This window comes from Anaerostipes sp. MSJ-23 (assembly GCF_018918155.1).
Lineage (GTDB): Bacteria > Bacillota > Clostridia > Lachnospirales > Lachnospiraceae > Anaerostipes.
On the sequence record NZ_JAHLPY010000005.1, the window covers coordinates 1 to 115,343 of the forward strand.

The 115,343-nt window shown below is 33.4% G+C and carries 107 protein-coding genes, 3 pseudogenes and 1 other annotated feature (1 of these 111 running past the window's edge); of the genes and pseudogenes, 67 read left to right on the forward strand and 43 right to left on the reverse strand.

The features are described 5' to 3' along the window. Positions 1–225, reverse strand: a pseudogene (locus KQI71_RS05225) (IS3 family transposase); the annotation flags it as partial. A gap of 75 nt (positions 226–300) precedes the next feature. Here KQI71_RS05225 and KQI71_RS05230 point away from each other — a divergent pair. The 16 genes from KQI71_RS05230 (at position 301) to KQI71_RS05305 (ending at position 15,785) form a co-directional block, all read left to right on the forward strand. Beyond that, entirely contained in the window at positions 301–891 is a 591-nt protein-coding gene (locus tag KQI71_RS05230) for a sugar O-acetyltransferase (protein WP_216434770.1), read from the forward strand. Between the two features lie 163 nt (positions 892–1,054). Further along, positions 1,055–1,705, forward strand: coding sequence for a GDSL-type esterase/lipase family protein (locus KQI71_RS05235; RefSeq protein WP_216434772.1), 651 nt, complete (start codon positions 1,055–1,057; stop codon positions 1,703–1,705). A 54-nt stretch (positions 1,706–1,759) separates the two neighbouring features. Next, entirely contained in the window at positions 1,760–3,304 is a 1,545-nt protein-coding gene (locus tag KQI71_RS05240; protein ID WP_216434774.1) for a nitrite/sulfite reductase, read from the forward strand. A gap of 21 nt (positions 3,305–3,325) precedes the next feature. After that, on the forward strand, positions 3,326–3,961 hold the full coding sequence (locus tag KQI71_RS05245; RefSeq protein ID WP_253287950.1) for a precorrin-2 dehydrogenase/sirohydrochlorin ferrochelatase family protein: 636 nt from the start codon (positions 3,326–3,328) through the stop codon (positions 3,959–3,961). After that, complete coding sequence (gene hemB / locus KQI71_RS05250; protein WP_216434778.1) at positions 3,940–4,911, forward strand: porphobilinogen synthase; 972 nt, start codon at positions 3,940–3,942, stop codon at positions 4,909–4,911. Before KQI71_RS05245 ends, hemB begins: the two co-directional genes overlap by 22 nt. After that, complete coding sequence (hemL, locus tag KQI71_RS05255; protein WP_216434780.1) at positions 4,912–6,195, forward strand: glutamate-1-semialdehyde 2,1-aminomutase; 1,284 nt, start codon at positions 4,912–4,914, stop codon at positions 6,193–6,195. After that, positions 6,177–7,403, forward strand: coding sequence for a glutamyl-tRNA reductase (hemA, locus tag KQI71_RS05260; protein WP_216434782.1), 1,227 nt, complete (start codon positions 6,177–6,179; stop codon positions 7,401–7,403). The genes hemL and hemA overlap by 19 nt, the downstream gene beginning before the upstream one ends. A gap of 16 nt (positions 7,404–7,419) precedes the next feature. Continuing rightward, a complete protein-coding gene (hemC, locus tag KQI71_RS05265; protein ID WP_216434784.1) occupies positions 7,420–9,786 on the forward strand; it encodes a hydroxymethylbilane synthase in 2,367 nt (788 codons plus the stop codon). Next, positions 9,776–10,636 (forward strand): YitT family protein, encoded by an 861-nt coding sequence (locus tag KQI71_RS05270; RefSeq protein ID WP_216434786.1) that lies wholly within the window; start codon positions 9,776–9,778, stop codon positions 10,634–10,636. The genes hemC and KQI71_RS05270 overlap by 11 nt, the downstream gene beginning before the upstream one ends. Positions 10,637–10,711: 75 nt before the next feature. Next, positions 10,712–11,239 (forward strand): phosphatase PAP2 family protein, encoded by a 528-nt coding sequence (locus tag KQI71_RS05275; protein ID WP_216434788.1) that lies wholly within the window; start codon positions 10,712–10,714, stop codon positions 11,237–11,239. Positions 11,240–11,329: 90 nt separating this feature from the next. After that, positions 11,330–12,304 carry a choloylglycine hydrolase gene (bsh, locus tag KQI71_RS05280; protein ID WP_216434790.1) on the forward strand — a complete coding sequence of 325 codons (975 nt, stop codon included), beginning with the start codon at positions 11,330–11,332 and terminating at the stop codon, positions 12,302–12,304. A gap of 16 nt (positions 12,305–12,320) precedes the next feature. Beyond that, entirely contained in the window at positions 12,321–12,902 is a 582-nt protein-coding gene (locus KQI71_RS05285) for a GNAT family N-acetyltransferase (protein ID WP_216434792.1), read from the forward strand. A 281-nt stretch (positions 12,903–13,183) separates the two neighbouring features. Further along, positions 13,184–13,411 (forward strand): purine biosynthesis protein PurH, encoded by a 228-nt coding sequence (locus tag KQI71_RS05290; RefSeq protein ID WP_216434794.1) that lies wholly within the window; start codon positions 13,184–13,186, stop codon positions 13,409–13,411. A 12-nt stretch (positions 13,412–13,423) separates the two neighbouring features. After that, entirely contained in the window at positions 13,424–13,906 is a 483-nt protein-coding gene (locus tag KQI71_RS05295; RefSeq protein ID WP_216434796.1) for a GNAT family N-acetyltransferase, read from the forward strand. Between the two features lie 36 nt (positions 13,907–13,942). Then, positions 13,943–14,767: a TrmH family RNA methyltransferase gene (locus KQI71_RS05300; RefSeq protein WP_216434798.1), complete on the forward strand. Its 825-nt coding sequence runs from the start codon at positions 13,943–13,945 to the stop codon at positions 14,765–14,767. A 397-nt stretch (positions 14,768–15,164) separates the two neighbouring features. Further along, on the forward strand, positions 15,165–15,785 hold the full coding sequence (locus KQI71_RS05305) for a thiamine pyrophosphate-binding protein (RefSeq protein ID WP_330655301.1): 621 nt from the start codon (positions 15,165–15,167) through the stop codon (positions 15,783–15,785). Positions 15,786–15,811: 26 nt separating this feature from the next. Here the strand turns inward: KQI71_RS05305 and KQI71_RS05310 are convergent. Then, positions 15,812–17,137 (reverse strand): annotated as a pseudogene (locus KQI71_RS05310) (phosphoketolase); the annotation flags it as partial. A gap of 469 nt (positions 17,138–17,606) precedes the next feature. Between KQI71_RS05310 and KQI71_RS05315 the strand changes: the two are divergent. The 7 genes from KQI71_RS05315 (at position 17,607) to KQI71_RS05345 (ending at position 28,597) form a co-directional block, all read left to right on the forward strand. Then, positions 17,607–22,043 (forward strand): acyl-CoA dehydratase activase, encoded by a 4,437-nt coding sequence (locus tag KQI71_RS05315; protein ID WP_216434800.1) that lies wholly within the window; start codon positions 17,607–17,609, stop codon positions 22,041–22,043. 72 nt (positions 22,044–22,115) lie between these two features. Continuing rightward, positions 22,116–22,676, forward strand: coding sequence for a TetR/AcrR family transcriptional regulator C-terminal domain-containing protein (locus KQI71_RS05320; protein ID WP_216434802.1), 561 nt, complete (start codon positions 22,116–22,118; stop codon positions 22,674–22,676). A gap of 121 nt (positions 22,677–22,797) precedes the next feature. Continuing rightward, on the forward strand, positions 22,798–24,144 hold the full coding sequence (locus KQI71_RS05325; protein WP_216434804.1) for a radical SAM protein: 1,347 nt from the start codon (positions 22,798–22,800) through the stop codon (positions 24,142–24,144). Between the two features lie 14 nt (positions 24,145–24,158). Then, positions 24,159–25,271 (forward strand): methionine adenosyltransferase, encoded by a 1,113-nt coding sequence (gene metK / locus KQI71_RS05330; RefSeq protein ID WP_216434806.1) that lies wholly within the window; start codon positions 24,159–24,161, stop codon positions 25,269–25,271. A 311-nt stretch (positions 25,272–25,582) separates the two neighbouring features. Beyond that, on the forward strand, positions 25,583–26,023 hold the full coding sequence (locus KQI71_RS05335; RefSeq protein WP_216434808.1) for a hypothetical protein: 441 nt from the start codon (positions 25,583–25,585) through the stop codon (positions 26,021–26,023). Positions 26,024–26,052: 29 nt separating this feature from the next. Continuing rightward, positions 26,053–26,412 carry a YccF domain-containing protein gene (locus KQI71_RS05340; protein ID WP_216434810.1) on the forward strand — a complete coding sequence of 120 codons (360 nt, stop codon included), beginning with the start codon at positions 26,053–26,055 and terminating at the stop codon, positions 26,410–26,412. A gap of 19 nt (positions 26,413–26,431) precedes the next feature. Then, on the forward strand, positions 26,432–28,597 hold the full coding sequence (locus tag KQI71_RS05345; protein ID WP_216434812.1) for a SulP family inorganic anion transporter: 2,166 nt from the start codon (positions 26,432–26,434) through the stop codon (positions 28,595–28,597). Positions 28,598–28,613: 16 nt separating this feature from the next. On the opposite strand, the gene KQI71_RS05350 is transcribed toward KQI71_RS05345, so the two are convergent. Both KQI71_RS05350 and KQI71_RS05355 read right to left on the reverse strand, forming a co-directional pair. Next, the gene (locus tag KQI71_RS05350) at positions 28,614–28,865 is read right to left on the reverse strand and encodes a hypothetical protein (RefSeq protein WP_216434814.1); all 252 of its coding nucleotides are present in this window, start codon (positions 28,863–28,865) and stop codon (positions 28,614–28,616) included. 166 nt (positions 28,866–29,031) lie between these two features. Next, positions 29,032–30,195, reverse strand: a complete 1,164-nt coding sequence (locus KQI71_RS05355; RefSeq protein WP_216434816.1) for an SAM-dependent methyltransferase — start codon at positions 30,193–30,195, stop codon at positions 29,032–29,034. A gap of 260 nt (positions 30,196–30,455) precedes the next feature. Between KQI71_RS05355 and KQI71_RS05360 the strand changes: the two genes are divergently transcribed. Both KQI71_RS05360 and KQI71_RS05365 read left to right on the forward strand, forming a co-directional pair. Next, on the forward strand, positions 30,456–30,881 hold the full coding sequence (locus KQI71_RS05360; protein ID WP_216434818.1) for a MarR family winged helix-turn-helix transcriptional regulator: 426 nt from the start codon (positions 30,456–30,458) through the stop codon (positions 30,879–30,881). Between the two features lie 23 nt (positions 30,882–30,904). After that, positions 30,905–31,981, forward strand: coding sequence for an FUSC family protein (locus KQI71_RS05365; RefSeq protein WP_216434821.1), 1,077 nt, complete (start codon positions 30,905–30,907; stop codon positions 31,979–31,981). Between the two features lie 137 nt (positions 31,982–32,118). Here KQI71_RS05365 and KQI71_RS12445 read toward each other — a convergent pair whose 3' ends face one another. Then, the gene (locus KQI71_RS12445; RefSeq protein ID WP_253287951.1) at positions 32,119–32,799 is read right to left on the reverse strand and encodes an MATE family efflux transporter; all 681 of its coding nucleotides are present in this window, start codon (positions 32,797–32,799) and stop codon (positions 32,119–32,121) included. Continuing rightward, complete coding sequence (locus KQI71_RS12450) at positions 32,796–33,356, reverse strand: MATE family efflux transporter (RefSeq protein ID WP_253287952.1); 561 nt, start codon at positions 33,354–33,356, stop codon at positions 32,796–32,798. The genes KQI71_RS12445 and KQI71_RS12450 overlap by 4 nt, the downstream gene beginning before the upstream one ends. 169 nt (positions 33,357–33,525) lie before the next feature. On the opposite strand from KQI71_RS12450, the gene thiW reads away from it, so the two are divergent. The 20 genes from thiW to KQI71_RS05470 all read left to right on the forward strand — a co-directional run bounded on the left by thiW (position 33,526) and on the right by KQI71_RS05470 (position 54,132). After that, positions 33,526–34,032, forward strand: coding sequence for an energy coupling factor transporter S component ThiW (gene thiW, locus KQI71_RS05375; protein WP_216434823.1), 507 nt, complete (start codon positions 33,526–33,528; stop codon positions 34,030–34,032). Positions 34,033–34,185: 153 nt separating this feature from the next. Then, complete coding sequence (locus KQI71_RS05380) at positions 34,186–34,698, forward strand: CarD family transcriptional regulator (protein WP_216434825.1); 513 nt, start codon at positions 34,186–34,188, stop codon at positions 34,696–34,698. Positions 34,699–34,864: 166 nt separating this feature from the next. After that, positions 34,865–35,560, forward strand: coding sequence for a UMP kinase (gene pyrH / locus KQI71_RS05385; protein ID WP_216434978.1), 696 nt, complete (start codon positions 34,865–34,867; stop codon positions 35,558–35,560). A 23-nt stretch (positions 35,561–35,583) separates the two neighbouring features. Then, positions 35,584–36,129 (forward strand): ribosome recycling factor, encoded by a 546-nt coding sequence (gene frr / locus KQI71_RS05390; protein WP_216434827.1) that lies wholly within the window; start codon positions 35,584–35,586, stop codon positions 36,127–36,129. A 58-nt stretch (positions 36,130–36,187) separates the two neighbouring features. Then, positions 36,188–36,895 carry an isoprenyl transferase gene (locus KQI71_RS05395; RefSeq protein WP_216434829.1) on the forward strand — a complete coding sequence of 236 codons (708 nt, stop codon included), beginning with the start codon at positions 36,188–36,190 and terminating at the stop codon, positions 36,893–36,895. A gap of 4 nt (positions 36,896–36,899) precedes the next feature. Next, the gene (locus KQI71_RS05400) at positions 36,900–37,712 is read left to right on the forward strand and encodes a phosphatidate cytidylyltransferase (protein WP_216434831.1); all 813 of its coding nucleotides are present in this window, start codon (positions 36,900–36,902) and stop codon (positions 37,710–37,712) included. Then, positions 37,713–38,852, forward strand: coding sequence for a 1-deoxy-D-xylulose-5-phosphate reductoisomerase (locus tag KQI71_RS05405; RefSeq protein WP_216434833.1), 1,140 nt, complete (start codon positions 37,713–37,715; stop codon positions 38,850–38,852). Between the two features lie 4 nt (positions 38,853–38,856). Next, complete coding sequence (gene rseP, locus KQI71_RS05410; protein ID WP_216434835.1) at positions 38,857–39,888, forward strand: RIP metalloprotease RseP; 1,032 nt, start codon at positions 38,857–38,859, stop codon at positions 39,886–39,888. 14 nt (positions 39,889–39,902) lie between these two features. Further along, entirely contained in the window at positions 39,903–40,982 is a 1,080-nt protein-coding gene (ispG, locus tag KQI71_RS05415; protein ID WP_216434837.1) for a flavodoxin-dependent (E)-4-hydroxy-3-methylbut-2-enyl-diphosphate synthase, read from the forward strand. Beyond that, positions 40,966–45,378, forward strand: a complete 4,413-nt coding sequence (locus KQI71_RS05420; protein WP_216434839.1) for a PolC-type DNA polymerase III — start codon at positions 40,966–40,968, stop codon at positions 45,376–45,378. Before ispG ends, KQI71_RS05420 begins: the two co-directional genes overlap by 17 nt. Positions 45,379–45,548: 170 nt before the next feature. Beyond that, entirely contained in the window at positions 45,549–46,013 is a 465-nt protein-coding gene (gene rimP, locus KQI71_RS05425) for a ribosome maturation factor RimP (protein WP_253287953.1), read from the forward strand. A gap of 16 nt (positions 46,014–46,029) precedes the next feature. Continuing rightward, positions 46,030–47,265, forward strand: coding sequence for a transcription termination factor NusA (gene nusA, locus KQI71_RS05430; RefSeq protein WP_216434842.1), 1,236 nt, complete (start codon positions 46,030–46,032; stop codon positions 47,263–47,265). 14 nt (positions 47,266–47,279) lie between these two features. Next, a complete protein-coding gene (gene rnpM, locus KQI71_RS05435) occupies positions 47,280–47,546 on the forward strand; it encodes an RNase P modulator RnpM (RefSeq protein ID WP_216434844.1) in 267 nt (88 codons plus the stop codon). Beyond that, positions 47,539–47,856, forward strand: a complete 318-nt coding sequence (locus tag KQI71_RS05440; RefSeq protein WP_216434846.1) for a L7Ae/L30e/S12e/Gadd45 family ribosomal protein — start codon at positions 47,539–47,541, stop codon at positions 47,854–47,856. The genes rnpM and KQI71_RS05440 overlap by 8 nt, the downstream gene beginning before the upstream one ends. A 3-nt stretch (positions 47,857–47,859) precedes the next feature. Then, entirely contained in the window at positions 47,860–50,106 is a 2,247-nt protein-coding gene (gene infB / locus KQI71_RS05445) for a translation initiation factor IF-2 (RefSeq protein WP_216434848.1), read from the forward strand. Positions 50,107–50,130: 24 nt separating this feature from the next. Further along, entirely contained in the window at positions 50,131–50,481 is a 351-nt protein-coding gene (gene rbfA / locus KQI71_RS05450) for a 30S ribosome-binding factor RbfA (protein ID WP_216434851.1), read from the forward strand. Positions 50,482–50,572: 91 nt separating this feature from the next. Continuing rightward, entirely contained in the window at positions 50,573–51,517 is a 945-nt protein-coding gene (locus tag KQI71_RS05455; protein WP_216434853.1) for a DHH family phosphoesterase, read from the forward strand. 8 nt (positions 51,518–51,525) lie between these two features. Then, entirely contained in the window at positions 51,526–52,425 is a 900-nt protein-coding gene (truB, locus tag KQI71_RS05460; protein WP_216434855.1) for a tRNA pseudouridine(55) synthase TruB, read from the forward strand. 9 nt (positions 52,426–52,434) lie between these two features. Continuing rightward, on the forward strand, positions 52,435–53,385 hold the full coding sequence (locus tag KQI71_RS05465) for a bifunctional riboflavin kinase/FAD synthetase (RefSeq protein ID WP_216434857.1): 951 nt from the start codon (positions 52,435–52,437) through the stop codon (positions 53,383–53,385). A 114-nt stretch (positions 53,386–53,499) separates the two neighbouring features. After that, a complete protein-coding gene (locus tag KQI71_RS05470; protein WP_216434858.1) occupies positions 53,500–54,132 on the forward strand; it encodes a cytidylate kinase-like family protein in 633 nt (210 codons plus the stop codon). A gap of 50 nt (positions 54,133–54,182) precedes the next feature. Here the strand turns inward: KQI71_RS05470 and KQI71_RS05475 are convergent, their stop codons facing one another. Then, positions 54,183–55,268 (reverse strand): tyrosine-type recombinase/integrase, encoded by a 1,086-nt coding sequence (locus tag KQI71_RS05475; protein ID WP_216434859.1) that lies wholly within the window; start codon positions 55,266–55,268, stop codon positions 54,183–54,185. 164 nt (positions 55,269–55,432) lie between these two features. On the opposite strand from KQI71_RS05475, the gene KQI71_RS05480 reads away from it, so the two are divergent. From KQI71_RS05480 to KQI71_RS05520, 11 genes and pseudogenes are all read left to right on the forward strand, one after another. Then, positions 55,433–56,683 (forward strand): Nramp family divalent metal transporter, encoded by a 1,251-nt coding sequence (locus KQI71_RS05480; RefSeq protein WP_216434860.1) that lies wholly within the window; start codon positions 55,433–55,435, stop codon positions 56,681–56,683. Positions 56,684–57,102: 419 nt separating this feature from the next. Continuing rightward, the gene (locus KQI71_RS05485) at positions 57,103–58,962 is read left to right on the forward strand and encodes an ATP-dependent nuclease (RefSeq protein WP_216434861.1); all 1,860 of its coding nucleotides are present in this window, start codon (positions 57,103–57,105) and stop codon (positions 58,960–58,962) included. Positions 58,963–59,147: 185 nt separating this feature from the next. Then, positions 59,148–59,321 (forward strand): hypothetical protein, encoded by a 174-nt coding sequence (locus tag KQI71_RS12815; protein WP_330655305.1) that lies wholly within the window; start codon positions 59,148–59,150, stop codon positions 59,319–59,321. A gap of 27 nt (positions 59,322–59,348) precedes the next feature. Then, positions 59,349–60,460 (forward strand): annotated as a pseudogene (locus KQI71_RS05490) (circularly permuted type 2 ATP-grasp protein). Then, positions 60,442–61,125: an alpha-E domain-containing protein gene (locus tag KQI71_RS05495; RefSeq protein WP_216434863.1), complete on the forward strand. Its 684-nt coding sequence runs from the start codon at positions 60,442–60,444 to the stop codon at positions 61,123–61,125. The pseudogene KQI71_RS05490 and the gene KQI71_RS05495 overlap by 19 nt, the downstream one beginning before the upstream one ends. Continuing rightward, the gene (locus KQI71_RS05500) at positions 61,113–61,400 is read left to right on the forward strand and encodes a transglutaminase N-terminal domain-containing protein (protein ID WP_216434865.1); all 288 of its coding nucleotides are present in this window, start codon (positions 61,113–61,115) and stop codon (positions 61,398–61,400) included. The genes KQI71_RS05495 and KQI71_RS05500 overlap by 13 nt, the downstream gene beginning before the upstream one ends. After that, entirely contained in the window at positions 61,375–61,725 is a 351-nt protein-coding gene (locus KQI71_RS05505) for a succinylglutamate desuccinylase/aspartoacylase family protein (RefSeq protein WP_253287954.1), read from the forward strand. Before KQI71_RS05500 ends, KQI71_RS05505 begins: the two co-directional genes overlap by 26 nt. Positions 61,726–61,728: 3 nt before the next feature. Then, a complete protein-coding gene (locus tag KQI71_RS05510; protein ID WP_330655306.1) occupies positions 61,729–62,424 on the forward strand; it encodes a M14 family metallopeptidase in 696 nt (231 codons plus the stop codon). 16 nt (positions 62,425–62,440) lie between these two features. Then, positions 62,441–62,617 carry a hypothetical protein gene (locus KQI71_RS12820; protein WP_330655308.1) on the forward strand — a complete coding sequence of 59 codons (177 nt, stop codon included), beginning with the start codon at positions 62,441–62,443 and terminating at the stop codon, positions 62,615–62,617. A gap of 99 nt (positions 62,618–62,716) precedes the next feature. Further along, entirely contained in the window at positions 62,717–64,429 is a 1,713-nt protein-coding gene (locus KQI71_RS05515; protein WP_216434866.1) for a B12-binding domain-containing radical SAM protein, read from the forward strand. A gap of 66 nt (positions 64,430–64,495) precedes the next feature. Beyond that, the gene (locus KQI71_RS05520) at positions 64,496–65,056 is read left to right on the forward strand and encodes a DNA-3-methyladenine glycosylase I (RefSeq protein ID WP_216434980.1); all 561 of its coding nucleotides are present in this window, start codon (positions 64,496–64,498) and stop codon (positions 65,054–65,056) included. A gap of 222 nt (positions 65,057–65,278) precedes the next feature. Here KQI71_RS05520 and KQI71_RS05525 read toward each other — a convergent pair whose 3' ends face one another. Next, positions 65,279–66,424 (reverse strand): tyrosine-type recombinase/integrase, encoded by a 1,146-nt coding sequence (locus KQI71_RS05525; protein ID WP_216434869.1) that lies wholly within the window; start codon positions 66,422–66,424, stop codon positions 65,279–65,281. 193 nt (positions 66,425–66,617) lie between these two features. Here KQI71_RS05525 and KQI71_RS05530 point away from each other — a divergent pair, with 193 nt between their 5' ends. From KQI71_RS05530 to feoB, 7 genes are all read left to right on the forward strand, one after another. Next, positions 66,618–67,142 carry an RNA polymerase sigma factor gene (locus KQI71_RS05530; RefSeq protein ID WP_253287957.1) on the forward strand — a complete coding sequence of 175 codons (525 nt, stop codon included), beginning with the start codon at positions 66,618–66,620 and terminating at the stop codon, positions 67,140–67,142. Beyond that, positions 67,129–67,647: a hypothetical protein gene (locus KQI71_RS05535; RefSeq protein WP_216434873.1), complete on the forward strand. Its 519-nt coding sequence runs from the start codon at positions 67,129–67,131 to the stop codon at positions 67,645–67,647. Before KQI71_RS05530 ends, KQI71_RS05535 begins: the two co-directional genes overlap by 14 nt. Then, positions 67,629–67,868: a DUF4367 domain-containing protein gene (locus KQI71_RS13085; protein ID WP_442859891.1), complete on the forward strand. Its 240-nt coding sequence runs from the start codon at positions 67,629–67,631 to the stop codon at positions 67,866–67,868. The genes KQI71_RS05535 and KQI71_RS13085 overlap by 19 nt, the downstream gene beginning before the upstream one ends. 360 nt (positions 67,869–68,228) lie before the next feature. Beyond that, positions 68,229–68,906, forward strand: coding sequence for a hypothetical protein (locus KQI71_RS05545; protein WP_216434875.1), 678 nt, complete (start codon positions 68,229–68,231; stop codon positions 68,904–68,906). Positions 68,907–68,965: 59 nt separating this feature from the next. Then, positions 68,966–69,173 (forward strand) — a binding site (T-box leader). Positions 69,174–69,271: 98 nt separating this feature from the next. Continuing rightward, positions 69,272–71,203 carry a threonine--tRNA ligase gene (gene thrS, locus KQI71_RS05550; RefSeq protein WP_216434878.1) on the forward strand — a complete coding sequence of 644 codons (1,932 nt, stop codon included), beginning with the start codon at positions 69,272–69,274 and terminating at the stop codon, positions 71,201–71,203. A 267-nt stretch (positions 71,204–71,470) separates the two neighbouring features. After that, positions 71,471–71,698: a FeoA domain-containing protein gene (locus tag KQI71_RS05555; RefSeq protein ID WP_330655316.1), complete on the forward strand. Its 228-nt coding sequence runs from the start codon at positions 71,471–71,473 to the stop codon at positions 71,696–71,698. After that, complete coding sequence (feoB, locus tag KQI71_RS05560) at positions 71,695–73,746, forward strand: ferrous iron transport protein B (RefSeq protein WP_216434880.1); 2,052 nt, start codon at positions 71,695–71,697, stop codon at positions 73,744–73,746. The genes KQI71_RS05555 and feoB overlap by 4 nt, the downstream gene beginning before the upstream one ends. 227 nt (positions 73,747–73,973) lie before the next feature. Here feoB and KQI71_RS05565 read toward each other — a convergent pair whose 3' ends face one another. The 11 genes from KQI71_RS05565 to KQI71_RS05615 form a co-directional block, all read right to left on the reverse strand. After that, positions 73,974–74,129 (reverse strand): hypothetical protein, encoded by a 156-nt coding sequence (locus tag KQI71_RS05565; protein WP_216434882.1) that lies wholly within the window; start codon positions 74,127–74,129, stop codon positions 73,974–73,976. Positions 74,130–74,207: 78 nt separating this feature from the next. Continuing rightward, a complete protein-coding gene (locus KQI71_RS05570; protein ID WP_216434884.1) occupies positions 74,208–75,809 on the reverse strand; it encodes an ABC1 kinase family protein in 1,602 nt (533 codons plus the stop codon). A 9-nt stretch (positions 75,810–75,818) separates the two neighbouring features. Further along, the gene (locus KQI71_RS05575) at positions 75,819–76,178 is read right to left on the reverse strand and encodes a phasin family protein (RefSeq protein WP_216434886.1); all 360 of its coding nucleotides are present in this window, start codon (positions 76,176–76,178) and stop codon (positions 75,819–75,821) included. 66 nt (positions 76,179–76,244) lie between these two features. Continuing rightward, positions 76,245–76,685, reverse strand: a complete 441-nt coding sequence (gene dtd, locus KQI71_RS05580) for a D-aminoacyl-tRNA deacylase (RefSeq protein ID WP_216434888.1) — start codon at positions 76,683–76,685, stop codon at positions 76,245–76,247. Positions 76,686–76,762: 77 nt separating this feature from the next. Beyond that, the gene (gene ilvC, locus KQI71_RS05585; protein ID WP_216434890.1) at positions 76,763–77,779 is read right to left on the reverse strand and encodes a ketol-acid reductoisomerase; all 1,017 of its coding nucleotides are present in this window, start codon (positions 77,777–77,779) and stop codon (positions 76,763–76,765) included. Positions 77,780–77,836: 57 nt separating this feature from the next. Further along, entirely contained in the window at positions 77,837–78,340 is a 504-nt protein-coding gene (gene ilvN / locus KQI71_RS05590) for an acetolactate synthase small subunit (protein ID WP_216434892.1), read from the reverse strand. Positions 78,341–78,451: 111 nt separating this feature from the next. Next, a complete protein-coding gene (locus KQI71_RS05595) occupies positions 78,452–79,567 on the reverse strand; it encodes an LCP family protein (RefSeq protein ID WP_216434894.1) in 1,116 nt (371 codons plus the stop codon). Between the two features lie 21 nt (positions 79,568–79,588). After that, positions 79,589–80,875 carry an LCP family protein gene (locus KQI71_RS05600; RefSeq protein WP_216434896.1) on the reverse strand — a complete coding sequence of 429 codons (1,287 nt, stop codon included), beginning with the start codon at positions 80,873–80,875 and terminating at the stop codon, positions 79,589–79,591. 122 nt (positions 80,876–80,997) lie between these two features. Next, complete coding sequence (locus KQI71_RS05605; protein ID WP_216434899.1) at positions 80,998–81,915, reverse strand: glycosyltransferase; 918 nt, start codon at positions 81,913–81,915, stop codon at positions 80,998–81,000. A gap of 18 nt (positions 81,916–81,933) precedes the next feature. Beyond that, entirely contained in the window at positions 81,934–84,183 is a 2,250-nt protein-coding gene (locus tag KQI71_RS05610; protein ID WP_216434901.1) for a DNA gyrase/topoisomerase IV subunit A, read from the reverse strand. 31 nt (positions 84,184–84,214) lie between these two features. Beyond that, positions 84,215–86,128 (reverse strand): DNA gyrase/topoisomerase IV subunit B, encoded by a 1,914-nt coding sequence (locus tag KQI71_RS05615; protein WP_216434903.1) that lies wholly within the window; start codon positions 86,126–86,128, stop codon positions 84,215–84,217. 153 nt (positions 86,129–86,281) lie between these two features. Between KQI71_RS05615 and KQI71_RS05620 the strand changes: the two genes are divergently transcribed. Further along, positions 86,282–86,944, forward strand: coding sequence for a hypothetical protein (locus tag KQI71_RS05620; RefSeq protein WP_216434905.1), 663 nt, complete (start codon positions 86,282–86,284; stop codon positions 86,942–86,944). 46 nt (positions 86,945–86,990) lie between these two features. On the opposite strand, the gene KQI71_RS05625 is transcribed toward KQI71_RS05620, so the two are convergent. From KQI71_RS05625 to KQI71_RS05675, 11 genes are all read right to left on the reverse strand, one after another. Continuing rightward, entirely contained in the window at positions 86,991–88,673 is a 1,683-nt protein-coding gene (locus KQI71_RS05625) for an acyl-CoA dehydratase activase (protein ID WP_216434907.1), read from the reverse strand. After that, the gene (locus tag KQI71_RS05630; RefSeq protein ID WP_216434910.1) at positions 88,667–89,947 is read right to left on the reverse strand and encodes a 2-hydroxyacyl-CoA dehydratase family protein; all 1,281 of its coding nucleotides are present in this window, start codon (positions 89,945–89,947) and stop codon (positions 88,667–88,669) included. The genes KQI71_RS05625 and KQI71_RS05630 overlap by 7 nt, the downstream gene beginning before the upstream one ends. Positions 89,948–89,987: 40 nt before the next feature. Next, positions 89,988–90,530: an RNA polymerase sigma factor gene (locus KQI71_RS05635; RefSeq protein ID WP_216434912.1), complete on the reverse strand. Its 543-nt coding sequence runs from the start codon at positions 90,528–90,530 to the stop codon at positions 89,988–89,990. 85 nt (positions 90,531–90,615) lie between these two features. Beyond that, on the reverse strand, positions 90,616–91,629 hold the full coding sequence (gene fliB, locus KQI71_RS05640) for a flagellin lysine-N-methylase (protein WP_216434914.1): 1,014 nt from the start codon (positions 91,627–91,629) through the stop codon (positions 90,616–90,618). 26 nt (positions 91,630–91,655) lie between these two features. Next, a complete protein-coding gene (locus KQI71_RS05645) occupies positions 91,656–92,309 on the reverse strand; it encodes a SatD family protein (RefSeq protein ID WP_216434916.1) in 654 nt (217 codons plus the stop codon). 180 nt (positions 92,310–92,489) lie between these two features. Further along, positions 92,490–93,635 (reverse strand): mannitol-1-phosphate 5-dehydrogenase, encoded by a 1,146-nt coding sequence (locus tag KQI71_RS05650; protein WP_216434918.1) that lies wholly within the window; start codon positions 93,633–93,635, stop codon positions 92,490–92,492. 98 nt (positions 93,636–93,733) lie between these two features. Beyond that, positions 93,734–95,608 carry a PTS mannitol transporter subunit IICBA gene (locus tag KQI71_RS05655; protein WP_216434920.1) on the reverse strand — a complete coding sequence of 625 codons (1,875 nt, stop codon included), beginning with the start codon at positions 95,606–95,608 and terminating at the stop codon, positions 93,734–93,736. Positions 95,609–95,625: 17 nt separating this feature from the next. Beyond that, positions 95,626–97,716, reverse strand: a complete 2,091-nt coding sequence (locus tag KQI71_RS05660) for a BglG family transcription antiterminator (protein ID WP_216434922.1) — start codon at positions 97,714–97,716, stop codon at positions 95,626–95,628. Between the two features lie 189 nt (positions 97,717–97,905). Next, a complete protein-coding gene (locus KQI71_RS05665) occupies positions 97,906–98,475 on the reverse strand; it encodes a TVP38/TMEM64 family protein (RefSeq protein WP_216434924.1) in 570 nt (189 codons plus the stop codon). A gap of 128 nt (positions 98,476–98,603) precedes the next feature. Beyond that, positions 98,604–100,121 carry a hypothetical protein gene (locus tag KQI71_RS05670; RefSeq protein WP_216434926.1) on the reverse strand — a complete coding sequence of 506 codons (1,518 nt, stop codon included), beginning with the start codon at positions 100,119–100,121 and terminating at the stop codon, positions 98,604–98,606. Between the two features lie 108 nt (positions 100,122–100,229). Further along, positions 100,230–102,347 carry a DNA topoisomerase III gene (locus tag KQI71_RS05675; protein WP_216434928.1) on the reverse strand — a complete coding sequence of 706 codons (2,118 nt, stop codon included), beginning with the start codon at positions 102,345–102,347 and terminating at the stop codon, positions 100,230–100,232. Positions 102,348–102,494: 147 nt separating this feature from the next. Here KQI71_RS05675 and yfcE point away from each other — a divergent pair, with 147 nt between their 5' ends. Then, on the forward strand, positions 102,495–103,040 hold the full coding sequence (yfcE, locus tag KQI71_RS05680; protein ID WP_216434931.1) for a phosphodiesterase: 546 nt from the start codon (positions 102,495–102,497) through the stop codon (positions 103,038–103,040). Positions 103,041–103,081: 41 nt separating this feature from the next. On the opposite strand, the gene KQI71_RS05685 is transcribed toward yfcE, so the two are convergent. The 7 genes from KQI71_RS05685 to KQI71_RS05705 all read right to left on the reverse strand — a co-directional run bounded on the left by KQI71_RS05685 (position 103,082) and on the right by KQI71_RS05705 (position 107,719). Continuing rightward, positions 103,082–103,333: a hypothetical protein gene (locus tag KQI71_RS05685; protein WP_216434933.1), complete on the reverse strand. Its 252-nt coding sequence runs from the start codon at positions 103,331–103,333 to the stop codon at positions 103,082–103,084. A 17-nt stretch (positions 103,334–103,350) separates the two neighbouring features. Continuing rightward, entirely contained in the window at positions 103,351–103,788 is a 438-nt protein-coding gene (locus tag KQI71_RS05690) for an aldehyde dehydrogenase family protein (RefSeq protein WP_253287955.1), read from the reverse strand. Continuing rightward, entirely contained in the window at positions 103,751–103,987 is a 237-nt protein-coding gene (locus tag KQI71_RS12455; protein WP_334300757.1) for an aldehyde dehydrogenase family protein, read from the reverse strand. Before KQI71_RS12455 ends, KQI71_RS05690 begins: the two co-directional genes overlap by 38 nt. A gap of 101 nt (positions 103,988–104,088) precedes the next feature. After that, entirely contained in the window at positions 104,089–104,382 is a 294-nt protein-coding gene (locus KQI71_RS12825) for a winged helix-turn-helix domain-containing protein (protein WP_330655310.1), read from the reverse strand. A gap of 17 nt (positions 104,383–104,399) precedes the next feature. Next, positions 104,400–104,558, reverse strand: coding sequence for a hypothetical protein (locus KQI71_RS12830; RefSeq protein WP_330655311.1), 159 nt, complete (start codon positions 104,556–104,558; stop codon positions 104,400–104,402). Next, positions 104,552–106,192: an HAD-IC family P-type ATPase gene (locus KQI71_RS05700; protein ID WP_330655313.1), complete on the reverse strand. Its 1,641-nt coding sequence runs from the start codon at positions 106,190–106,192 to the stop codon at positions 104,552–104,554. Before KQI71_RS05700 ends, KQI71_RS12830 begins: the two co-directional genes overlap by 7 nt. A gap of 396 nt (positions 106,193–106,588) precedes the next feature. Then, complete coding sequence (locus KQI71_RS05705; protein WP_216434936.1) at positions 106,589–107,719, reverse strand: DUF362 domain-containing protein; 1,131 nt, start codon at positions 107,717–107,719, stop codon at positions 106,589–106,591. A gap of 140 nt (positions 107,720–107,859) precedes the next feature. Here KQI71_RS05705 and truA point away from each other — a divergent pair, with 140 nt between their 5' ends. Further along, positions 107,860–108,606, forward strand: a complete 747-nt coding sequence (gene truA / locus KQI71_RS05710; RefSeq protein ID WP_216434938.1) for a tRNA pseudouridine(38-40) synthase TruA — start codon at positions 107,860–107,862, stop codon at positions 108,604–108,606. Positions 108,607–108,652: 46 nt separating this feature from the next. On the opposite strand, the gene KQI71_RS05715 is transcribed toward truA, so the two are convergent. The 3 genes from KQI71_RS05715 to KQI71_RS05725 form a co-directional block, all read right to left on the reverse strand. Beyond that, on the reverse strand, positions 108,653–109,309 hold the full coding sequence (locus KQI71_RS05715; protein WP_216434940.1) for a DUF6198 family protein: 657 nt from the start codon (positions 109,307–109,309) through the stop codon (positions 108,653–108,655). A gap of 116 nt (positions 109,310–109,425) precedes the next feature. Beyond that, positions 109,426–110,184, reverse strand: a complete 759-nt coding sequence (locus KQI71_RS05720; RefSeq protein ID WP_216434942.1) for a tRNA threonylcarbamoyladenosine dehydratase — start codon at positions 110,182–110,184, stop codon at positions 109,426–109,428. Between the two features lie 137 nt (positions 110,185–110,321). Beyond that, positions 110,322–111,302, reverse strand: coding sequence for a D-isomer specific 2-hydroxyacid dehydrogenase family protein (locus KQI71_RS05725; protein ID WP_216434944.1), 981 nt, complete (start codon positions 111,300–111,302; stop codon positions 110,322–110,324). Between the two features lie 203 nt (positions 111,303–111,505). Here KQI71_RS05725 and sstT point away from each other — a divergent pair, with 203 nt between their 5' ends. Then, positions 111,506–112,744 carry a serine/threonine transporter SstT gene (sstT, locus tag KQI71_RS05730; RefSeq protein WP_216434946.1) on the forward strand — a complete coding sequence of 413 codons (1,239 nt, stop codon included), beginning with the start codon at positions 111,506–111,508 and terminating at the stop codon, positions 112,742–112,744. A gap of 65 nt (positions 112,745–112,809) precedes the next feature. Here the strand turns inward: sstT and KQI71_RS05735 are convergent, their stop codons facing one another. The 3 genes from KQI71_RS05735 to KQI71_RS05745 all read right to left on the reverse strand — a co-directional run. Continuing rightward, positions 112,810–114,183 (reverse strand): MATE family efflux transporter, encoded by a 1,374-nt coding sequence (locus KQI71_RS05735; RefSeq protein WP_216434948.1) that lies wholly within the window; start codon positions 114,181–114,183, stop codon positions 112,810–112,812. Positions 114,184–114,267: 84 nt separating this feature from the next. After that, a complete protein-coding gene (sufU, locus tag KQI71_RS05740; RefSeq protein WP_216434950.1) occupies positions 114,268–114,696 on the reverse strand; it encodes a Fe-S cluster assembly sulfur transfer protein SufU in 429 nt (142 codons plus the stop codon). Next, on the reverse strand, positions 114,674–115,343 hold the 3' portion of the coding sequence (locus KQI71_RS05745; RefSeq protein WP_216434952.1) for an aminotransferase class V-fold PLP-dependent enzyme. It continues 581 nt past the right edge of the window; only the last 670 of its 1,251 coding nucleotides appear in the window; the start codon falls outside the window, past its right edge; it ends in the stop codon at positions 114,674–114,676. The genes sufU and KQI71_RS05745 overlap by 23 nt, the downstream gene beginning before the upstream one ends.

The following is a 115,343-nucleotide window of genomic DNA, read 5'->3' on the forward strand; positions in this document are numbered from 1 at the left end:
ATAGTCTGGCTTGCGTTTCCTTGTAATTGAAAATAACCAAAGCTCAGTATTCATGTACTTATGGACAGTTGCACAACTGATGCTGTATCCCTTGCGAAGAAGATAAGCGTGCACAGTTCGGTAACCATCCGTGCCGTTGTGAGAGTGATCGATGTCCACGATTTCATGCTTGATTTTCCCCTGATGCTTATGATATTCAGATTTCCTGTTTTTCAGATAATTATACCTGAATTATAAAAATATAATTGAATAAAGATTTTTGAGAAATAGGAAAAAAGATACTGGAAGGGAGTTTTTGGAATGACAGAGCGTGAAAAATTAAAAAAGGGATTATGGTATGATGCCAATTATGATGAAGAATTATTAAAAGAACGCGAGAATGCAGAGGCATTGTATTTTGAATTTAATTATACAAATCCAAAACAAAAAAGGAAACGTCAGGAAGCCTTAGCAAAGCTTCTGCCCAAAATGGGAAATCAAGTAGAAATTTTATCACCTTTTTACACGGATTATGGATATAATTGTGTGATTGGAGACGAAACTTTTATTAATCATGGAGCTTATCTTATGGATGGCGCAACGATTACCATTGGAAAGCATTGTTTTATTGGTCCGGATTGTGGAATGTATACAGCAGCTCATCCACTTTTGGCAAAAGAAAGAAATCAGGGATTTGAACAGGCAAGTCCGATTACTGTTGGAGATAATGTATGGATTGGAGCTTCTGTTACGATTCTTCCAGGGGTTACGATTGGAAAAAATAGTGTGATCGGAGCTGGGAGTGTGGTAACGAAAGATATTCCATCGGATGTAATTGCGATTGGAAATCCATGCCGAGTTTTACGAAAAATAACGGAAAAAGATAGTGTTTTAAAGACAGAAGAAAGATAAATAATTTTTTATTCAAGTAAAAGGTACGATAAAACAAGAATTTTGTTTGTAAATCGTACTTTTTTCTTGTTTTTTCATAAAACTATTGACTTTTCTTCTATGATTTTCTATAATCATATTATTCCTATTGAAATAATATGAAATATAACGAAGAGGTGATACCATGAAGGAAATTTTATGCTTTGGAGATTCCAATACGTATGGTTTAATTCCGGGAACAACCAAACGATATGATAGAGATACACGTTGGACAGGAATTCTTGCAAATCGTCTTTACGACAAAGGATACCGCATTATTGAAGAGGGGCTTTGTGGGAGGACATCTGTTTTTGATGATGAAACAAGAGATGGAAGAAATGGTTCGAAAGTTCTTCCAATGTTGCTTGAGACACATGCGCCGCTTGATCAAGTTGTTTTGATGCTTGGAACAAATGATTGTAAAACATATAATCATGCATCTGCGGAACGGATTGGAAAAGGAATTGAGAAATTGATCGGACAAATTAGAAAACAAGATCCTTCGATTGATATTTTACTTATTTCTCCAATTGAGCTTGGAGAAGATGTATGGAAACCTAAATTTGATCCAGAATTTGATCGTCATTCTGTGACAATTTCTAAGAAATTAAAACAGACTTATTTAAAAATTGCATGGAAATATGGATGTGATTTTTTGGCTGCTTCAGATGTAGCCGTTCCAAGCAAAAGAGATATGGAACATATGGATGAAACGGGACACAGAAATCTTGCAAATGCTGTACAAAATTTTTTAGAAGAAAAAGGAAATCAGTATCAATTACATGCATCAATGTGATATAATCATCAGAGAAAATAGAATGAATATTTCACAGAAAGGAAAATGAATTTTATGGAAAAGATAAATTCACAAACCTGGAAAGCAGATTTGGCGGAATTTAAAGAAAAGACAGACCAATTTTATGCAGGAGAATTAAAAAAAGCCGCTTATAAAGGATTTTCCGGCGGATATGGAAGTTATGCGCAAAAAGATGGAAAAGCAAGTATGATTCGTCTTCGTATGTCTGGAGGACACTTGACAAAAGATAAGATGAAATTTATTGCAGATAGTATTAAAAAATATGATGTAAATAAGGTTCATTTAACAACTTGCCAGACGATTCAGCTTCACAATCTTTTACCAGAAGCTATTTATGGTATTATGGAAGGGGCACTGGATCATGACATCGTAACAATGGGAGGCGGAGGAGATTTCCCAAGAAATGTAACAGTTTCACCATTATCTGGTGTAGAAAAAGGGGAATATTTTGATGTTCTTCCTTATGCAGAAGCTGCAGGAGAATATTTAATGACTTTTATTAAAATGCCAGCACTTCCAAGAAAACTGAAAGTAGGATTTTCCAACAGTCCGGCGAATGAAACGCATGCAACCTATCGAGATCTTGGATTTACAGCCAGAGAAGATGGAACATTTGATGTATATAGTGCTGGAGGTCTTGGAAATAATCCAAAATTTGGACTGAAAGTTGCAGAGGCGGTTGCACCAGAAAAGATTCTTTATTATATTTGTGCAATGAGAGAAACCTTTATTGCTTACGGTAATTATGAACAAAGAGGTCGTGCAAGAAGTCGTTATATGCAGGAGACACTTGGTGAAGAAGGATATGTAAAAGCTTATCAGGAAAAACTTGCACAAGTATTTGATTCTGGGATTGATCTTGATCTTCATGTGGAGCCGGTTGTGGTTACAAAACAGGGAGATGGATCTGTTATTGAAGGAAAACGTGTGATTGCACAAAAACAAGACGGTTTGTATGCAGTTGTATATCATCCAATTGGTGGCTGTCCAAAGCCTTCGAAACTTGGTGAAATTTATGATGTAATTAAAGATATGGATGCGGTAGAAGCAAGAATTGCACCAGATGAGACAATGTATATTGTTAATTTAACAGGAAATGAAGCGAAGAAAGTCCTTAATGTTACAGCAGATGGTGCTGAAACGGTATTTGAGACTTCTGTATCTTGCATTGGAGCAACCATTTGTCAGGTTGGAATTCGTGATTCACAGGGACTTTTACGAAAGGCAGTGAAGGCGGAAAGAGAAGCTGGATTAAAAGATGGTTCTCTTCCACAGATTCACATTTCTGGTTGTACTTCTTCTTGTGGAACGCATCAGACGGGTGTCATTGGATTCCATGGGGGAGTTAAAGTAATTGACAAGGTATCCTATCCTGGATATACGCTTCATTTTAATGGATGTGACCGTCAGGGAGAAGAAAGAATGGGCGAGGAACTTGGATTTATATTAGAGGAAGAGGTACCACAGTTCCTTGTAAAACTTGGACAGAGTGTAGAAGAAGAACAGACGACATTTGATCAGTGGCTGTTAAAACATCCAGAAGGTGTAAAAGAAGTTGCAGCTGCATACTTAAGGTAAGAGACGATGGCGTACTTTCCAATGTTTATACAATTAAAAGGCAGAAAATGCCTTGTAGTCGGTGGCGGCAAGGTGGCTCTTCGAAAAATCAAAGTTTTAAAAGATTTTGAGGCGGAGGTTACAGTAGTTGCTCCTGATATAATCGAACAGATTCGGCAAATAGATGATATTTGCCGGATCTTTCGGTCTTTTGAGGAAAAAGATTTAAAATCTGTAGAATTAGTTGTAGCTGCTACGGATGATAAAAAAGAAAACCATAGGATTAGCCAGTTTTGTATGGAGCAAAATATACCAGTCAATGCGGTAGATCAGAAAGAAGATTGTAGTTTTATTTTTCCATCTTACATAAAAGAAGGAGAAGTCGTTGGTGCTTTTAGCAGTAGCGGACAAAGTCCTGTGATTACACAGTATTTAAAAAAGAAAATCCGTCCTACATTGACAAAACAACTTGGACAAATTTCAGAGTCTCTTGGAGAGATTCGGGAAGTTGTAAAAAAATTGGTATGGCCGGAAAAAAGAAGAAAAGTACTATATAAAGAATTATTAAATTTAAGTTTAGAGAAGAATATGTCCTTAGATCATGATATAATAGAGCAGATTATATTAAAATACAATGAAGAATCGAGGAAACACGAATGGATAGAACAAGAAGATTAAGAACAAGCAAAGCCTTACGTGATATGGTCAGAGAAGAACATGTACGGGTGGATGAGCTAATTTATCCGATTTTTGTAACAGAGGGAAGCGATATTTGTCATCCAGTAGATTCTATGCCTGGTATTTATCAGTATTCTTTGGATCGTCTTCCTGAAGAAATGGAAAGAATCAAAGAAGCAAGAATTAAGGCCATTTTAATTTTCGGAATTCCAGATCATAAAGATGAAGTTGGAAGTGGAGCCTATGATGAACATGGAATCGTTCAGAAAGCAATTCGTCAGATAAAAAAAGAATGGTCAGATCTTTTGATTATTGCAGATGTATGTTTATGTGAGTATACATCGCATGGACATTGTGGACTTGTAAAAGATGGGGTTATTTTAAATGATGAAACATTGCCTTTGCTTGCAAAAACAGCAGTTAGTTATGCAAAAGCAGGAGCAGATATTATTGCACCAAGTGATATGATGGATATGCGTGTAGCTGCGATTCGTGAGGCATTGGATCAGGAAGGATTAACTTATATTCCAATTATGTCTTATAGTGCTAAATTTGCATCAGCCTATTACGGACCGTTTCGTGATGCCGCACATTCTGCACCTGGTTTTGGAGACCGAAAGACTTATCAGATGGATCCAGCGAATGGACAAGAGGCATTGCGTGAAATTGAGGAAGATCTTATAGAAGGGGCAGATTTGATTATTGCAAAACCTGCGTTAGCTTATATGGATATTATTAAGGAAGCTTCTTTGAATTATAATATTCCGATCGTAGCTTATAATGTCAGTGGAGAATATGCAATGGTAAAGGCAGCAGCTGCAAATGGTTGGATTGATGAAAAACGAATTGTTATGGAAAATATGACAGGATTAAAGCGTGCGGGTGCAAAGATGATTATTACTTATCATGCACTGGATGTAGCAAGATGGCTGAAAGAAGAGGAAAAATAAATGAAGACAATAAGATCAGAACAACTATTTGAGAGTGCGAAGAAAAGAATTCCAGGAGGAGTTAATAGTCCAGTTCGAGCTTTTTATGCAGTAGATCGTACACCTAGATTTATGGATACGGCAAAAGGAGATCGGATTGTTGATGTCGATGGAAATGAATATATAGATTATGTATGTTCCTGGGGCCCAGGAATTTTAGGACATGCACATAAAAGAGTGATTGACAAAGTAAAAGAGGCATGTGATAAGGGACTTACCTATGGTGCGCCAACAGAGAAAGAAGTTCTTTTAGCTAATCTTATTTCGGAATTGATTCCATCTATGGAAGTTAATCGTTTGGTTAGTTCTGGAACTGAGGCTGTGATGAGTGCAATTCGTGTTGCTCGTGGATATACAAAGAGAGATAAAATTATAAAATTTCGTGGATGTTATCATGGCCATTCCGACAGTTTACTTGTAAAAGCGGGTTCTGGAGCAATGACGACTTCAGTACCAGATAGTGCAGGAGTACCGGCGGATGATACAAAAAATACACTGGTTGCAGAATATAATGATATTTCTTCTGTGGAAGCTTTATTTAAAGAAAATCCAGAGACAATTGCAGCTGTAATTGTGGAACCAGTCGCTGCGAATATGGGAGTTGTTCTTCCAAAACCTGGATTTCTGAAATTCCTTCGTGAAATTACAAAAAAACATGGGTCTTTGCTTATTTTTGATGAGGTGATTACTGGATTTCGGTTGTCTCTTGGTGGTGCTCAGGAGTATTATCAGATCAAACCAGATCTTACGACACTTGGAAAAATTGTAGGTGGCGGAATGCCGATTGGTGCTTATGGAGGAAGAAGAGATATTATGCAAATGATTTCTCCAGATGGACCGGTTTATCAGGCGGGAACTTTGTCAGGGAATCCAATTGCGACTACAGCTGGAATTGAAACATTAAAAATATTAAAAGAAGATCCTGAAATTTATAAAAGATTAGAAGAAAAAACAAAGAAACTGGAACAAGCAGTAAAAGAAGCTGCAGGAGATCATGTGTGCGTTAATCGGATTGGTTCTTTGATGAGTGTATTCTTTACAAAGGAGAAAGTTGTTGATTATGAGAGTGCAGTGACATCCGATATTCATCAATATGCAAAATATTTTGGTTATCTTTTAGATCATAATATTTACACGGCTCCTTCTCAGTTTGAAGCAATGTTCCTTTCAGATGCCCATACCAAGGAAGACATTGAAATGACATGTAAGATGATGGGAGATGCCCTATGCAGTTTGGAATTTTAGGGGTTGATTATCAGCGTGCAGATTTAAATATTCGTGACTATATTTCTTTTACAGATCAAAAAAAGATGGATTTTTTTCATTTGGCAGAGGAAAAAGGAATGGAGCAGGTGATGATTTTATCTACTTGCAACCGAAGTGAAGTTTATTATTGTTTTGAATCTGAAACACAAAAAGAACAAATGAAAGCATTATATAAATCGATGTTTCCAGATTTGAATTTAGATGTCTATCTTCGAGAAATGGAAGGAGAAGAAGCGTATTCGTATTTATTTCGTGTAACAGCAGGCTTAGAATCTATGGTTCTTGGGGAAGATCAAATTCTTGGTCAGGTAAAGAATGCCATCGATTTTTCTAGGACTATGGGTCATAGTAAGAAAGAATTAAATAAGATTGTAAGAGATGCGATTACTTGCGCAAAAAAAATAAAAACAAAGTTTCATATTAGTGAAAAACCATTATCCGTTGGATATATTGGCATTCAGGAAGCTAAAAAAGCTTGTGGGATTAAGGGGAAAACCGTTTTGATTATTGGAAGTGGCAATACAGCAGTTTTAGCACTTCGATATTTAAATGAAGAGGGGGCTGGAGAAATTTTTCTTTGCAGTAGAACGTTAGCTCATGCAGGGAAGATACAAAAACAGTTTCAAAATATAAAAATTATACGGTATGAACAGCGATATGACACCATTTGTCAATGTGATTTGGTTGTATCGGCAACAGCATCTCCCCATCTTGTGGTGAAAAAGGAGAATGTAAATCTGTCTCATTCAACAGTATTTCTTGATCTTGCAACGCCAAGAGATATTGATCAAACATTAGACCAATATCCACAAGTTAAATTAATTAATTTAGATAATTTACAAAAAATTTCGAGAGAAAACTTAAAAGAAAGAGAAAGACTTTGCAAAGAAAGCAGCCAACTGATTGAAGAATTTAAAAGAGAAACACTGGAATGGTTGAAAGTCAGCCGTATGGATGAGACAATACAGTCTCTTCAGGAACGATGCCAAGAAATTGCTCAGGATAGTTATCATTACCTGTCACAAAAAATGGATTTGGAGGATCGAGAAAAGAAGTTATTAAAAAAAGTATTAAATGCTTCTCTTCAAAGAATGATTCGGGAACCGATCCAGGAATTAAAACAGTTAGATACGAAGGAAAAACAAGATACTTATAAAAAAATTGTACATCAGTTATTTCAAATTTGACGGAAAGGGAAGAAGTATGAAATATATCATAGGATCAAGAGGATCAAAACTTGCTTTGACTCAGACAGAATATGTATGTAAAAGGCTTAGAGATGCTTATCCAATGCATACCTTTGAGATTGCTGTGATTCGGACGAAAGGTGATAAAATACAAGATAAGCCTTTGCATGAGATTGGAGGAAAAGGTCTGTTTGTAAAGGAAATTGAAGATAAAATTCTTTCGGGAGAGATTCATATGGGTGTTCATAGCATGAAGGATATGCCAGCTTCTCCAGCATCAGGGCTTATCTTTACAAAGTCATGGAAAAGAGAAGATCCAAGGGATGTTTTGATCCTTCGAGAAGCAGAAAGTCTTTCAAAGTTAAAATATGGGGCTATGATTGGTACTGGGAGTAAACGAAGAGCATTCCAGCTAAAAAGACTTCGTCCGGACCTTCAAATTGTCAATCTTCGGGGAAATGTAGATACGAGACTCCGAAAGATGAAGGAGCAAAAGCTTGATGGAATTGTTTTGGCAGCCGCAGGGCTATTGCGCCTTGGAATGCAGGACTATATTACGCAATATTTGGAACCAGAAGAGATGATCTCAGCGCCTGCACAGGGGATTCTTGCCCTCGAAATTCGAAAAGACCAAATTCAATTAAAAGAAATGCTTGATCATTTTGCGGATGAAGAGACCTTTATGCAAATGCAGGGAGAACGGACATTTTTAGAGGAAATTGGTGGAAGCTGTCATACACCTTCTGGTGCACGGTGCCAAAAAGATGGGAATAGTTATCGTTTGGATGCTGTTTTTGGAGATGAAGATGGAAAAAAACTGGCGTTTACAAGAGTTTTTGGAAATGATCCAAAACAACTTGCAAAACAGGCAGCAAGGCAAATTCGTAAAAAATTGTCTGGAATGGTCTATCTGATCGGAGGGGGACCGGGAGATCCTGGCTTGATAACTGTTAAGGGAAAAGAAATTCTCCAAGATGCAGATTGCCTTATTTACGATCGTTTAATTCCAAAAGAATTATTAAATGAAACAAAAGCATCTTGTGAAAAAATTTATGTTGGAAAAGAAAATCATCATCATACGATGAAGCAGGAAGAGATCAATCATTTGTTGGTACAAAAAGCAATGGAATATGAGAAGATTGTTCGTTTAAAAGGTGGAGATCCTTATGTATTTGGTCGGGGTGGAGAAGAGGGACTCTTCTTATTCGAACATCAGATTCCATTCAAGGTAATTCCAGGTATTAGCTCCTGTATTGCAGGACCAGAAAGTGCAGGGATCCCTGTGACACATCGAGGTGTTGCGACTGGTTTTCATGTAGTGACAGCGCATGATCGAAAAAACCAGCTTGCAGACCTTGATTTTCATAGTATGGCGAGATCGAAAGATACGCTTGTATTTTTGATGGGATTATCAAAACTTGAAGAAATTCTAAATAGACTTTTGAAAGAGGGAATGAGTGAAGATACAAAAGCAGCCGTTATTTCTCATGCGGCAAGTCCGAATCAGAAAGTTTGTACAGGAACTCTTACCAATCTTTCTAAGAAGGTGAGAGAAGAAGGATTGACTTCACCGGCAATTATTGTGGTGGGAGAGGTTGTTTCACTTCGCAGTCAGCTAAAAAATGATGATTCTAATCGCTTATTTCTTGTAACAAAAGTTGGAGAAAAGACTTCTGAGCTCACAAAAGTATTATGTCAAGATGGTTTATGGGTCAAGGAATTTCAAACAGGTAAGATTTGTTTGAAACAATGTCGATGGGAGAAAAAAGAAATAGAAAAGATGGATGTTTTGATTTTTACGAGTCGTTACGGTGTGAAAAGTTTTATGAAAAACTTGAAAGAATCAAAATTAGATATTCGTTGCCTTTCTAAAACAAGGATTGCAGTCATTGGAAAACAAACGGCAAAGACTTTGGAGTCTTTTGGAGTTTTTGCAGATTGGATGCCAGAACAAGCAGGAGAAGACGCATTAGTTAATTTCTTGAAAGATAAAATTTCTATTACTGACTGTGTATGGCACATGAAAGGAACGATGGGAGGTGAAAATCTAAAAAATAGATTAAAACAGATTTGTGATTTCCATGAAAAAATTCTTTATGAAAATGTAGAAAAAACGGAAGAAGAGGCTGCACAAATTTCAGACTATTGTGGAATTTCTTTTTCTTGTGCATCTTCTGTACGTAGATTTTTTGCAAAAATGGAGGAAGAAGATGCTAAAATATGGAAAGAAAAAATGCCATGTTTTAGTATTGGAAATAAAACAACAAAACAATTAAGAAAGTTGGGAGTTCATAAAATTTTTCAAGCAGAAGAAACGACGTATTTATCAATGAAACAGAAAATCTTGGAAATAGTCCAGGAGGATAAAAAAGATGAAATTTGATTTAAAAAAAGATGGAAAGCGGTTATTTGTTGTATGTTTAGCATCGGTCATTATGGCTTTAAATATTAAATCTTTTGTAAGGACTGGAGGATTGTATCCAGGGGGAGCAACTGGTCTTGCACTTTTAATTCAGAGAAGTGCGTCGATGTTTTTGCATGTGGCGATTCCGTATTCGGTTGTTAATATTATTTTAAATGCGATTCCGGTTTATATTGGATTTCGTTTTATTGGGAAAAAATTTACTTTATATTCTTGTGTTACAATTTTGCTGACTGGTTTCCTTACTGATATTATCCCAGGATATGTAATTACCTATGACACACTTTTGATTAGTATTTTTGGTGGATTGATTAATGGTTTTGTGATCAGTATGTGTTTAATTGTGAATGCAACAACTGGAGGAACGGATTTTATTGCTATTTTTCTTTCACAGAAAAAAGGAATTGATTCTTGGAATCTTATCTTTGGATTAAATGCAGTGATTCTTGCCATTGCAGGTATTTTATTTGGATGGGATAAAGCGTTATATTCTATTATTTTTCAATATACATCAACACAGGTGCTTCATCTTTTGTACACCAAATATCAGCAACAAACATTATTTATTGTTACAAATCGTGCGTGGGATGTATATGAGGCAATTTCCAAAGTTTCACATCATGGTGCGACCATTATGAATGGAGAAGGGCCTTATGAACATGAAGAACGTCAGGTTGTTTATTCAGTTGTATCAAAATCAGAAAGCAAAGAGGTGATCGAAGCTATTCGAAAAACAGATTCTCATGCCTTTATTAATGCAGTAAAAACAGAGCATCTGGCTGGAAAGTTTTATTTTAAACCGAACGAATGATTTGTAGATATCTGTAGTCTGTGTTATAATACCATATGAAATTATTGTAAAAAGTAAGAAAAGGCAGCGTAAAATATGGGACTGGAACTTCAGATTTTAAATTATATACAAACGTTACGAACGCCATTTGGCGATTTTATTATGCCATTGATTTCAAGTCTTGGAAATGCAGGAATTTTGTGGATTCTTTTGACAATTGTGATGCTTATAAGGCCGAAGACAAGAAAGACAGGATGGATTCTTTTGGCAGCATTGCTCGTGGATCTTATCATTTGTAATTTATGTTTGAAACCATTGGTTGCAAGGGTACGTCCATATAATGTGAATAGGACAGTCACGTTATTAGTAGCACCACTAAAAGACTATTCTTTTCCTTCTGGTCATACGGCAGCATCATTTGCTTGTGTGATTGCACTTTACTTAGCAGGGGAAAAATGGTTATGGAAGATAGCACTTGTTATATCGATCTTGATTGCATTTTCCAGAATGTATTTATATGTTCATTACCCAACGGATGTATTAGGTGGTGTGATTGTTGGAATCTTCAGTGGAATTATTGGATACTTAATTATAAAAAAAGCAAAAATAACAAAGGGTTGTTGATGACTCTTTGTTATTTTTTTGATTGACGAAGTAATTTTTTGGAAATATACTTATATATAGATACAAAATAAAGCATATGGAGGAAAGATTATGTGTACTGCAGCAACTTATAAGACAAAGGATTTTTATTTTGGTCGAACATTAGATTATGAATTTTCTTATGGAGAGGAAATTGTAATTACACCAAGGAATCATGTATTGTCATTTCGTCATATGGAAACTCTTAACTGTCATTATGCTATGATTGGTGTGGCATTTGTCGCTGGAGATTATCCACTTTATTATGATGGGATTAATGAAAAAGGACTTGGTATTGCGGGTCTTAATTTTGTCGGAAATGCAGTTTATCAGGATGTAAAGGAAGAAAAAAATAATGTAGCACAGTTTGAGTTTATTCCATGGATTCTTGGAACATGTGCCAGTGTAAAGGAAGCAAAAGAAGCATTAAATAAAATAAATATTACGCATACTGCTTTTAGTGAACAGCTGCCAACATCACAACTTCATTGGATCATTGCAGATAAAAAAGAAGCGATTACTGTAGAATCCATGGCAGATGGATTATATGTTTATGAAAATCCAGTTGGAGTGCTTACCAATAATCCACCATTTGAGCAGCAGATGTTTTTATTAAATCAGTATATGAGTTTATCACCGAAACAGCCAGAGAATTTATTTTCTAAAGATCTTCCATTGAGCTTTTATAGTAGGGGAATGGGTGCGATTGGACTTCCGGGAGATTTGTCGTCAACTTCTCGTTTTGCGAAAGTTGCATTTACAAAAATGAATGCCAAATCAGAACAAGATGAGGAAAAAAGTGTTAGTCAATTCTTTCATATCCTTGGATCTGTAGATCAGCAAAGAGGATGTTGTGAAGTGGCAGATGGAAAATATGAAATTACAATTTATACATCTTGTGCAAATACAGATCTGGGGATTTATTATTATACAACTTATGATCGTCATCAGATTACAGGGATTGATATGAGAAAAGAAAATCTTGATGGATATCAGTTGATAAGATATCCAATGTTACAAAAAGAACAGATTTATATGCAAAACTAGAGGAGAAATAATAGATATGATACGAGTTGCAACGAAAGAAGATGCTAGACAATTACTTGATATTTATGCTTATTATATAGAAGAAACAGCGATTACTTTTGAATATGAAGTTCCATCGTTGAAAGAATTTGAAGAACGAATAGAAGATACTTTGCAAAAATATCCTTATTTAGTAGAGGAAGAAAATAAAAAAATTCTTGGATATGCATATGCAGGCCCGTTTAAAGAACGGGCTGCATATGATTGGTCTGTGGAAACGACAATTTATGTACATAAAGATGCCAGAAGAAATGGAATTGGGAAAAAATTATATGAAGCATTAGAACGGGCACTTTTTATGCAACATATTATTAATTTAGATGCTTGTATTGCAGATCCAGCAGAGGTAGAAGATGAGCATTTAACAAAAGATAGTGTTCGTTATCATCAACATCTTGGATATCGTATGGTCGGAAAATTTTATAAAAGTGGCTATAAATTTAATAAATGGTATGATATGGTTTGGATGGAAAAGTGTATTGGGCCGCATAAAAATCAACTACAAAAAATAATACCTTTTCCTCAAATTCAAAAAAAATTTGAAAATATATATAAATAATTATTTTAATTTAAAATTAATAATTTTTTTTAATAAACTACAAATTAAATACTTTGTAAAAATATTATTATTGCGGCGGATTCTATATAGAATCCGCCGCAGGCGGAAATTTTTGGGAAAATTTTACCAAATTTTCCCAAAAACAAAAAATCAACCATTAAACAAGAAAAAATCTTAAAATTTTATTTATATATTATATTTATAAAAAAACAAAATTGCATTTTAAAAAATAACACTATAATTTTATAAGAATATAATAAGAATAGAAAAGGAAAAGAAAAATGAGTATATTAATTAAAGATACAACAAAAGAAGAAAGAGAAAAAATTGTAGCAGAATCCATAGGAAATATTTCTGGCCAATGCGATGGATGCAGTGCAGGAATTATAGAAATGTATGATGACTATATTGAAGGAAAAAAAGAATTACGCCAGGTTAATATGGAATTCCACGCAAGATATATATCAGGAGTAGGTCCTGAGTCAAAAAATGAATGTCCAATTCGTTAAAAGGGAGTAAAAATGGAAATAAAAAGAGCAACTATGAAAGATCTCGAACAAATTGCAGATGTTGAAAAGGAATGTTTTCCAGCAGCAGAAGCAGCAACAAAAGAAGATTTTAAGAAAAGGCTGTATTATTATAAAGACTATTTTTGGCTAATATTTGAAGGAGAAAAACTGATTGCTTTTGTTGATGGAATGGTAACTAATCAAAAGGATTTAACAGATGAAATGTATAAAAAAGCTGAGATGCATGATATACATGGGGATTGGCAAATGATTTTCGGTGTTAATACAAGACCAGAATATCGAAAAAAAGGATATGCTGGTATATTAATTCAAGAAGCAATCCAAGATGCTAAAAAACAAGGCCGTAAAGGCTTGGTTTTGACATGTAAAGACAAATTGATTCCATTTTATCAAAAATTTGGATTTGTAAACGAAGGAATTTCGAAATCTGTTCATGGAAATGTTGTTTGGAATCAAATGCGCTTATCATTTTAAAGAAAAAAGAAACTTTCAGAGAAAGAGGTATTTTGAATGTCTAATATTATAGAAATTACAGATTTCAAGGCTCCAGAACTTGATATTTATGCAAGATTATCTGAGGTACAATTGTTTCATTACTATGAACCACAAGAAGGTATTTTTATTGCAGAAAGTCCAAAAGTTATAAAGACAGCTTTAGAAGCTGGATATGAACCAATTTCTTTTCTTGTAGAGCATAAACATCTCGATACGCAAGCAAAGGAATTTATTACATTATATAAAGACACACCAGTTTATACAGCAGAATTTGATATTTTAACAAAACTAACCGGTTTCCAACTGACAAGAGGAATGTTATGCGCTATGTATCGTAAAAAACTGCCTTCTGTAGAAGCAATATGTCGGGATAAAAAAAGAATTGTAATTTTAGAAAATGTTATGAATCCAACGAATATTGGAGCTATTTTTCGCTCAGCAGCAGCATTAAATATGGATGCAGTTCTGTTGAGTAAAGGATGTACGAATCCATTATACCGAAGATCTATTCGCGTAAGTATGGGAACGGTTTTTCAAATTCCATGGACATTTTTAGATGCCTCTATTTCGTGGCCCAAAGATGGTATTCAGAAATTAAGGACATTTGGTTATAAAACAGCTGCAATGGCTTTAACAGATGATTCTGTTCGTATTGATGATCAAAAACTGTTATCAGAAAATCAATTAGCCGTGATTCTTGGAACAGAAGGAGATGGACTATCACAAGAAACCATTGATTCTTGTGACTATACTGTAAAAATTCCTATGGCACATGGCGTAGACTCTCTAAATGTAGCAGCCGCAAGTGCTGTAGCCTTCTGGCAGTTATCAAGAAAATAGAAGATTGTGCAAATGCACAATAAGTAAAGAAAAAAATGTTTTTTGAAACATTGAGCATATCTTTAAAGATTAATCATATAATAGCCACAAAGGTGTTCCAGCAATGTTAAAAATTTTCATTGCATAGGGATGCCTTTTTCTTTTTATTTCAAATGAGGAAAATCATGATAAACGGAGATTGGTGTACTAAAACATATGTACACAAGCAATTTATTTTCTGACTTTTTACATTTTTTATTTTTCTTGCAGATCTTATAGGAAAGAGGTATGCTAATATAATGGAAAGAAAAAAGATTTATGATATTACAGAAGTTGTTACGGCTTTTGAAGTCTGACGATGGACAAATATTTTAAATGAAAAAATCACAACTTATATTTTACAAACTAGGAAAAAAAAATGAGACATAATGTAAAAGAAAAAACTACATCACAGTTGCTTGTAGAATGTTTAGAAACAGAAGGTGTAGAATATATTTTCGGAATTCCAGGAGAAGAAAATCTGGAATTAATATCTGCACTAAAGGATTCTAGTATTAAGTTTATTACAACAAGACATGAACAGGGTGCTACTTTTATGGCAGATGTTTATGGACGTTTGACAGGAAGAGCAGGTGTATGTTTATCAACCCTTGGTCCAGGTGCTACAAACCTTGTGACTGGAGTTGCAGATGCTACAGGAGATGGAGCACCTCTTGTTGCAATTACTGGTCAGGTTGGAACGGAACGAATGCATATTACTTCTCATCAATATTTAGATCTTAGTAAAATGTTTGAGCCAATTACAAAGAGAACAAAACTAGTCGTAAGGCCGGATACAATTAGTGAAATTGTAAGACTTGCTTTTAAATATGCAGAAAGTGAACGCCCTGGAGCTTCACATATTGATCTTCCTGTAAATATTTCAAAAATGAAAGTTCCAGAATCAGAAAAACCATTGAAAAGAGAAGTGGAACATAAAGAAATTGCACCAGGTATTGTTATTGAAATAGAATCAACAATACGAATAAAAGCTTCATAACTTGCAAAGAATCCATGACGTCCAGTTAAAAGATAACCTTCCAGCTATCCTTCACACATATGCTCGCTTAACATACCATCCATGATACGTCCATTCTGTGCAAGGCAATCATCACTGTCTAATAATTCTGCATTCCAGTCACGATTTTCTACTTCAAATACACGATAAAGACGGTTTGACATACTTTCATCTGGTCCGAAAATACGGAAGTTTTTATTTTCTTTATAAATATCACGGATAAATCCACCAAGTTCAATCATATCCTGTGCTTTTGTTTTTCCTGCATCAACTTCGATACCATAATCACGGAAATCAGGAAGACGAAGATCTTTTAAGAGCAGACCACCATTTGCATGAGGATTTGCTCCAAGACGTGCATTTCCTTTTGATGCGAGTTCTGCAAGTTCTGGAATTAAATGTCCATTTTCATCAAATAATTCTTCTGCATGATAGCTCTCCAGCCATTCTTTTAACTGATCCAGATGTTCTGGGCTTTCCATAGAAAGTGGTACCTGATGTGCACGGAAAGATCCTTCAATCTGCTGTCCATCTACAACTTTTGGACCAGTCCATCCTTTTGGAGTACGAAGAACGATCATTGGCCATTTTGGTCTCTTCGCACAATTATTTTCACGTGCATTTTTCTGAATAGCCTTAATTTCTTCAATTACAGTATCCATTGTTTCAGCCATCTTCTTATGCATAGTCATTGGATCATCACCTTCAACGAAGTATGGTTTCCATCCACATCCTTTAAAGAAATCTTCAATTTCATCGTGAGGAATACGTGAAAAGATCGTTGGATTGCTGATCTTGTATCTATTTAAATGTAAAATTGGGAGAACAGCTCCGTCTGTTACCGGATTTAAAAATTTATTGGATTGCCATGAAGTTGCCAGAGGACCTGTTTCAACTTCACCATCTCCAACAACAACCGTTGCAATAAGATCTGGATTATCAAAAACAGCACCAAATGCATGAGCGATAGAATAACCAAGTTCTCCACCTTCATTAATAGAACCAGGAGTTTCTGGTGCACAATGACTTGGAACTCCACAAGGGAATGAGAATTGTTTGAACATTTTTTTCATTCCTTCTTCATCTTGGCTGATATTTGGATAAACTTCACTATATGTACCTTCAAGATAAGTGTTTGCAATTAAAAAGTTTCCGCCATGTCCAGGACCAGATAATAAGATCATATCTAGATCGTAACGTTTGATTGCACGATTGCAATGCACATAAACAAAGTTTTGTCCAGGAACAGTTCCCCAGTGTCCAACGATTTTCTTTTTTATCTGATCCATTGCTAGTGGTTTTTTTAACAAAGGATTATCTAGTAAATATAACTGACATGAAGATAACTAGTTGGCTGCACGCCAGTAAGCATTCATTTTTTCCAGCATTTCATCATTCAATGGCTGTTTTTCAAGACATAATGTTGAGTCTCCCATTTAGTAAGTTCCTTCTTTCTCTTAAATTTGTTCTTAATTGTTTTTTAGTTTGATATTTTTTTCACATTTCGAATGATAACATGTTAAGAAAGAGGTGTAAAGTAGTAATTTCACATCGTATCCATAACATTTTGATATGATAAAAATCTCCATATAATAAAGAAGTTGTTAAGATTTTACTTGCTGAGAAAAAAGTATCTTGAAGAAAATTGAAAAATACTTATAATAAATAATAAGTAAGGATCTTATAAATGCGAGAGAAAAACGCTGTATCAATCAATACGGCGTCTTTTTTATATGTTTTCTATACATTTAAAAACTTTATAGATGGATTTAAATATGATTAAAGGAGTACAAACGATAATATATGAAAGAAGAAAAAAGAGAAGAAATTTTTGTTGGAATTGATATTGGTTCAACAACGACAAAAATGGCCGCGATAACAACTATGAAAGATCAAATTTTATTTTCGAGTTATAAGCGCCATCATGCAAACCAGGTAGAAAGTGTTCTTCAGGTATTAAAAGAGTTTCAGAAAAAATTTTCTATGAAAAAGATAAAAGTGGCATTAACAGGATCTGGTTCAAAACCGATGGCAGAGGCTATAAAAATTCCATTTATTCAAGAAGTAGCTGCTAATGCAACTGCGTTGAAAAAGAAATATTCTTTTGTAAATACAGCCATTGAACTTGGCGGACAGGATGCAAAAATGATCTTTTTTAAAAAAGACTCTAAAAATGGAGAAAAATCTGTTTCTGATATGCGTATGAATGGAAGTTGTGCTGGTGGTACGGGTGCTTTTATTGATGAAATTGCATCGGTATTAAAAGTACCAGTAGAGAAATTTAATCAGCTTGCAGAAAAAGGAAAACATGTATATGACATTTCTGGGAGATGTGGTGTTTATGCTAAAACAGATATTCAGCCATTATTAAATCAGGGAGTATCAAAAGAAGATCTAGCGTTATCTGCGTTTCATGCAATTGCAAAACAAACAATTGGCGGACTGGCACAGGGACTTGAAATTGAAAAACCGGTTGCTTTTGAGGGTGGACCGCTTACTTTTAATCCAACATTAGTTCAAGTTTTTGCACAACGTCTTCATTTATCAAAAGAAGAAGTTATCCGTCCACAACATCCAGAACTTATGGTTGCCTTTGGTGCAGCAAAAGCAATTCCAGAAATGTTTCCAGACTGTAAGGAAGTAACTGCAGAAAAATTAATTCATCGTTTAGAAGAAAAAAAAGAAGAATTAATGACTGGCTCTTCCAGTCATACAAAACCATTTTTTGTTTCTGAAGAAGAAAAACAAGCTTTTGAAAATCGACATAAAAAGAAAAAACGAATTTCTTATGAACCAAAACAAGGAGAAATTGTTTACGGTTATCTTGGAATGGATGCAGGAAGTACGACAACGAAATTTGTGATTTTAAATGAAAAAGAAGAGATGCTGGATTCTTTTTATGCGCCAAACGAAGGAGATCCGTTATTAGTAGCTAGTCAAGCATTGATTAAATTAAGACAAAAATATGAAAAAGCTGGTGCTTGCCTGAAAATTTTATCAGCTGGTACAACTGGATATGGAGAAATGTTATTTTCTAAAGCTTTTGGTATTAAAAACCATACGGTGGAAACAGTGGCACATGCGAAAGCTTCTGAAAAATATAGAAAAGATGCTTCTTTTATTCTTGATATCGGTGGGCAAGATATGAAAGCTATCTGGCTGGATCATGGAATTATTACAAATATCTTATTAAATGAGGCGTGTTCTTCTGGGTGTGGATCGTTTTTAGAAAATTTTGCATCGTCTTTGCATATTCCAACAAAACAAATTGCACAGGCTGCTTTTTCATCAAAGCATCCAGCTGCTTTGGGAAGCCGTTGTACGGTATTTATGAATAGCAGTATTATTACGGAACAAAGGAATGGAAAAACTCCACAAGATATTATGGCTGGACTTTGTCGTTCTATTATTGAAAATGTGTTTACAAAAGTTATCCGTATATCGAATCTTGATTCTCTTGGAAAGAAGATTATTGTACAGGGAGGGACATTTGAAAACGATGCAGTGCTTCGTGCGATGGAAGAATATATTGGAAGAGAAGTCATCCGTGCTCCATATCCTGGAATGATGGGGGCCATTGGTGCTGCGTTATTTGCAAAAGAACAATATGCGATGGAAGAAGAAAAAGAACATCCATGGGATTTAAAGGATTTGGATTATTTTTCTTACAAACAAGAAGCTAATGCACCGTGTCCGTTTTGTGGAAATCACTGTCAGCGTACGATCGTTACATTTTCCAATGGAAATTCTTGGGTAACAAACAACCGTTGTGAGCGTGGAGAAATTATAGGAGATCCAAAAAACGAAGAAACAGCCAAACGGTTAAAGGAAAAAATGAAGGAAAAACAAAAGGTTGCAAATTTATTTGATAAGAGAGAATCTTTATTATTTATGCAATATCCGTATCCTCAAGTTTCTGATGATAAAAATATAACAATTGGGATTCCAAGAGTCCTTTCTTTTTGGGAAACAATGCCATTTTGGACAACATTTTTAGGAAGTCTTGGTTTTAAGGTTGTGATTTCTGATAAAAGTACGAGAGAAATGTATGAAAATGGATTATCTGCAGTAACATCTGATACAGTATGTTTCCCAGCAAAATTAGTTCATGGACATATAAGAAATTTAGCACAAAAAGGTGTAGATCGTATTTTCATGCCTTCTATTACAACGGTCCCACCAGAAAATAATGAAAAAACCAGCGAATCTATGTGTGCAATTGTGAAAGGTTATCCAATTGTAATTAAAAACTCAGATCATCCAAGCGAAAAATGGGGAATACCATACGATGCGCCACTATTTCATTGGCATACATTAGAAGATCGGAATAAACAACTAATCTTTTATATGGAAAAAACATTTAGTTTAGAAAAGAAAGAAATTAAAAAAGCACTTTCCTTTGCTGATGCAGCACAGGAACATTTTCATAGAGAGCTGAAAGAAGAAGGAAGAAAAGTATTAAAAGAGATAGAAGAAAAGAATCAATTTGCAGTTGTTTTAGCAGCAAGACCATACCAAAACGATTCTTTGGTGAATCATGATCTTCCTAAAATGTTTACAAGTTTTGGAATTCCTGTGTTAACAGCAGATTCTCTTCCGCAAGTCAATGAAACAGATTTAAAAAAGAGTAGACTTGATATTGTAAACAATTTTCATGCAAGAATGTTGTCTTCTGCAATTCTTGCAGCAAAGAGCAACTTTTTAGAATATGTACAGTTTGTTAGTTTTGGATGTGGACATGATGCATATCTTTCTGATGAAATTATTCGCATGATGAAAGAAATTTCAAAGAAAACACCACTCATATTAAAAATGGATGAGAGTGATATACAAGGACCGATGGGAATACGTGTTCGTTCCTTTTTGGAAACAATCCGTATGAAACGTGCAAAAGGTTATAAGTCACAGATTCATGCTTTAGAAAATCCATATCCGGTAAAATTTACAAAAGAGAGTCGAAAAAAACGAATTGCACTTGTTCCAAATACATCACATGCATTTTGTCGTCTAATGTCAGCAGCTTTAAAAACACAAGGAATAGAAGCTGTTCCTTTAGATATGGGTCGAGAAGATGCCATTCGTCTTGGAAAACAATATGTACATAATGATATCTGTTTCCCGGCACAAATTGTTATTGGAGAGGCATTAGCTGCATTAAAGAGTGGAAAATATGATGGACAAGAAGTTGCGGTTGTTATGGGAAAATATATCGGTGATTGCAGGTTAACTCATTATGGAGCATTGCTTCGAAAAGCTTTGGATGATGCAGGATATGAAAATGTTCCAATTCTTACAAATGATGATGTGGATTCACATAAAATGCATCCAGGATTTAAGATGAATCTTTTAACATCTGCAAGAATCGCTTTTACACTTCCAATGATTGATATTTTGGAAGAACTTTTAAGGAAAATACGGCCTTATGAGATTCAGAAAGGAAGTGCGGACGCAGCTTTTGAAAAAGCAATGAATGCAGTAATCTATGGTTTGGAATCTTCTGGTATTTCTGGTGTAAAAAAAGGATTTAAAAAAGCAATTCACTTTATGAATCAAATACCATATGACCGTAGCAATCCAAAACCTCAGGTATTGATCGTAGGAGAATATTTATTAAATTTTCATTCTGGAGCAAATCATGATATTGAAGCTTATTTAGAACAAAATGGCTTTGAAATTATTGAGGCTAGAATGACAGATGTTATACGAAAAACATATTTTTATCAAGATGCACAGATAAAAGAATATCACCTGCAAAAGCCACTGAATCAAAAAATCTGGTATCGCACAGCAAATGAGTTATTTGAAATGGCTCATCGTATGGCAGATTCCATTGCAATAGAACATCCGTTATACAAACCAACATGTACGATGAAGCAACTTGTAAAAGATAGTGATCCGGTAATTCATCATACATTTGATGCAGGTGAAGGTGTCTTAATTCCAGGAGAAATCATACATCATGCAAAACATGGGTGCAGATTTTTCTTGATTTTACAGCCATTTGGTTGTCTTCCAAATCATGTAGTTGGTCGTGGAATTACAAAAAAATTAAAAGAAATGTTTCCGAATGTACAAATTCTTCCTCTTGATTATGACCCAGATGTTAGTTTTGCAAATATTGAAAACCGTTTACAAATGCTTGTAATGAATGCAAAAAATCAAAGAGAAAATGAAGAGAAAAATATTTTAAGAAAAGAAAACACAGAAACTGCTCCTGTAGGAGATCATTGCATTGTTTAATGTATTGTTTTATGCTACAATTCTTGTAATTTCGTGTTTAGCGGACAGAAGAGAGGGAGGCAGAACTATAATATGAAGCAGCGAACAAAAATGGCAATTTCCAGAGCGTTTGTAGAGCTCTTACAAAGCCGAACAATAGATAAGATTACGGTAAAGGATATTGCAGAAAAGTGTGATATTAATCGCCAAACCTTTTATTATCATTTTGCAGATATTTATGAGTTAATGGAATGGACGATTAACTATAATTTGGAAAAATATATCTCTGAAAAAGATTTTAATGGGTTAAATTGGAAAGAGGAACTTTGGTCTTTGATTGAATTTCTGCGCATGCAGAGAAAACTTCTGATCAATGCTTATGATGCGAAAAACAGAATTTATTATGAACAATTTGTTCGGGAGCAGATTGCGCCAATTGTAAAAATCAAAGTTTATGATTGCGAAGAAATAGAAGATGTACCAGAGGACAAAATTGAGTTTGTGGAAAATGTTTATACAAGAGTACTAACGAATCTTTTTTTTGATTGGTTGGAGGATGGAATGCCAGATGAATCAAAAATTCATCTGGAGGATTACTTTACGTTAATCGAAGGAAGTTTAAGTACAGCTTTACAAAATTTTCAAATAAAATAAAAAAATTACTACAAAAAAGCATTTGTGTTGGAATTTTAGACACAAATGCTTTTTGTCGGTTTTTGTCGAACTTCCTATGGTATATGATAAGACCTAGAAAAAAGAAGGAGGAAGTTTTAGTATGAACAGCGTATCAAGCAAAGTTGTACAATTTGGATTAGGAAAGGCATTGAATTATATTGAAAAAGATCCGGAAAAGAATCTTTTGAACTTAATGGATTGGGTAGATCGTCTTGCAGGAACACAAGAAAATAGTTTTCCAGTACAAAGAGCAGCATTCCGAAGAGTTATCAATAATCCGGATGATAATATGTATAAATTAATTATGAGAGTATTAAAAGAAACAGATACCAATGTTATGAAAAAAGTATTTCAGAATTTCTTTTTAAATGCAGCCATTGTTTCATGGCCACGTCAGGAAGAATTAAGAAAAAAATATAATTGTAATATTCCATGGGCAATTCTTTTAGATCCAACAAGTGCATGTAATCTTCACTGTACTGGATGTTGGGCAGCCGAATATGGAAATCGATTAAATCTTTCTTTCGATGATATCGATTCTATCATTACACAAGGAAAAGAGCTTGGAATTTATATGTATATTTATACAGGTGGAGAACCACTTGTAAGGAAAAAAGATATCATTGCGTTATGTAGAAAGCATAATGATTGTATTTTCCTTACATTCACAAACTCTACATTGATTGATGATGAATTTGCAGATCAGATGTTGGAAGTAGGAAATCTTATCCCTGCAATTAGTGTAGAAGGATTTGAAGAAGCTACTGACGGACGTCGTGGAAAAGGTGTTTTCGAGAAAGTTCAGAAATCTATGCATTTATTAAAGGAAAGACACTTACCATTTGGTATTAGCTGTTGTTATACAAGTCAGAATTTACAGTCTATCAGCAGTGACGAATATTTTGACCAGATGATCGAATGGGGAGCAGATTTCGTATGGTATTTCCATTACATGCCAGTTGGAAATGATGCAGTACCAGAATTAATGCCAACACCAGAACAAAGAGAATATATGTATCATAAAATTCGTGAAGTACGTGCAACAAAACCAATCTTTGCAATGGACTTCCAGAATGACGGAGAATATGTTGGAGGATGTATTGCTGGCGGAAGACGTTATTTCCACATTAATGCAAATGGAGATTGTGATCCTTGCGTATTTATTCATTATTCTAATACAAACATTCATGAAAATACATTATTAGAAGTTTTACAGTCACCAATTTTCCAGGCGTATCATGATGGACAGCCATTTAATGACAATCATTTGCAGCCATGTCCAATGCTTGAAAATCCTCAAAAATTGCGTGAAATGGTGAAAAAGACAGGAGCACATTCTACAGATATGCAATCACCAGAATCTGCAGATCATTTATGTGATAAATGTGAACAATATGCGAAGAACTGGGCACCATCAGCACAAAAATTATGGAAGGCATCTAAATAAGGGAAGGCGAAAAAATGGGCGGTTTATTTACTTCAGAAAGTGTAACAGAAGGTCAATCTGATAAAATTTGTGATAAAGTTGCGGATGCAATCCTTGACGCATACTTAGAAAAAGATCCAACATCTCATGTAGATTGTGAAGTTATTGCATATGAAAATCATTTAAAGCTTAAAGGAAATATTATCTCAGCAGCAACGATCGATCATGAAAAAACTGCCCGCGATGTCATTGCTGAAATTGGATATATGGATCCAGATTTAAAATTTGATGCTAATCATTGTGGAATTGATGTTGATATCAATCGAAAATTATCAAAAATGCCAGAAACTTTTCAAAAAAGAGGTTTTCCTGATTATGGAGTTGTCTTTGGATATGCATGCAAAGAAACTCCCTCTTATATGCCGGCAGGCACAGAATTTGCCAATCAGCTTGCAAAACGATTAACTTATGTAAGAAAGATGTGCATTATTCCTGGTTTGCTTCCGGATGGAAAGATACAAGTAACAATGGAATATGAAAACGGCAATCCGAAAAGAGTGGATGCCGTTTTCATATCAACACAGCATAGAAAAGAAATCCGAAATGGGACATTAAAATATGCGTTAAATGATGAAGTGATTAGTAAGGTTATTCCAGAAAAGTATATTGATGAGAATACAAAATGTTTTGTAGATCCGATTGGAGATTGTTTATGCGGAGGACCAGCGGTTTATTTAGGAGCAACTGGACGTAAAATTGTCTCTGACACTTATGGAGGATATGCAAGAAGTAGTGGGAATTTTATGGCAGGAAAAGATGCATTAAAAGCAGAGCGAAGTGGAGCTTATATGGCAAGATATCTTGCTAAAAATATTGTTGCGTCTGAATATGCAGATCGCTGTGAAGTACAGCTTTGCTATGCAATGGGATTAACAGGCCCTGTTTCTGTTCATATAGAAACTTTTGGCACTGGAAAAATGTCGCAGGAAGAATTTATTCGTATGATTTATAAAAAAGAAGATTTATCATTACAGTCGGTTATTAAAAAATTTCAGTTAAATCAGCCAATTTATTCTAACATATCTTGTTATGGATATTTTGGTGAGAATGCAAAGCAAATGCCATGGGAACAGATTACATGGAAGTAGAAAAATGGTATTGACAGAAAGCAAATACGGTGCTATATTCTAGACATGCAAACGAAAGGGAGTAGCTGAACGTTCAGAAATGAACGGGTTTGAGATCGTCAGCCGATGTTTTTAGAACATCCGTATCAAATGAGATAGCAAGACTTTTATTGTGGCATTGGTCATAATAAAGGTCTTTTTTTATTTCATAGGAAATTTCGATGAAATCCACTATGAAATAAAAAGTCCTTTACCATAAGATTTTGTGCTTATTGTAAAAAATTTCGTAAGTATGTAATAAGATGTGCAGATAAAATGAGGGATAAAATGCTATGGGTAATGAAATTATAAAATTAGAACTGAAAGAAGTAATGAACGCAGGTGAAAGGGCTCTTTGCAGTTTAAAGACCGTACAGAAAGAACTTGAACATGCAAAAAAATGGGGAATTATTGATTTATTTGGTGGAGGTTTCTTTGTAAATATAGTAAAACATTCAAAAATAAAAAATTCCAGTTTTTATATGGAAACAGCCAAAAGAGATCTGAGAATTTTTCAGCGAGAATTAAATGACGTTCAGATGTTTTTAAACCTTAATTTAAATATTGGTGATTTTTTAACCTTTGCAGACTTCTTTTTTGATGGACTGATTACAGATTATCTGGTACAATCCAAAATAAACGAAGCCAGAAAGCAGGTATGGACAGCGATCAAACAAGTAGAAAAATTTCTGATAGATTTGCAGAAACTTTATGATGCACAAAATGATCTTTGATTAAGAAGAAAACAAAAGGAGGAAGATAAATGGGGTGTTTAGGAAATCTTATCTGGATAATCTGTGGCGGACTGTTAAGTGCACTTTCGTGGGTTGCTGCCGGCTGTTTATGGTGTATAACAATCATTGGAATTCCAGTGGGAATTCAATGCTTTAAGCTGGCATCATTAAGCCTTTGTCCATTTGGAAAGGATGTACATTATGGAGGTGGTACAGGATCTTTTTTATTAAATATCATTTGGTTCATTGTTTCTGGATGGGCCCTTGCAGCAGAGCATCTTATATTTGGTGTTCTTTTATGTATTAGCATTATTGGAATCCCTTTTGGATTGCAACATTTAAAATTAGCGAAACTTGCATTAATGCCATTTGGAACTCAAATTTATTAAAAATATAAAAGGATATATTATGAAGTTATTTTCAACATTAAAAAATTATAAAATAGAATATCTTCCAAAAGATATTTTTTCTGGAATTATGATTGCTGCTGTTTCTATTCCAATTGCTATGGGTTATGCGCAGATTGCAGGAATTCCGGCAGTATATGGACTTTATGGGTCTGTAATTCCTATTTTGTTTTTTGCATTGTTTTCAACCTCTAAACAATTTATTTTCGGAGTTGATGCAGCACCGGCGGCTATTGTAGGAGCTGCCTTGGCAACACTTGGAATCACGGCAGAGTCTGGAAAAGCAATGCAGTATGTTCCAGCCATCGCTTTATTTGCAGGAGTGTGGCTATTGATTTTTTATTTTTTACATGCAGATAAAATCGTCGATTTTATATCAACTCCCGTCATGGGTGGATTTATTAGTGGAATCGCAGTAACGATTATTTTTATGCAAATTCCAAAGCTTATGGGAAGTTCTGCAGGATCTGGAGAAATTATTGAATTGATAAAACACATGATAGAAGCAATAAAAACATGGAATGCTCTATCATTTTTCCTTGGAATTATGGCTTTATTGTTGATCCGCATTTTTAAAAAATGCTTTCCTAAATTTCCAATGGCAATCGTAATTATGGCACTTGGAGTTTTGGTTACAACAATGTTTCATGTACAAGACCATGGTGTTATTCTTTTACAAAGTGTAGATACTGGACTTCCAAAATTCTTTTTCCCAAACCTCTTTCAGGTCGATCTGACACAGGCTGCTGGACGGGGACTTATGGTTGCTGTTGTCATTATGGCAGAGACTTTACTTGCAGAAAACAGTTTCGCCTTTAGAAATGGATATAATCTTGATGACAGACAGGAAATTCTTGCTTGTGCAGCAGGAAACTTAGCAGCTGCCGTTGTTGGGTGTTGTCCAGTAAATGGAAGTATTTCAAGAACTTCCTTAAACGAGCAGTATGGTGGAAAATCACAGGTTGTTTCTATCACCGCTGGAATTGTTATGGCTGTCATTTTGCTATTTTTCACTGGATTTATCGGGTATCTTCCAGTTCCTATTCTGACAGCTATTGTTATTTCAGCTTTAATGGATGTTGTGGAAGTCCATTTAGCAATCCGTCTTTGGAAGGTAAGTCGAAATGAATTTTATATTTTCATGGCTGCCGGTATTGGTGTATTGTTCCTTGGGACTATTTATGGAGTTATTATTGGAATATTACTTTCTTTTATAGCAGTCATTTTAAAAGCCACCAATCCGCCAAGAGCTTTTCTTGGAATAATTCCAGGTAAGGAAAATTATTATGATATCACAAAAAATCGGTATGCTTATCCAATACGTCACGTCGTAATTTATCGATTTAGTGAAAATTTATTTTTTGCGAATATAAAAATTTTTCAAGAAGATTTAGAAAAAAGTATAAAAGCTGATACAAAAGTAGTGATTGTTGATGCAGGTGCAATCAATAGTATCGATATTACGGCAGCAGATCGGCTGGAATCGATCGCAATTCATATGAAAAAACGAGGCATTCATTTTTATATAACAGAACATGCACATACTTTAAATGATCAGATGAGAAAGCTTGGTATTGGGCATTTAATCAAAGAAGGAATGGTCAGAAGAACCATTCTTGCAGCTTTACATGATGCTGAAATTTTGAATCCATATGATTTGAACGCCTTGGAAATTCCAAAAGAAGAGGAATCAAAAGTGCGAAGAAGAAATATGACATTTCTTCCGGCAGAAGAGGAAAATACATTAGAAGAGTTTGCCTGGGCTTTTGGAGATAACGCAGTACGAGAAATGGAAGATGCCGTGCATCATGTCATTAAAAGAATTCATCAAATGCCAGATATCGAAAGGATTTTGGAGACAGGTCCAGAAGAACATCTGAAAAATTGGCATACACTTGGAACATTTGATGAGGATGAAATTTTAAGACGTCTGGAACTTCATATGGAAGATATGCCACAAGAAATTACAAAAAATCAGCGTTTGGTTATTGAACTAATTGAAAAACGACGTAGAAAATTAAAAGAAAGAATTTTAAAAGAACACCCAGAAGTATTAGAACGCCTAGAAGAGAATAGAAAACGATTGGAAGAACGTTTGGAAAAACAAAATCCAGAAGCCGTCCAGAAATGGAAAGAATGGAAAAATAAAGGGGATATTCCGGATTAAATCCGGAATATCCCCTTTATTTTTGCTGAACCAACTCTTTTAAAGACTCAAATAATTCTATATCCTTTGCAGTAACACGAAAATTTGATTTATAACTTTCACCTTCCGGGGTTTTCATATCAATTTCAATGACGGTTCCTTCACGAAATACATTTTTTTGATAAACCATTTTCAAAAACATTGGAAATTTTGGATGATGTTCCCCAAAAGATTGCATTGCTTTTTTAAATTTACCGACTAGCATTAATTGACTAAAATTCATACCCATAGATTTAGCTCCTTTGCATGTTTGTTATTCCTAACTCATCATAACAAAAATAGAAAGTAAGGTCAAACAAAAAAGCTCCTAAGTTATACACAAATATCCAATCGTTGAATGATATTTAACGATTGAAAAAATACACGAACTTACGGAGCTTTTCATGTCTTATTTTTTAATACCAGCGAGTCATTGGGAGATCATTATTGATTCCTTTTGTCATAAGAATCTGGTGTAAATCAATGACTCCATTATGGAACGTTGCAGCACATGAGGCAAGATAAAGATCCCACATTCTGATAAAACGTTCATCAAACATTTTGCGAGCTTCATCCAGATGTTCGAGATAATTTTTTCTCCAGCATAACAATGTTTTATTGTAATGGAGACGAAGATTTTCAACATCTAATGTATGGAAATTATCTTCTGCCATACAATTTAAAATTTCACGAAGACTTGGAACCATTCCACCTGGGAAAATATACTTCTTAATCCATACATCACCAGGGTGTTCTTTTAATGCACTGATATAATGAAGAAGGAAAAGTCCTCCATCTTTCATTACTTTTTGAACACAATCAAGGAATAACTGATAATTATCACGTCCAACGTGCTCTAACATACCAACACTAACAACACGGTCAAAAGAAAGACCTGATTTTGCAAGATCACGATAATCCATTAATTTTACAGTTACATAGTCTTCAAGACCTTCTTCTTTGATTCTTCTCTGGCATTCTTTATATTGTTCTTCACTAAGAGTAATACCTGTTCCATGAACCTTGTATTTTTTAGCTGCTTCAATTAATAAGAATCCCCATCCACATCCAATATCAAGCAAGGACATTCCTTCTTTTAAATAAAGTTTTTTAAGAATATAATCTACTTTATTTACCTGTGCCTGATATAAAGTATCATCCTCATGTTTAAAATATCCACAGGAATAACTCAAAGTTTTATCCAACCATAATTTGTAAAAATCGTTTCCGATATCATAATGACTGCTAACTTCTTTTTTCTGATTCTTTTTTGAGGAGGAAGTAAAAATAAGTTTCTTCAGAGCATTTTTATCTGTGGAAAATTTGCCTAACTGACCAAGAAAATGGTCCAGAGCTTCATAAAGATCGCCTTCAATCTCAAGGTCTCCGTCCATATAAGCTTCTCCAAGAGCAAGAGAAGTACTTGTTTTTAATTTTGATAATGGGATCGTTTTTTTGAAATTAACGACAAAAGTTGGCTCCCCTTCTCCAATTTTATGTTCCTTTCCATTTATTTTTGCAATATAAGGATGCTCATCCAGTTTTTTTAAAAACTGTAGCATAACTTGTTCTTCCAGCATAATGTTTCTCCTTTCAAAAATCTGGTTACATATAACGTCATAAGAAACAGGGACGGGAATAAAAAAGTTCCAAAGCACTGTTACAAGTAAATTAAAGTGCGTCTCTGCATGCTATGGCAATAAAATTTGTATTTTGCGATTCATATTATAATGTAAAAATCAGGAAAATGTCAAGCATAGAAAATGATATTGACAGATTGGAAAATCTGTCATAAAATATAGTTCACAATGTAAACTACAAAAGGAAAGAGTAATATTTTTTGAAAGACAAAAACTGGAAAGAAGCTGTAGAGCAATTAGGAAAAATTCGTCATTTCTCTAGCTTATATGTAAGAAAGTCAAGAAAAGGAACATTAACTTCAGCACAGGAAGTGGATCTTTTATTTCGTGTAGCACTTGCAAAAGAACTTTTGACTCCTTTACAGCTGAGTTATCAAATGGGAATTAGCAAAACAGCAATCAGCCGCCTAATTGAGAATTTATGTAAAAAAGAATTGATAGAAAAAAGGAGAAAAAAAGAAGACCTTAGAAGCTATGTTTTAAAAATTACAGAAATAGGAAAAGAAGAACTGGATAGTACTTATTATTACTATCTGGAGCCGCTTTATAAATTGAAACGTAATCTTGGAAAAGAAAAATTTCAAATACTTCTCAAGCTTATTGAAGAAGCAAATGAAAAAATGTAAGAAGAAAGAATGGAGGAATTTTTGTGACATTTTATCAGCAATTACAATTAAGTTCTATCGGATCAAAACAATGGATTCAAAATGCGGATGATCCAAAAGAAAAAAGAAAGCGCATTTTGATTTATAATTTTAAAGTTTATCTAGTGGTTGCGTTCTGTTTTGCCTTTGTAAGTATTTATAGTATGCTTTTTGGCTCTGAAAATAGTGTTGTGGGTGTTGTTGTATTGCTTGCTGTTATGATTTTGAGACAGGTAGATTTTGGCATTGATAAAGTTCACAGCATTGGTATTATTTTTATGATTTTTGCTATTTTAGCTATTGGACCTCGTGCAGCAAACATGGTAGCACCAGTTCCAGCTTTTTGTATTCACTTTGTTTGTATTATGGCATTGATGATTTTAAGTTGCCATAATGTTATTATGTCCAATCAGTCTACTTTTATTTTAGGATATTTACTTTTATTTGGATATGATGTAAGTGGAAAAGCATATATCATGAGACTTATTTCTCTTTTGGTTGGAGCTATAATTTGTTCTGCTGTTTTTTATAAAAATCACAAAAATAGAAGTTTTAAAAGAGGATTTTCTCATTTGTTTAAAGAATTTCATTTATTTTCAACAAGAAGTAATTGGTATATTCGTTTAGCACTTGGGATTTCTACAGCAGTTTTAATTGGATCACTTTTTCATATGCCAAGAACAATGTGGATAGGTATTGCTTCCATGTCTGTATTACTTCCATTTTCAAAAGATATGATGTACCGCGTAAAGAGAAGAGGCCCATTTAATATTTTAGGTTGTATTATTTTTTTAATTTTATATCATCTTCTCCCATCAAAAATTTTTACATGGATTGGATTGATCGGCGGAATTGGGGTTGGTTATTCAGCAGGTTACGCATGGCAGACAGTGTTTAATACTTTTGGAGCTTTATATATTGCTGCAGGATTATTTGGGCTGAAGACGGCTTTGATTTTAAGGATTGTAGCTAATGTTTTTGGTTCTTTATATTCCTTTGCTTTTGATCATGTATTTCGCATGATCTCATCTGCGATTCAAAAAGTAATGGAAAATCGTCAGGTAATGGGTGATCAGGTATAATCTAATTTATCTTAAGCTATTAGAAAAAGGAATTATTAAATTTAAAAAGATGAAACAAAAGAACGCTAGTTACGACAAATGCCGGTTCTAGCGTTCTTTTATCTAGAGATTTATTTTACATTCCTTTTTTTCATATATTATATAGAAGCTTTTCGATACAAATAAATACAATAGGCAGTTGTAATAAGTTCTGTTACTGGAAATGTAAACCACACAGAAGAAAGTCCTTGAAAATGAAAGAGCCATGCAAGTGGAACAAAAAGAATGATTTCTCTTAAAATAGTTGCTTTCATACTATCATTTCCACGGTTGACACCTTGCATATAAACAACACAAATAAGATTAATACCTGCTGGTACAAAACTTATTCCTATAATAGGAAATGCAATCTGCCCAATTTTAAAAATATTTTGTTTTTGTGAAAATATGTTAAGCAGTGCATGTGGAAATATGAGAAAACAAAGGGTTCCAAGAAACATAAATACACAGGCACCAGTGGTGGAATAACGACGAATTTGACGAATTCGATCAGAATTTCCAGCGCCATAGTTATAACTAATCATCGGTAAAATAACCTGTTGTAATCCCATTAATGGAATAAAGAAAAAAGTTTGCAGTTTATAATAAATTCCAAGAACAGTCACAGCATCTTCACTAAACTGTTTTAAAATCAAATTCAATCCAATAATATATATCGTGTATAATGACTGCATAATAATTGAAGGAAGTCCAAATTGATAAATATGGATCCAGTCTTGTTTTCTTATATTTCCATGAAAATGATAAATTTTTAATACAGGAATGAGAACAAGAATCATAGCAGCCATTGTCCTATAATGGTTGCAATTGCGGCTCCTTGAATTCCTAACATAGGAAATCCGAATTTTCCAAAGATTAGAATCGGATCAAGGATTACGTTTGTAATGGCACCTGCAATTTGTGCATACATCGGTAAAAACATATTTCCCTTTGCTTGGAGGATTTTGGTACAATTTGCCTCAATGAACATACCAAAAGAAAACAAGGAAATAATCTTTGCATATTGAATACCTTCAGTCCTTACAAGATCGCTATTGGAAGAAATATGATAATAAATTCCAATAAACAAGGTTCCAAAAATAACAAAGATCAGGCTATTAAAAATGCCTGTAAGGATTCCATTTTTAACAATATGATGTTGGATATCTGTTTTACCTTCTCCATCCATACGAAAAATTAAAATATTAAGTCCGGCACCAGTCCCTGTAGCTAAAGCTGTCATTAATAGCTGTATCGGATAAATGATAGATAATGCGGTCAATCCTTCAGCAGAATATTGAGAAACAAAATAGCTGTCTACAATATTGTAAATAGATTGAATGAATAATGCCAGCATAACAGGTGGTGCAAGTTTTTAAAAGTAATTTTATAATTGGTGTATCTTCCATAATATTTCTCCATAGTTTATTTTTTTAGATTATACTATACAAAAACAAGAATACGCAATTGAAGGAATATAATTTTTGGTATACAATATAAAAAATGAAAATAAAGGAGAAAAAATTATGAGATTAAATTTACGAAAATTAACAGTATCGGCAATGTTTGTTGCACTAGCTGTCATCTTATCAACATTTTCCATACCAATTGGTGCTTCTAGATGCTTTCCAATTCAGCATTTGATAAATGTACTTGCAGCCGTCTTTTTAGGACCAGTTTATGGAACGGCTATCGCATTTTGTACGGCTTTGATCCGAAATTTATTTGGAACAGGAAGCCTACTTGCTTTCCCTGGAAGTATGGTAGGTGCTTTGATCAGTGCACTTGTATATAAATATACAAAAAAACTAGTCGGTGCTTATCTTGGAGAAGTTATTGGAACTGGAATTATTGGAGGAATGCTTTGTTATCCAATTGCATCTTTCATGATGGGACAGAAAGCAGCTTTATTTACATTTGTTGGTCCATTTCTTTTAAGTACAATCTGCGGAACCGTTTTAGCTGCAATTATTTTAACAGCACTTTATCATACAAAAGCAATTTTAGAACTTCAAAAAGTTTTAAACGAATAATGATTGGATAATTTTCACAAATAATGAAGACAGTATTTTTGCTGAATTTACTAAAAAATCAGATTTTTTACAAAAACATTAGAAAATTTTTCATTCCTTTGGTATAATATATGTATAGAGAATTTTGTATTATAAAAGAAAGGAAGGAATGTAATGTTTAAAAAAGGTGACTTTGTTGTTTATGGAAGTACTGGTGTTTGTGAAGTGTTGGATGTGACAACGATGGATTTGGAAGGAATTCCGGAGGATAAGCTTTATTATATTTTAAAGCCTTATCATAGAGAAGGAAGTGAAATCTTTGCACCGGTTGATAATCAACGAAAGGTCATCCGTGAAATCATTCCAGAGAGTCAGGCAAAAGAACTACTCAAAGAGCTTCCAAATTTAGAGCCGTTTCAAATTCCAAGCGAAAAATTTAGAGAAGATAGCTATAAAAAATGCGTCAGAGGATGTTGTTGTAAAGAAATGATGAAGATGATGAAGACTCTTCATCAAAAAAAATTGTATCGTCTGGCCAAGGGAAAACATTTTCCATCAACTGATGAAAGGTATTTACGAATCGTAGAGGAAAACCTTTTTAATGAAATGGCATTTTCATTAAAAACAAAAAGAGAAAAAATTAGTAAGTATGTTTACGATCACATGAAAGAAACTGTTATGGCATAGATATAATAAGGAGAATTCGACTCCAAAATTAAAAAAGAATTCTGTTTTTGAGGATAAAAAGGCAGGATTCTTTTTACTTGTTCTTTTAAAGGCAGTATGGTATAATTTTTCATAGTGATTTTGTAAAATAAACAAAAGAGGTAAATTGATGAATAGTTTAAAAGATATGAAACGTGTACTTTTGAAACTGAGCGGAGAAGCTCTTGCCGGAGATAAAAAGACCGGATTTGATGAAGCTACGTGTGCAGATGTGGCAAGACAGGTAAAAACACTAACAGATGAAGGACTTCAGGTTGCAATTGTAATCGGAGGAGGTAACTTCTGGAGAGGACGTACTAGCGATCGTATGGAAAGAACAAAAGCAGATCAGATTGGTATGCTTGCGACTGTAATGAATTGTATTTATGTATCAGATGCTTTCCGTAGTGCAGGGATGGAAACAGAAGTTTATACACCATTTACATGTGGTGCATTTACAGAACTATTTTCTAAGGACAAAGCTGTAAAAGATTTAAATGATGGAAAAGTAGTATTTTTTGCGGGTGGAACAGGTCATCCATATTTTTCTACAGATACAGCAACAGCACTACGTGCAATTGAAATTGAAGCAGATGCAATTTTACTTGCAAAATCCATTGATGGTGTTTATGACAGTGACCCTGCTGTAAATCCAAATGCGGTAAAATATGATAGCATCTCTATGGACGATGTTCTTGCACAAAAATTAGGAGTGATCGATCTTACAGCTACAATCATGTGTCTGGAAAATAAGATGCCACTGGCTGTTTTTGGTTTAAATGAAAAAAACAGTATTGAAAATCTAATGAAAGGTGAATTTAACGGAACTTATGTAACCGTTTAAATAATTAGGAGGAAAAACAGAACATGTTAAAACAATTTGAAGAAAAAATGAAAAAATCATTAGAAAGTATGACCAATGATTTTATGACAATCCGTGCAGGACGTGCAAATCCTCATGTATTAGATAAAGTAAAGATCGACTATTATGGAGTTTCTACTCCAGTTGCTCAGGTTGGTAATATTTCTGTACCGGAAGCAAGAACCATTCTGATTCAGCCTTGGGAACCAAATCTTCTTGGAGAAATTGAAAAAGCAATTTTAATGTCTGATGTCGGAATTACCCCAACAAATGATGGAAAAGCAATTCGTTTAAATTTCCCTGAGTTAACAGAAGAACGAAGAAAAGAACTGGCAAAAGATGTGAAAAAACGTGGAGAAGAAGCAAAAGTTGCTGTTCGTAATATCCGTCGTGATGCGAATGATTTCGTAAAAAAACAAAACAAAGCCGGTGATCTGAATGATGATGAAGCTAAAGATTACGAAGAAGATGTTCAGAAAATGACAGATAAATATGTAAAACAGATTGATGAAGCAGTTGAAACAAAATCAAAAGAAATCATGACAGTTTAATATAGAACAGGGCAGCGCTTTTTGCATCGCCCTGTTTTTATATAGTTAGGAGGTTTGAATGGAAAATTTAAATGTACCGCAGCATGTTGCAATTATTTTAGATGGGAATGGAAGATGGGCAAAAAAGAAGCATCTTCCGAGAAATGTAGGTCATGCACAGGGAAGTAAAACAGTAGAAAAAATCATCGAAGATGCTAATGATATGGGAATTAAATATCTCACAGTATATGCGTTTTCTACTGAAAATTGGAAACGCCCACAGGATGAAGTTAATGCTTTGATGAAACTTTTGCGTGATTATTTAAAAATATGCATCAAACGTGCAAATAAGAATAATATGAAAGTTAGAGTTATTGGTGATATTTCTGGATTATCAGAGGACCTACAGCAAAAGATTTTGGAGCTTGAAGAAGCCTCAAAAAATAATACAGGAATTAATTTTACGATTGCTTTAAATTACGGAAGTCGTGATGAGATGGTTCGTGCGATGAAAGCTATGACTGATGATATTGAGGCTAGAAATCTAAAAAAAGAGGATATCACCGAGGATACATTTAAAAACTATCTTGATACAAAAGAGCTTCCAGATCCAGATCTTTTAATTCGTACAAGTGGAGAAGAACGTCTTTCCAATTTTATGCTTTGGCAGCTTGCCTATACAGAATTTTATTTTACAGATGTATTATGGCCTGATTTTAATAAAAAAGAACTGAAAAAAGCGATTGAGTATTATAACGGACGAGATCGTAGATTTGGAGGAATATAATGTTATGTTTAAACAGAGATTGTTAAGCGGAATCGTTCTTGTACTGATTGCCGCTCTCGGATTATATATGGGAGGTGTTGTAACTTTTGCAATGATATTAATTGTTGCACTGATTGGTTATAGTGAAATTCTTCGAATTTTTCATATTGAAAAATCCTCTTTTGCGGTTGTTGGCTACACTGGAACAATTCTATATTATTTAGCATTATTTTTTGATCTTTCGCAATGGAGTGTTGCAATTATTATTTTATTTTTAATCTTTCTTCTGGGATGTTATGTTGTACGTTTTCCAAAATATGATATGCATCAGATGATGGCATGTTTTTTTGGATTTGTATATGTTGGTATTATGCTTTCTTATATTTATCAATTGCGGGAAGTACAAAACGGAGGAGAATTTGTTGTTTTACTTTTCCTTGCAGCATGGGGAAATGATACCCTTGCATATTGTACAGGAATGTTAATCGGGAAACACAAAATGACACCAAAATTAAGTCCGAAAAAAAGTGTAGAAGGATTAATTGGGGGGATTGTCGGAGCAGCTCTTTTAGGTCTTTTATATGGAGTATTTATTAAAACAAGACTTCGTCTTTCTTTTGATCCGATGATGATGTTTCCTATGATTTGCGGTGTTGGTGGCGCAATTTCTGTAATTGGAGATTTGGCTGCTTCCGCAATTAAAAGAGATGCTGGTATTAAAGATTATGGTACATTAATTCCTGGACATGGAGGAATTTTGGATCGTTTTGATAGTATTATTTTAATTGCACCCGTTATTTATTATCTAATGATTATGGTTTCAGGAGGAACAATTTAGATGAAATATATTTCAATTATTGGATCTACAGGATCGATAGGAACTCAGACATTAGACATTGTGCGATCCAATAAGGATCTCTGTGTAACAGCATTGGCAGCAGGGAGTAATATTCGATTACTAGAAAAGCAAATTAGAGAATTTCGCCCTAAAATTGCGGCTGTTTATAATGAAGAAAAAGCAGCTCAGTTAAAAGATTCGGTGAAAGATTTGGATGTAAAAATTGTATCCGGAATGGATGGTTTACTAGAAGTTTCAACAGAATCAACCTGTAGTATTGTTGTAACCGCAGTTGTTGGAATGATTGGAATTCGTCCGACGATTGCAGCAATGAAAGCAGGAAAAGATATTGCCCTTGCCAATAAAGAAACACTTGTTACAGCTGGACATATCATTATGCCGCTGGCAAAAGAACTTGGGATCCATATTTATCCCGTAGATAGTGAACATGCTGCCATTTTTCAATGTCTGCAGAGCGGAAAAAAAGAAGATCTTGATTCTCTAATTATCACAGCTTCCGGTGGGCCATTCCGTAAAAAAACAACCGAGGAATTAAAATCTGTAACCGTTGAGGATGCATTGAAACATCCAAATTGGTCAATGGGAAGAAAAATTACCATTGATTCTGCTACTCTGGTAAACAAAGGTTTAGAGGTTATTGAAGCAAAATGGCTATTTAATGTTGATTTTGATCATATTCATGTTGTTGTGCAGCCAAAAAGTATTATTCATTCAATGATTCAATTTCAGGACGGAAGTGTGATTGCACAACTTGGAACACCAGATATGAAGCTTCCAATTCAGTATGCATTATTTTATCCACAGCATCGTACACTTGCAGGAGAACGACTTGATTTTGCAGCACTGAAAGAAATTACATTTGAACAGCCTCCGGTTGATGTATTAAAAGGTCTTCCGCTTGCTTATCATGCAGGAAAAATTGGAGGAAGCATGCCAACAGTATTAAATGCAGCAAATGAAAAAGCAGTGACATTATTTTTGAACAAAAAAATTCAATTTCTGGATATTTATGACATCATTGAAGATGCAATGGAAGCCCATAAGGTTATTGAGAATCCATCACTTGATCAGGTTCTTGAAACGGAACAATGGGTATATGAACGTATAGAAAGCAGGTAGATCATTGAATATTATCATAGCAATCTTAATTTTTGGGATTATTATCATTGTTCATGAGCTTGGTCATTTCTTGATTGCCAAAAAGAATGGAATTCAGGTTGATGAGTTTTGTGTAGGACTTGGCCCTACAATCATTGGAAAACAAATCGGAGATACCTTTTATTCTCTAAAACTTTTACCATTTGGTGGAGCATGTATGATGGGAGAAGATGAAGATCGTCCAGAAAAAAATGCATTTAATAATAAATCTGTATGGGCCAGAATGGCAGTTATTTTTGGCGGACCATTTTTTAATTTTATTCTGGCCTTCGTATTATCTATGCTTGTTGTTGGTATTTCAGGTGTGGATCTCCCTAAAATTCATGCAGTTGCAAAAAATTCACCAGCCGCCTCTTCTGGTTTGAAAGCAGGAGATATTATGACAAGTGTCGATGGACAAAAAATTCATAATTACCGTGAATTTTCTTATTATATGTATATGGATTATCATGGGGGCAAAATACCATTAACGGTTGATAGAAACGGAAAAGAAAAATCTATTTCTGTTACACCAGAATATAGTAAAAAGAATCAACAATACATGATTGGTATCACATGGCCAGGAAAACAAAAAGTTGGACCATTAAAAACAATCGAATATAGTTTTCGTGAAGTAGGTCTTCAGATTAAGATAACAATTAAAAGTCTAAAAATGCTTATTACAAGACAACTTGGCGTAAAAGATTTATCAGGACCAGTTGGAATTGTAAAAACGGTTGGAGATCAGTATAATCAAGCTTCTCATTACGGTGCACTCGTTGTATTTCTTACTATGATGAATATGGCTATTTTAATTAGTGCCAATCTCGGTGTAATGAACTTGCTCCCATTACCAGCATTAGATGGAGGAAGATTATTGTTTCTGATTTTAGAAGCTATTCGAAGGAAACCGGTTCCAAAAAATATGGAAGCAGCTGTGCACACGGCAGGTTTATTGATCTTAATGGCTTTGATGGTATTTGTAATGTATCAAGATATTGTAAAAATTTTCTTTTAAAAAGGAGAATAAGTATGTATAAAAGAGAAAATACAAAAGTTGTAACTATTGGTACAAGAAAGATTGGCGGTGGAAATCCTGTCGCTATTCAGTCTATGACAAATACAAAAACAGAAAATGTTGAAGCTACAGTAAAGCAAATTCTTGCATTGGAAAAGGCAGGATGTGAAATTATCCGATGCACTGTTCCAACACCAGAAGCTGCACTTGCATTAAAGGAAATTAAAAAACAAATTCACATTCCGCTTGTTGCAGATATTCATTTTAATTATCGTCTTGCAATTGAAGCAATAAAAAATGGAGCAGATAAGATTAGAATTAATCCAGGAAATATAGGCGGAGAAGAAAATATTCGAAAAGTAGTAGAAACTGCAAAAGAATACCACGTTCCGATTCGCGTTGGCGTAAATAGTGGTTCTCTGGAAAAACATTTGGTAGAAAAATATAAAGGAGTAACCGCACAGGGACTCGTTGAAAGTGCACTGGATAAAGTTGCAATGCTTGAAAAATATGATTTTCACGATATTGTCATTAGTATTAAATCTTCAGATGTACTGATGTGTGCAAAAGCATATGAACTAGCTGCTCAAAAAACAGATTATCCACTACATGTTGGAATTACAGAAGCAGGAACTTTATACAGCGGAAATATTAAGTCTGCGGTTGGTCTTGGCATCATTTTGAATCAAGGAATTGGGGATACGATCCGCGTTTCTCTGACTGGAGATCCAATCAATGAAATTTCCAGTGCAAAGTTGATTCTAAAGACGTTGGGACTTCGAAAAGGCGGTATTGAAGTTGTATCTTGTCCAACATGTGGACGTACCAATATTGATATTATTTCATTGGCAAATCAAGTAGAAACACTTGCGAGCGATTATGAAAATCTAAATATCAAAGTGGCTGTTATGGGATGTGTTGTCAACGGACCTGGAGAAGCCAAAGAAGCAGATGTTGGAATCGCTGGCGGAATCGGTGAAGGTCTTTTAATTAAAAAGGGAGAAGTGATTCGAAAAGTGCCAGAAGATCAATTGTTAGATACTTTACGCTATGAACTTGAACATTGGGGTGAAGAAGATGTCAACACCAAGTAAACCATTTTTTAGTGTCTTTCCAGATTTAATTGTACCAGATGATTTTCATTCTATGTTTGAATCAGTAAATATACAGGAAATTACTTTAAAAAAGCGTGAAAATATGCTTTGTATTGCTTTTTGTTGTGATCATTTAATTTCTAGAATTGATACATGGAGAATGGAACGTCAGATCAGAGAACAATTGTTTTCTAAACGCTTTGTAAAAATACGTTTTCATGAGACATATCATCTTTCTGAACAATATAATTTAACCTATTTGATGGAACATTACATGAAAAGCTTCCTCTTTGAACTTAAGGGCAAAGGGGAGGTTATTTTTAATGTTGTAAGAAAAGGAGATTACAAAGTAGAGGATCATATTTTAACTTTTTATTTTGAAAATACCTTCGTAAATAAAAGTAAGGCTACAGAAATTAAAGAATATTTTGAAACTGTAATGAAAGAAAGATTTGGTATGGAAATCAAAGTAGGATTTGATTTCTCGAGAGATTTGGATCGAAGTATTGCTGAGGAAAGTAGGTATCGTCTTCAACAAGAAATTCATACCATTGTGGAACATGCAGATCTTGCTGAAAAAGAGCATAAAGAAGAAAAAAAAGCTCGTAAGAAAGCGGTGGCTGTTAAAAAAGAACAAAACTTTCATAGGAAGCCAAAGTATAAAGATGATCCAACACTTTTATATGGAAGAAACTGTGATGGAGAATTGATGGAACTTAAAGATATTTATGATGAAATTGGAGAAGTCGTTGTTCATGGTCAGATTACATCAATGGAAACAAGAGAAATTCGAAATGAAAAAACGATTATTATTTTCAGCATAACTGATTTTACAGATTCTATCAATTGTAAAATTTTTGTACGTAACGAACAATTACCAGAGATTTTAGATGGATTAAAAAAAGGTGGATTTTATCGAATAAAGGCCGTTGCGATTTATGATAAATTTGATCGTGAAATTAGTTTAGGCTCTGTCGTCGGAATTAAAGCTATTACAGATTTTAGAGTGAAGCGAAATGATACATCGCTTGAAAAACGTGTAGAGTTACATCTCCATACTGTTATGAGTGATAATGATAGTGTTGTACAAATTAAAGATGTAGTAAAACGTGCACATGACTGGGGACATCCAGCGCTTGCAATTACGGATCATGGAGTTCTTCAAGGATTCCCTATTGCACGTCATGCTTATGAAGATCTTCACCTTGAAAAAGACGATCCTTTTAAAATTATTTACGGTGTGGAGGGATACTTTGTAGATGATCTTGGAGATTTGGCGGTAAATTCTAAAGGTCAGTCATTGGATGCTCCATATGTTGTATTTGACATTGAAACAACAGGCTTCAATAATGTAAAAGATAGAATTATTGAAATTGGAGCAGTAAAAGTCGTTCATGGAAAAATTACAGAAACATTTAGTGAATTTGTAAATCCAGAACGGCCAATCCCTTTTAAGATTACACAATTGACGACTATTACAGATGATATGGTAAAGGACGCCGGAACAATTTCTGAGATTTTACCAAAATTTCAAAAATTTTGTGAAGGATGTGTTCTGGTTGCTCATAATGCAGCATTTGATACTGGCTTTATCAGAGAAAACTGTAAGGAGCAGGGACTTTTATATGATTATACGTCGGTTGATACCCTTGGCCTTGCGCGTTGTTTAATGCCACATCTAGGAAAGTTCACACTAGATAATATATGTAAACATTTAAATGTTGTTTTAGAGACTCATCACCGTGCTGTTGATGATGCAACAGCAACTGGGAAAATTTTTGTTCAGTTTCTTCAAATGTTAAAGAAAAAAGATATTTTTAATTTAGATGAAGTAAATACATTTGCATCCAATAGCACAGATCTGATTAAAAAAGGACGAACATATCATGGAATTATTCTTGTAAAAAACAATACCGGAAGAGTTAATTTAAATCGATTGGTTTCTGAATCACATATTCATTATTTTAATCGACGCCCGAGGATGCCAAAATCTCTCATTGATAAATATAGAGACGGCTTAATCCTTGGTTCTGCCTGTGAAGCTGGCGAATTATACAGTGCACTTGTTGACCAGAGATCAGATGAAGAAATCGCAAAAATTGTAGAGTTTTATGATTATTTGGAAATTCAGCCAGTTGGAAATAATGAATTTATGATTCGTTCTGATCGATATGAAAATGTCAATTCTATTGAAGATATTCAGCAATTAAATAGAAAAATTGTTGAACTTGGAGAAGAATTCCATAAGCCAGTAGTTGCTACTTGTGATGTCCATTTTTTGGATCCAGATGATGCTATTTATAGGGCTATTTTACAGGCTGGAAAAGGATTTAAAGATGCAGATCAGCAAGCACCATTATATTTCCGAACAACACAAGAGATGTTAAATGAGTTTGCTTATCTTGGAAGTGAGAAAGCAAAAGAAGTAGTTATTACAAATCCAAATAAAATTAATGAAATGATCGAAAATATTTCACCGATTCATCCAGACAAATGTCCGCCGGTTATTCCAGATTCTGATAAGACGCTTCGTGAAATTTGTTATAATCGTGCACATGAGATTTATGGAGAAGATCTTCCAGAACGTGTAACAAGTCGTCTAGAAAAAGAATTAAATTCTATCATTGGAAATGGATATGCAGTTATGTACATCATTGCACAAAAACTTGTATGGGATTCCAATGATCATGGATATTTAGTAGGTTCGAGGGGATCTGTAGGTTCTTCTTTTGCAGCAACAATGTCTGGAATTACAGAAGTAAACCCACTTCCAGCACATTATATTTGTCCAGAATGTCATTATGTTGATTTTGATTCAGAGCAGGTACAAAAATATGCCAAAATGGGTATGTCTGGATTTGATATGCCAGATGCCACTTGTCCAAAATGTGGAGCATCACTGATTAAAGAAGGACAAGATATTCCTTTTGAGACCTTTCTTGGATTTAAAGGAAATAAAGAACCAGATATTGACTTAAATTTTTCTGGCGAATATCAGGGAAAAGCACATGCTTATGTAGAAGTTATCTTTGGAAAAGGGAAAGCCTTTCGTGCTGGAACCATTGGTACATTAGCAGAAAAAACAGCTTATGGTTATGCATTAAAATATTTAGAAGAACGTGGAATTAGTAAACGAAGATGTGAAATTGAACGTCTTGCTGCTGGATGTACCGGTGTAAAAAGAACAACAGGTCAGCATCCAGGAGGAATTATTGTTGTACCACATGACAAAGAAATTTATGATTTTACAGCAGTACAGCATCCGGCAAATGATATGAATACACCGATTATTACAACACATTTTGAATACCATTCGATTGACCAAAACTTGCTGAAACTTGATATTCTTGGACATGATGATCCTTCTATGATCCGAAGAATGGAAGATATCACAGGAATTGATGCACATACGATACCAATGGATGACAAAGGTGTTATGGGATTATTTCATGGAACAGAAACTCTTGGAATCAAGCCAGAAGATATTGATGGAACACCTCTTGGATCTCTTGGGGTTCCGGAATTTGGTACAGACTTTGTTATTCAAATGCTTCAGGATACACATCCACAAAGTTTTTCAGATCTTGTGCGTATTTCTGGATTATCTCATGGAACAGATGTATGGCTTGGAAACGCACAGACATTGATTGAAAATGGAGATGCAGTTATTTCTACGGCAATCTGCTGCCGAGATGATATTATGGTTTACTTAATTAACCAAGGTTTGGAACAAGAAGCCTCTTTTAAAATTATGGAAGGGGTTCGAAAAGGAAAAGGCCTGACAGATGAACAAGAGAAAATGATGCGTGATCATAATGTACCAGATTGGTATATCTGGTCTTGCAAACAGATTAAGTATATGTTTCCAAAAGCGCATGCAGCGGCATATGTTATGATGGCATGGCGGATTGCCTGGTATAAAGTATATCACCCATTGGCCTACTATGCTGCATATTTCAGTATTCGTGCAAAAGCATTTTCTTATGAAGATATGTGTTTAGGAAAAGAACGTTTAGATGAGAGAATGCAGCAGATTAAACATACCCCAAAGAATGAAGTTAAAAATGCAGATCTTGATCTCCTTCGTGAAATGAAAATCGCGGATGAAATGTATGCAAGAGGATATGAATTTCTTCCTTTAGATATCTATAAAGCAAAGGCAAAAGATTTCCAGGTAATTAATGGAAAAATTATGCCAGCACTTACTAGTATTGATGGAATGGGAGAAAAAGCTGCGATTCAGGTAGAAGAGGCTGCAAAAGGAGAACCATTTACCTCTCTTGAAAATTTTCGAAATCGAACAAAGGCTCCACAGACAGCAATTGATAAAATGAAAGAACTTGGAATTATGGGGGACCTTGAAGAAACCGATCAATTATCCTTTTCTTTTCTATAGGATCCTAAAAACTTTTTAAACCAATTTTCGAAAATCTCTTGTCAATGCCTTTTTTTCGTGTTAGAATAAAAAAAGCATAGGAGATTACTTAAGAGTGGGCGTAAGTCCACTCTTATTGTTTGTTTGAAAACATGGAGTCTCCTAAAGATCAGACAGAAAGGAATGATATTTTGGCAAAACGTACAGAAATTGAAGAAAGAACGGAAGCACTGGTTCTTCCAATCATCGAAGAAAACCATTTTGAATTGGTTGATGTGGAGTATGTAAAAGAAGGGGCAAACTGGTACCTCAGAGTGTATGCGGATAAAGAAGGCGGAATCGCAATTGATGATTGTGTTCTGATTAGTCGAGCACTTGAGGAAAAACTAGATGCAGAAGATTTTATTAAAGATGCTTATATTTTGGAAGTAAGTTCTCCTGGGCTTGGACGTCCGCTGAAAAAAGAGAAAGATTATATCAGAAGCATTGGAAAATCAATTGATATTAAACTGTATCAGGCAAGAGATAAGCAAAAAGAATTTACTGGAATATTAAAAGAATATAAAGATGGCCATATCATTCTGATGATTGATGAAGAAGATGTTGAATTTGAGACAAAGGGTATTGCAAGCGCTCGTCTGTCGTTAGATTTTTAAGGAGGGAAATTAGAAAATGAATGAATTAATTGCGGCATTAAATCAGTTGGAAAAGGAAAAAGGCATTGATAAAGATGTCATTATGGAAGCCATTGAAAATTCACTGCTTGCTGCATGTAAGAGAGATTTTGGAAGTTCAGACAATGTTGTTGTCAATATGGACCGTCAGACTGGTGATATTTATGTATATGCAGTAAAAGAAGTGGTAGATGAAGTTATGGATCCTGCATTAGAAATCAGTCTTGGAAAAGCAAAAGCTATTGACAGAAATTATGAAATTGGAGATCATCTTCGTGTTGAAATTACACCAAAAGATTTTGGACGTATTGCAGCAATGCATGCAAGAAGTGTTATTGTTCAGAAGATTAAAGAAGAAGAACGAAGAGTTGTCTATGATCATTTCTATTGCAAAGAAAAAGATATTGTTACTGGTGTTGTACAACGCTATGTTGGAGAAAATGTCAGTGTAAGCTTGGATGATAAAACGGATGCACTGTTAATGAAATCAGAGCAGATCAAAGGAGAAGTTTTTAAACCAACGGAACGAATCAAACTTTATATTGTAGAAGTTAAAGAAACAAGTCGTGGACCACGTATTCTTGTATCAAGAACACATCCAGATCTTGTAAAACGTCTTTTTGAAAAAGAAGTTGCAGAAATTCAGGATGGCACAGTAGAAATCAAGAGTATCGTAAGAGAAGCAGGTTCTAGAACAAAGATGGCCGTATGGTCTAATGATAAAAATGTAGATCCTGTTGGAGCTTGTGTTGGATTAAATGGTGCCAGAGTTAATGCAATTGTTAATGATCTAAAAGGTGAAAAAATCGATATTATCAACTGGGATGAAGATCCTTGTGTCTTTATTGAAAACGCATTAAGTCCTTCTAAAGTTGTATCTGTAACGGCAAATGTAGAAGAAAAAAGTGCAGAGGTTGTCGTTCCAGATTATCAGTTATCATTAGCAATCGGAAAAGAAGGGCAGAATGCAAGACTTGCAGCACGCTTAACTGGTTATAAAATTGACATTAAAAGTGAATCTCAGGCACAGGAAGAGGCTTTATTAAAAGAAAATACACCGGAAGGTGAAAAACAGAAAGAAGTTCCAGAACTTGATTTTGATTTGGATTTTGATGATCTTAATACAGATGATCTTGCATCAGATGAATTACAGGAAGCTGATGAAACAGCAGCAGAATCTGTGGAAGAAGAAACATTCTCAAATCCAAAAGAAACCGTAAGTGAAAAAGAATAACAGGATGTGATAAAATGAATCGAAAAGTACCAACAAGAAAATGTATCGGCTGCGGAGAATCTAGAGAAAAAAAAGATCTGGTTCGCATTGTCCGTTCCAAAGATGGTGAAATCTCCATTGATGCTACAGGAAAGAAAAACGGCCGTGGTGCTTACATTTGTAAATCGGCACAGTGTCTTTCCAAAGCGATAAAAGGCAAAGGACTTGAACGTTCTTTTAAAATGTCGATACCACAATCTGTCTACGAATTACTGGAAAAGGAGATGGAAAAACTTGAATAAAGGACTATCTCTTCTTGGACTCGCAAGACGATCAGGGAATCTTGTCAGTGGTGAATTTTCCGTTACAGAGGCCATCAGAAAACATAAAGCATGTCTGGTCATTGTAGCTAGAGATGCTTCCGACAACACAAAGAAGACATTTCGTAACTTATGTAACCATTATCAAGTACCTCTTTATTTTTGGTGTGACAAAGACCAACTTGGCCATGCCATAGGAAAGGAATTCAGAGTATCGATTGCAGTAACGGATCAGGGCTTTTCTGATGCGGTCTGTAAACTGCTTGATAAGGAAGAATCTATGGAGGTGTAATTTATGGCAAAATTCAGAGTTTATGAAGTTGCAAAGAAATTCGGAAAAGATAATAAAGAAATTTTAGATATCTTGAAAGCAAAAAAATTTGATGTAAAAAATCATATGAGTACCATTGGAGATGAACAGATTTCTGTAATTGAAAAAGTACTTGCACCGAAAAAGAATGCAAATAAAAATAAACAGAATAACCAACAAAACGGTCAAAAAAAAGACAATCATAAACACCAGCAAAATAATAGAAATTTTAAAGATACCAACGATAACAACGAAACTAAAAACCATAAGAATAAGAAAAAGGATGGGGAGAAGAAGATATTGAAGAAGGAAAATCCTCAGAACTCACAGAAGTTTAATAAGAATAATAAAAAAAATAAGAACAAAAAATTTAACAACAAAAACCAACAGCAGGATACAAGACGTAAGAAAAAAACATCTGGGCCAGGAGCTTTTATTAAACCAGATCCAGTGAAAAAACCAGAAGTTGATCCAGATGTGCCAGTAAAAATTCCACCGGTTCTTACATTAAAAGAACTAGCAGATGCATTGACGATTCCTGCAAATGATATTATCAAGAAATTGCTGATTAGCGGCGGTGGAATGATGAACTTAAACTCAGAACTTGATTTTGAGCGTGCAGAAGAAATCGCACTTGAATTCGACCGACTAGTAGAAATGGAAGAACAAGTCGATGTCATTGAAGAAATTTTAAAAGATGATGAAGAAGATGACGAAAGCAAGATGGTTGTAAGACCGCCTGTTGTATGTGTTATGGGACATGTCGACCATGGTAAAACATCTTTGCTTGATAAAATCCGTTCTACACATGTAACAACCGGAGAAGCTGGTGGAATTACACAGCATATCGGTGCTTATATGGTAGAAACAGAAAATGGAAAAATTACATTCTTAGATACACCTGGACACGAGGCATTTACTTCTATGCGTATGCGTGGAGCACAATCAACAGATATTGCAATTCTTGTTGTCGCAGCAGATGACGGTGTTATGCCGCAGACGATCGAGGCTATCAATCATGCAAAAGCTGCGGAAGTTGAAATTATCGTTGCAATTAACAAAATTGATAAAGAAAGTGCTAATATTGAACGTGTAAAACAGGAATTAACAGAATATGAGCTGATTCCAGAAGATTGGGGTGGAAGTACAATTTTCTGTCCAGTATCTGCACATACAGGAGAAGGTATTAAAGAATTACTTGATATGGTATCTTTAACGGCAGAAGTATTGGAATTAAAAGCAAATCCAGATCGCAAAGCAAGAGGTATTGTTTTGGAGGCGCAGCTCGATAAAGGTCGTGGACCGGTTGCGACAGTCCTTGTACAGAAAGGTACTCTTCATGTTGGTGATGCCATTGCTATTGGAAATGCCTATGGTAAAGTTCGTGCAATGATTAACGATAAAGGTAAGAGAATCAAATCTGCTGGTCCTTCTACTCCTGTAGAAATTCTTGGATTAAGCGAAGTTCCATTTGCAGGTGAAATCTGTATGGCAATGGATGGTGAAAAAGAAGCTCGTGCCGTTGCAGAAAAATTTATTGCTTATGGAAGAGAAAAAATGCTGTCCGAAACGAAAACTCAGCTTTCTCTGGATGATTTATTTGACCAGATTCAGGCTGGAAGTGTCAAAGAATTAAATATTATTGTAAAAGCCGATGTACAGGGTTCTGTTGAAGCTGTAAAACAGAGTCTTACAAAGCTTTCCAACGATGAAGTTGCAGTTAAAGTAATTCATGGAGGTGTTGGAGCAATCAATGAATCCGACGTTATGTTAGCTTCGGCATCGAATGCGATTATCATTGGATTTAATGTAAGACCAGAACCAGCAGCAAAAGATGCAGCAACTGCTGACAAAGTTGACATGCGTCTGTATCGTGTTATTTACAATGCGATTGAAGATATTGAATCTGCTATGAAGGGTATGTTGGATCCTGAATTTGTTGAAAAGGTTACTGGACATGCAGAAGTGCGCCAGATCTTCAAAGCTTCTGGTGTTGGAACAATCGCAGGTTCTTATGTAACAGATGGAAATATTCAGCGTGATAGTTCTGCTCGTATTGTTCGTGATGGAATTGTTATCCATGAAGGAAAACTTGCATCTATTCAGCGTGGAAAAGATGCTGTAAAAGAGGTAAGAAGCGGTTTTGAATGCGGTCTTGTTATGGAAAACTTTAATGACATTAAAGAAGGCGATCAAATCGAATCCTTTATTATGGAAGAAGTTCCAAGATAATCTCTTGGAAAGGAGTTTATAATTATGAGAAAATATAGCATTAAAAATACAAGAATCAATGGAGAAGTGCAAAGAGAATTAAGCCGAATCATCAGTCGTGAAATTAAAGATCCACGAATTGCCCCAATGACTTCTGTTGTCGATGCTGTCGTAACATCTGATTTGAAACAGTGCAAAGTTTATATCAGTGTACTTGGAGATCAGGAAGCAAAAGAAAAAACAATGGAAGGTTTAAATAGTGCAGTCGGATATATTCGAAGAGAACTTGCACATACCGTAAATCTAAGAAACACACCGGAAATTACATTTATTTTAGATGATTCCATCGAATATGGTGTGGAAATGTCAAAAAAGATTGACGAATTGAATCACTAGATTTTTTAAATTAATAATATATGTCATTTATGATTTAGAATCCTGCCTTGGCAGGATTCTTCCTTATCATTATAGATTAGGAGACAATGTTATGAAAGAATTTATACAACAAATCCAAAAGGCAAAAAACATTGGAATTACCGGGCATATTCACCCGGATGGAGATTGCATTGGAAGCTGTCTTGGTTTAAAACAATATATTCTGGATCAATATCCAGAAAAAACGATTGATGTTTATTTAGAACCAATTGGAAATGAATTTTATTTTTTGAATGGATCCGATCAGATTTTATCACAAGATTCTGGCCAGACGTATGATTTGTTTTTTGTTCTTGACTGCAGTTCTACGGATCGTTTTGAACCATTTCAAAAAATGATAGAAACAGCAAAATATGTGATTTGTATCGATCATCACATTAGTAATCATGGACTTGGTGATTATTGCAAAGTAGATCCGACAGCGAGTGCAACATGCGAAGTTTTATGTCAGATTTTTTCTATGGATAAAGTTTCTAAAAAATGTGCGCAATGTTTATATACAGGAATTGTTCATGATACTGGTGTGTTTAAACATTCTAATACAACAAAGCAGACGATGATTTATGCTGGAGAATTACTTGAAAAAGGAGTAGAAAGTTCTAAAATCATAGATGAAACTTTTTACCAAAAAACTTATATTCAAAATCGCATTCTCGGTCAGGCTCTTATCAATAGCTTTTTGTGCTGCCATGATCAAGTCATCTATTCTTCTATTTCGAAAGAAGAGTTAGAATATTTTGAGGCAACAAGTGCTGATTTAAATGGAATCATTGATCAACTACGCGTTACAAAAGGAACAGAGGTTGCAGTTTTTCTTTATCCTCAAAAAGAAGGCTCTTTAAAAGTCAGCATGCGTTCCAATGAAAAAGTTGACGTAGCTAAAATTGCAGAACAATTCGGTGGTGGTGGGCATATCCGAGCAGCCGGATGCACAATTTTTGGATCTTTCGATGATACAAAACAAAAGATAATAGAAAAAATAGAAGAACAACTATAGAGGTTTTTATGTTAAACGGAATTATTAATGTCTATAAAGAACAAGATTTTACATCCCATGATGTCGTAGCTAAGTTGCGAGGGATTCTTCACCAGAAAAAAATTGGACATACAGGAACTTTAGACCCAAATGCAACCGGAGTACTTCCGGTTTGTTTAGGAAGAGGGACCAAGCTTTGTGATTTTCTTACTGCTACAAAAAAACAGTATCGAGTAACATTTTCTTTTGGAAAAGAAACAGATACAGAAGATATATGGGGAACTGTTATAAAAAACTGTGAAATCCCGCAATCTTCGGAAAAAGTGAAAGAAAAGATTTTATCTTTTATTGGTGAGTATGCTCAAATTCCTCCCATGTATTCCGCAAAGAAGGTCAATGGGAAAAAATTATACGAACTTGCCAGAGAAGGAAAAGTGATTGAACGTAAACCACAAAAGGTAATTATTTATGATATTTCCGATTTGGAAATAAAATTACCAGAAGTTTCTATGCTTGTTACTTGTAGCAAAGGAACTTATATTCGGAGTTTGTGTAGAGATATTGGGCAAGGCCTTGACAGTGCTGCTTATATGACAAAGTTAATCCGTACAAAATCTAGCGGATTCAAAATTGAGAATGCACATACCCTTTCTGAAATTGAAGAAGCGGTAAAAAATGGAACAATTGAAGAACTAATTGTTCCTATTGAAAGAATTTTTCTCAATTTACAAAAAGGAACTGTAAAAAAAGCTTTTTATAAGGTATTATTTAATGGAAACCCGTTAAAACTATCATATTTTCATGAAAATGAATTGAATGTTAGTAAAAAACTTCGAGTTTACGATGAAGAAAAACATTTTATCGGGATATACTACTGGAAAAAACAAATGTTCTTTCCAGATAAAATATTTTATGATCAAAACGATTGAGAGGAAACTATGGAGTACATTCATAATACAGAAAAATTTCAATTTCGTCATACAGTAGTTGCACTTGGAAAATTTGACGGAATGCATAAGGGACATCAACTAATTTTTGATAAATTGATCGAATATAAAAAACAGGGCTATCAGGCAACCGTTTTTTCTTTTGATCGTCCACCTTTAAATATGTTAACACATAAAGATATCAGAGTTATTTATACACACAAAGAAAAAACGAGATTACTTTCAGAACGTGGAATTGATGTATATATTGAACATCCTTTTACAGACGAATTTTCTCATCTTTCTCCAGAAGATTTTGTAAAAAAAGTTCTTTTAGAGAAAACAGGAATGGAAGTCCTCGTTGTTGGAGATGACTGTGGATTTGGATATAAACGCCGTGGAAATGTAGAACTTCTGGAAAAAATGTCTAAAGAATATAATTTTAAATTAATTGTTATTCCAAAGTTGGAGTTAGAAGGAGAAATTGTATCAAGTACACGAATCCGTTCACTTCTAAAAGAAGGAAATGTGATGGAAGCCAATCGTTTGATGGAAACGCCGTTTTTTATCTACGGACCTGTTGTCCATGGAAATCAGATTGGAAAAGAAGTTCTTGGTATTCCAACTGCCAATCAGGTTCCAGAAGAACATAAATTATTGCCACCAAATGGCGTTTATGTATCCCGTATTATTTATAAAGATCAGACATATTATGGAATTAGCAACATTGGAACAAAACCAACGATTGAAGGGAAAAAACATATGGGAGTAGAAACCTATATTTTTGACTTTGAAAAAAATATTTATCATAAAGAAATTTGTGTAGAACTTTTGTATTTCAAACGACCAGAAATGAAATTTGAATCGTTGGATGCTTTGAGTCAACAAATGCATACAGATGCTCAGTTTGGACTTGAATATGTAAAAAAACATTATGGATACATTTCAAATCCTATGAAATAAAAAATAATGGTCATAATCAACAGAAATCCTTGTGTATACGATCAATTTATTGTATAATATTAACACAAGGATAATAACTTGATTTTTACCCTTTTGGGGAAGGGAGAGATTCATATGAGTACAAACACAATCATTACTATTGAAAGACAATATGGAAGCGGAGGCCATTTGATTGGACAAAAACTGGCAGAAGAGCTTGGAATTCCTTTTTATGATGGAGAATTGATCAAAGTTGCAGCAAAAGAGAGTGGTATTTGTGAAGAGATTTTTGAAAGCTTTGATGAAAAACCAACGACAAGTTTTCTTTATTCACTGGTTATGGATCCGTATTCTCTCGGTTATAACTCTAATTCATTTGATATGCCATTAAATCACAAGGTATTTTTGGCAGCTTTTGATACAATTAAGGATCTTGCTTCTAAGGGACCTTGTGTATTTGTCGGACGATGTGCAGATTATGCACTTGAAGATTTTGATAATTGCTTGAGTGTTTATATTCATGCACCATTTGAGGATCGAATCAAACGAATCGAAGAAGTTTATGAGATTCCAAAAGAAAAAAGTAAAGAAGCACTTGTAAAGAAAGATAAGCAACGATCTAGCTATTATAACTATTATAGTTCCAACAAATGGGGCGATGCAAAATCCTATGACTTATGCTTAGATAGTAGTTATCTTGGAATTGATGGAAGTGTTGATCTAATCAAACGTGTCATTGAAATGAAAGAATCTAAAAATAAATCATGATTAAAAGGAATGCAGAAACCTGCATTCCTTCTTTTTATTTATTAATAAATTTACTTTTTGTTTTTTATATGATCCGGATGTTCTCTTAAAATTACTTTATTTGCAGCCTGTCGCCTCCTTGTATCAGACATAGCCGCATAATGTTTTCTTGTCGTGTTCACATCCGAATGTCCTAAAACTTCAGCAACAAGATAAATATCATCGGTTTCTTCATATAGGGATGTTCCATAAGTACTGCGAAGTTTATGTGGTGTGATTTTTTTTAGCGGAGTCACTTCTTGTGCATATTTTTTCACAAGATTTTGTACTGCCTGTACACCAATACGTTTTCGCTGCATTGAATAAAAGAGTGCATTTTCATGTCCTTCTCTTGGGATTATATGGCTTCTGCTGCCGTTAATATATTGTTCCAGAGCATCGGCAACTTCATTTCCAAAATAAATCGTCATCTCTTTTCGCCCTTTTCGAATTAAATGTAAACCATTACTTTTAAAATCAATATCCTCAAGATTTAGTCCAACTAGTTCAGATACACGAATTCCAGTACCAAGAAGTAGTGTAATAATTGCTAGATCTCGTTCCTTGGTTTTCTCATAATAAACTCGTCTTTGCCCAGTTAAATGATCACCACAATGTTCCACAAAATCAAGAAGAGAAGCAATTTCATCTGGTTCTAGACGGATGATTTCCTTTTCACGAATCTTCGGCATATCGATTAAAAGTGTTGGGTTTTTCTCAATCATCTGTCGTTTATAAAAATATCCATAAAAAGAACGTAAAGAAGAGATTTTTCGAAAAACGCCTTGTTCTGTATTTTGCATATGCTGATGGTTTTCATCTGAAACATAGATTTTTAAATATTCCATATATTCTTCCAAATCTACCGATTCAATCTTATCAAGATCACTCACCTTAAAATCGGTTATTGAATAATTACGATAAACAGGATTTTGATCTATTAAAAAATGGAAGAAAACCCTTAAATCGTAGGCATAAGCAATTCTTGTACGAACCTGTGTAGTAGAATCAATTGCACGGAAAAAATCCTTTGCAAAAGGAGGAAGAGTTTTTAATAATTCTCTTAATTTTATTGTCAATTTTGCTGTTAGTTCATCATAATATGTTGATAAGTTCATTTTTATTTCCCTGCTTTCTTTATTTCATATACATTTATTTTAACAATGATTTTTTATGGAATCAACGAAAGAGTATAAAAAGCAAGATTGACTGTTTCTAAAACCTTCGTTATAATATATGTAGTTAGTTATAACTAACTAAAAAGCAAAAAGAAAGGATTCTTATGAAAAAAATAGAAAAAAAAGAAGATTCTTCGAAAGACAGTTTAAGTTTTTTTAAATATCTTGGACCAGGATTACTTGTAACAGTTGGATTTATTGATCCTGGAAACTGGGCTTCCAATATTGCTGCTGGTTCTGGTTATGGATATCATCTTTTATGGATGGTTACACTTTCCACTTTTATGCTTATTGTTTTACAACATAATGCAGCACATCTTGGAATTGTAACAGGATTATGTCTTTCTGAAGCTGCAAGCAAATATATTCATAAAACATTGAAAGATATTATTTTATTTACGGCAGTGACTGCTGCCATCGCAACAGCGATGGCTGAAATTCTAGGAGGCGCTATTGCACTTGAAATGCTATTTCATATTCCAATCAAAATAGGAAGCATCATTATTTTATGCATTGTTTTATTTTGTGAATTTACCAATGCATACAAACGAATTGAAAAATTAATTATTTTATTTGTATCTTTGATTGGATTTTCCTTTTTATTTGAAATCTGTATTTCTGATATTCACTGGCATTATGCATTCATTGGCTGGATAAAACCAGAGTTTCCCAAACATTCTATGCCAGTTATTATGAGTGTATTAGGAGCTGTTGTCATGCCACACAATTTATTTCTACATTCTGAAATTATTCAGAGCCGTAAATGGAACCTAAAAGAAGAAGCTGTCATTGAACGACAATTGAAATTTGAATTTAAAGATACATTGTTTTCCATGATGATTGGATGGGCAATTAACAGCGCAATGATTCTAATGGCGGCCGCAACTTTTTATCATCCAGGAGATATGAAACAAATCAATGATCTAACAACTGCAGGAACAATGTTAAGTCCTTTACTTGGTAATATTGCATCTATTATTTTTGCAGTTGCACTCCTTTTAGCTGGAATATCTTCCAGTATTACGGCAGGGATGGCTGGTGGAACCATTTTTTCTGGTATTTTTAATGAACCTTATGATATTTCACACAAAAAAACAAAATACGGTGTTTTGATTACTATGTTGCCAGCGGCATTTTTGATTTTACTTATTCAATCACCTTTCCAAGGACTCATTTATTCTCAAATGTTTCTTGCAATTCAGCTGCCTATTACAATCTTTACGCAGCTTTACCTAACTTCTTCAAAGAAAGTTATGGGAAAATATGCAAACAGCACAAAATTAAAAATTCTTTTATTTACAATAGCAATCATCGTCACTTTCTTGAATATCGCTTTGTTTATTACTGGATTTTAGTTGAGATAAAATAGTGCCGAGAAGGACAAAAACTGCACCAGTTACTTTCTTAATTGTTAGCGATTCATGCAAAGAAAAGAACTGCAAATACAGCTGATAATGTTTCTAAATACTCAAGGATTGATACAGTTGTTATAGGTAATTTGGCTGTTTCTAGAAATAAAGATAACAGCCGATGCCTGTGTATTAATAAAACTTAGAAAAAATCCAAAACCATTGACCAGGTTCGAAAAAAGAGAAATCCTAAAATATATTTTATATGCGCCTGTTTCATAAAAATCACCTCTGTTATTTTTTCTCTGTCTAACGTAATATAAGTTTACGAATAGTCATAGATTATTTTGTAAAAAAAGAAAAAGAATGATAAAATAGAATCAAAATCCAGAACAAACCAAAAATAAGAAATTGGGGTGAACGCTATGGAAATTTCACATCTTTCTATTAAAAATTTCAAATCCATCCGCTTCATGGAACTTCCAAAAATTTCGAACGCTTTGATTCTTGTTGGAAAAAATAATGCAGGAAAATCTTCTGTTCTCCATGCATTACGTGCAGTGGAAGGTTCTTACGAAATTACATTGGACGATTTTAATGAAACCATGCAAAATATTGAAATCGAAATAACACTTTCTTTTACAGAAGATGATCTTCAAATTTTACACAAAAATGGTTTTGTTAGTCAATATAAGAAATTTGATTTGTGGAAGAAAGAGTTTTGTAATAGACTTCCTTCTTATCACAATGGAGAACTTTCCTTTACATTTATTGCTAATAAAGAAGGAACAAAACGTTATTTTGATGGAATAAAAAAACACAATAAATATATTTCACAAATCTTTCCAACGATTTATTTTATTGGAACTGAAAGAGAATTTAAAAAAATTCAAGATGACTTGTTTATTCTGCAGGAAGATAATTTATTAAAAATCATGCGAACCAACTGCTGTATGTTTAATGAAGCAAAACCTTGCAAGCATTGCTTTCATTGTATCGGACTTATCAATCAAAAAACGCCAAAAGAACTAAATGCATTTGAAGCTTCCAAATTATTTGAATATAAACTTTATCAGATGAATATTGATCAATTCGAAAAGCGAATCAATGAAAGTTTTCATAAAAACGGTGGCTATGAAGAAATCCTTTTTTCTATGAATTATGATGTTAATCAAATGTTGCAGGTAGAGGCAGAAGCATATAATAAGGAGAGAGATTCTTCCATTTCTGTAGAAAAACTTGGCCGTGGAATGAAAAGTATTTACATGCTTTCTCTTTTGGAAGCTTATGTCGCTGATAAAAATAGCTTGCCATCAATTATTATGGTAGAAGAACCAGAGATGTTTCTTCATCCACAACTTCAAAAAACATCAAGTGAAATTCTTTATCGTCTTTCACAAAAAAATCAAGTAATTTTTACAACACATTCCCCACATTTATTATCTAATTTTGGCAGCCGTCAAATTTGTCAGATTGTTCTTGATGAAAATTTTTATTCTATTGCTAGGAAAAAAACTAAAATCAGCACAATTCTTGATGATCTTGGTTATAGTGCAGCCGATCTTATGAATGTAAATTTTGTTTTTATTGTAGAAGGAAAGCAAGATAAATACAGACTACCATTGTTATTAAATCATTATTATTCTGAAATTTATGATGAGAGTGGAAATTTAAATCGTGTCGCAATCATTACAACAAACAGTTGTACCAATATAAAAACTTATGCAAATTTAAAATATATGAATCAGATCTACATGAAAGATCAATTCTTAATGATTCGTGACAGTGATGGAAAAGATCCAGAAATTCTTGGACGGCAGCTTTGCAAATATTACGATGAACGAAATTTAACTGATGTAGATCGACTTCCAAAAGTAAGCAGAAGAAATGTCCTTATTTTGAAATATTATTCCTTTGAGAACTATTTTTTAAATCCAAAGATCATGAAAATGCTTGGCATTATTTCATCAGAGGAAGCTTTTTACGATACATTGTTTGACAAATGGAAAGAATATCTTCATCGAATCAAAAGTGGACAGCATCTTCTTGAAATCATAGGAAAAGATTTCACTAGTGCACAAGACATGAAAGAACACATGGAAGAAATAAAAATTTATCTTCGCGGCCATAATTTATTTGATATTTTTTATGGACCATATAAGAAACAGGAAAAAGAACTTTTGAAAAGATATATTCAGATCGCACCAAGGGAAGAATTTCAAGATATTTTAGATGCTGCCGACGATTTTATATATTTTAAAAGTAAAAAGAAGGATAAAATTTGACAATTCAAAAACAATCATTGACAATGTCAGAAAAATATTCTAAGATATAAACTATCAAAGCAAGACAAAGACGTTCTGTTGAAAAACAGAGCGTCTTTTTTCATTGCCTGGGATTTTTCCCTTGCAAATCACTCTGCGCAGAAAATTGAAATGTCTTTCTTTGAGAAAAGAAAGGAGTACCCGTTATGGATAATTTGGTTTTATTAAAAGATGAAATTAATCAGTTGTTAGCCCGTTATGGTGTGAAGTTCGGCATCTATAAAAATAATGAGTTTCATGAACAGCTGTTTCCATTTGATCCAATTCCAAGAGTGATTTTACATGAGGAATTTCAAGAACTTGAAAAAGGATTGATTTAGAGAGTCAATGCCTTAAATCAATTTCTTTTGGATATTTATACAAAACAACAAATTGTAAAAGATGGAGTAATACCGGAAGAATTTATTTTTGCATCTCCAGGATTTTTGCCACAATGTCAAGGAATTGTTCCATCGAAAAATATTTTTGCACACATTGCAGGAATTGATCTTGTCAAGGGAAAAGACGGAATCTGGTATGTATTAGAAGATAATTTAAGAGTTCCATCCGGAGCCTCTTATCCAATGATAGCAAGAGCCTCTGCCGAAAAGCAAGTCCTACAACATTCCGTGAAACAGAGGTGGAGGATAACAGAGATTATGGAAAATTACTTTGTCAAGTAATGGATGATGTTAATACAGGAGGAATCAATGTTGTATTTACACCTGGACGTTATAATGCCGCATTTTTTGAACATTCTTATTTGGCGGAAAAAACCGGTTTAATTTTAGCGTTTCCAAACGATCTGGAAGTTCACGGAGATTTTCTTTATTATAAAACATATCATGGCACAAAACAGAAAGTAGGAGCTATTTATCGAAGAGTTTCCGATGAATATTTGGATCCGATGACATTTTATGAAGGATCCTTCATTGGAATTTCTCATTTAATGGAAGTCTATCGGAAAGGAAATGTTGCAGTAATTAATGCACCTGGAAATGGAATTGCAGACGATAAAGGAATCTACTATTTTGTTCCAAAAATGATTGAGTATTATTTAAAAGAAAAACCAATTTTTTGTAATGCACCGACGTATCTTCCATTTTATGAAGAAGACAGAGCCTATGTCTTAGAAAATTTTGATCATCTTGTAATTAAAGATGTTGCAGAAGCTGGTGGATATGGAGTTGTTTTTGGAAATAAACTAAAAAAAGAAGAAAAACAAACAATGAAAGAAAAAATTTGTAGTGAACCTAGACGATTTATTGCACAAGAAGTCATAGATTTTCTTGATATGGAAGTGATAGATGGCGTATCTAAGGTAATGCGAAAAGCAGATCTTCGAGCGTTTGTTCTTTCTGGTGAAAAAACAAAGGTTTGGAAAAGCGGTTTGACCCGTTTTACAAGAAATCCAGATTCTTTTGTTGTTAATTCATCACAGGGAGGAGGATTTAAAGATACATGGATATTATCTCGATAGAAGAAATGAATCATATTTACTGGCTTGGACGCTATAGTGAACGTGTTTATACAACGATTCGTGAGTATTTCAAAGGAAGGAATATCATGATTGAGCAACCTGCCTTTTATATTACTTATTGTAAAAATTTTACAATTCCAAACTGTTATAAATCTTCTAGTGATTTTTTACATCAATATGCATTTGATGAAAACAATACGGATTCAATTATTTCTAATTTAAATTATGCATACGATAATACAATTCTTTTGCGCCAGACGCTTGGTACAGAAACATTATCTTATATGGAACTTGCAGTTAACCAATTAAAAAATTCAAAAAATAGTCCTGCTGCCCTTTTAGAACTTCAAAAAGTCCTGGATCATATTCTTGCTTTTTGGGCATGCATTGATGATGAAATTGATAGTGAACAGATACGTTCTGTTATAAAAATCGGACGCCATCTAGAACGTATCAATTTGTATTTAAGATTGAGAAAAAGCAAAGATTTTATGATGAAACCTTTTCATATGCTGGTAGCAAGATTACGCAAAGGATATGTTGAGTATGATAAAAATGAACTTGACAGGCTTGGAATGAACATTACTGGAAATACAATTGATTATTTAGATGGAGTTAAAACAAGTGAATTCATCATTAAGGAGAAATATCGTTGCATTATCTAAAATTCTTTTATGAACAAAGAATTGATTTTTCAAAACCGGTACACGGACATCAATTTGTTTACCGGTGCATTCCAAAAAGTGAGCCTGGACAAGAAGTAGAACAATTAAATATTAAAATATCTCCTTGTGATTTCTGGTCTTATGGATGGGATACTTATCGAAACAGAACGATCTATGGAACTACGAAGAAAAAACATCAAAAGTTTTTTCTTCGTGTACATGGAATTATAAAAAAGGACTGGAGAATTTATGACGGAGATGATCAAAATCTTTAAACAGCTTGTAGATGGTATTTTTGTAGAAATGAAAGATCTCGGGATTTGGAGTGGAGAGGTTATTGATCCAAAGGAACCACTCATTTCAACGGATGGTCAAGTCCACTATTTGAATGCTGGTTATGCAGGAGTGTTTTTACCAACAGTCAAACATTGGACCAATGTAAAGACGGGAGAAAAAATTGGTGAAATTTTAAATCCACTAGAAGGCACAGTAAAAGAAGAAATTTATTCTGATTGTGATGGAATTTTATTTACATTAAGAGAATGTCCGGTCGTAAGTGAAGGTTCTCTTATTGGACGAATTCTGGAAAGGCAGGAATAAGGTATGAAGAAAGTAAAGTTATATCAGTTAAATTCTCTTTATCGAGATCCATTTAAAATCTATGGATATCATTTCGGAGGAAATGAAAAGACGGTATGCATTGTCGGATCCATTCGTGGAAATGAAATACAGCAACTTTATATGTGTGCAAGTCTTGTAAAAACATTAAAATTGCTGGAATCCAGAGGAAGCTTTGATTCAGAACGTGGAATTATGGTTGTTCCATCTGTCAATCCATATTCTTTAAATACCAATACAAGATTTTGGGCAACAGACCATACAGATATCAATCGTATGTTTCCTGGATATGATCTTGGTGAAACAACGCAAAGAATTGCAGATGGATTTTTTAAAAAGGTTAACGATTTTATTTATGGAATTCATTTTACTAGTTTTTACCTGGAAGGGAATTTTACACCACACGTACGAATCATGAAAACTGGATTTGAAAATGCTGAAATTGCCAGAGAATTTGGTATGCCGTATGTTATGTTAAGAAATCCAAAACCTTATGATACGACAACTTTAAATTATGAATGGCAGTTATGGGGAACACAAGCATTTTCTGTTTATACTCCTGGAACCGATCAAATTGATAAAAAGCAAGCACGTTATGGAATTGATGCAGTTCTTCGTTTTCTATCTTCTCAGGGGTTAATTCATATGAATATAGATGGCGGATATCGTTCTAGAAAGTGATTGCGGAGAACATATTGTGGAAGGACATAAAATTGGTGAAATTCTTGATGCTTATGAAGGACATGTTATTGAAAAAATCAAAGCTCCTTGCAGTGGACGTATTTTCTATCATGGATGCAATCCTCTGATTTATTCTAATACGGCTGTTGTAAAAATTATCAAGGATCCTCAGGCCGAATATTATCAACAGTAATGAGTGAGTGGATACACAAAGAGTCATTTTTTGACTCTTTGTTTTTGTTTATGATAAACTATTTTAAGAAAAATAAAAAAGAATATGAAAGGTTTATTTATGAAAACAATTTTAGTTGCAATTAATGCAAAGTATATCCATTCCAATTTGGCAGTTTATTGTCTACGAGCTTATGCAAAGCCGTATCTTGAAGAGATAGAAATTGCCGAATACACAATCAATCAACCAACAGATGCCATTTTAATGGACCTTTATCAAAAGAAACCAGATCTTTTGTGCTTTTCTTGTTATATCTGGAATATTGAATATGTAGAACGTACCGTTCGAGAAATCCATAAACTTCTTCCAAATATTCCGATTTGGCTTGGTGGACCAGAAGTTTCTTATGATGCAAAAGACGTTTTGAATCGTCTTCCACAAGTAAGTGGTGTTATGAAAGGAGAAGGTGAACAGACATTTTTAGAGCTCCTTGACTATTATCATGGAAAAATAAAACATTTATCTGAAATTCCTGGAATTACATGCAAAGATGGAAAAGACATCTTAGAAACTCCATGGAGACCAGTTATGGATTTAAGCAAGGTACCATTTGTTTATGAACATATTGAAGATTTTAAACATAAGATTATTTATTATGAATCTAGTAGAGGATGTCCATTTTCGTGTAGTTATTGTTTATCTTCGATTGACAAATGCCTTCGTTTTCGTGATTTGTCTCTTGTGAAAAAGGAATTGCAGTTCTTCCTTGATCATAAAGTTCCGCAGGTAAAATTTGTGGACCGTACCTTTAACTGCAGACACCATCATGCAATGGAAATTTGGAGCTATATCAAAGAACATGATAATGGTATTACCAATTTTCATTTTGAAGTGGCAGCAGATTTATTAAAAGAAGAAGAATTAGAATTGATTTCTGATATGCGTCCAGGTCTCATCCAATTAGAAATCGGTGTACAGTCTACAAACCCTCAAACAATTGAAGAAATTCATAGAAAAATGGATTTTTCTAAAGTCGCAGATATTGTAAAAAGAATCAATGCTGGCCATAACATCCATCAGCATCTGGATCTCATTGCTGGTCTTCCATACGAAAATCTAGAAAGTTTTAAGCAATCTTTTCAAGATGTTTATGAAGTACATCCGGAACAATTACAACTTGGTTTTTTAAAGGTATTAAAAGGTTCTTATATGGAAAAACAAAAAGATCGATATGGCCTTGTTTATAAAGATATTCCACCTTATGAAGTACTCTATACGAAATGGTTGCCATATGATGACATGCTAGTTTTGAAGAAAATTGAGGAAATGGTAGAAACTTATTATAACAGTAGTCAATTTAGCAATACTTTGCGTCTTTTAGAGAGTGAATTTGATACAGCATTTAAACTTTATGAGTCTCTTGCCAATTTTTATGAAAAAGAAGGATATGATAAAGTAAATCATACAAGGATTGCAAGATATGAAATTCTGTATCAATTTATTCAAAGAATAGCAGAAAAAGAAAAACTTTCCCTTTATCAGGAACTTTTAACATATGATCTTTATTTAAGAGAAAATATTAAAAATCGTCCAGATTTTTCCGGAGAATATTCTTTAAATAAAGAAGAAATTTATAAAATCAATCAGGAAATTCTTCCAAAACATAAAGAATTGGCGATCTATGCAGGAAAACATATGAGAAAGATGACTCATATGGAACGATTTCATTATAAAGTTGATGGCAATTTTGAAAAGGTAGATCAGATATTACTTTTTGATTATCAAAAACGTGATCCGTTAACAAATCAAGCAACTGTATATAGAATTTCTTAGATAAATAGTCATTAAATAAAAATTTTTTGCGAAAGGGGAGTAAGCAGCATGACAACAAATTTGCAAATGAAATGGAAGGATGGAAAACATAGATGTTGTTGGGCAAATCCAAAAAATGAATTATATGTTCATTATCATGATGAAGAATGGGGCGTTCCGGTTTATGATGATCACAAATTATTTGAAGTGTTAATATTAGAATGTTTTCAAGCTGGACTTTCTTGGGAGTGTGTCTTAAATAAAAGAGAATCTTTTCGTCAGGCTTTTGATTTTTTTGATGTAGAGAAGATAAGTCAATATAGTGAAGAAGATCAACAAAAGTTAAAAGAAAATCCCCAAATTATACGAAACAAATTAAAGATCAAAGCAGCAGTAACAAATGCCAAGATTTTTCTTGGAATCCAAAAGGAGTTTGGAAGTTTTTCAAATTACTTATGGGGATGGACAGATCAAAAGATAATTTACGAAAACGGAAAATCACACTCAGAACTTTCAGATACAATTTCAAAGGATTTAAAGAAAAGAGGGATGAAGTTCATCGGAACAACCATTATTTATGCTTATTTGCAAGCAGTAGGGGTAATATCTTCTCATGAAGATTCATGTTTTTTATCATATAAATTATAATATGCAATTATAATCGTGTCACTAATTGCAGAGTATTGGCAGGAAGTTGCAAAGTGCGATTTCATAAGGGTTTTTATGCATTTTGTCACTAATTTGTCACTAGTTTTAAATTATCAGATAATTTATATATTTATTATTTTTCTAAAGTATAGCATTATAAAAAGCCGAATACAAGTATTTTTTTCATATACTTGTCTCGGCTTTTCAAACATCATTTTCTTTTTATTTTCCACTAGCATATTGAAATTTTTCCATCTGATTTTGAAACCAGGAAAAATTAGGTGCTGTATAACTTTCCTCAGTAATATCATTTTTCAAAGAATGACCCATGAATTTTTTAACAGCAAAAGCATCCATACCTGATATTTTTGCAATCGTAGCAAATGTCACTCTTGCATCATGAGGTGTATGTGCTTCATTTAGATTTAGAGCTTTTATGACTTTTTGAAATCGATAACGATAGTTAGAATAACTCAAGTTTTGTTTACTTGTAGAATGACGTTTCATATAAATGTCATTGAATAGAAATCTGCTGCCAATTTTTTGTGCTTCTTCATAATAGTTTTTTATATATTCCATAATCTCTGGATGAATCGGAACGATCCTTCGATAACCACTGTCTGTTTTTTTACCGCCAATGATATATTGATCCTCCAAATAAACATCTTCCAGCAGAATTTCTACCAATTCATCCGGACGCCATCCCATAAAAATCTGAATATAGATCATATCAACAAATGGATAATCTAAGTTTTCTTTAAGTGTCAGCTGTTCATCAATGGAAAATGGAATATGGTGTTTTTTGCTCCGTTCATATTTTCTTGCAGCTTCTTTTGGCGTTTTAAAATTTCTTGCTTGATTTACAGTAATGACACTTTCTGAAATAGCAAGATCAAAAATTTGATTTAATAACGATTTGATTCGCAAGATTGTATTTGGAGAAGCAACTTTTTTCTTGCCGCTGGATGGATCTATATAATAAGGTTCTCCTTCGAGGAAACGTTTCATATGAACGGATAGTGTTTCAGAAATTTTCAAGTTTTTGATTTGATCACAATATCTCCATTTGTATTTTAAATCTTTTGCATAAGAAGGACTAGTCTCATATACCGTATCATAATAAGTTTGGAATGCTTCATCTAGAGTCATATTACGATTTAAAAACTGATAAGGATTTGTAAAATATTCATCAATTGCTTTTTGCGCCTCTCCCTTTGTTCGGAAAACACCAAGACTTTTCTGCTTTGGTATTAATTTATCTTTCTTTTCATCATAAATATAGCCATCAAAAACTCTTGCCCAATTTCTTTTTTTTCGATTTTTTCCTTTTAATATAGTAATACTTCCTTCCCCATTGGATCTTTTCATAAATTCACCATCTTTCATTGCTCTTTTATATTGTCTGATTTCTATTGTAAAACGATCTTTCGGAAAGATCAAGAAAAGAATTGTTAGTGTTGCAACACAATAAATTAAAAATTTTGTAAAAAAATGTCAGGATTTTATCCTTTGTGTCGTTATATATTATATAGAGGTAGGGGGATAAGAAAAAGTGCTTTACATGATCATGGAAACCGTAGATACTGCGGCAAAAAAGCGAAAAGTAGAACAACTTTATGAAAAATATCAAAAATTAATGTATGTTGTAGCATACCATATTTTAAATCACCATCAAGATGCAGAAGATGCTGTATTAGAATCATGGGAGAAGATTATTCGACATATGGACAAGATCGATCATATTGACAGTCCGAAGACAAAAAGTTTTCTTGTTATTCTTGTTGAAAGAACTTCAATTGATCATTACCGTAAAAATAAAAAACGATATGATAGCCAAGTAATGTTAGAAGAATATGAAAATTCTCCATATTTTGTAACAAAAGATGATTCTATCGATTCTTCAGAAATTAATCAATTACTTCGAAACATTCCTAAAACATACAGTGATGTCCTTCTTTTGCATTATGTTCATGGATTTTCCGGAAAAGAAGTAGCAGATATCCTCGGAATTAAAGAGAATACTGTAATGAAACGTTTATCCAGAGGAAGAAAAATATTGAGAAAGGAGTTATATGAAAATAATTGATGAGAGTGAAAAAATAGATGATGAGAAAGAAATAAAGGATTTGCTTACAAATTATGTAGAAAAAGAAATGTCTTTCATTCACGAAAAAGATATGCCTGGATATCAACATACATATTCCAGACGATATAGGCGAAAGCAAAAGAAAATTTTCTGGACCGAAAAATATTTTGGAACAAATTTACATCTTGGTTATGCAGTCAAACGAGTGGCTATCGTAACTCTTCTAATCTTTGGTCTGACTGCTACAAGCAAAGTTAGTGCTGCCATTTTCGGATTCGATTCATGGGAATATTTCATATCATTTCTTAGCGATAGCAAAATGGATGTGAAAGTTTATAAAAACTCTGTAAAAAGTCCAAATAACATAAAATATCCAAAAGTTGTAAGAAACATCCCAAAAGGAGTTCCAAAACAATTTAAACAATCTGATGTAAAAAAAATAAGCATAATTTTTATGTTGAATGGAATTATAAAGAAAAGAAATATATTCAATATATCAGGGTAAGAATTATTAAAAACGCTAGTATTGCTACAGACGGAGAATATAGTAAAAAAAGGAAAACAACTGTTTATGGGTTTATTGCATTCTATTATGAAAAAGAAAAAAATAACAGCTGTTGGATTCAATGGGATGATAATATATATCATCATATAATTGTGACAACAAATCAAAAATATTCTAAAAAAATGTTAAAAAGAATAGCAGAAAGTTTATATAAAAAATAATGTCAGGTTTCTATTTTTATAATCGTTATAATAAATATAAGAAAGGAGGCGAGGAATTATTATAAAATATATGCAAAATCAGCGATATTTAGTAATGTTAATTATTTTATTATTAGTCTTTTGCTGTAATTATACTACTTTATTTGCGGTTTCTAACGATGTTGTAACAAGTAGCATAAAAGAAACTGTAACAACCATTAGTCAAATGCAGAAATATTAAAACAAAGGAGTGTACAAGAGTAAAACAAATAATGCGAAGATGATTTTCTCCAATCATGAAAAAAATGATGCCCATATTGTAAATTTTTCATGTAATGTACAAAATTATTAAAAATTTAAATTTCAGAAAGGATGATCTAAATGACAAAAAAATTTTTATGTCACAAAAAACAAATTGAGAAAAAATTAAAAAAAGCAACGGCAGCAGCATTTTTATTAGCAACTGTTTGCGCAGCAGGTATGCCATTTACTGGAGAAAATGTGAAAGCTTCTCCTTCATCACCTGTGATTGTTTCTAAAAAAGCGACTGCACCTTCTTCTTCAACAATGACAAAAGCTTATAAAAACTTTTTAAAGAAAAAGGTAAGTAAGAAAAAATATTATAGTATTGTTAAAATCGGAGAAAAAAATAAACCCGTACTTTTAATTGGTACTGGTGGAGAAGATAAGGATAAGAAAGGAAGCAAACATTTTACTACTTGCAATCTTTACTATTATAAAAATGGAAAAGTTGTAAAAGTGGGAGATTTTAAGGATGGCGCAAGGTATTTGATGTTATCTCATAAAAATGGACAGACATATCTTGAAAATGGAGGATCAGATTATGGATTATTTCTCTGTATAAAAGGTGGTAAACTTTATCGTTATGAATATTATAATAATCATAAAAACGATCATTGGAAACAATCCATCATAAAAGTGGATGGAAAAATAGTAAAAACTCTTGGGTATTTAAATGCGAAACAATATGGTAAATATAGAGATTCCTATGTATATAAAAAAGATTCTTCTATTAAATTTATTCAAAATAAAAAATAAATTTTTAATAGATAGCATTGATTTTATACGAAAGCAGTGCTATAATACACAAGAAATAAGAAAAAGCGTTGAAGAGAAGAGTACTTCGTGAAAGGCTTTCAGAGAGAGATGTGTATGCTGTGAGCATCTTAAGTATCGAAGCGAAGGAAGACCACCTCTGAGTGGCTGTAAACCAGTCCGGTTGACATCGTTAACTGTCATAAGTGATTTGTCTATGATTGATCAAGACAAATAACCAGGGTGGAACCGCGATAACTCGTCCCATGGATTTTTTAATCCATGGGCTTTTTTATTTATAAGAAATTTTGTTTCTATAGAATAAAGAATGCTCTTCAATTTTTTAAATAAAGAAAGGAAGAAAACAAATGAAGATTACATTAAAAGATGGATCTGTAAAAGAGTATGAAAACAGCATGTCAGTCATTGATATTGCAAAAGATATTAGTGAAGGACTTGCAAGAGTTGCATGTGTTGGAGAAGTTGACGGTGAGGTTGTTGATTTAAGAACTGTAATTGACCATGACTGTCAGTTAAATATTTTAACTTTTGATTCTGATGAAGGAAAGCATGCCTTTCGTCATACAGCTTCTCATATTCTGGCTCAGGCAGTAAAACGTTTATATCCAGAAACAAAATTAGCAATTGGACCTTCTATTGATAATGGTTTCTACTATGATATGGAAAAGGATACACCATTTACACAGGACGATCTAGAAAAAATTGAAAAAGAAATGAAAAAGATCGTGAAAGAAAATCTGGAAATTACAAGCTTTACAAAACCAAGAGAAGAAGCAATTGCTTTTATGAAGGAACGTAATGAACCTTATAAGGTTGAATTGATTGAAGATCTTCCAGAAGATTCTATTATCAGTTTTTATCAGCAGGGAGAATTTGTTGATTTATGTGCTGGACCTCATTTGATGACAACAAAACCAGTCAAAGCATTTAAATTAACTAGCATTGCAGGTGCTTATTGGCGTGGAGATGAGCATAATCAGATGCTTACTCGTATTTATGGTACTGCATTTACAAAGAAAGCAGAATTAGATGCTTACCTTACTATGATGGAAGAAGCAAAAAAACGTGACCATAGAAAACTCGGAAAAGAACTTGGTCTGTTTATGATGAGAGAAGAAGGACCTGGATTCCCATTCTTTCTTCCAAAAGGTATGGTACTGAAAAACACATTGCTTGATTACTGGCGTGAGATTCATGAAAAGGCAGGATATGTTGAAATTTCTACACCAATCATGTTAAGTCGTCATTTATGGGAAACATCTGGTCATTGGGATCATTATAAAGAAAACATGTATACAACTGTTATCGATGATCAGGATTTTGCAATCAAACCAATGAACTGTCCAGGTGGTGTTTTGGTATATGAATCAGAACCACGTTCTTACAGAGACCTGCCACTGCGTATGGGTGAACTTGGTCTTGTTCATCGTCATGAAAAATCTGGTCAGCTTCATGGTTTAATGCGTGTTCGTTGCTTTACACAGGATGATGCTCATATTTTCATGACACCAGAACAGATCAGAGACGAAATCAAAGGTGTTGCCGGACTCATTGATCAAGTATATAGTTTATTTGGATTTAAATACCATGTAGAACTTTCTACACGTCCAGATGACAGTATGGGAAGTGATGAAGATTGGGAACTTGCAACAGATTCCTTAAGAGGAGCTCTTGATGATCTTGGTCTTGACTATGTTGTAAATGAAGGAGATGGAGCATTCTACGGACCAAAAATTGATTTCCATCTGGAAGATTCTATTGGAAGAACATGGCAGTGTGGAACAATTCAGCTTGATTTCCAGCTTCCACTAAGATTTGATCTACATTATACCGGAGCAGATGGTGAAAAACATCGTCCAATCATGATTCACCGTGTAGCATTTGGTTCTATTGAACGTTTTATTGGTATTTTGATCGAACATTTTGCCGGAGCATTCCCAACATGGCTTGCACCAGTGCAGGTAGAAGTTATTCCAATTTCTGATAAACATATGGAATATGGAAATAAAGTACTGGAAGCATTAAAGGCAGCAGGTATTCGTGCAGAAATCGACGGAAGAGCAGAAAAAATGGGATATAAGATTCGTGAAGCACAGCTTCAGAAAATTCCATACATGTTAGTTGTCGGTGGAAAAGAAGAAGAAAACGAAGCTGTATCTGTAAGAAGCCGATTTAAAGGCGATGAGGGACAGATAAAATTGGATGATTTCCTTGCTTCTATTAAACAGGAAATTGCAACAAGAGAAAATCGTAAAGTAGAAAAAGAAGAAGAAAAATAAAATTTTTTTACTTTTATAGGGCTATTGCAGATGCAATAGCCCTATTTCTTTGTATAAAATATAATTAACGGAATATTCTTAAATAATTCATTATAATTGAATAATTATTTTTGTATTCATTATAGATACTTAAAGAAAATTTAAGCATCTATAATGAATATCAAACAAAAAATCAATCTTATTGAGAAAAATTATCGATAATTTGTTATTTTCTGTTATAATAAAAAACAGAAAATAACAAAAGGAGAAAGAATAAAAGTGGAACAAATGATGAAATTAAAACAAGGAAGTATCGGGCATGATTACACGGTTATCTCTTTCAATCTTCCATTGAATATTGAAAAACGTCTGGAAGCCCTTGGAATGACATATGGAACTGTTGTTTCCGTTTTAAACAGGAAACATCAAGGAATTATGATTGTGAAAATTCGAGGAACTCGTTTCGCATTAGGAAAAAATATTACAAATAATATTCAGGTGAGGTGTGCGGGATGAGAAAAGAAGATTTAACTATCGGATTTATTGGAAATCCAAATTGTGGAAAAACAACTTTGTTTAATGCCTACACTGGTGCAAATTTAAAGGTAGCAAACTGGCCAGGCGTTACTGTTGAGCGCATGGAGGGTTCTATTCAGTCTCATGATACAAAGATTCGTTTAGTAGATCTTCCTGGTACTTACAGCCTGACATCTTATACTATGGAAGAACAAGTATCCAGACAATTTATTCTTAGTGATGAGGTTGATGTAATTGTGGATGTTGCAGATGCCTCTTCCTTAGAACGAAATTTGTATTTGACGCTTCAATTATTAGAACTTGGAAAACCAGTCATTCTAGCATTAAATATGATGGATGTTGTTTTAAAACGTGGAATGGAAATCGATACACATAGACTTCCAGAAATGCTTGGAATTCCTGTTATTCCGGTATCAGCAAGAAAGAAAACTGGCTTAGACATTTTATTACATGCAGCAATTCATCATAAAAATGCAAAAAAACCAGATCAATTGATTCATGAACATAAGAAAAATTCTTTATCACATCATAAGCATAATCATCACAAGGATTATGCTATGGTTTATTCTGACATGATTGAAGATAAGATTGACAGGATCATAGATTATATGAAAAAAAGATATCCAGGACTTGATAATTACCGATGGTTAGCTCTAAAACAATTAGAGCGAGACAAAGAAATTATAGAAACCTATCCGGTAGATCTTCCGGATGTTTTAGATCGTAACTATGAATCTGATATTATCAATGAAAAATATGACTTTATTCAAGAAATTATAGAAGAAGTAGTTGTCAATAAAAATCGTCAAGAGGCATTTACAGAAAAAGTAGATTATTTTTTAACGCATCGTATTTTTGGAGTTCCAATTTTTCTTGGAATTATGGCAATCGTATTTGCTTTAACGTTTATTATTGGAGATTGGATCAAAGGTTATTTTGAAATATGGATAGAAGCATTTTCAAAAGTTATCCAACAAGAGCTCGTTCTTTTACATGTAAATCAAATGATGCAATCGCTAATTGTAAATGGTGTCATTGCAGGAGTTGGTGGAATTCTTACTTTTCTTCCAAATATTTTTATCTTATTTCTTGCCCTTGCCTTTTTAGAAGATAGTGGTTACATGGCAAGGGTTGCGTATTTAATGGAAGGAATTATGAGCAGACTCGGATTATCCGGGCGTGCATTTATTCCAATGATTTTAGGCTTTGGATGTTCGGTACCTGCAATTATGGCATCTAGAGCCCTTGAAAATAAAAGAGATCGATTGAAAGTAATGCTGGTTACACCATTTATGAGCTGTAGTGCCAGATTACCTATTTATATTTTATTTTCAGAAATGTTTTTTCAAAGACATGCAATGATCGTTGCTTACTCTATGTATCTTATAGGTTTAGCTGTTGCAATTTTTATTGCAGGGATCATACATCTTATTGATAAAAAAACGAATCCAAACTACTTATTAATTGAGTTACCAGAATATAAAGCACCAAGCGCAAGAACTATTTTTATTTATGTATGGGAAAAAGTGAAAGATTATCTAACAAAAGCTGGTACTACAATATTTGTAGCATCTATCTTCATGTGGTTTATTTTAAATTTTGGTACTCATGGATATACAACACAAATGGCAAACAGTTTCGGAGCCAATATTGGTAAATTTTTAGTTCCTTTCTTTGCGCCAATTGGACTGGGATTATGGCAAATTGCAGTTGCTCTAATTGCGGGAATTTCGGCAAAAGAAGTGGTTGTATCAAGTTTTGCTGTATTATTCAGCATATCGAACATTAATTCGACAATTGGAATGCAATCTTTGACAACAATATTAAAAAACGATGGATTCCATCCATTAAATGCATTTTGTTTAATGGTCTTTTGTTTATTATATATTCCGTGTGTTGCTACATTAGCAACGATCCGAAGGGAATCTAATAGTACAAAATGGATGATCTTTACAGCATTTTTTCAGTTGATGACTGCATGGATTGTAACTTTTATCGTTTATCATATTGGAAGTTTTATCATATAAAATAAAGGAGTAACAACAATTGTAGAGAAAGAGAGAAATCGTCTTTTAGACTGATTTCTCTCTTTCTAGACCAATCTATAATTTAAATTAGTATTTTGCGTATAGATTAAAATACTTCTATCTTTCTATTTTTTTCAATAAAAAATTAGTCATTATATGATAAAATCTTTTTTGCTAATATTTAGGATTTTATCATATAATGACTCTTTTCTTAAAATACATTTCATTTAAAAACTAATGTCGTTTTTCTTTTTTAAAAGATTAGCTCCGGTTACAATCATCATAATTCCTGCAGTAATTCCGGCACAAATTGTTACAACACCCAAAGCAATATTTCCAGCTCCGGTGCGCTTCATTGTTAAATAAATTTTCTCCATATCCATAAATGAACCTCCTTTTTTCTTCCTATTTTTATCATACAATTTTAAGTCTTTTTATACAAGTGATTATACTTGATTTTCTTATTTTTTCTTCGACCTTCTTTTCACTAATAACATATGAATCAACAAATATAAAACGAAAATACCTCCAATGAAAAATCCAAAAAAAGAAAGCCAAGGGAGATGAAAAATTGCTTTGGGAAGATCACAAAGACATAAAATTGCAGATGTTAACCAAAAAACAGCAACTAAGCATGTTATAATCATTTGATTAACATGATCTTGGATTTGTTTCTTCCATTCAGTTGTTTCTGATGACTCAATGTTGATTCGAATTTGTCCGTTTTTTGTTATATTAAGCAAATCAGAAAGCTGCGCTGGTATTTCCAGAGACTTCTTTGAAGAACTGTAAATTGCTCTAAAATTATGTCGAAGTTCTTTTTTGAGATCAAACTCGTTCATCAAAATCTGAGACATATGCGTCGTCAAAATTTCTACCATATTAACTTTGGGCGAACATATTTTTAAAGTCCCTTCCATTGTAATCATACTTCTTGCCAAAAGTGTAATATCAGGAGCAACTGCAATCTTATGTGTCTTTAAAAGATCTAACCCATCTTCCATCAATTCACCAAGATTCATACTTCCAAAGTCCATATTCATATATCGGCCCACAAGATCATCAAGGTCTGTATATAATTGTGCATGATTAATCTTTTCTGTTGGATTTCCGAAAGAAAGGAAAGCATTTTTTAGTTCGTAAATATCATTTTTTAAAATAGCCGAAATTGCACGTTTCAAAATTGCTTTGTAATGATCGGAAAGATATCCAGCCATTCCAAGATCTAACCATACAATGGTCCCTCCAGAAATCCATAAATTTCCAGGATGAGGATCTGCATGAAAAAATCCATCCTCCAGAATTTGTTTACAGTAATTTTCCGCTGCTTTTTTCCCAATCTCCAGCATATCATAACCAAGCTGTTCCAAAGTCTCTATCTGATCAATTTTAATGCCTTTAACATAGCTCATGACAAGAAGTTTACGAGTGGAATGCTTTTTATAAACTTTGGGACAGCTGATATAACGAATTTTTTCCTGATTTTTATAAAATAATTCTAAATGATCTGCTTCTTTTAAGAAATCCATTTCTTCTTTTGAAATTTTCCAAAGTTCATCGATTACACTTCGAAAATCAATCAAGTCTCCGATCCCTGTTGCAAAATTCAAAAATCCAGAGGCTTTTTTCATCAATGCAATGTCATCTGCCATCGTTTCTTTGATTCCAGGCCTCTGGATTTTTAATACAACTTCTTCACCATTTTTCAGGACTGCCTTATGTACTTGAGCAATAGATGCTGATCCAAGTGGTTCCTTGTCGATGGATTTAAAAAGTGATGAAATAGGACACCTAGTCTCTTGCTCAATGATATAACGAATGGTATCAAATGGTAATGGTTTGACATCTGTTCGAAGCCTTGCAAGTTCTTTACAATATTTTTCAGGCAAGATATCAGATCGCATAGACATAATTTGTCCGAGTTTTACATAAGTTGCTCCAAGATCTTCTAAAATATCACAAAGTTTCTTTGGATCAATTCCTTTTGTGACATGATGACATTTCAAAACTTTTAAAATCTCTTTTAAACGTCTTTCGGCTGTTTCTTTTCCGTCCTGTTTCATAGTGATTTCCTATTCTTCAGTTTCTTGTTCGTCAAAGATATCTTCTTCTACATCTGCTTCCTCATCTTCTGCTTTTGCATTTGCAACTTCTTCAATATGAGCTTTTAATTTTTCAAGTTCTTCATCTGACATACTTTCAACAGAAGAATATGCACTTTCAAAGTTTTTTGCTGATTTTACGTTCGCACGTTCTTGCATTTTCTTTTTCGCATTATTCTTTAATTCTTCATTAAATACTTTTCCTTGCTCTACTGTAAGTTCCCCTTTTTCAACAAGTTTATCAACAATGTCTTTTGTTGTTTCTGCTGTTGTGGCAACAGCTCCAACGCCTGCTAAAAATATTTTTTTCAGTCCTTCTCCAAATTCCATGTTTCATCGTCCTTTCTTTTGATTTATTTTTAGGAATAATTATAACTAACTATCTCTATTTTACCATTAAAGATTCTCAAGAACAATGGTAAATGGGCCATCATTTACAAGTGATACCTCCATATGTGCGCCAAAGATACCAGTCTCCACAACATTCAAGTGATTTTTGCATTGTTTAATAATATATTCATATAATTGTTCTGCCTTTTGTGGAGCCCCAGCCTGTGCAAAACTTGGTCTATTTCCTTTTTTACAGCTTGCATATAGTGTGAATTGAGATACTAACAATAACTCACCTGAAACATCTTTCAAGGAAAGGTTTGTTTTTCCATTTTCATCTTCAAAAATACGCAGATTAATCATTTTTTTTATATATTTCTCTGCTATTTCTTCGGTATCTTCCTGTCCGATACCGATGAACACAAGAAATCCTTTTTGAATTTTTCCTGTGTATGCACCATCTACTTTTACAGATGCATTTTTAACTCTCTGAATAACAAATTTCATAAATCCTCCTGAAAAAAGAAAAAGATCAGAAAGAAAAACTTCTGATCTTTTTACAGTTTATATTTGATAACTCAATCTTAGTTGTTGATTAATTTATCTTCATTGCTCCAGCTATATAAGCTACGGATTTCTTTTCCGATGATTTCAGACTGATGTTCAGAAGCTAATTTTCTCATAGCTTTGAAATGAACCTGAGATCCTGCGTCAGACATGTCTAATAAGAAGTCTTTTGCAAATGTTCCATCCTGGATATCAGAAAGGATCTGTTTCATAGCTTTCTTTGTTTCAGCTGTAACAATCTTTGGTCCTGTGATGTAATCACCATATTCAGCTGTGTTAGAGATAGAATATCTCATTCCTTCGAATCCTGACTGGTAAATTAAGTCTACAATCAGTTTCATTTCATGGATACATTCAAAGTAAGCGTTTCTTGGATCATATCCAGCTTCTACTAATGTTTCGAAACCAGCCTGCATTAATGCACAAACACCACCGCAAAGTACTGCCTGTTCACCGAATAAGTCTGTTTCTGTTTCTGTTCTGAATGTTGTTTCAAGAACACCAGCTCTTGCTCCACCAATTCCAAGAGAATATGCCAGTGCAAGGTCTAAAGCTTTTCCTGTTGCATCCTGTTCTACTGCTACTAAGCAAGGAGTTCCTTTTCCAGCCTGGTATTCACTTCTTACAGTATGTCCTGGTGCTTTTGGAGCAATCATAGTTACATCGACATCTTTTGGAGGTGTGATGCATCCAAAATGGATATTGAAACCATGAGCGAACATTAACATATTTCCAGCTTCCAGATTTGGTTCGATAGATTCTTTGTATAATTTAGCCTGTTTTTCATCGTTGATCAGGATCATGATAATATCAGCTTTCTTTGCTGCTTCTGCAGAAGTGTATACTTTAAATCCCTGATCTTCAGCTTTCTTCCATGATTTGCTTCCTTCATAAAGACCAATAATTACGTCACATCCAGATTCTTTTAAGTTAAGGGCATGAGCATGTCCCTGGCTTCCATAACCGATAATAGCGATGGTTTTTCCATCTAACAGTGATAAGTTACAGTCTTCTTGATAATAAATCTTTGCCATTTTACTTTTCCTCCATTTTTTGGCTTTATAGTAAACAAAAGTTACAACTTTTGCTACTTACAATTTGAATGATACTTCTGTATCTTCTCCTCTGGATAATCCTGTAAGACCAGTTCTCACAAGTTCCAGAATTTCAAAATCTTTTAATAGATTTACAAATGCTTCAATTTTATTTAAATTTCCAGTAAGTTCCATCATCATGCTATCTTTTGCAACATCTACAACTTTTGCTCGAAAAATATCAGCAATAGAAAGAACTTCTGATTTTTCTGATTTTGAAGCACGAACTTTAATTAGAATTAATTCACGGCAAACAGACTCTTTTTCCTGCAGTTCACAAATTTTTACGACATCTTCAAGTTTTGATAGCTGATTTTTAATCTGCATCAAAATACGGTCGTCTCCACTGACTGCAATCGTCATTCGTGTAAATTTTTCATTCTGTGTCGGACTTGCAGTAATGCTGTCAATGTTATATCCACGACGTGTAAACAATCCTGCAACACGACTTAATACACCCGGTGTATTTTCTACTAAAATTGAAAGTACGATTTGTTTCATTTTACACTTCCTTTTCCTAAATGTTCTGTTTGTCATGTATACAGAGCATTCATATTATTTTTTATTCTACCAATTCCGTATATATGTGTCAAGAAGTGATTCGAAACAACTTTATTCTCCTTCAATCGTATTTGAAGTATTGAAGATATTTCCAGAATCACCTTTGGAACGGTTGTAATCATATTTTGACTGATATCCATAAGTTTGAGCGGCATCTGCACCTCCATAGTTTTTAGCAAAATCCTGTCGTTTTCCCTGATTGAACATAAAATATTTCAATGCTTCCTGATTTGCCTTAAAATTCACAAAAAATACATAACCACAAGGTGGATAATGTCCAACAACCGCTGTTTTATAAGTATTTTCAATTGGAATTCTTAGTTGGTCAATCTCTGTAGTTCCCATCTTGGCGACAGATAAAATTAATTTTTTAACATAAGTAGCATCCATATCTGTTGATACATCCGACATAGCATCAATGGCAATATCAATGACATCCAGTGGATTTTGCTGCAACATTTTGTTAAATGTTGCTTGCATAACTGCACGTTGTCTTCCTGTACGCCCAAATTCTTCTATTCCATATTTTTTAGAATATACATGTCGAACTCTTGCATAACCAAGTGCTTGATTTCCATTTAATATCTGTTTTCCAGCTTTCACTGTACGATATTTTTTCTTAGAAATATAGTTTGTACTATTTAGATAATCTGCTTCTTCTTTTTCTAATGTCATTTCAATTCCGCCAATGCGATTGATTACTTTTTCAAAAGCGGATAAATCGACAACACAAAACTTATCAATTTTTATATTAAAATTTTTTGCAATAGTCTGATATAAAAGCTCTTCTCCGCCAAAGGCATATGCCGCATTCAGCTTATTTCTTCCATGCCCTGGAATTTCTACATACATATCACGTAAAAATGATGTTAGTTTTAATTCTTTTGTTTTAAAATTAATCGTAGCAACCATCATGCTGTCTGAACGTCCATGATCCCCTTTTTCAGAGCCTTGTGCACCATTATCAGAACCAACTAGTAAGATATTAATAACGTCTTTATTAAAGGATAAATCCTTTTCATTTGAAATTTTCACTTTACTTAAAGAATGTGATTTTGGTGTAACAGCAGCTTCTAAACGTGCATCATAATATCCAAGACCCGCGCCAAGAACAATTGCAACTATAAGAAAAATACTAAATATTGCTGTAAATTTTTTTGTAAACATATCAAATGACCTTCTTTTCCTTTATTCCTGAGCAGATTCTGTGTTCGTTGTTGATGGATGAACTCTCTCTGTTGTTGTATGTGTTGTAGAATGTGTAGCTTCTGTTGTAGGTGTAGGCCTATATGTGCTACGTGTACTTCTTGTAGAACGCGTAGATCTTCTTGTAGAAGAATAATAAGTTCTTGTCGTTCTTTGCGAAGATGCCCTTCTTGTAGAAGAAGTTGTCGTTGTATAACTTTTTCTACTCTGTGTAGAAGAAGTATTAGACGTTTTTGTAGATGCTTTCGTTGATGTCGCTGCAGTATATCCAAAGGTTTCTACATTTTTAGAACCACCATATTCTTTTGACCAATCCTTTTCTGTACCTTTGTTAAATAGGAAGTACTGTAATGCTTCTTTGTTTGCTTTAAAGTTTACAAAGAATACAAACATATTGCTTTGAGCTCTTCCCATTTTATAAGTTCCCTCTAAAGGAATTCGTTTCTGATCAATATCTGTAGTTCCCATGGAAATCACTTTTGTTACAAGACTTTTTAAATAAGAGGCATCCATATCTGTCGATACATCTTTTAATGCATCCAATGCAATATTAGCAATTTCAGCAACATTTTGATCTAAAACTTTATTTAATGCTGCTTGAAGGACGGCTCTTTGTCTTCCGGTTCGTCCAAAATCTCCGTCTCCATATTTTTTAGAAACAACATAACGGATTCTAGAATAACCAAGTGCTTGATTTCCATTTAATAACTGTCTTCCTACTTTAACGTTACGATATTTTTTCTTAGAAATATAGTTTGTACTGTTTAAATATTTTGCTTCTTTTTCTTCCAAGCTGATTTCTACTCCACCCACTTTATTAATGACCTTTTCAAAAGTGGAAAAATCAACAATACAGTAATGGTCAATTTTAATTCCAAAGTTTTTTGCAATTGTTTTATAAAGAAGCTGAACCCCACCAAAAGCATATGCTGCATTTAATTTATTGTGTCCATGATCTGGAATTTCCACATACATATCACGCATAAGAGATGTCAGTTTCAATTCTTTTGTTTTTGTATTAATTGTTGCAATCATAATACTATCAGATCGTCCATGATCACCCTTAATTGCTCCATGGTCTGATCCAACCAAAAGAATATTAATAACGGATGAGTCAGAAATAAGATTTGTTCCTGCTGGATCTTCAAGTTTTTGTTTCGTGTTTACAGAAGCTTCCAGACGTGCATCATAATATCCGAGCACCCCTCCAACTGCAATTCCGATTATAAGAAATACACTCAGTATAATCTTAAATTGTCTGATTTTCATTTGTGTCCTCCTCATTATTCATCTGTTTCATAGTCTTTAATTATATCATATTATTAACGAAAACAATAGATGATTTTATTAAGATTTCTTGAAATTAACGTTCCATTTACACAAATAAAATTTTAAAAATTCCAATAGGTTTTATTCATTGTAATTTTTTTGATTAGCCATTGAGGAAGATGTTTATAATTTTTTCCAAGTTTGTAACCAATGTACTTGCATCCACTATCTGTAATATATTTGGGAATTAAATGAAATTTTCCTTTGGATGCTAAATGCTTTAAGGTAGCTGTAACCATTCGTACACCTTCAGATTCGGACTTAACTTTTAAAAATAATCCTCCATAATCTACTTGTGATACAGCAAGATCAAAATTTCTGTGAAGCTGATCAATTGCCCTATAATCATGCCAATGCCATACTTGTGCATCTGCAGTATAAGCAATTATTTTTCCAGCTTCAATAAGTTTAGATGCCATGATCATATCTTCATTAAAAATTGTTTTATGAATAAATCCGCCCATTGAATCATAATCTTTTTTTCTATAGGCACTGCAAACATTAGAGCAAAAAAATGTTTTAATCCCAAGAGTATCAAGATCTTTTTTTGTTTTCAGGCGACTTTCTTTTGGATAATTAAAGGTCCTTGTATAATATTCGATATAATTTTTTTTCGGATCTGCCAGTTGGCGGCCGTAAGCAGCCGCCACATCTGGATTTTCAAACGGACGAAGAAGGTTTTCAACAAGATATGCATCTTTTGGTATTGCATCATCTGTCATAAACATCAAAATATCGGCGTTAGATAACGATGCACCATAATCTCTGGTCTTTCCATGATCAAAGTCTTCTTTTTTTATATGATGAACTTCTATTGGTGCATCTTTGTAAATATCTAAAAAATTTTTATCAAAAAATTTTTCTTCGGTATTAATGATAATAATTTTATCAGGTTTTCTTGTCTGCTTTGAAAGTCTTGAAAGAGATTTTTTAAATTTTTCTCCTGGTTTATATGTTGGGATAATCAAATCAACCTTCATATGTGTTTCCTTTCTTCCTTAACGTCGGATTTTTGAACCTTTTGTATCTCTTTTCGCAAGTTTTAGTTTATGAAACTCTAATTTTTTCTTTTTATACATAATCGATGTTATATTCTGTGCTTCCAGAACATAAACCTTCATAATTTCATCATCTTTTGACAGCTTCATGCTATGTACACCAATAGCACCTTTTTTCTTTTTTGGAATTTCAGAAAGTTGGAATCTTAAAAACACTCCATTTTTTGTCTGCAATACAACTTCATCATTCATCGCAGTTGAAACTGGAATCACTGCTACAACTTCATCATTTTCTGTAAGTTTTGTTGATGCAACTGTTCTTTTAGTAACTTTAAACTCTTCACCATTTACAACTTTTAACATACTTTGAGCAGTCGCAAATAAAAGTTCTGTATGAAGAATATCTTCTACTGGCATAACCGCAATAATAGCTTCTTTAGAGCTATCATAATTTCCAAGATTATCAATTGGAGTGCCCTTATCTCTATATTTTCCAGATGGAATATCTAATATTTTTATTTGGTGCATCGTTCCTTGATTCGTAAAAATACAAATTTTATCCGTATTCATACATGGAATCACATATTTATAATCCTTTTGAACATTTTCCTTATTTCTTTCAAATGTTGCCTTATCAAATGTTTTAGAATAACCAAAACGATCCATAATAAAATAAACTTGTTCTTGTTTTATTGGAGCTTCTATATAAACAGCTTCTTTTCCATCTTCAATGGTGGTTCTTCTTTCTTTTCCAAATTCTTTTTTGAATGCATCCAATTCTTTACGAATGACACGTTTTAAAGAAAGATCATTATTTAAAATGTCTTCATACTCTTCAATTTTTTCTGTAATTTCTTGAAATTCTTCTTTCAATGCAAGAATTTCAAGACCAATCAAACGATAAAGCTTTAAATCAAGAATAGCACAAGCTTGTTTATCTGTAAATGTAAGTTTTGTCGCTTCAATCATAGAATCTGACGTTTTGAAATTGATATTTCCAATTTCACCTTTTGTCAGACAGGCTTTTACTTCTTTTTGACTTTTACTTCCACGAATAATTTCAATGATTAAATCAATCATATCGCAGGCTTTAATTAAACCTTCTTTAATTTCTTTTTGTTCATATAACTTTTTTAAAAGTGTACGATATTTTCTTCTTGTGATTTCATAATGGAATTGTGTATGATAAGCGATAATATCTTTCAGACTTAATGTTTCCGGCCTTCCATTAACAATTGCCAACATATTAATTCCAAAAGTATCTTCAAGTTTTGTCTTTTTATATAAAAGATTTTTCAAACGTTCAACATCTGCTCCTTTTTTTAATTCTAACACGATGCGAATTCCTTCTTTTGATGATTCATTCGAAATATCTAGAATGTCTGTTGTCTTTTTCGTTTCAATTAAATTCACGATATCTGACAAAAATTTAGAAATATTATTTCCAATCATCGTATATGGTATTTCTGTAATTACCAGTTTATCTTTTTCTCCACGTTTTTGTGATTTTTCAAAGACAACTTTTCCACGTAGTTTTAATTTCCCAGTTCCAGAAGAATAGATTCCTAAAAGATCTTTTTTATTAACAACAAGTCCACCGGTTGGAAAATCAGGACCTTGTATATATCCCATTAATTCTTCATTCGTAATACTTTCCTTTCGCATGTAAGCTTTCACAGCATCGACGACTTCACAAAGATTATGTGGTGGAATACTCGTTGTCATACCGACAGCAATTCCATCTGCACCATTTATGAGAAGATTTGGTATTTTTACTGGAAGAACTTTCGGTTCACGTTCCGTTTCATCAAAATTAGGGGCAAAATCAACAACATCTTTATCAAGATCTGATAAATAAGCATCTTGTGTGATTTTTTGAAGTCTAGCCTCTGTATAACGCATAGCAGCAGCTCCATCTCCTTCGATAGAACCAAAATTTCCATGACCATCAATCAGCGGCATACCTTTCTTAAATTCTTGCGACATGACAACTAGAGCATCATAAATAGAGCTGTCACCATGTGGATGGTATTTCCCCATCGTATCTCCTACGATTCTTGCAGATTTTCTATGTGGGCGATCAAAACGGAGTCCAAGTTCATCCATAGAATAAAGGACTCTTCGCTGTACAGGTTTTAATCCATCTCTAACATCAGGAAGTGCTCTTGCACAAATAACGCTCATTGCATAATCAATATAAGATTTTTGCATCACTTCAGAAAATTCTGCTTTTATAATATGTTCTGACATAATAATTCCTTTCTGTTTTTACATCTTTTTATTAGATGTCCAGCGTTGCGTCATCGGCATTTTCATAAATAAAGTTTCTTCTTGGAGGAACATCACTTCCCATTAACATAGAAGTCACATCCGAAGCCATTCTGGCATCTTCAATTTCAATCTGTTTTAATGTTCTTGTTTCAGGATCAAGCGTTGTTTCCCATAACTGTTGTGCATCCATTTCGCCAAGACCTTTATATCTTTGAAGGGTAAAAGAGGTCTTATGATTTGCACGATATTTTGCTAATGCATCATCATCATATAAATATTCTTCTTTTCCTTTTTTCGGAATTGCTTTATACAAAGGCGGAGTTGCAAGGAAAACGTGCCCATGTGTAATTAACTCCGGCATAAAACGATAAAAAAATGTAAGCAGTAAAGTAGCAATATGTGCGCCATCTACATCAGCATCTGTCATAATAACAATTTTATGATAACGAAGTTTTGTAATATCGAAATCATTACCATATCCCTCTGAAAATCCACATCCAAAAGCATTAATCATCGTTTTAATTTCTGCATTTGCTAGAACTTTATCCATGGTTGCTTTTTCTACATTTAATATTTTTCCACGAATTGGAAGAATTGCCTGCGTTTTTCGATTTCTAGCTGTTTTGGCAGAACCTCCTGCAGAATCTCCCTCAACGATAAATATCTCACATTCTTCTGCTTTATGACTTTCACAATTAGAAAGTTTTCCATTACTATCAATAGATAATTTTTGCTTTACAAGCATATTTGTTTTTGCTTTTTCTTCTGCTTTACGAATTTTTGCAGATTTTTCTGCACATGCTAGTACTTTCTTTAATGTATCTAAATTCTTATCAAAAAATAAAACAGTTTCTTCACCAGTAATTTCACTTACTGCTTTTCCTGCATCTGGGTTATCAAGTTTTGTTTTGGTTTGACCCTCAAATCTAGGATCTGGATGTTTGACTGAAACAATTGCTGTCATTCCATTTCTTACATCAGCACCAGTAAAATTAGCGTCTTTTTCTTTTAAAATACCTAGTTCTCTTGCATACTGATTCATAATCGTCGTAAATTTTGTTTTAAATCCTGTAATATGTGTTCCACCTTCAATGGTATAAATATTATTACAAAAGCCAAGAATATTCTCTCCAAAATCTTCTGTATATTGAAAAGCAATCTCGGCTTCAATGCCATCCGTTGATCTCTTAAAATAAATTGGTTCATGAAGGATTGTTTTTCCTTCGTTTAATTTTTTTACATAAGCACAAATACCATCTGGTTCATGGTAATCAACGCTTGTTTCCTCTTCTTTTCTTCGATTAATATAATGAATCGTAAGCGAAGGATTTAAATATGCTGTTTCATGAAGACGATTTCTTACCATTGCTGCCTTAAAATAGGTTTTATCAAAAATTTCTGGATCTGGTAAAAATTGAACGGTTGTTCCAGTTTCTGATTTTTTACACGTACCAATAACTTCTAGTGGCGTCAAAATTTTTCCACGAGCATACTTTTGCTGATATATTTTACCATTTTGTTTGACTGTAACTGTTAGCCAAGTAGATAATGCATTTACAACAGATGCACCAACACCATGCAAACCACCGGAAATTTTATATCCACCATCTCCAAATTTTCCACCGGCATGCAGCATTGTAAATACCATCTCTACCGCAGAAAGGCCTGTTTTTTTATTAATACCAACAGGAATTCCTCGTCCATTATCAGAAATAATGGCAGTACCATCATCTTCAAGAGATACGGTAATATCATTACAATATCCAGCCAAAAATTCGTCTACTGAGTTGTCTACAATTTCATATATTAAATGATTCAATCCTTTTGTAGATACGCTTCCAATATACATTCCTGGTCTTTTACGGACTGCTTCTAGCCCTTCTAGAACAGATATACTGTTGGCATCATACGTATTCTTTGCCATTTTTATCTTATTCCTCCTTACTATAAGGTAATCTTAGTTAGTTTAACATAGAAAAATTTGTTTGACAAACTTATGTTTCTTTTCGACACAAGTTGACATTATACAACAGAAATTTTATAATTACAAAAGAAAAAATAGAAAGGAATGAAAAAAATGAGGCGTAGGTTTATAAGAAAAATATTGGCAGGAATCAGTGTATTTTCAATTGCACTTGTTTCTTCTGGATGTGGATCACAAAAAGCAAAGGCTCCTGATGCAACAATGAATGCTTTCTATCAGTTAATGATATGCCAAAATTCAACTGAAATCGCAAAACTTGGAATTGACGAAAACGATGCACAGAAGACAAAAGACACCTATCATGATTCCATGATTTCAACTTTACGAGATGAATTTTCAAAAGCAGGTGTTTCTATCACTGAATCTGAAGCTACTGATATTTTTAATGCCATATCCCAAAAACTTTCCACTTTAAAATACAAGGTTGAAGTAAAAAATGAAGATGGAAAAGAAGCAACAGTAAAAGTATCCAGTCAATATATCAATTATTTGGATTTATTTAAACAAGCAGCCCAAAACACGACACAGGCATTAAAACCAAATCATATTGACAAAATTTCAGATGCAAAGAAATTATTAGTAGATAATATTATTACTGATTTTCAAAACGTACAAGCATCACAGAGAATGCATAGTAAGACTTTTGAATTAAAAGAACAGAAAGTCAAAAGTGGTAAAAAAACTCTTCATATTTATTTTCCAAAAGACACAAAACAAACAGGTTCTGATCTGATGAAACTTGTGACAAATCAATAATTTTTAATGTTTATAATAAAAAGAACGGGCATGAAACCCGTTCTTTTTAATTTCCCATCATATGATCAAGCGCATATAATGCGGCTCCGGTTGCTCCTACAATTTCAGGTTCCGGACAAATATGAAGTTTTGATTTTATTTTTTCTTCAACAGCACGTACAACCCCAGGATTTTTTGCAACTCCTCCGGTCATCATAAATTCTTCTCGAAGTCCAACTCTCTTTAATAAAGAATAAGATTTATTGGCAATCGAATGACAAATACCATTTGCAATATCTGCTTTTTCTTTGTTTTGTGCAATTAAAGAAATAACTTCTGATTCTGCAAAAACAGAACACATACTTGTAATCTCTATTTTCTCTGTAGATTTTAGTGCAATTGGTCCAAGTTCATCAATACTAATTTCAAGGCTTCTTGCAATCATTTCAAGAAATCGTCCAGTTCCTGCTGCACATTTATCATTCATAACAAAATCAGTAACCTCACCTTGATCATTTAAAGCAATTGCTTTGCTGTCTTGCCCTCCAATATCAAGAATTGTGCGGATAGAAGGTTGAAAATAATGTGCACCGCGCCCATGACAACTGATTTCTGTTACATCTTCATCTGCATATGGAATACTAACTCTCCCATATCCAGTTGATACGATCCAAGAAAGATCAGATTTTGTAATACCAGCTTTTTTTAGAACTTCTTCTAAAATTTTTTGTGCACTTTCTCCAGATTTTGCACCGGTTCGTACAACGGAAAATGCCTTAATTTTACGATCCTGATCCATAATAACTGCATTTGTTGATGTGGAACCACTGTCTACTCCCATTACATACATTGATTTTATTCCTGCCTTTCTCTTCTCTGTCATTTTTTCTGGCGTTTTTTTAAGAGATTCTAAAAATGCTTCCATACGAGTTAAAATCTGACCATAACTTTGTTTTGTATAATCTGTTTCTAATAAAAGAAGCGGTTTTTTTATTTGTTGTTTCAGCCATGCGTATTCATACGAATAATTATCACAAAACTGTACTGTATGATAAATAATGCCGTCAACAGAAGAAAATTGTTCTGAGAGCAGACGATCTCTATTGGAAGCCTGTTGCATACGCATACATGGAAACTGACTTAACAAACCTGTACAATAACTATGAAACACTTGTTCCTTGTTTAAAAGAATTTTTCTTTCCAATCCTGTACAAGTATCATCAAATAGCACTTGTACGTGATGATCTCTTAAAATTTTATGAATATTTTGATTTGCTCTTGCTCCAAGAATTCCTATTTTTATCTTATCTTTTTGTGGTGTAATATTGTTTGGCTCCTGTTCTTCTTTTATCTTTTTAAGAACTTTTTCAAGCGCATCTTCTGAAAATTCTTTTCCACTAAAATCTCGATAATCTTCCATCATCTCAATAATTCGTTTTTCATATAAACGAACACCAGCATCATTGATAATTCTTGGAACATCCAGAATATAAATAAACTTGTCTGGGAATTCATCTTTTAAAACATCATATAATCTTCGAATACTATCACAACATGTTGTAAGAATAATACCATCATAGTCATGATCCAACACATCTTCTAAAACACCTTTTGCAAAACTACATATATTTGGATGCATTTTTGTATCTGCCTGTTGAAAACTTGCAACCTCAGGTTCAATCTTTTTCATTGTTTCTCCCATAGATTCAAAGATTTCAACAGGTGTATACTTACAAATATAACCTAACATGTCGTATTTCCTCCGTCATCATCTATCATTTCCAAAAATGCTTCAAGACGTGTCTTAATCTGACCGTCATGACTATTTCTCCTATCAATTCCATCTCCGTCTAAAATTAACATTGGAATATGATGTTGCTTCATCTCTTCTTTTAATAAAATACTTCCACCAGATGCCTGCTTACATCCCCAATGACAAAAATGTATGACTCCATCTACATGTAAGTCTTCAGCAAATTTACAAAGAATCTCTGCTTTATGAGCATAAGATCCATTGTACAGATTTTCAATTGTTTTTTCTGCCAATGCTTCAAATGGATGTTCTTCATCAAGTATTCCCGTATAGTCAAGAACCATATCACTTGGTATCAGCTGATATTCATTATTCCCATTAAAATATTCTTGCAAACTTTCTTGATAATAAGGAAGTAAGTGTACCCAAAGAATTTTTTTCCCTTCAAATTTTTCATATGTTTGGATATCTTTTACAAGGAAACGAACAAGTTCTAAAAATTCCTTTGTTCCTATTAATAGATGCATTCCCATCATAAGATATAAATAACTGATGATTTGTCCTGGATAACGATGAATCATTAAAAGTTTTAAGAATTTTTTCAATTCTTTTCTTGTTTCATTCTCTATATGTATTTGTTCTCTCAACATTTCTTCTTGAAAAGGAATTCCCGTTTGTTCAGATAATCTCTGTGTAAGTTCTCGCATCTGATCTGCAAGATATTGAATCGATGCTTCATCTTTTTCGTACGGAACATCTAAAAGTGTAAAAGGAACTCCTTTTGTCTTTTGAAAATATCGAAAAGTATTCAAATTTCCATCACAAGTTAAAGATGTTGTAATTGCATAAGATGGAACCTTTACAACACCACTTTCTACAGCTCCGACAAAAGTTTTATGATAAGAACATAGCGTTGGTGCAATTCCAAGATCTTGTGCCCAATCTATAAAAAAATCTTCTAAATGATATCCTGAAAGATAACAAGACATACACTCAATAGAAATTGTTTTTAGATTAAAACAGTTCATAATTTCGCATGGTGCAAAAATATTTCCCCATACATAAGAGTTTTCTTTTCCAAGACTATCAGCAATTAAAGACATCATCATATTTTCTAATTGTTGATAACCTTTGGAAAGATTTTTATTTGGTAAAAATTTTGTTTTGATTTTATTTGCTTTAAATCCAGCAGTGATTTTTCCCCAACTTTTTTCTGGGTGCTCCATTGCCTGTTTTCGAATAAATTCAATTACAGTATCAACGGCTGACATAATATCACCTCCATAATATTTTCCTAACGATGTCAAATTTTCAGTTGTCTTCATCTAAAAGATGTTTTAGTTTTTTCCTTCCTTCAGAACATCTTACTTTTACACTACGTTCTGATATATGGAACATATCTGCGATTTCTTTACACTTAAATCCGTAAACATAACGAAATAACAAAGCATCTTTTTGACGTGATGGTAATTTTGAAAGTTTTTCCTTTAGAGTATAAAGATCGATCACCTGTAAATAAGTATCTTTAGGATCTTCTATAAAATTACCTTCTTCTCCATTGTCATAAGTTAAAGTCTCATGATCATTTTCTTTTTGTTCTTTTAATGCACTATAAGATGAATTTCTTACCATTGCTGTCAAAAAGTACGCAATTTCGTCCTCTGGTACTTTTAAAATGCTGTCTGGATATGATAATGCTTTTTCAAATACTGTTTGTACAATATCCTCCGCAAGATTTCCATCTTTTACATAATTTTTTGCAATAAAAAATAATCTTCTGGAATATATTTTATATAAATTTTCGATATATTTTACTGTATGCTTTCCGATTGGTTTTCTTCGTCTAAATTTCATCTATATTCTTCTCTCTTGTACGATTTTTATTTGTACATTCAATTGTATAGATAGACTGCCATATAATCTTTTATCTTCTAAGTTCTTAAGAAAATAATAATTCCTCCAAAATAGAATCTATATTTTCATCAGAATATTCTATTTCTTTGGAATATAATCTTGCAGCGTCTATTTCCTGAATGTGATTTGCAGATGCATAACAACTGTCGGATACACAATGAATGACCAGACAGCTTAGGACACAGAATTTTATTCTGTCTATAATATTAAAATCTTCAGATGCGTTCATTAAATGCCGAAACATGAAATACACTAATAGTTGTTCATAAAAAATATCATTCATTTTTTTACAACACGATTTTAAAGGATCAGCGTTTTCCAAAAGTTTTTTCCAGCTATCACTCATAATATCCAATTGAAGATAAATGTCCAACCACAACTCCATAGAATGTGCTTCCCTCATTTTTTCAAAAATAGATTCATCTCTTTCTATATTTTCAGCTATGATGATATCATCAATCGTATCATTTTTTTGATTAAGTAGTTGCTGAATGTATATTCCATAGGAAAGAAGATTTTTTATCCTATGTTCGATCGGATGGAATCTGTTTTGTATAATATTAATCAAATTATTCCTCACACGAAAGAACCATGCTATGATAGAATCTTCTGTTTTTTGTTCTGTCTCTATTGGATATTCCTTAAATACGATTGGATTTTCCCGTTCTAATGCCAATTTTGCTGCAGTTTCACAAGCAATTCCAAGACCACTTTCTATAAAATTTCCATAACAGTTATGAAATCTTGGATGTTGTGTACAAATCTCGCACAGGGCACTTTCTCCAAGGTGTATATAAATTTCACAAAGATTTTTTTCATTTAAGAAGACACATCTTCCATTTTCTTTCATTTTAAAAACAGATGGATTACCTTTTATGATTCCATTCTGTAATTTTTCTGCAAATTTCCCGGAGAGCTGATCATACTGATCCATAGAATAATCATCAATATCTATTTCCCATCCAATACAGCAATTATCCTTACATTTGGATCCAATGCATGAGAAATCACGATAATAATCTGGCACTCTCTCTTTCATTTCACCCCTCCATTCTCTGTATAATTCTAGCGTATCTGTGAAAAAGCTTCAGAAAATCTTCGAACAGCTTCTTGATAAGTATAAAAATCAGCCCCAGCAAGTCCTTTCTGAACACTGGACTGTGTAATACCAAGCCTTTTGGCTGCAGCTGTTTGTCCATCATGAAACTTTAAGCAGTCTGACGCTATCTCATATTGTCTTCTGGACCACTGCCTTTTTACAGAAGATAACAACATCAGAGATGTGTTTAGAAGTTCTGTTATTTCCTGATTGTCTCCATCGCATACAATATGATAATTGGTTTGAAAGGAAGCACTTTTTTGATTTTGTTCTATCAAAAAATTAGAAGCTTCTTTTGCATTTTGAAAAGCTTGATTGTCAACTTCCCATAACAGAGATTTTTCTTTAACTTCTTTTGATCTTCCAATTCCAATTCCCCAGAGAATCTCGCATGGATACAATTTCATTTCCAGCTCTGTTATCATATCCATAAGATGAGCTCCATTTTTTAAAAGTCCATGGAATTCATTTTCCTGTACCAGATAGAATTCTTTTGAAAAGTCTTCTTTATATGAAAGATTTAATTTTTTTAAAGCTTGTTCTGTCTGATGATACATATTCTTTTCTGGTATCTTCCCAAGAATAGCGATGTAAGCTTCATAATAGAAAAAGAAATACATAAACCACCTCCTGTTTATCATTATACACGAAACCATTGAATAAGCAATCTTTATTCTAAATAATCGAATAATTCATTGTTATTCAAATAAAATGAATATTTCATTGATACTTCTGAAATTTTATGCAAAATAAAATGAGACCCGGAACTTTTTTGTCCGAGTCTCATAAAATTGGAAGATCTATGCAAAAATTGTATTATATAACTCTTCTACTTGATTTAAAATATCTTCATTTTCAATTCCAGATACTTCTTTTAATGCATCTTTTACACCAAGTTTCTGAATTTTTTCTTGTAATTCTACACTCTGCGCGTCTTCTTTATTATCATAATGTAATGCAGCAGCCATACCAACTAATAAAGCATCAACAGGAAGATCATATTCTAAAGCTGTCATAACTGGTTTTGCAAGACGATCTGTAGCACTCAATTTACGGAGAGGTTCTCTTCCTACTCGTGCAGGATCATCTGCTAAATATGGGTTTTTAAAACGATTTAAGATCTTATCAATATACTTGAAATGAGCATCTTTGTCAAATCCATATTTATGAACAAGAGCCATACCACTTTGCTGCATTGCTTTTTTAACAATTTTTAAAATTTCTTCATCTGCAATACTTTCATCAATTGTTTTATATTTTTTATGGTATCCAAGATAAGCAGTGATACAATGTCCCGTATTTAATGTAAATAATTTACGTTCAATATATGCCATTAAATTATCAGCAAGATTCATACCTTTAATTTCAGGAACTTTTCCTTTAAAGGATGCTTCTTCTACATTCCATTCATAGTAGTTTTCAACGACAACATCAATTGGATTATCTAAACGTACTGGAGGTACGATTCTGTCTACAGAACAATCTGGGAATCCAACATATTTATCTGCATATGCTTTTTCTTCGTCATTTAAGTGTTGATATACAGCTTCTTTTAACTGAGAGCTTGCTTTAATCGCATTCTCGCAGGCAATAATATTTAAATATTCTTCAGATCCTGCAGATTTTCTTGTTTTAATTCCTTCTGCAACTGATGGAGCAATGATTGGAAGAATTCTTACTCCAACAGCTGTTGTAATGATTTCAGCTTCTTTGATCTCATCGATTAATTCAGGTTTTGTTGAGTTTACTCCACTGATGTCTGTAATTACAATTTCGCTGCTTTCTACGTCTTTTACATAAATTGTATATTTTTTGTCTTCGTTGATCCTATCAATAATATCCTGGTTTACATCTGCAAATACTACATGATATCCTGCTTCACTTAAAAGTCCACCGATAAATCCACGTCCAATATTTCCTGCACCAAACTGAATTGCTTTTTTCATTTTTATTCACTCCTAAATTTTAAATAAATATTTATAAGTTTACTATTTTTGTATTTTATAAGCGAGAATAATTCTCGCTTATAAAATTTGCTGATTTATTACTGGAACATTTCCATAATTTCATCAATATTATTTGTTGTTTTTAATTTCTCAAGCTTCTCTTCATCTTCAAGAATTCCTGAAATTTTTGCCAGTAATCCAAGATGTTCATCGCCGATTCCGGCAATTCCAAAGATCAGCTGTGCTTTTTCTCCATCAAAGTCAACACCTTCTGGATACTGCAGCATAACAATACCAGTTTTCTTTACTCTTCCTTTCGCATCAGAAGTACCATGAGGAATTGCAACACCCATTCCCATATAAGTTGTAACGGTATCTTCACGTTTTACCATTGCATCGATGTATTCTTCATCAACATATCCAAGTTCATTTAAAAGTTTTCCTGCAGAACGAATTGCTTCATATTTATCTACTGGTTTTAATCCTGTTTTAATTCCTTCTTCTACAAGGATTTTCTGATTTCCATCATTAGATTTTACTTCCGATTTTTCTTCTGTTACTGCAGTTTCTGCAGCTGCAGTTGTATTTGTTGTTACCTGTTCATACAGCGCATCAAGATTTGGATCTTGAAGGAAGTTGTTAATAATAACAAGTTGTGCCTGTGGAGCTGATTTTCTTGCACGATCAGCAAGAACAGCCTGTACAACAGCAATATCACAATCTGCTGGAATATTATCTACAGATGTATTTTTTACAGTAAGATCTGGACGTAATGCTTTTACACGATTTCTAAATTTTGTAGCTCCCATTGCGGAAGATCCCATACCAGCGTCACAAGCAAAGATAATTTTCTTTACTTCTCCAGCTTCTTTCTTTTCACCAGCATCAACAGAGATTCCTTTAGATTCTGCTTTTTTTGCTGCCATATCATCCTGTGCATCTTCAAGGCTCTTTCCATTTGACATACGAATAATTGGTGAAGCAATGAGGAAAGATACACCCGTTGCAATTAACACACCAAGAATTGTCAACGGCATCTGAGATTTTGGTGACATTGATAAATAAGCAATGATAGATCCTGGTGATGATGGTCCAACCAGTCCACATCCTGTTAAAGTAAAGAATGTAATTGCGCAAATATTACCAACGATTGGTGCAATAATTACCACTGGATTCATCAGCACATATGGGAAGTAAATTTCATGAATACCACCGAAGAAGTGGATAATGATAGCTCCTGGTGCAGATGATTTTGTTACTTTGTCTTTTGAGAAAATTGCATAAGCAAGTAATACTCCAAGTCCAGGTCCAGGATTTGCTTCCAACATATACATGATGGATTTTCCTGCGATTTTTGCCTGTTCAATACCAATTGGTGTGAAAATACCATGATTGATTGCATTATTTAAGAATAATACTTTTGCAGGCTCAATAAAAATTGCTACCAATGGTAATAGTTTTGCTTTTACAAGAATATTTACACCTGCGGTTAATACTGCAAGTACACCTGACATAAATGGTCCAATCAAGAAGTAACCAATGATGGCTACGATCATACCTAGAATACCAACAGAAAAGTTGTTAATTAACATTTCAAATCCAGCTGGCATATGTCCGTCCATTGCCTGGTCGAATTTTTTAATGACCCATCCTGCAAATGGCCCCATAACCATGGCACCCATTAACATTGGCTGTCCATCCGAACCTCCAACACCGGCGATACATCCCATAACAGCGATAGCACCCATAACTCCACCACGGTCTCCACCGACTTGCTTACCACCTGTATAAGCAATTAAGATAGGCAATAGGAATGTTAACATATAAGGTTGAATAGAAGCAAGTTTTGCATTTGGAATCCATCCATCTGCGATAAATAATGCTGTGATAAATCCCCATGCAATGAATGCTCCAATGTTAGGCATGACCATTGCACTTAAAAATTTACCAAATTTTTGTACTGCATTTTTCATGGAATCATCTCTCCTTTTTATTTTTGATTAGATCTCTTTTCGTAATAATTTCCAAGACTCTCTTCAAGCTGAAGCTCAACAGATCTCCTATCTTTACGATAAAGAGCATTAATAATATGATCTTTTTCTGCAAGAGCACCGCTAATTTCACTCATGACTTCTCTATAAATACGGATGTCGTGTGCTTTCGGAATCAGCATTAAAATGGCTCCCTTTATTTCTCGGTTTTTTTCCGTTACCGGTTCCTTTAAAGCGATATAACCAAAACGGCAATGTTTCACGCCTCTTGTTTCGCTATGAAGAAATAATACGTTCATTCCCGGAATATATGTACTTGATATATCTTCTCTTCGAATCAAATCCTTTGTAATAATTTGTGCATCTTCTTCTGTTCTTGCAAACAGATTTCCAGCACATGCAATTAGCGATTTTTCATCTTCAAAAGTAACTTCCGGTGAAATCTTAATATTATCGAGAACTTGTAAGATCTCTCTTCCAAGGATCACCATATATTCAATATCGGCTCTTGAAATTTGTTTTTTATTTTTAGTTTTTTCTACATTTGTTTGTTTTATTTTTTTTCTTGTTTTTTTTAGTTCCGAAAGTTTACTGCGAATCATAATTTTATCCGGTCCTAGCAGAACTGAATTTACACAGACATTTGGGAACGAAAGATTTAATTTTGAAGTAGAAATGATAAGATCAATTCCTGCATTTTCAATATCTTTTTCATCAAGTTCCGCTGTGGACACAATTTTTTGTATTCGAAGTTCTGGAAATTCCTTTTGCAGATGGACGGAAAGCATATGAGAAGTTCCAACTCCATGCGGGCATGCAACCCAAACAGAAATTTTTTCTTCTTCATTGTTTCTTTTTTCCATTGCTACGCAGAAATACATTGCAATAAATCCAAGTTCACCTTCTGGTATCTCATCGATTTTTAGTTCTTCTTTTAGGAAAACACACGCTTTGCCAACGGCTTGATAAATTTTTCCATAATTTTCTTTTATCATATCGAGATTTCCGTTTTCAGAAAAAACATTCATCTTCATACGATTAATTGCAGGACGCATGTGATTACTTAACCCATCAATTAATGTTTGATTATCCAGAAAATCAATTTCCAGCAACTGTTCCATATTCACCATAATCCTCATCACAATTTGCCGGATTTTGAAATTTTCTTCATCATATTTGCTGTCATTATAATTTTTCCAGATTTTAGAGCTTAAAAGCTGCATTGCGATGCAATATATTTCACCTTCTGAGATTGGAGTATCTGTCATATAACTTAGTTTACTTCCAATCCAATTGGCTGCCTGAGTTTCTGGAAGATGCATCATAGAAAGAAGATCTTTTCCTTCGTTTGAAATCACATATCCTCTATCCAATCTGTACTTTGTCAACATTAAATAAATAATAAAATGAAGTTCTGAATTTTCAGTATATTGTACATCTAGCACACTTTGTGTCTCCTGAAGAATCTTTGAAACTTTTTTCAATATTTCTTGTCGATCATTTCCAAAAAGTTCTTTAACTTTCGAATCCTCTAGTAATTGTTCTATTGGTCTGTCTTTTCGTCTCTTTCGAAGCAACATAGTCATTACCTGACGATAATCTTCTTCCTTTCCTTCCCAAGAAACACCGCTTCCTGGCTTTCTGAAAATGGAGAGATTGTAATGACTCATTGATTTTTCAATGTCATCTAGATCATTGCTTAATGTTCCGTCTGAAATATGAAAAAGGGAAGTAAAATAATAATATTTCAATGGCTCATTTACCAAAAGAATTTCAAATAAAATTCCTTCCTGACGTTCTTCTTTCGTAAAACTGATTTTATTTTTATCCATTTGGACTAATTCTAAAAGAAATTTTCTTGTGTCTTCATCTTCATCTACATAAAGCCCTACTCTTGGTTTTTTTACAAGATGAAAGTCATTTTTCTCAAACCATGCATCAATTTGCGGCATTTCTCTTAAAACAGTTCTTGAACTAAGATCCAATTTCTCTGAAATCGCTTGAACCGTAATTGGGTTGTCAGAGGTAAATTTTGCAAGCATTTCAATAATATTTTTTTGACGTTTTGTTAATCCGGATTTCTTTAACATCTTATCTTCGTCCCCCTTCATGTATTATTATATATACAAACAAATGACAATACAATCATTGCATGTAGCACTTCTGTCATTATACAATAGTGACACTATTTCCCAAAAGATGTCAGTTTTTATTAGTGACAAAAAAATAAGAGCTATGACTTTTTTAGTCATAGCTCTAAATTCGTTACTTCTTATTTTTTAAATAATATATCCAGCCACGCTGTAAAAGATCAGTGATACTGGTCTTCCAATTAGAAGAATTAATGAAAATCTCACCCAAGTCATTTTTGTAAGACCGGCAAGCATACAAAGCACATCATCCGGGAATCCAGGAAGAACGATTGCAGCAGCAAAGGCAATATCAAATCGTTTTCCGTGGTTTAACTTTGCCATATATTTATCATAAATATCAGGTGCAACTAATTTTTTAACAAAATTTTTGCCGTATCTTCTTGCTAGATAAAAATTTGTAAAAGATCCAGCGATGATTCCAATATAACTATAAACAAATCCCCAATAAGGACCAAACATTAAGACACCTACCAAACAGGTAACTCCCCCTGGAATAATTGGGAAAACAACTTGTATGTACTGAAGCAATATAAAAAATCCAGCACCCCAGAAACCTGCACTTCGAATTAGAAATTGAAGTTGTTCCTTGTTAGTAAAAAGCCCTGTTTTCATTCCATAAACAACAAATATAGCCATTGCAGCAATGAACGCAATGGTTGTTCCATTGGTTACATACTTCATTGTTTTACTATTCATCCTACACCATCCTTTGTAAAATTGAAGCTTCTGCATTTCCTGGTTTTTAACACCTTTTCCAGCATCATATCATATAAAAAAATCATGTCTAGCATTTTTTCAAAAATTTAACGAATTAAGGCAAAAGTTTATTTTTTGTTAATATTTTCTGGTAGTATTTTTTTAAATATCTTTACAAAAACAGATGCACAAATCGGAATTTGTAAAAAGATATATGGATACACATATTGGCTTTTTGTTTCCCAAAATAAATGAAAAAGAAAGCCTCCAATTAAGAAAATCAACCCATAAAAAGCTGCATCATACTTCTTTAAATCTTTACAAACAAAAAGAAAAGCCGTTGCAAATAAAAGAATAAAAAATGCTTTCATCACCATATATAAAGTACTATCTGATTCTTTTTCATTATATAGTTGATGTAAAAATTCAGTAGATACATATTGTCCTGCAACTTGTTTCGGTCCAGTCCAGATTGATTCATAAAGAGAGTCTGTCCAAGTAGAAGTAATCTTTTTTGAAAAGAAATCTATGGCTTTATCTGGATTTTCTTTATAATAATGCAGGTTATTAAACACCATTTCACGTCCTATTTCTGAAGATTTTTCCTCGTCAAATCGATGCGTTCGATAGACTTTTAAATATTTATTATTATACCATCCACCAGCTCGTTTATGATTATGAGGATCGGTTCCCATAGCGACCCATAAAATACTTGGTACTCCATCATTTGTTTGTTTTCCGGTATAAGATTGAATTCCATATAACATTGCCGATTTGCTTATAAGAAAACATATAACAGTAATTACTGAATAAATCAGCAATTTTTTTTCTTTTTTCTTAAAAAATAAAATAAGAAGATAACACATACAAGCAACCATTCCAATAATAAAATTTTTTTTCATTAAAACAGAAGTTACAACAAAAAGACAGCTTAAAATCAAATGTTGATAAGATAGCGTTCTTGTAAACACTTGCATGTAATAAATACCGATGATCAAAAGGCAAAATCCAGGAATTAACCCATATGCAAATGCCAAAAAGAAAAACTGTGGCAAAAATAAAAAACTCAATGTAATTGAAATTAAATTAATACAATGATTATTATGAAATATTTCTTTTGTAATTTTATAAGAAAAAATATTAATAATGAAAATTCCAACTAAATTGATACAAAAAAATATTTTTGGATTATAAGAAACAAATCCAATAATATATTCATAAATAAGCAGTCCAAACTGATGAGGATACATATACATATATCTTCCAGGATCCAAAATAGAAAAATCTTTTCGATGCAAAGCAACAGATGCATTGTATACATGTTGTGCATCATATCGCAAAACAGGACTAATGTTAAAAATAAGATAAAATCCTGCAATACAATAAAGAATTAGAAAAAGGATCAGTAACTTTTTTTCATCAATTTTATCAGAAAATCTTATAATCAAATAAAAGAGACATAAAAATAAGATAATAAATAAAATTGTAGTAAACAAATCTGTGTTATAAATTTTAACATGTTCTCCTTTTCCTATTATATAAGTAGAAAATTTGAGATTTAATATCGTTAAAAGTCCAAGAATCAAAATAGAAAAAAACCAAATGACTCCATACGATATTTTGTAAAGTGATTTTATAAAATTCATAATTTACTCCTTCTTATCCTTTGTTTTAAAATAAGTGATTTCAGCAAAAACCTCTCTTCTGTATGTTATACAACAAAAAAGAGGCTTTTGTCTCAAAAAATTTTAATTTTATAATTTTATTTTAGCCAAAGCATCTGCAAAAGCATGATTGATTGGTTCTTTTGCTTCTTTTTGTTGTTTTTTTAAGTACCTATTTACTTCTCTTTTGCTCATACCTGCTCCCTCTTTTTTTCTTCGTTCTTTAAATGAAGATAATTTTTCTTTATGGCCACAAGTACAAATAAATTTCTGCTTTTCTCCTTCTCCTACTAATTCCATTCGTTTATGACACACTGGACAACGTGCATTTGTTTGTCTCGATATTGTTTTTTTATATCCACAAGTGCGATCCTGACATACAAGAAATTTTCCATGCTTTCCATTTACCGCAAGTAACAATTTTCCACATTCAGGGCATTTTTGTCTTGTAAGATTGTCGTGATGGAATTTTCCATCGGATTTTTTGATATCGTGAATCAATTCTTTTGTATATTTTTGGATTTCCTTTATAAATTTTTGCTCATTTTGTTTTCCATCTGCAATCGCTCCTAGTTTCCTCTCCCAGTCTGCTGTAAGTTCCGATTTTTTCAGATCTTGAGGTACTAATTCAAGCAACTGTTTTCCTTTCGAAGTAATGAAAATATCATTTTCCTTTTTTTCAATAAGATAACTATGAAATAACTTATCAATAATATCTGCTCTTGTTGCAACTGTTCCAAGTCCCTTTTTATCCATTTGATCAATTAACGTTCCTTCGGTATATCTTCCAGGTGCTTGTGTTTCTCCATTTGTCATTAAAATTTGGTCAACGGAATAGAATTTTCCACATTCTGGAGGATTTATAAATTTAGTTATTGTATTTTCATGAACAGCCTCTTCATCTTGTATATAAATTTCTTTCCAGCCGGATTGTTTTAAGAAAGTTGTTCTAGCTCTTAAAATTTCTCCTTGAATTTTACCTTCTATCTGTATTTGCTCGGATTTTGAAGGCTCAGATAATATTGCCAAAAATCTTCGAACAACCATATCATATATTTTTCTTTCATCTGCTGTCATAGAGCTAAGCTGCACATATTGTTCTGTTGGAATGATTGCATGATGATCAGAGACTTTTGCATCATTTATAAATCGTTTACTCGCCTTTAATTCTTTTCTTAATAAAGAAGAGGCTATTTGACGATATGGTCCTACAGAACATGCTTTTAAACGTTCTTTTAGTGTATCTACCATATCACTAGTCAAATATCTAGAATCAGTTCGAGGATACGTTAATACTTTATGATGTTCATACAAACTTTGCATAAGATTTAATGTTTGTTTTGGAGAAAAACCAAATTTTTTACTTGCTTCTTTTTGAAGAGTTGTTAAATCGTACAATTCTGGTGCATAAGATTTCTTTTCTTTTTTAGAGACATTTTTGATGAAAATCTTTTGATTTTTAAATACTTCTCCAAGTTTTTGTGCCTTTTCTTTATCAAAAATTCTTTGATTTCCTTGATGATTTTCCCATATAAATAAGGTCCCACAGGCAGATATTTTCCACCCATAAAATTTTTTAGGCTTAAAATTTTTAATTTCTGATTCTCTTTCCTCAATCATAGAAAGTGTTGGTGTTTGAACACGCCCACACGATAATTGTGCATTATATTTGCAGGTTAATGCTCTTGTTGCATTGATACCAACCAACCAATCAGCCTGTGCTCTAGAACGAGCGGCATGGTAAAGATTAATATAATTTTTACCAGGTTTTAGATTTTTAAACCCATTTTGAATAGCTTTATCAGTGACAGATGAAATCCACAAGCGAAAAACAGGTTTTTTATTTCCTGACATTTGTAAAATCCATCGTGCAACTAATTCACCTTCTCTTCCAGCATCTGTTGCAATAATAATATCTGAAACATCTTTTCTTAAAATCAGTTTTTTTACCGTTTGAAATTGTTTTGATGTTTGTCGAAGGACTGTAAGTTTCCAATGATCTGGTATCATAGGAAGTACATTCATATCCCATTCCTTATATTCTTTTCCATATTGTTCTGGGTCAGCCAGGGAGACAAGATGTCCAAGGGCCCATGTCACAATATAATCTTTTCCTTCTATATAACTATGTGATTGATTTTTGCAGTCTAAAACCCTTGCGATATCTCTTCCAACAGAAGGTTTTTCTGCCAATACCAGTCGTTTCATTTTTTAACTTCCTTTCTTTACTTATACTTCAATGGATTATTTTATCACATGAGTCCAAAATTCATCAAGAAAACGATCTTTTATTCAAGGAACATTCGTTCTGTGATATAATTAGACTATAAAAAATTAAAAAGGAGGTCTAGATTTATGAAATTAATGATTGCATCGGATATTCATGGATCATCTTATTATTGCAAAAAACTTCTCGAAGCATTTAAAAAAGAAAAACCTAACAAATTACTTCTTCTTGGAGATTTACTATATCATGGACCACGGAATGATCTTCCAAAAGAATATCATCCAAAAGAAGTAATTTCTATGTTGAATTCTATTAGTGATCATATTCTTTGTGTACGTGGAAATTGTGAAGCTGAGGTCGATCAGATGGTACTTGATTTCCCAGTTTTATCCGATTCTTGCATCTTATACCTGGATAAACATTTGGTTTTTGCAACACATGGCCATATTTATTCACCAGAAAATCCACCAAAATTAAAAAAAGGAGATATTCTGCTAAATGGGCATACTCATATTCCAGCATGGGAGCAAAAAGATCCTTTTCTTTACTTAAATCCTGGTTCCGTTTCTATTCCTAAAAATAATTCTCCACATGGGTATATGATTTGGGAAAATGATCATATTTCATGGAAAACATTCGAAAATTCGACGACTTATCATGAAATGGTTTTATAAAAAATGGGAGAAAGTTTTGTCGACTTTCTCCCATTTTTTACTTATTTAATAATATCATCAATGGTATCAAATGGAATTCCCTCATTTTCTCCATTGTCTTTATGGATATGCACGATATCATCTTCTTCTGTATATCTTGCAAATTCAATCTGCATAAAAGTTCCTTTGATTTTTCTCCCATCAAGAGTTGTTACAGTTATTTGATCATTTTGTGAAATAAACAATTCTTCTTGATTTCCATCAAAATCTTCCTTTACTAGTTTCACTCCTGGCAATACGCTCCTAAATTCCATAATAGTCTCCTTTTATTTTAAAATTTTAAAAAGAATTTCATCAGACATTTTTTAACGACAGAATATGGCATATAGCGAATTGGAAGATCTAAATGAATGGACTTTTTTACAATACTTTTCTTATGCGTAAAATTGTCAAAACTATCTTTTCCATGATAAGATCCCATACCACTACTTCCAACACCTCCAAACCCAATAAAAGGAGTTGCAAGATGAATGATCGTATCATTTATGCAGCCACCTCCATAGGATAAATGTTCAATAATATCCTTTTCTATCAAAGGATCTCCCGTAAACAAATAAAGAGCTAATGGTTTTCCGTGACTTGAAATATATTGTTTTATATTCTTATAAGTCAAAATTGGAAGAATTGGTCCAAAAATTTCTTCCTGCATAATCGGTGCTTCTTTTTTTACGTTAATGAGAATCGTCGGTGCTATCTGTAGTGTATTCATATTTCCATATCCACCTAGCTGCCACATCTTCATTTTTTATTAAGCTCATAACTCGTTGATAATGTTGTTTATTAATCATTGATGGATAATCTAGCTGACGTAATGGCTGTTTTCCAAACATCTTTTTTATCCAGTATTTTAAATTTTGTACGAACTCATCTGCCATTTGTTCATCTACGAAAACATAATCTGGTGCCACACAAGTTTGTCCACTATTTAAAAATTTTCCAAAAACAATTCGTCTGATACTCCTTTCCTTGATAATTATAGCAGAAAATATACCTAATCAAAATGATAAGATTATAAATTCAAGCGGTAACCTGCACCCCAAATGGTTTCTATAATTTGCGGATTTCTTGCATCATCCTCAATTTTTTCTCTCAACCGATTAATATGTACAGAAACAGTTGCTGCATCTGAAATATAATCATATCCCCAAATTTTTTCAAATAAAGTTTCTTTTGAAAAAACAATGTTCGGATTTGTTGCCAAAAAACGTAACAACTCAAATTCACGATTCGGAAGTTTCAATTCTTTTCCACGTTTCCATACTCTCCACGTATCTGGTTCAATGACAAGATCTTGTACAATCATCTTTGTTTGTTCTTTTTTTAATTTGCTGATCGTTTTGTTAAACGTTCATATCTTTTTAAATGAGAACGAACTCTTGCAACTAACTGAGAAGGATCAAAGGGTTTGGTAATATAATCATCTGCACCAAGTCCAAGCCCGCGAATAACATTTATAGATTCTGTACGTGCCGTTACCATAAGAATCGGAATATCAATTTGATCCCTGATTTGTCGGCAAATTGACGACTGGCGTCACTTCCATCTGCAACTGCAATTGCACAATCTGCTTCTCGAAGTGCAAGCAAATCATTTACACCATCGCCTGTCATTGCAACTTGATGTTTATTTTGCCGCATAGCACGCACCAATTTTTGTTTTTGATCTGGTGTTACTCTGGCAAATACGCAGTATTCTTCACTGATTTTTTCAAAATCAATCGCCCCTTTTATCGTTGATAAATCAATAACTTTATTCCAATCTTTTAAACCAGCTTTTTTTGCAATCATAGATACCGTTTTCTGATGGTCTCCGGAAATAATCTTAACGTCCACTCCTTGTTTATAAAAAAAGTCCAAAGTTTCTTTTGTATTTTTTCGAATATGATCTTCCAAAATCACACCATAAATTGGATGAATTTCTTTTGGAAGCTCTTTTTTATCTTCCCATAGATTCTCATAATATCCAATAACTACAGCTCTTTTTCCCTGATTTAATGCAGTTCTTATCTGTTCTGGCATTTGATCTAATAATTTATCCGGAGCTCCGACAAAGATGCTATATCCAGATTGAAAATTAACACATCCCCATTTTCTCTGTGAAGAAAATGAGATTTTTGATGTTTCTTTATCATATCGTTCACTTCCAAAAGCATCTTTTAATGCCAAAAAAGTTGCATTATTATCATCACTTGCAGCAAAATAAGATTGAATCATATGATTTGCTTTTCTCTTAGGAATTTCTGACATAGGGAAGATATGATCTACTTTTAAATTTCCATCGGTAATAGTTCCTGTTTTATCCAGACATAGAATGTCAACATTGGCTAAAGTTTCCAAAGAATAGATATTTTGAATAAGGATCTTTTTTTTAGCAAGACGTATGACACCGGCTGTAAGCGAAACTGAAATTAAAAGTACTAAACCCTTTGGAAGCATACCAAGTAAAGCTGCACAGGACGATACAACAGAAGGATAAAAAGGCATATTTCTTAAAATGATCGCCTGGAGAAATAAACAAACTCCAAGTGGAAGAATAAAAAAGCTAGTAAAATGTGTTACCTTTTTCATAGAATCAAGCAATTCAGAATGTATATTTTTCCCCTTTTTTACTTCATTCACAAGTTTTGATGCATAATTATCGCTTCCAGCATGAATAACTTTTGCATATGCTTTCCCTGAAATAACAAAACTTCCTGATAACAAAGTACTTCCTGATGTTTTGATAATCGCATCACTTTCCCCTGTTAATAAAGATTTATCGACTTCTAAAGTTCCATCTGTAACCATAGAATCATTACAAATTTGATCTCCGCTCTGTAAAAAAATAGTATCTCCTTTACAAACCTCTTCCATATTGATATTTTGCATGGAAGAATTACGAACCACACATACCGTCGGGCGATTTAAAATAGAAAGTTCATCTACCAGCTTTTTTGCTTTAAGTTCTTGTGTAATTCCAATTACAATATTTAATATAATAATAGCAATAAAAAGCATATTACTATAAGCTCCCACTAAAAAAAGAAGCAATGCAATTATAAAATTTAATAAATTAAATAACGTACAAACATTATCACGAATGATGGAAAATGTACTTTTTGTAATTTTTTCCATAAAAAAACCTCCTGTTTTTCTTATAGCGTTATTATTTCTTGTTGCCATAAGATTAACACGAGATTTTTAAAAAATTTCAAGTTCTTTTTAAACATTTTTTAAACTTTATCTTTCTTTCCTTATCTGCCAATTTCATCGCGCTCTTTCGCCGCCATACACATTGCAAGAGCAAACACCGTACTTAATACTCCAGCAGTATACCCAATCATTCCAATTATAACATGTAACATCATACTCAAATCTTCCTTTCTTTCTCGCTTTCTTATATGTCCTTTACAGAAGTATTATGCCCATTTTCTGATTTTTTCTGTTACAGTTCCTTAAAAAATGAAAAAACGTGACTCTAGAACATTTTCATATTCTAAAAATCACGATTTTTCATTTTTATCTTTTTTTTTATTTCATAACTATGAGTTCATATTCTCTTGTTCCGATGCCAATTTTTTCTGCATGTTCCAAACATGTTTTATATTCAGCATCTGGTGTTGTATTTTCAAAATGATCATGATGATCATGAAAATCTTTCTGTTTCATATTGTCAGACAACTGACTATTTGGAAGCGGATCACATTTTAAACATGCATCAACACATGCTTGATCAAGTGCTAATGGATCAAACGATGCAAACATCCCAATATTTGGAAGAATTGGCGTATCATTTTCTGCATGACAATCACAATTTGGAGATACATCAACAACAAGTGAAATATGAAAATTTGGTCGTTTATCGATAACAGCTTTTGTATACTCTGCCATTCGACAATTTAAATCTTTAACAGCGGCCCATTCAGCAAATGCAATCGCATCAAAGTTACATGCTCCAATACATCTTCCGCAGCCAACGCAATTGTCTTTGTTAATCTGCATTTTCTTTGTTTTTTCATTATAAAATAAACCTTCATTTGCACATTCTCTCTGACAGATTCTACATCCTCTACATTTGTTTGGGTCTACATCCGGTGTTCCATTAGAATGCTGGTCTTTTTTTCCTGCTCTAGAGCCACATCCCATCCCAATATTTTTAATAGCACCTCCAAAACCAGCCGTTTCATGACCTTTAAAATGATTTAAGCTAATAAATACATCAGCATCCATAATTGCATGTCCAATTTTTGCTTCTTTAATATATTCCCCGCCTTCTACTGGGACAGAAATATCATCGGTTCCTTTTAATCCATCTCCAATTAAAATTGGACAGCCTGTTGTCAATGGTGTAAAACCATTTTCCCATGCGCATTGTAAATGTTCCAATGCGTTTTTACGGCTTCCTGGATATAAGGTATTACAATCTGTTAAAAACGGTTTTCCTCCGAGTTCTTTAACAACGTCAGCAACTGCTTTGGCATAATTTGGACGTAAAAATCCAAGATTTCCAAGTTCCCCAAAATGCATTTTAATGGCCACAAATTTCTGTTCCATGTCAATTTCATCAATACCGGCTTTTTTCATCAAACGTTTTAATTTTGTTGGAAGACCTTCTCCAAGTCTTGTACGAAAATCTGTAAAATATACTTTTGATTTTTCCATTTGTTCCCTCCTGGTTTTTTATAATTCATTCTTCTTATTTATCATATCATTTAAAGTTCACTTGAAGTCAAGTTAAAAGGTTGTTTTTGCTGTAAATAAACATTTATGGTAAAATGATAAAAAATAGAAAGGATCAAAATATGAGTCGAAATATACGATTAACTATAGAATATGACGGTGGAAGATACCAAGGATGGCAAAAATTAGGGAAAAATTCAAATGCAGTAACAATTCAGGGAAAAATTGAATCCGTTTTAAGTCAAATGACAGGTGAAAAGATTTTGATTACTGGATCTGGTCGTACAGACGCAGGAGTTCATGCTTATGGACAAGTTGCAAATTTCCATACAAATTCTTCTATGTCTTGTAAGGAAATAAAAAAATATTTACAAAAATATTTACCTTCTGATATTGGTATTTTAAAAGTAGAAAATGCTGGAGAACGTTTTCACAGCCGTTTAAACGCAAAACAAAAAACATATTGTTATCGAATTGCGATTCCAGGGATTCCTAACGTATTTGAAAGAAAATATTTATGGTATTTTCCAGAAACATTGAATATGAGTCTTATGAACCAAGCAGCTTCTTATTTAATTGGTACTCATGATTTTAAAGGATTTTCTTCTATAAAAAAAACGAAAAAGTCAACGGTTCGTGAAATTACAAATATTCAAATAAAAAAAACAGACAAAGAAATCCAAATATTCTTTACTGGAAACGGATTTCTTCATAATATGGTAAGAATTCTCACCGGTACTATCGTTGAAGTTGGATGTGGAAGAAGAAAACCAGAAGATCTTTTAAAAGTATTAGAATCAAAAGATCGAAAAGATGCAGGAATTACAGCTCCACCTCAGGGATTATTCCTTATAAATGTACAATATTAAATAAAAAAGAAGAGACTTCTATTTTTATAAGAAGTCCCTTCTTTTTTTATTTTGCACTTAAAACAGAAATAAATTGAACTCTTTGGTCTATCCAGCTACCAACAAGACTAACTGCTTTTCCCATAGTAAAAGCAGCAAGAATTGTGCCAATTCCAAGTCCATCTAGATGACCAAGCAAAATTCCTGTCATGGAAGCTGTTACTGCAAGACAGATGACATCAAAAGATATTTTAATTTTTGAATACGCTTTTCCAATAATATCTGATAATTCTCTTGGAAAAAGGTCTGTTGGAATAATTGGCAAGCAGCAGCGATTAGAAAGTGCAATTCCAATGCTTAATAAAAAATAACTCACTAGAAAATATATAATACGACAAACCATTGTTTGTGGAAGTATATGAATCCATAGTTCATTGACATCTAAAAGTTCACTGAATGCAAAACCGACAACAAAGCTAAATAAATAAGGCGGCACAAATTTTTTTCTAAGGATCATTAGACTAAGAACCAAAATTCCTTGAAAAATATAAGTCCATGTTCCAAGTGTAATGTTTTTAAATACTTCGGAAAATGCATACGGAACACTTGAAATAGCAGATATTCCAGAGCCGGAATATAACATTAATACAACACTAAAACTGTTGATTATAACAGCAATGGCAAGGGCAAGTTCTCCACGTATGATTGGTTTTGAATGTTCCATTTTCTTTTTTTCTCCTCCAATTTTCAAACTCTAACAACTCTTAGTTTAGACCTGAAAATATGAAATATCCAATAGTTTTTTTATAATAATTGATAGGTTTTATCTATCGATTATCCTTAATTTCTCATACAAAGATCTTTTACTACTTCTCCAGCAATGATTAATCCTGCTACCGAAGGAACAAAAGCAACACTTCCAGGAATGTCTCGACGTTCTGTGCATTTATGTTTTGCACCTGGAGGACAAATACAATTGGTTCTACAGCTAATAGACATATCTTCCAATGGTCTCGTTGGTTTTTCTTCAGAATATACAACTTTTAATTTTTTTACTCGGCGTTTTTTTAGTTCTCTACGCATAACTTTTGCCAATGGACATACTTTCGTTTTATAAATATCAGCGACCTTAAACTGACTAGCATCCAGTTTATTTCCAGCCCCCATGCTGCTAATAATTGGAATATCCAGCTCTTTTGCTTTCATAACTAATTCAATTTTCGCGGTTACTGTATCAACAGCATCTACAATATAATCATACTCTTCAAAAGGAAATTCTTGTGCATTTTCTGGAAGGAAAAAACATTTATGAATCGTAACTTTTGCATCCGGATTAATTTCTAAGATTCTTTCTTTCATAACTTCCGCTTTATATTTTCCAACCGTTTTTCTTGTTGCAATGATTTGTCTGTTTAAATTCGTAAGACATACCTTATCATCGTCAATCAGATCAAAAGATCCAACTCCGCTTCGTACGAGTGCTTCACAGACATAACCTCCGACTCCTCCAATTCCAAAGACGGCAACTTTTGCTTTGTTTAATTTATCCATTGCCTCTTTTCCAAGTAATAATTCTGTTCTTGAAAATTGTGTTAACATGGATCAAAATCTCCTTTCTTTTTTTCTATGATCCGACAGTAAAACAGCGGATGCAATGCACCCGCCGTCCAACTGATATTTCCTAGTAATTTGATAGGCTATATTATATATGGAATATACCATTTTGTCAATCCATTTTATAGAATTCTTCTTGGATTTTCTTTTCCATTTACTTCATTGATACAGCTTTCGATTGAGTAATGGATCATATCATCTACAGCTTCGTCAGTAAAGAATGCCGTATGAGGCGTCATTAGAACATTTGGCATCGTACTTAAAATTGCCATATCATGGTTTCCTGTTACACTATATTTATAATCTTTATAATAAATTTTTCCTTCATCTTCAATAACATCTAAGGCAGCAGCAGAAACTTTTCCTTGTTCTAATGCTGTGATTAATGCATCGGTATCAATAATAGATCCCCTTGCCATATTAATAATCATAACACCATCTTTCATTTTTTCTATGCTTTCTTTATTAACCATATGATAAGTATCTTCTCGTGCTGGCGTATGGAAAGTGATTAAATCACAATTTTTCCATATCTGATCAATCGTTGTATATTCAGCGTATGCTTTTACCTGTTCTTTCTCATAAGGATCAAAAGCAAGAATTTTACATCCAAAACCGCTTAGATTCCGAATAACCATCTCTCCTATTTTTCCAGTTCCTACAACACCAATGGTCATATGTTGGAGTTCTCGTCCTCTAATATTAAGCAGAGAATAATCTTGTACTTGGTAACGTGAAAGAATGGTTTTCATTTTTCTTATTGTCATCAGAATAGACATAACAGTATATTCTGCAACTGTATGTGGAGTATAACTTACATTAGAAATAGAAATTTCAAGTTCTTTTGCATGGAAAAGATCAATATGATCATATCCTACTGTTCTCGTAGAAATTGTTAAAATTCCCTGTTGTTTCCAAGCATCTAGTAATGTCTCATCAATTGGAGTCGTAATAATACTAACTGCCTGACATCCTTTTGTAATTGAAAGATTGTTTATCGTTGGTGCTTCTACTGTTACAGATAATTCAATCTGATATTTTTTTGCATAAAATTCAAAAATATCTCGTTCATCTTCTCTTAAATTAAATACTGCAAGCTTCACCTGCTATCTCCTGCCTTTCCTTTCGAAATTCTTTTGTATTTTCTTATATTTTATTGTAGCAGTCTTGTTTTTTCTTTTCAAATTTACTTTAAGAGAAAAATTTGCTCTGGACGGATAATGTGTAATTCGATATAATATTGTATTGTGCTTATTTATAAGCATATTTACATAAGAATATAAAATGAAAGAAGGAATTAGGAATAATGAAAAATTTATTATCAAAATGGAGCAATCTGAGCTTGATTACCCGTATTATTATCGGATTATGTATTGGCGCCATCCTTGGAATTGTTGCTCCAAAAGCTACTGCAATTTCTCTTCTTGGAGATTTATTTGTAGGAGCTCTTCGTGCGGTAGCTCCAATTCTTGTTTTTGTTCTTGTCATGTCCTCACTGGCAAATTCAAAAAATAATGGAGCAAAAAATATGAGAACTGTCGTTGTTCTCTACCTAATTAGTACGTTTATGGGTGCCCTTGTTGCAGTTGTTGGAAGTTTTCTATTTCCACAAACACTCGTTCTTACAAAAGCTACACAAAAAGTAACACCTCCAAGTGGACTAGCAGCAGTTCTTAAAAATCTTTTGATGAATATTGTTGCAAATCCAGTGACTGCACTTTCTGAAGCAAACTATATCGGAATTCTTGCATGGGCAATTATTTTTGGTATTGCCCTAAAACTTGCTTCTACAGGAACAAAACAGTTTTTACAAGATGCATCAGATGCTGTTACAAAGGCTGTTCAATGGATCATTTCCTGTGCTCCATTTGGAATCCTTGGATTAGTATTTAATACAGTATCAACCAATGGTATTTCTGTATTTACAAAGTATGGAAGCCTTTTAGCTTTATTAATTGGATGTATGTTTGCAACTGCACTGATTATCAATCCACTTATTGTTTTTATTTGTACACATAAAAATCCATACCCTCTTGTATTTAAATGTTTAAAAGAAAGTGGATTAACTGCATTTTTTACAAGAAGCTCTGCTGCCAATATTCCAATGAATATGGCACTTTGTGAAAGCCTTGGATTAAACAAAGATAACTATTCTGTATCGATTCCTCTTGGATCTACAATTAACATGGATGGAGCTGCCGTTACTATTACAGTGATGACACTTGCAGCAGCACATACGATGGGGTTATCTGTTGATTTTATTACTGCCTTCATTTTAAGTATTTTAGCAGCGATCTCAGCTTGTGGTGCTTCCGGAGTTGCTGGTGGTTCTCTGCTGTTAATCCCTCTTGCTTGTTCCTTGTTTGGAATTCAGAATGATGTTGCCATGCAGGTCGTTGGTGTTGGTTTTATCATTGGAGTCATTCAGGACTCAATGGAAACTGCCCTTAATTCTTCCTCTGATGCCTTAATGACTGCAACTGCGGAATATTATCAAAGGAGAAAAGCAGGAGAAGATTTTGTGCTTGTCCCAAAGAAAAACTAATAAATAAAATGAAGCAATCACCCATTATGTAATAGGTGATTGCTTTATTATTTCATATTTTTATTTTACCTTGTAACATCTTTTAACCATCGATATTTACGGTAACGCCAAACAGTAATTGGAACTTTAATTAATTCGTCAGACATTAAGATTACGTAAACCATTGGGACACTCAAATGCCAAACAAATGCTGCAAGAAATCCGAACAAAATAGAACATCCCCACATAGTTGATACATCTAACAATAATCCAAATCTTGTATCTCCGCCTGCCCGGAAAATACCAACGACCATAGTCGTATTAAATGCCTGAGCAATGACAAAATAAGACATAACGAAGAACATAATTTTTAAATAAGTTTTTGCTACTGGTGTCAAGGCAAGAACAGAAATTGCAATTGGTGATGCAAGTAAAATCAATCCCCCACCAACAGCTCCCATAAGAAGACTTAAGCCTATAAAATGACGTGCATAGGCTCTCGCATGTTCAAATTTTCGTTCTCCAATCGTTTTTCCAAGATAAATTGCAGTTGCACTGGATAGTCCAAAAGATACAACTGTTGCTAATTGTCTAGCTACTTGCGCCACAGAATTTGCTGCAACCGCAGAACTTCCAAGATGTCCAAGGACAGCAGTATTGGCAGCAGTTCCAAGCCCCCACATTACTTCATTTAATACGACAGGAATGGAATAAGTAAGAAAATCTTTCCATAAAATTACCTCTGTATGAAAAAGATAGTGAAATCGAAAACGAATTTCCTGATTATAAAAATGTGCATAAATCATAACAATAAAAAGTTCTAAATATCTAGAAATCAAAGTTGCAAGTGCTGCACCGCGGACTCCAAGCGCCGGAAAACCAAACATTCCAAAAATAAAAATCGCATTTAATATGATATTGCAAATTAAAGATGATAAATAAACACAAGTTGCAATAAGAACTCTTTCAACACTTCGCATTGTATAAAGATATACTTGAGTAATCCCCATTAGAATATAAGAAAATGCCACCACTCTTAAATATTGAATTCCTTGTGCTATTACTTGCGGGTCATTTGTAAAAATTTTCATTAAAATTCCTGGAATTGCAAGGGCTGCTATTGTAAAAAGAAAAGTTACAAAAATAGCAGATTTTATGGCAAGTGCTAATATTTTTTCTATGGTTGTGATATCTTTCTTTCCCCAGTATTGTGCTGTTAAAACAGTTGCTCCAGAAGTTAGACCAAATAAAAATAAAACCATTATATATTGGACTTGTCCACCAAGAGAGGCACCGGATAAAACTTTTTCTCCTACTTTTCCAAGCATAATCACATCGGTCGCTGTAATGCCAACATTAATCAAATTTTGAAATGCCATAGGCACGACTAGTGCAATAACATTCTTATAAAATGTACTCCAGTCAATACCTATGGCATTTTCTTTTTGCTTTTTAAACATTTCTTTCATCCTCTTTATCTTAAAAATTTTGTTTGTTCCTATTATATACAAAATTTTCTTATTTCGAAAGAGGAAGTTTTTTTACTAATCAGTTCCTTTCAACATTTCTTCCATAGTATGCCATCCAAGCACCGCACATTTTACACGGGCAGGCATATGTGAAATATCTTGAAGTGCACCTGCTTCTTCTAACTGCTCCATTTCATCATCTGTAATTTTTCCTTTGATCATTCGTAAAAAAATCTCAGAAAGTTTTAACGCTTCTTCTTTTGTTTTTCCAATAATCAGGTCAAGCATCATATCGGCAGAAGCTTGTGAAATGGCACATCCATCTCCAACAAAAGCACCATCAATAATTTTATCATCTTCTACTTTTAGCTTTAGGAAAATGTCATCTCCACAACTTGGATTAACACCTTCTAGTACTAAATTTGCATCTTCAAGATCGTGTTTATGACCTGGATGCAGATTATGATCAATTAAAATTTCATTATAAAACGTCTGATTCGACATAGCCCATTCTCCTTCTTATACTGCCGACAGATTCTGCCAGCTTGTCTATTTCATTTTCTGTATTATAAAATGCAAGACTAACTCTCGCTGCAGATAAAACACCAAGATGTTTTAATAACGGTTGTGCACAATGATGCCCTGCACGTATTGCAATATGATCTGCATCCAAAATTGCTGCAATATCATGTGGGTGAACTCCATCAAGTGTAAAGGAAATAATTCCATGGTGTTTTTTAGGATCCTTGGAGCCGAGAATATGAATTCCCTTTATGTTACGCAAGGCTTCCATTGCTCGGATACTTAAACTTTGTTCCTGTTCTTGTATAAAATCAAATCCAATTTTTTCATAATAATGAATTGCTGCACCAAGAGCTGCTGCGCCGCCAGCATTTACTGTTCCAGCTTCGAATTTATGTGGAACTTCTGCATAAACTGCATGATCCCTTGTCACTGACTGAATCATTTCACCTCCAGATAAGAATGGTGGAATTTCTTCTAACCATTTTTTCTTTCCATATAAAACGCCAATTCCCATTGGAGCAAGCATTTTATGTCCGGAAAAAGACAGAAAATCAACATCAAGATCCTGTACGTCTACCGGCATATGTGGAACACTTTGCGCTCCATCCGCGATAAAAATACTTCCA

Bases quoted from the DNA above. Each gene is read 5' to 3' on its own strand.
- ilvC (WP_216434890.1), bottom strand. From the start codon at position 77,779: ATGGCAAAGATTTATTATCAAGAAGACTGTAACTTATCACTGTTAGAT.
- KQI71_RS05565 (WP_216434882.1), bottom strand. From the start codon at position 74,129: ATGGATATGGAGAAAATTTATTTAACAATGAAGCGCACCGGAGCTGGA.
- KQI71_RS05605 (WP_216434899.1), bottom strand. From the start codon at position 81,915: ATGAAGGTTGATTTGATTATCCCAACATATAAACCAGGAGAAAAATTT.
- KQI71_RS05620 (WP_216434905.1), top strand. From the start codon at position 86,282: ATGAGGCGTAGGTTTATAAGAAAAATATTGGCAGGAATCAGTGTATTT.
- bsh (WP_216434790.1), top strand. From the start codon at position 11,330: ATGTGTACTGCAGCAACTTATAAGACAAAGGATTTTTATTTTGGTCGA.
- feoB (WP_216434880.1), top strand. From the start codon at position 71,695: ATGAGAAAAGAAGATTTAACTATCGGATTTATTGGAAATCCAAATTGT.
- KQI71_RS05525 (WP_216434869.1), bottom strand. From the start codon at position 66,424: ATGAAAAGATCCAATGGGGAAGGAAGTATTACTATATTAAAAGGAAAA.
- KQI71_RS05325 (WP_216434804.1), top strand. From the start codon at position 22,798: ATGAACAGCGTATCAAGCAAAGTTGTACAATTTGGATTAGGAAAGGCA.
- KQI71_RS05380 (WP_216434825.1), top strand. From the start codon at position 34,186: ATGTTTAAAAAAGGTGACTTTGTTGTTTATGGAAGTACTGGTGTTTGT.
- infB (WP_216434848.1), top strand. From the start codon at position 47,860: ATGGCAAAATTCAGAGTTTATGAAGTTGCAAAGAAATTCGGAAAAGAT.
- KQI71_RS05245 (WP_253287950.1), top strand. From the start codon at position 3,326: ATGTTTATACAATTAAAAGGCAGAAAATGCCTTGTAGTCGGTGGCGGC.
- KQI71_RS05515 (WP_216434866.1), top strand. From the start codon at position 62,717: ATGAAAACAATTTTAGTTGCAATTAATGCAAAGTATATCCATTCCAAT.
- KQI71_RS05335 (WP_216434808.1), top strand. From the start codon at position 25,583: ATGGGTAATGAAATTATAAAATTAGAACTGAAAGAAGTAATGAACGCA.
- KQI71_RS05690 (WP_253287955.1), bottom strand. From the start codon at position 103,788: ATGAATACACTACAGATAGCACCGACGATTCTCATTAACGTAAAAAAA.
- KQI71_RS05495 (WP_216434863.1), top strand. From the start codon at position 60,442: ATGGATATTATCTCGATAGAAGAAATGAATCATATTTACTGGCTTGGA.
- KQI71_RS05630 (WP_216434910.1), bottom strand. From the start codon at position 89,947: ATGTCAGCCGTTGATACTGTAATTGAATTTATTCGAAAACAGGCAATG.
- KQI71_RS05600 (WP_216434896.1), bottom strand. From the start codon at position 80,875: ATGAAAATCAGACAATTTAAGATTATACTGAGTGTATTTCTTATAATC.
- ispG (WP_216434837.1), top strand. From the start codon at position 39,903: ATGTATAAAAGAGAAAATACAAAAGTTGTAACTATTGGTACAAGAAAG.
- KQI71_RS05340 (WP_216434810.1), top strand. From the start codon at position 26,053: ATGGGGTGTTTAGGAAATCTTATCTGGATAATCTGTGGCGGACTGTTA.
- KQI71_RS05735 (WP_216434948.1), bottom strand. From the start codon at position 114,183: ATGTTTAAAAAGCAAAAAGAAAATGCCATAGGTATTGACTGGAGTACA.
- KQI71_RS05655 (WP_216434920.1), bottom strand. From the start codon at position 95,608: ATGAAAAATGCAGTACAAAAATTTGGTAAATTTTTAAGTGCAATGGTC.
- KQI71_RS05400 (WP_216434831.1), top strand. From the start codon at position 36,900: ATGTTTAAACAGAGATTGTTAAGCGGAATCGTTCTTGTACTGATTGCC.
- KQI71_RS05705 (WP_216434936.1), bottom strand. From the start codon at position 107,719: ATGGAAAAATCAAAAGTATATTTTACAGATTTTCGTACAAGACTTGGA.
- KQI71_RS05315 (WP_216434800.1), top strand. From the start codon at position 17,607: ATGAAAGAAGAAAAAAGAGAAGAAATTTTTGTTGGAATTGATATTGGT.
- KQI71_RS05470 (WP_216434858.1), top strand. From the start codon at position 53,500: ATGAGTACAAACACAATCATTACTATTGAAAGACAATATGGAAGCGGA.
- KQI71_RS05230 (WP_216434770.1), top strand. From the start codon at position 301: ATGACAGAGCGTGAAAAATTAAAAAAGGGATTATGGTATGATGCCAAT.
- rnpM (WP_216434844.1), top strand. From the start codon at position 47,280: ATGAATCGAAAAGTACCAACAAGAAAATGTATCGGCTGCGGAGAATCT.
- KQI71_RS05355 (WP_216434816.1), bottom strand. From the start codon at position 30,195: ATGCTGGAAGAACAAGTTATGCTACAGTTTTTAAAAAAACTGGATGAG.
- sufU (WP_216434950.1), bottom strand. From the start codon at position 114,696: ATGTCGAATCAGACGTTTTATAATGAAATTTTAATTGATCATAATCTG.
- KQI71_RS05350 (WP_216434814.1), bottom strand. From the start codon at position 28,865: ATGGGTATGAATTTTAGTCAATTAATGCTAGTCGGTAAATTTAAAAAA.
- KQI71_RS05270 (WP_216434786.1), top strand. From the start codon at position 9,776: ATGAAATTTGATTTAAAAAAAGATGGAAAGCGGTTATTTGTTGTATGT.
- KQI71_RS12815 (WP_330655305.1), top strand. From the start codon at position 59,148: ATGGATAATTTGGTTTTATTAAAAGATGAAATTAATCAGTTGTTAGCC.
- KQI71_RS05275 (WP_216434788.1), top strand. From the start codon at position 10,712: ATGGGACTGGAACTTCAGATTTTAAATTATATACAAACGTTACGAACG.
- fliB (WP_216434914.1), bottom strand. From the start codon at position 91,629: ATGAAAGAGAGAGTGCCAGATTATTATCGTGATTTCTCATGCATTGGA.
- rbfA (WP_216434851.1), top strand. From the start codon at position 50,131: ATGAGAAAATATAGCATTAAAAATACAAGAATCAATGGAGAAGTGCAA.
- KQI71_RS05290 (WP_216434794.1), top strand. From the start codon at position 13,184: ATGAGTATATTAATTAAAGATACAACAAAAGAAGAAAGAGAAAAAATT.
- truA (WP_216434938.1), top strand. From the start codon at position 107,860: ATGAGTCGAAATATACGATTAACTATAGAATATGACGGTGGAAGATAC.
- KQI71_RS05465 (WP_216434857.1), top strand. From the start codon at position 52,435: ATGGAGTACATTCATAATACAGAAAAATTTCAATTTCGTCATACAGTA.
- KQI71_RS05530 (WP_253287957.1), top strand. From the start codon at position 66,618: ATGATCATGGAAACCGTAGATACTGCGGCAAAAAAGCGAAAAGTAGAA.
- nusA (WP_216434842.1), top strand. From the start codon at position 46,030: ATGAATGAATTAATTGCGGCATTAAATCAGTTGGAAAAGGAAAAAGGC.
- sstT (WP_216434946.1), top strand. From the start codon at position 111,506: ATGAAAAATTTATTATCAAAATGGAGCAATCTGAGCTTGATTACCCGT.
- KQI71_RS05300 (WP_216434798.1), top strand. From the start codon at position 13,943: ATGTCTAATATTATAGAAATTACAGATTTCAAGGCTCCAGAACTTGAT.
- KQI71_RS05615 (WP_216434903.1), bottom strand. From the start codon at position 86,128: ATGGCAAAGAATACGTATGATGCCAACAGTATATCTGTTCTAGAAGGG.
- KQI71_RS05405 (WP_216434833.1), top strand. From the start codon at position 37,713: ATGAAATATATTTCAATTATTGGATCTACAGGATCGATAGGAACTCAG.
- KQI71_RS05625 (WP_216434907.1), bottom strand. From the start codon at position 88,673: ATGTTAGGTTATATTTGTAAGTATACACCTGTTGAAATCTTTGAATCT.
- KQI71_RS05345 (WP_216434812.1), top strand. From the start codon at position 26,432: ATGAAGTTATTTTCAACATTAAAAAATTATAAAATAGAATATCTTCCA.
- KQI71_RS05295 (WP_216434796.1), top strand. From the start codon at position 13,424: ATGGAAATAAAAAGAGCAACTATGAAAGATCTCGAACAAATTGCAGAT.
- KQI71_RS05240 (WP_216434774.1), top strand. From the start codon at position 1,760: ATGGAAAAGATAAATTCACAAACCTGGAAAGCAGATTTGGCGGAATTT.
- KQI71_RS05475 (WP_216434859.1), bottom strand. From the start codon at position 55,268: ATGAACTTATCAACATATTATGATGAACTAACAGCAAAATTGACAATA.
- yfcE (WP_216434931.1), top strand. From the start codon at position 102,495: ATGAAATTAATGATTGCATCGGATATTCATGGATCATCTTATTATTGC.
- hemL (WP_216434780.1), top strand. From the start codon at position 4,912: ATGAAGACAATAAGATCAGAACAACTATTTGAGAGTGCGAAGAAAAGA.
- KQI71_RS05455 (WP_216434853.1), top strand. From the start codon at position 50,573: ATGAAAGAATTTATACAACAAATCCAAAAGGCAAAAAACATTGGAATT.
- KQI71_RS05715 (WP_216434940.1), bottom strand. From the start codon at position 109,309: ATGGAACATTCAAAACCAATCATACGTGGAGAACTTGCCCTTGCCATT.
- KQI71_RS12830 (WP_330655311.1), bottom strand. From the start codon at position 104,558: ATGGTAACGGCACGTACAGAATCTATAAATGTTATTCGCGGGCTTGGA.
- KQI71_RS05520 (WP_216434980.1), top strand. From the start codon at position 64,496: ATGAAATGGAAGGATGGAAAACATAGATGTTGTTGGGCAAATCCAAAA.
- frr (WP_216434827.1), top strand. From the start codon at position 35,584: ATGTTAAAACAATTTGAAGAAAAAATGAAAAAATCATTAGAAAGTATG.
- truB (WP_216434855.1), top strand. From the start codon at position 51,526: ATGTTAAACGGAATTATTAATGTCTATAAAGAACAAGATTTTACATCC.
- KQI71_RS05480 (WP_216434860.1), top strand. From the start codon at position 55,433: ATGAAAAAAATAGAAAAAAAAGAAGATTCTTCGAAAGACAGTTTAAGT.
- KQI71_RS05595 (WP_216434894.1), bottom strand. From the start codon at position 79,567: ATGTTTACAAAAAAATTTACAGCAATATTTAGTATTTTTCTTATAGTT.
- KQI71_RS05570 (WP_216434884.1), bottom strand. From the start codon at position 75,809: ATGAAACAGGACGGAAAAGAAACAGCCGAAAGACGTTTAAAAGAGATT.
- KQI71_RS05670 (WP_216434926.1), bottom strand. From the start codon at position 100,121: ATGAATTTTATAAAATCACTTTACAAAATATCGTATGGAGTCATTTGG.
- hemC (WP_216434784.1), top strand. From the start codon at position 7,420: ATGAAATATATCATAGGATCAAGAGGATCAAAACTTGCTTTGACTCAG.
- KQI71_RS05505 (WP_253287954.1), top strand. From the start codon at position 61,375: ATGACGGAGATGATCAAAATCTTTAAACAGCTTGTAGATGGTATTTTT.
- dtd (WP_216434888.1), bottom strand. From the start codon at position 76,685: ATGAAATTTGTTATTCAGAGAGTTAAAAATGCATCTGTAAAAGTAGAT.
- KQI71_RS05285 (WP_216434792.1), top strand. From the start codon at position 12,321: ATGATACGAGTTGCAACGAAAGAAGATGCTAGACAATTACTTGATATT.
- KQI71_RS05635 (WP_216434912.1), bottom strand. From the start codon at position 90,530: ATGAAATTTAGACGAAGAAAACCAATCGGAAAGCATACAGTAAAATAT.
- pyrH (WP_216434978.1), top strand. From the start codon at position 34,865: ATGAAACGTGTACTTTTGAAACTGAGCGGAGAAGCTCTTGCCGGAGAT.
- KQI71_RS05685 (WP_216434933.1), bottom strand. From the start codon at position 103,333: ATGGAATTTAGGAGCGTATTGCCAGGAGTGAAACTAGTAAAGGAAGAT.
- ilvN (WP_216434892.1), bottom strand. From the start codon at position 78,340: ATGAAACAAATCGTACTTTCAATTTTAGTAGAAAATACACCGGGTGTA.
- KQI71_RS05555 (WP_330655316.1), top strand. From the start codon at position 71,471: ATGATGAAATTAAAACAAGGAAGTATCGGGCATGATTACACGGTTATC.
- KQI71_RS05575 (WP_216434886.1), bottom strand. From the start codon at position 76,178: ATGGAATTTGGAGAAGGACTGAAAAAAATATTTTTAGCAGGCGTTGGA.
- hemA (WP_216434782.1), top strand. From the start codon at position 6,177: ATGCAGTTTGGAATTTTAGGGGTTGATTATCAGCGTGCAGATTTAAAT.
- KQI71_RS05485 (WP_216434861.1), top strand. From the start codon at position 57,103: ATGGAAATTTCACATCTTTCTATTAAAAATTTCAAATCCATCCGCTTC.
- KQI71_RS05320 (WP_216434802.1), top strand. From the start codon at position 22,116: ATGAAGCAGCGAACAAAAATGGCAATTTCCAGAGCGTTTGTAGAGCTC.
- KQI71_RS05665 (WP_216434924.1), bottom strand. From the start codon at position 98,475: ATGAATAGTAAAACAATGAAGTATGTAACCAATGGAACAACCATTGCG.
- KQI71_RS05610 (WP_216434901.1), bottom strand. From the start codon at position 84,183: ATGTCAGAACATATTATAAAAGCAGAATTTTCTGAAGTGATGCAAAAA.
- KQI71_RS05660 (WP_216434922.1), bottom strand. From the start codon at position 97,716: ATGTTAAAGAAATCCGGATTAACAAAACGTCAAAAAAATATTATTGAA.
- KQI71_RS05545 (WP_216434875.1), top strand. From the start codon at position 68,229: ATGACAAAAAAATTTTTATGTCACAAAAAACAAATTGAGAAAAAATTA.
- KQI71_RS05700 (WP_330655313.1), bottom strand. From the start codon at position 106,192: ATGGAAAAAATTACAAAAAGTACATTTTCCATCATTCGTGATAATGTT.
- KQI71_RS05305 (WP_330655301.1), top strand. From the start codon at position 15,165: ATGAGACATAATGTAAAAGAAAAAACTACATCACAGTTGCTTGTAGAA.
- metK (WP_216434806.1), top strand. From the start codon at position 24,159: ATGGGCGGTTTATTTACTTCAGAAAGTGTAACAGAAGGTCAATCTGAT.
- hemB (WP_216434778.1), top strand. From the start codon at position 3,940: ATGGATAGAACAAGAAGATTAAGAACAAGCAAAGCCTTACGTGATATG.
- KQI71_RS05395 (WP_216434829.1), top strand. From the start codon at position 36,188: ATGGAAAATTTAAATGTACCGCAGCATGTTGCAATTATTTTAGATGGG.
- KQI71_RS05420 (WP_216434839.1), top strand. From the start codon at position 40,966: ATGTCAACACCAAGTAAACCATTTTTTAGTGTCTTTCCAGATTTAATT.
- KQI71_RS05675 (WP_216434928.1), bottom strand. From the start codon at position 102,347: ATGAAACGACTGGTATTGGCAGAAAAACCTTCTGTTGGAAGAGATATC.
- KQI71_RS12445 (WP_253287951.1), bottom strand. From the start codon at position 32,799: ATGATTCTTGTTCTCATTCCTGTATTAAAAATTTATCATTTTCATGGA.
- thiW (WP_216434823.1), top strand. From the start codon at position 33,526: ATGAGATTAAATTTACGAAAATTAACAGTATCGGCAATGTTTGTTGCA.
- KQI71_RS12450 (WP_253287952.1), bottom strand. From the start codon at position 33,356: ATGCTGGCATTATTCATTCAATCTATTTACAATATTGTAGACAGCTAT.
- KQI71_RS05235 (WP_216434772.1), top strand. From the start codon at position 1,055: ATGAAGGAAATTTTATGCTTTGGAGATTCCAATACGTATGGTTTAATT.
- KQI71_RS05645 (WP_216434916.1), bottom strand. From the start codon at position 92,309: ATGTATTTCTTTTTCTATTATGAAGCTTACATCGCTATTCTTGGGAAG.
- KQI71_RS05535 (WP_216434873.1), top strand. From the start codon at position 67,129: ATGAAAATAATTGATGAGAGTGAAAAAATAGATGATGAGAAAGAAATA.
- KQI71_RS05650 (WP_216434918.1), bottom strand. From the start codon at position 93,635: ATGAAAAAAGCAATTCAGTTTGGTGCAGGAAATATTGGACGTGGATTT.
- KQI71_RS12825 (WP_330655310.1), bottom strand. From the start codon at position 104,382: ATGATTGTACAAGATCTTGTCATTGAACCAGATACGTGGAGAGTATGG.
- thrS (WP_216434878.1), top strand. From the start codon at position 69,272: ATGAAGATTACATTAAAAGATGGATCTGTAAAAGAGTATGAAAACAGC.
- KQI71_RS05510 (WP_330655306.1), top strand. From the start codon at position 61,729: ATGAAGAAAGTAAAGTTATATCAGTTAAATTCTCTTTATCGAGATCCA.
- KQI71_RS05720 (WP_216434942.1), bottom strand. From the start codon at position 110,184: ATGTTAACACAATTTTCAAGAACAGAATTATTACTTGGAAAAGAGGCA.